Raw genomic sequence first — 105,529 nt, 5'->3', positions numbered from 1 at the left:
AAGTCATCAGGGCCACGACGTATGCGAATCGTCGATAAGTAGGCCGAATGTAGAGCGGCAGTCCAAAACCCATCAACATAAGTTTAGCGGATGTTTGACAACCGGGGGAATCCATGTAGCCTCATTAAGCGGACAAAAATGGTTGGCTAAAATCGCGAAGCGACGGCCAACTGTTTTTGTTCCGTTTAAATGACTTGTTATAAGGCACTTTCGTCAATGATTCTGAACTGCTTCGGTACTAAAAATGCCAGTATGACTGCCAAAATTAACATCATTATCACTCGTATACTCACTGAGGGAATCAACGATTCAAGTAATGTAAAACTCAGCGCTGATGAACCGCCAACAAACATGCCTAAATAGGAGCGTCTTGGTGTCCATTCGATCAAAGCTGAACATTGGGTACAGCGATACTTTGTCCTATTTCCACTAAATAAAAACCAACTAAGTGAAATCTTCTGTTGACAATTAGGGCACTCTCTATTCTTCATACTAAATCAAACTCCATGTGACTTATAACGCCTGCTTAAGCGGACTAAAATAGTGGGTTAAAATGTGTAGCGAAGCGAAACCTAACCCACTGTTTTAGTTCCGTTTAAAGCTCTTGTTAGCCGATCAACTTATAAGAGAAAACAAACTCTTTATCTGGCTTACTGCTTAGCATATTAAACAATATGTCAAAGTCGGTTGCATCTTCCTGATGAGCACGCCAAATTGCTGAAGTATCACCTAAAGTGAGAGCTAATTGGTCTGCCATTGTTAATTGAACTTTACGAGATTTATTTATAGTATCAACAATATGAAATAGGTCGCCAGATATAACTTTAAGCGCCATCTGCTCTTGATTCTTACTAGTAGAAGAACGAATATGCTCTAATGCTTTCGAACTCACTTTGACTGATATAAGACTCATAAATACCCCTTAGAAACAATATTACATATCGGATTAATAGATTCGGCTAACGCCAAATTAAGGTGTGAACAACGCCAACAACCCTACCTAAAGCATTGCGCCATAAACACTAAACTTGCTTGAAGTGAAAGCGCCGAGCGTTGTGAATCACTCTTAAATTTATTGTTATATGCGTGGTGACATTGGCGCGAAAGGTATTTCGCATATTTTCAAGTAAGGCCCCTCACCAAAAGGAGACTCTGCTAATTCAATTTCTCCATGCGACGTATAAACGTCAAACAGAGCATTACTTTCCACCAAATCACCTTCAAGCTCAATGACTCTATCATTTGCGCTACTACACCCTCCACGCTGCCCTCGTTTGAAGGCTAAATACATTTCGTGCATCGACTTAACTGCAAGCGCACAATGAATCTGTTCATGACGATAGAGCTTCTCAAGATATGGACGAAACTCCTCAGCTGACTCATCTGAAGTCTTAGGCATTTCGAACTTCGGAAGTGTATAGGTAACTTCAAGCTCAAATTCATGAATTTCGCAAGAATCATCATCCGTATGGAAGTCGTATTTCCACGCGGTGTAACCGTCAAAGCCTTCATTTACGAGAAACTCAGGTCTAGCGTTAAATGAACGCTCAATTTCTTCAACACTATTCCCGCTAATCTCATACACTTCAAACTTTTTCTTGAAGGGAAAGTCTAGCTTGACGTCAGCATTAGCCTGACTAAACGCCATTAAGCAATATATTGAAAGTACTACTTTTTTCATCATCATCCTTGAAGCATATAACGCTCCGCTTAAGCTGCAACCAACGCTATCCAGTGCTAAAACGAAGTACCGTAATCACTAAATTTGTTAGAAACCAAAATACCACGCGTTGGTTGTCCGCTTGAAGCGTTTGTTAGCTTTACTTTTCTATGCAGTCTAAAAACGCTTGATCTGAAAAGGCTTGTTCAATATTTAGTTTCATTATCTCATTTAAAGTACCGAAAGCATTCGCAAATTTTGCGGTATTCTTTTCAATTCTGTAGGTCTTTTCATAACAAGCACTACTCCCTTTTGAATTGACTCGATAATTGACGTCGAGCGTCCAATCTATGCTGTAACCAAGGTCATCTATTAAAAACTCTTGGATTTCACCGGAGAGCTCGTTGTCTGACTTACCAACACTAATCCCTACAAACCTTGATTCAGTAAAAACCGCTTTCTCAAAATATTCATCGACACTCTTCTCAAAAACTATGTCCCCAATCGCTGTATTTCTGATTTGGTTAGGTTTAACTTCTGGATTAATTTCGCCTGGTAAATATTTAAAATCTCCGACATTTAAACTCCCTTCAACAGACATGGTACTGCTGGGTGCGTAATTGAGAGTTATTGGCGCTGAAGAACATCCAGAAAGTACGACTGTAGCAACAATTGCTCCAATTTTTTTATACAACATTTTTCATCCTTGTAATTACCTCGTAGTGAGGAGTTTGAAATAAAGCTAACGCCCAATTAAGTGGACAAAAATGGTTGGCTAAAATTTGTGAGGAACGAACAATAGCCAACTGTTTTTGTTCCACTTGAATTGCTTGTTAGGAATGCGACCACAACAGCGGGCGTAAACCTTGTTATTTTGTTAATTCTAGTAACCCGCTGACTGATGATTGAAATTAAAAACTGATTCAAAAATCAGAAACAAGTTGTTCAATAAAGGCTTAATTTTAAAGCAAAAACTGAAACAGAAAAACAGTTTAAACATAACTTGTGAGGCAAAACCAAAACTGGCTGAAAACTATGCTGGCTTATTTGCACATTCAAAGCTAAACCACTTAGCAGTTACACTTTCACTTCGGAGTTAAAAACAAAACCACATTTTTATATTTCAGATTTGACTTGCAAACCTAACGCCCAATTAACGTGTGAACAACGCTGACACCGAGCTAAAATATTGTGCCTTAAACACTAAACTTAACCCGAAGTAAAAACACCAAGCGTTGTGAATCACTGTTGAATTGCTTGTTAGGTAGATTGTCCATTTTTTGTGTGATTTCTACCGCACTACTATCCAGTTCTTGAGAGTTTTAGATATTCTCACGACAGACATCACGATTATTTATTAGCAATATATCAACAACTTACGCATCATAAAGCAAGTGCTCATTGTATCATTCTGCTATGTAGTTATAAGGATATAGAGGGATGTGATTAATTTAGGTAAATATATGACTGAATCAACCCGAAATAAAACTAAACGCAAGCTCATTAATCACATCAAAAGTATACAACCAAAATATCAGGTGGCAATATTTTTTAATGACTTTGATGAGGGTTTACATTTCAATGATATCATGCAGAAAATTAAGAAACCTGTCTCAGCTGCATTTAACCACACCACAATGATTTGGGTATTGAGGTTAAAGTACCAACCTAATTATGGTGCAGTCGGTTATATTCAAATTCTCACCACCTCAAAACTCGACTTAGATAAGCTTGATAATATTCTCAATAAATATACTTACGAGAACCAAGTTAATACCAAGCAACGTCCATTTAGCTACGAAGAATATACAGACACGGTAGCTAAACAGAAGCTTGCCAATTTAACCGCCTATTTAGGCTCTGAGACAAGCCCAAGACGATATGCCATAACCAACAAGCCAAAACCTATTAAAGACGCTTAAAATCAACCTCAGACGCCCTGTAACTAATTCTCATTCGCAATATGTTTGTATACTACAGTTTGTACGCTGTATACGAGAATGGTTCTCAACTAAGCAACCATAAATATTGATTATAGAACCATTATTACATTGTCTTCGATATGACCTTGGAGCGTTGTAAAACCAAACTTTTCAGCACGCTGCCTAGGCTCGCTAGAAGCCCCATTAACCGCGGGTGATGCTAAGGGATCTATAGCTGGCTTCAAAACCGCCATAACATCTACTAAAAGCTCTTCGTCAAGGCTATTGGAGATTCGTTCCGCCCCGTGAGCAACGAGAACCGCCTCTTTCGAGTCAAACCCCGTCAATTTAGTAAGCTCAAGTTCGCCCTTTGTACCATCAAGTACGTATTTCACTTTTATCATTAGATTTCTCCTTTTTCCGAAGCAACCTAACGCCGCGTTAAGTAGTGAGCAACGCCACCACAAAACCTATCCATACCACCGTAATCACACAACCCAACCTTGAACTGAGAACGCCAAGCGTTGGGAATCTACCTTAAACGCCTTGTTATGCCTGTAGTTGCAAGAAGTAATGATACGTCCCTGATTCCCTTTCATAACCTAAAGACTCATACAGCTTCTGGGCATTCACATTACTCTCAGCGGTCTCTAGAGCCAAACCTTTAACATTGTCCTTTTGACCCATATCTTTCGCTGCATCCATTAGCTTCTTCGCCACCCCTTGCCTTCTTGCTGTGTCTAGAACGAATAAGTCGTTTAGAACCCAAGTTCTAGCAGCCGAAACAGAAGAGAAGCTTGGGTACAATTGAGTAAAACCTAGACCATTACCTTTATCATCAAGTGCTAAATATATAACAGATTCATTGTTATTTAAGCGCGATTCAATAAACTCGCGAGCAACAGTGAGGTCGCTTTCTTGACCATAAAACACTCTATATGCATCAAAAAGAGGAGAAATCAGGTCTAATTGTTCAATTGTTGCTTTTACTATTTCCATGTACAAAATCCATTTTATTGTAGAAAGGCATAACGCCCAATTAAGGGGTGAGCAACGCTACCACCTAACCTAAAGCATTGTGCCGTAACCACTAAATTTGAAGTAGAAGCAAAAATGCCAAGCGTTGGGAATCCCTCTTAAATTGTTTGTTAAGAGTTTGCAGGCACAGCTCTAGCAGCAACACTTTCCCTTAAAAAAACGGTTTCGTTCGAAGACTCTGACTTTAAGCAAAAAGCCTCGTCAGTTTTATATGGTGTAAAGACAACTAAGTCAGGCTCTAATAAAGCATTCCTTACAACAGCAACACGATAGAAGCTTAAATGCAGTTTAAGATTCTGGTATTCATTCGGTGTTAAACCAAAATGAATAGCATTACCACGGTGTCCCTTGACCTCTATCAAAAGCTTATGCTGATCATTTGAAGCTTCTAAATCCCAGCCAACATTATCCGCTTCAACAGATTTGATTTCATACCCTTTACCTTCATAGTATCGAATCGTTTTATCAACGGCAGCCTTCTCTATCAGCGTGATGATATCCTTTGGTAAAGGCTTTGGGGAAGGTCCTCTTTTACCGCTGTTAGAGTCGTAGCGTTTAATATATGTCCTTAAATCATCAACTAAATTTTTGGATTCGACAGAATCTGCGTACCAAACATTTGATTGCCCAGGAAAGCCTTTTCCTTTAGGTATAATAAAATTACGCTCGCTTTTCTTAAGTAAGGTTGCATTCTTTTCACTGCACTCACTCACATAATCAATATACTCCCAATCATCGACTGATTTACCACCACGTCTCTGACGATATTGTTTATGGAAAATCGTAGCGCTTTTAAACCAGCCAACCACTACCTGACCACCACTTGGGTTCTTTGAGATAAAAACTATATCAACATTATCTATCTCATCATCTTTCTGGTATTTACTCTCGTTCGAACCAATTCGGTCTAAGTTTAAACCAGAAAAATTTCTTGTCATTACATACCCAAAACAGCGACCACCTTCAGGACGAAAATTCCACATTTCACCGCCGACACCGTGAGTTTCTACATGTGAACCACCGCCTTCAATAGTGTCTACACCATCATATTTGTCCATCCATCCAATACGGAATAAAATCATCTTCTTCATCGCGAGTATGTTTCCTTAAAACTCTTAACGCCCGCGTAATAGGCGCGAGCTTGCGAGCGTCCTAATTGACGCGTTTGTTAGCCAAATTACACCTCAATAATCTTAGTGATATTCTGTATGCTCGAGTGAACTGAAGTTATTTCAAGAACGAACACCTTTTCCAATACTTTCCTTGGCGATGACAGTGCTCTATCAACGAAGTCTTTAGAAAACTCTCCACTTTCTACATGCTGATTGAGAGCATCAAGATATAGGTCTCTCAATCTGGGGTTGTGCTCAACAGCGGCGTTTAATTTGTCTCTTATTTGGGGAGCCTCCAACGTCAGAGATGAAGAACTATGCGCAAATATGTTTCGAATTTCTCTAAACGTATTGAACATTAGCATTTGCTGTTTAGATATAAGACCAATTCTGTAGCTGAGTTGAATTTTTGAGGAAAATGTTCCCAAGGGTCCATTGTGTTCAAAAATGACATCTTTACGATTAGGCGAATCCACCAACCTAGCTTTCAATAGCTCTTCTAGAGCAAGTTCAAGCGTTGACGCCGCAATCAAAACAGCACCTCGATCACTTTCTCCTTGCAGTATATTTATCATTTCTTCAAAAGATACCATCTACTAACTCCTAGTTAAAATAAGTTGGCTAACGCCGCGTTAAGTAGTGAGCAACGCCACCACAAAACCTATCCATACCACCGTAATCACACAACCCAACCTTGAACTGAGAACGCCAAGCGTTGGGAATCTACCTTAAACGCCTTGTTATGCCTGTAGTTGCAAGAAGTAATGATACGTCCCTGATTCCCTTTCATAACCTAAAGACTCATACAGCTTCTGGGCATTCACATTACTCTCAGCGGTCTCTAGAGCCAAACCTTTAACATTGTCCTTTTGACCCATATCTTTCGCTGCATCCATTAGCTTCTTCGCCACCCCTTGCCTTCTTGCTGTGTCTAGAACGAATAAGTCGTTTAGAACCCAAGTTCTAGCAGCCGAAACAGAAGAGAAGCTTGGGTACAATTGAGTAAAACCTAGACCATTACCTTTATCATCAAGTGCTAAATATATAACAGATTCATTGTTATTTAAGCGCGATTCAATAAACTCGCGAGCAACAGTGAGGTCGCTTTCTTGACCATAAAACACTCTATATGCATCAAAAAGAGGAGAAATCAGGTCTAATTGTTCAATTGTTGCTTTTACTATTTCCATGTACAAAATCCATTTTATTGTAGAAAGGCATAACATTTTAATATTGTGCAAGCACGAATCCATCCGCTTAACATATCAAAAAGGTCACTCATAACCAACTGAATGCTATGCATTTAATATAAAAGTGGGTCTAAACAATAAGTGTGAAAACGTGCAAGCACATATTGCCGACTATGTAACGCTCGGCCTCATTCTTAACCACCCATAAATTTGCAGTATAATCAATAATTTAAAATAAGCCTCTCGTTAAATTCGTGCTCAATCAGAGTTAAAAACCACTCTTTTTTAAGTCATTAATTATTCAACAAGCAATAAACTGTCTGTATGTACAGATTTTGTGAGGGGAATATATGGCGAGTCAATTCATGCAGGCAATTTGCGAACATATGACGATGCGAGGCTATAGTCGCAAGACAATCAAAGCCTACTGTTACTGGATAAAATACTTCATTCATTTTCATAAGCTTAAACACCCTGAACAGATGCATGCCGCTGAAGTTGTCTCCTTTCTTTCTCATTTAGCTAATCAACAAAAAGTAGCCATCAATACTCAAAAGGTAGCTCTCAATGCTCTAGCCTATTTATACAATCAATTTATTAAGCAACCTCTAGGAGACTTAGGGTTTAGCTATGCGACTCGGTCTCGAAAAATTCCTAGCGTACTCAATCATGCGGAAGCTATCTCGGTGATCAATGAAATAGATCCTAAATATCAACTGTTTTTTCGCTTGTTGTATGGTTCAGGTTTGAGAGTATCGGAATGCCTGAGGCTTCGAGTACAAGATATAGATCTAAAACAAGGGTCTCTCACTGTTCACAATGGGAAAGGAAATAAAGACCGAGTGACAATTTTAAGTTTTTCACTCACTGAAGCTATACAAGACAAAATTTCACAAGTTGCAGTTCTGCTCGCTAAAGATAACTTGAATGGGTTTGGGCCATCTTTGCCTCACCGATTAGGTAAAAAATACCCTAGTGCCTATCGACAACTTGCTTGGATGTACCTATTCCCATCAAAATCCGTCACTCAACACTCTGAGTCGGGGATCGTATGCCGACACCACCTACATGATTCGGTACTCCGAAAAACGCTGAAGAAGGCGACTAACTCTAATAAATTGCGCCACAAGCGAATTAGTTGTCATACTTTCAGGCACAGTTTTGCTACGCAACTTCTAAAGTCAGGCTCCGATATCAGAACGGTTCAAGAGCTACTGGGGCACAGTGATGTTAAGACAACTCAGATTTACACTCACGTTATTGGGCAACACTTTAGTGGCACGACTAGCCCGCTAGACGGCTTATAACGAAACTCCCTCATCGATAGTTGAACCTTGGCTTGATGGCTTCTGTCTGACAAGGTTGTCTGCTATGGTGGCGGCAGAACTTCAGCAATTGTTTAGATAGTATTGAATATGAAAACACTAACCATACTTGATGGCGGCATGGGCCGAGAACTCAAAGAAATTGGCGCGCCATTTTCTCAACCACTTTGGAGTGCTCAAGCGCTGATTGAAGCACCCGAATTTGTTAGCCAAGCGCATCAAAACTTTGTCGATGCAGGTGCTGAAATCCTGATCACCAATAGCTACGCCTGTGTGCCTTTTCATTTGGGTGAAGAACTCTTTGAACAACAAGGTTTTGAACTAGCCGCGCTGTCTGGCGAGCTGGCTAAAGCAGTTGCTGATAATACTTCTCACACAGTGAAAGTAGCAGGCGCGATTCCACCGCCATTTGGCAGCTACCGACCAGACTTGTTTAAGGTAGAAGAAGCAACGCCGATCATTCAAACGCTTTACGATGCCCAAGACCCAAACATCGATCTTTGGATAGCAGAAACCATCTGTAGCCTGCAAGAGTTCGAATCCATTCATGCGGTTCTCAAGCAATCAAGCAAACCGTGTTATTACGCCTTTAGCTTGGAAGACACCAAGGGCGATTCTGCCAATATTCGTTCTGGCGAGAGCGTAACAGACGCGATCAAACTTGCCTGCCAATCAAACGCAACAGGCATTATGTTTAACTGCTCAGTGCCTGAAGTGATGGATCAAGCCATTATCGATGCTAAGAAAGTGATCGATGAGCTAGGCCGTGATTTAGAAATTGGTGTCTACGCCAACAATTTTGCGCCTATCAGCAGCGAACATGAAGCGAATGACATGTTTCAAGAAATGCGCGAGCTGGATGGCCAAGGTTACTTAGCTTACGCTAAACGCTGGCACGCATTGGGTGCGAATATCGTCGGTGGCTGTTGTGGCATCGGACCAAAACACATTCAAGCCCTAGCTGATTGGAAGCGCTCCCTACAGAGCTAATCCTGAGCTTCAACTAGAATAAAATAAATAGAGAACAGGTTGAGAAATCTGTTCTCTATTTGTATGTGGCGCCTCTGAGTACACTTATACAAAACAACGATTTGGAGCAACTGATGAGCGACACGCAACGCAAAATTAAATGGGGCATCGCAGGGCTAGGCAATATCGCCAATCGATTCGCGACTGCAGTAACAGAGCACTGTCTGCATGGTGAACTGTATGCCGTTGCCGCAAGAGATCACTCCCGCGCAGCCTCATTCGCCAACAAGTTTGGTTGCGACAAGGCTTATGGTTCTTACGAAGAGATGGCGAATGACCCAAGTGTCGAAGCGGTTTACATCGCTACGGTTCACCCATACCACCAGCCACTCGCCGAACTGTTTCTAAATAGTAATAAGCATGTATTGGTTGAGAAGCCGGCTTTTACCAACCTTGCTGACTGGCTTGAGATGAAAGCTCTCGCGAAGCAAAATGGCGTGATGCTGTTAGAAGCAATGAAAACCGTGGTGTTTCCCGCATATCGTGAGCTCCAATCATTCTTGGTCGATAACAACATTCAGATAGATTCAATCGAAGCCAGCTTTGGTAACCATCATGACTATGAGCCCGATTTGTTTATCTTCAATCCGGATTTGTCAGGCGGAGCAACACTCGATGTTGGGGTCTATGGGCTTTGGTTCTTTTACGATCTGTGCCGAACGCTGGGTGTAAACCCTTCAAAACCTCAGGTAGAGATGTCGTGTCTTTATGAGGGAGCGAATGTTGATACCAATGCATGCTTTACATTCTCTGGTGATATAAGCGGTAAGATATCGGCATCAACAGTGCAAAACCTTCCCCGAACAGCACACTTGAGTGGACCTGAAACCAAAATCACCATTCACGAAAAATGGTGGAATCCGGCCTTTATTGAGATTGAACATCAAGGCAAAAAGTCGACCATTAACTACCGAGTGATAGGGAATGGATTCGAGTTTGAAATCGACCATTTTTCAGATTTGGTGCTTCAAGGCAAAACTGAATCGAATATCCTGAGCTCAGAGATAACCTCTCGAGTTCTCGATACGATGGAAAACGCACTGATTGATTCTGGCTATTCACATTTAACTCAACCTCGTCGTTAGGAAAAGCAAATTGGGCAACCTTAAGCGTAAGCTTGAACTGTATGAAAAGATATTTCAGGCTTTTGGGCCTGGAGTATCACATTGTCAGGTCAACCAACTGGCCACACTGCTGCACGTGAGTGAACGTCACGTTCAGACCTTACTCAAAGCGATGACAGCACAAGGTTGGATTGAGTGGCCGCAATGCTGGCACTGAGTTGCAAGCCTTTCTAAGCAGCACCAATCCGTCGGCGCAGAATATCGCGTACATCCCGTTTCACCGAGAACTCGAAGCGCTTCACCCTCAACGAGTACTTAGACGCACCGAACGCTTCTTAGTGATGCAAGTTTGCCAACGCCTAACCTCCGTTAAGCACAGCAAACTCAGCGGCGATCTGGCTTATCATTGGCAGCCTAATCAAGATGCGACACAGTGGCACTTTCAGATTCGCAATGGTGTTCACTTTCATAACGGAAGAACACTCGAACCTCAAGACATAGCACGCAACCTTAACTCTCTCTGCCAAAGCAAAATATGGCATCGCTGTTATCAGCATATTGATGAGGTCTCTGTCTCGGCAGGCAATGTGGTTGTCGTAAAGTTGAATCAACCTGATTGGCATTTACCGCGCCTACTTGCTAGGGCTGAAGCCTCCGTATTCGATCCCTCATCACCGACTGATAGGCTGATTGGATCTGGCGCGTTCTCATTAGACATCTTCTCAAGCAAGATGTTGAGATTGAGCCGCAATAGCGCCTATTCACACAGCACGCCGATTCTGAATCGAGTCGAGTTGTGGGTCTATCCTGAATGGGCACAGAGCAAAGCCTGCGCTCAAAATCAGGTGTGCGTGAAACTGCCCGAGAAAACGACCAGCGTGCGTGGCGATGACCATTCTTCCCAACCGGATTTCGGCTCAACCTTCTTTAAGATTCAAAGCCCGATGTTGTCTTCAACCGTTCGTGAGTTCACCGTTGAAGACACCTCTGAATGCCAAGCCCTTTTCGATCAGTTGTCAGTGTCTGGCGACCACAAAACCAGCGTGGAATATGGGCACTACCTAACTCACTACCTAACTACCAAAGACGTCGCGCTGTGCAGTATTATTGATGAGAACAACACCTTCACTTCGTGGTTAAGCTTTTTCACTCACTTCCCGTTTGAGGACTTAACTTTACCTGCTGAGATACTAGAGACAATCGAACAAGGCTTAGCTTCAATAACAAACCAACCAGACTTTGAGTTAGCGATGAATGCACTGTTGTCGCTCCGGCATTGGTTGCATGAATCTGGGGTTGTGACTGAGCTCAAGCAAGAGGCGTTCAACTTAGAGGTTTCTGAAAAGATACACGGCGCACAAGTAAATGGTTTCGGTTGGTGCGAACTCGACAAGCTGTGGATTAGCCATTTGTAAGCGTATTTCGTAGCTGAATGTATTTCACAACCTAGCCCAACCAAGCTGCAACCAATCATTATGTTCAGTCACAGCGTAGGTCGAATAGGCTAAGGGTTAGCTCACTAGCGATAATTCAGACTCTTTATAGATACGGTTAGCCACTTTGTATGCAGCCGGAGACATCAGTGTCTCTTTGCATCTGCGCTTAAACTGCTCGACTTCAATCGTTTGTTCTTCCAGTAAATAGCACAGCTCACTCAAATAGTTAGCTTCAAACACAGCTTGACCAAGTGGTGTGCATTCGTATCGGCTCGACTCTTGGTAGCCAATCGCGGTCAACACTGATTCTGGCAGTTCCCAGAACTTAGCAATGGTGTAAGTCAGGCGAATGGAGTAGCTGTTCATCAGGCGCTTCAATGCTAACGAGTTAGGTGGAAAAGAAGGATCAACATGCTTGAAGGCTTCTACCATCATCTGGAAAATGATCATCTTGCCTAAGTTCCGAATCAATCCAACAAAGTACGCCGCCGCTTGATCTTCTTGAGATGAAGAGTCTTTCATCAACTCCTTAGAGAAAGACGCGGTTTGAACACTGTGATTCCAAATTTTCTCACCGAAATGACGCCAGTAAATGTTATTGCCCGGCGTGAAGTTCTTCATGTAGCTATTCACCACCCCTTCAACGAGCCCTTGAGAACCCATATTTAAGAATGCTGTTTTTAGGTCGGTAACCTGTTTTTCATTGCGTTTGTAAAAGGCGCTATTTGCCAGTTTAATCACATCGGCAGCCATACTCGGCTCGCGCTCAATCACTCTTAACAGAGTATCGACATCAAACTCATCGCTCTGTAATTCGCCCATTAACGTGGTCACAGAGGCTGGCATCACTGGAAGTTCATTAAGCAAGGCTTTTGGAGAGCGAATCAAGCGTTCGATTTGGCAAGCGACAAAATCACTAAATGGGTCTGACTCCGTTCGAAGGCGAGACTCTCCAAACAAATAATCAAGGAACTCACCATCGTGAAGGCTAAGCGTCTTATCGACGATTAATGATGATGGCTGAGTGGATGACGGCGGAACAAAGATTGAAGACTGAACAGAATCAGTAGCAACGGTTTGTTGTTGCTCTTGTTGGGCAGGCTCTGCAGAGGGTTTGTTTTTTGAATCAACAAAAGGTGAGAATAGTGCCTGCAATACCCTTTTAAACATCAATACGGCTCCTAGATAAATACAACATAGATAGGGATATATAATGGCGGTAATTATCGCACAGTTAATTCATAAACCACACAATGATAAATGAATCATTAACTTTTCAGCTGTATAGGATCTGTTACTCAACGGGTTGCAAGACTGAGCCCGCCAGCATTCGCCAGAAACAAAAAAGCGAGCACATGATACTGGCTCGCTCTTACATAGATTAGATGCGTGACACCGTCTAAAGTTAACTCTGAGCGACTTCCAACACGATCTTACCAACATGCTTTTTCTTTAAGAACTCATCTTGCGCTTTATGGATATCGGCTAGCGGATAAGACTCTGCAACGATGGCGCCAATCTGCTGTTTCTCGATACGATTAACCAAGTTTTGGAATACTTGCGGTTCTAAAACCGTGCAACCAAAAAAGCTGAGGTCTTTGAGATACAAAGTTCGCACATCAAGCTCAACCATTGCACCACCAATCGCACCAGACACAGCATAACGGCCATGCGGTTTTAGGACTTCAAGAAACTCTGGCCACTTGTCACCAGCAACTAAATCGATCACCACATTCACGCTGCTTTCGCCTAGCGCGTTAACCAAATCTGAATCACGGGCAATCACTTCATCAGCGCCAAGTTCAAGTAACTGTTGGTTCTTGCTTGGGCTAGTGATGGCAATAACATACGCGCCGCGAGCTTTTGCTAGCTGAATAGCCGCAGAGCCCACACCGCCCGATGCACCTGAGATAAGCACGCGATCACCTTCAGCCACATTGGCACGAGTTAGCATGTTCTCTGCTGTTGAGTAAGAACATGGGAAAGACGCTAGCTCAACATCCGACATAGAACTGTTCACCGCGTAAGCATGCTTAGCTGCTACTTTGGTGTATTCAGCGAAACCACCATCGCACTCAGATCCGAAATACCATGGCTGTGGTAGATCTTGTCCATAAACCTCGGTCAAACAAGGCTCAATCAGAACACGCTCACCAATACGGTCAGCCGAAACTTCGTTACCAACGGCTACGATGAAGCCGCACACGTCAGCACCTTGGATACGAGGGAATTTCAACGCTTCGCCAGACCAACTGGCATCGTCTGAATCATCACTTTTAGAATACCAACCGATTCGTGTGTTGATGTCGGTGTTGTTCACGCCTGCCGCCATCACCTTGATCAGCACTTCATTAGGTTCAATTTGAGGAACAGCGATATCTTCACGGTAACCCAGCATTTCTGCCCCGCCGTGCCCTAACATCTCTACGCCTTTCATTGTTTTTGGCACTTCAAAATTCATACTGTTTCCTTGAGTAATTTTGTCACCATATTCTGTGCCGATGCCACAGCTTCTTCGCCCAATACTGGCCACGCGCTTGATACGCCTTCATGAAGTAAAAACAGTGGTGTCGCGAGATCCTCTCGCAGGCTCTGCTTGCCTATTAGCAAACGGACTTGTTCTTTATGCTGTGTAACCGCTTGGCTGATAAACTCATTATCGGGAAACGCGGCCATCGCATTCATCGACATACACCCATGTGGCGCATACTCTTCTAACCATTGTTGGAGCTTGTTGAAGATATGAGTAACCGATGCGAGCCCCTTTTCAGGCGACGTTTCCAACAAGAAATCTAAGTAGCGTTGGTGTCGATATTCCAAGGCACCAACGATCATCGCTTCTTTTGAAGGGAAATGTTTATACAAGGTTCTTAGGCTTACATCGCACGCCGTTTTCAGCTGTGCAACGCTCGGCTCAGCAAAACCTTGCTGGCTGAACGCTACTTCAAGGCTTGCTGCAATCTGTTCTCTCAACATAGTGCTCTCTCAATACCCGACAAAGGGTAGAATGATTGTTCTACCTACAGAGTAGAACGATCACTCTACCCCTGTCAATATCCAAATTTACAAACCAAGAAATGATAAATTCCGCGCCAAACAGGACACGGAATTTATCAATACAGATGAGAGACTTAGCGTTTGAGCTGGAGTCGGTTGCGTATCGTCACCAACACAGACAAAGCGCCGCAAAGTACCAACACCCCCCCTAAATCTTGAATCATTCCCGCTAAAGCGAGCCCTGAGCCGATCAAGGTGTAATACATCAAACCAAACAGTGCACCTGCACTTCCTGCTTGAGATTGGTAACGTACCAACGCTCGGCTCAATACATTAGGGATCGCAATACCAAATGCCATGACCACCAGCATCATCGGAAGTAAAAACCATATTGAGTGTTGTGAAAAATAGACACCCACCGCACCTAATGTTTGAAGCCCTGCCGCGATACCAATCAGAGACATTGAAGACACTTGTCTCTTCAACAATGTCTTGTTCACCAAGCTTCCCAACAGAGTCCCGAACCCAAGCACAATGCCGCTGTAGCCAAACTGCTCAACGCTAAATCCAAGTTGAATGAAGGCAAATGAACCCAATTGATAATAGGAAAATAGCGCAATATTGAACGACGCGACCAGCAACGCAGACATCCATATATCGCTATCTTTGACCATGTGAATACTGAGTGACTTTAACTGCAATGGCTGCTTAGATTGTTGCGTTTCAGGCAATGACCATAGGCTATGTGCCAACAGCACTAACACCATAATAAACAGGGCAATAAACACATATTGATGCCCGCCCGCTTGGCTTAATTGACCGCCAAGAAGCAGCCCGATGATTGGGCTAATCGACAGCCCCATTCCCATGTAACCAAACACCTTGGCCAGTTCAGCGCCGCTAAAGGCATCGCGCAACATGGTTTGTGTCACCACCGAGCCCACCGCAAGCCCGAAAGCACCCATGGCTCTGGCTATCATCAACCACGTAAAGCTGTCGGTTTGCATAGCAATAAGTGCTGAACAGGCGAATAACCCCATGCCCAGTAACATGGTTGGTCGGCGCCCCCATTTGTCTGCCAATATGCCCCATACCACAACACCGAGCGCAAACGCTGAGAAGTAGATCGAGAGGGTTTGCGCCGCTTGTGCGTAACTCACATCAAAGGATTTCGATATTGAATCCAGAGTCGGGCTATAGATGGTTTCTGCGATTTGAGGGAACATCAGCAATAGCACCATTTGCCATAAAGAAGGTTTTGTTTTCATCATTTTTCCAAGACCAGTGAACTTGACGAGGAGTCTAGGGGAAACTAACCTTGGCTCGTTAACAACATTAAAACCAAAAACAACAAGATTGGGACAAATGGCATTAATCAGCGAAACCATTGAGTTTGATGCAGACAGCTTACCTGCGCCCGTAATAGGGATTGCGGCAGAGCTAGGTCAGCATGACTCAGGAATACATCACCACGTAAAAGGACAGTTGCTGTATGCTCCGCAGGGTTGCATCACCTTGACCTTAGAAAACGCCATTTGCATTTTGCCGCCGACTAAAGCCGTGTGGATCCCGCCTTATACCAAACATCGCGCGCAGATGACCAATGTGGTTGCTTATCGGTCGCTCTATTTTGATAGCAGTATTTACACCTGCCCAGAAGCGATTGAAATTGTGGAAGTGAATGAGCTTTTAAAAGCCCTGATCAATAAGATGGCTTTCTGGGATTGGGACGTTGCCCGCGAGCAAACCACCAATACCGCCAACCTATTCTGGGAAGAGTTTTACAGTGCTAACCAACACTCGTTTATCTTGCCACTACCGACAGATCGCCGCTTTAAAAGCTTTTGCAAACAAGTCCGAACCGCTTCCTTTCTTGCCCCAGCCCTCTCGACATTAGCGAACTCGGTTGGCGCAAGCACCAAAACGATTACTCGATTATTCAAAGCCGAAACAGGCATGACTTACCAAGAGTGGCGACAGCAATGGCGCTTGTTTAAAGCGATTGAACTGCTCTCAGAAAACCGACAAGTCGTTGATGTGGCTCATCTGCTAGAGTTCTCATCCAACAGTGCGTTTATCGCTTTTTTCAAACAGCAAACTGGACAAACCCCGTTGGCCTTTACCAAGTTAGGGGCGTGATTGTTGTTATCCAAACTCTGAAGTTTTACTGAGCTCAGATACAAAAAACCAGAACATGAGTTCTGGTTTTTTAATGCAGATTCAACTAATCAATCAACACCAACGAATCGAGAATCCCTTTTCCACTGTGGATTCCACCTTCATTTTCGCTGGCGGGTTTGCTGCGGATTAAGTAACCCGCGTAGCCGTCTAGCTCTGTTACTGGTTCACCTTTGAAGTAAGCGGTGAACAAACCCACTTCGCTGACTAAGTCTGTCACGAGCGTTTGTTGAGTGTCACGCACTGCAATAGTCGGCACGTCACGTTCATGCGGGTACAAGCGCTGCATCAATGCCCACGCGTCGTACTCTTCTGGTTTAAGCAGGCTCAGTTGTTCGCTGATGTCGTCACCAAAGACACAATGGCCTCCGCCCTCGCCTTGGTTTTTTAGCACCCATTCTTGCTTGTTGGCTTGCGTGTTAAACCATCCAATCGACTCACTAGTTATTGGCTTCATATCGGCCAAGACACTCTTGACCAGTTCGGTTTCTTCTAGCGTTAAGCCCCAGCGGGCGTATTCTGTTGCTGGCATCATGGTCAGCAGCATTTGCATGGTTTTACTGGTCGCTAGTTGCTGGCTGATGGTCGCGTTCATTGCGACATGGTGTTGCTCCATAAACAAGCGAGTCTGACTTAACGTATGGCAACACACCGATTCATTTAGCTCTGGAGCCCAATAATCTGAATACTGGTAGCCAGCTCTTAGATACACCACATCGACAGCTCCGACATCTTTCAATAGCAGGCGTTGATTATCGCCCGATGAAAGCTGACAGCTCAACTGTTCAAAAGTACGACGCACCGTGCATAATTGCCCACTCACAAGCATCTTCAATGACTTGTTGCGGAATCGATGGCATTGAATTCATTTAGATATCTCATTCTTGGCGGGCATTTGGCACCCGTAATAAGACGATGCTCATTCGAAAAAGACGAAATAAATTTAAAAAAACTTATTTCGCCGTTTTGATCATCGTAGCTCGCGGTTTACAGCTGAGGTTCTTGGGTCTTATTGACTATGAGGTCGCGAAGCCATTTGTGGCTTGGTTCAGAGTCAAAGTAACGGTGCCAAAGCAAAAACAAACCACCGGGAACCAACTCAATAGGAATCGGCTTCATCACCAGTTCGCCACTCTCAATATAGTCACGAACCGAGTTGTACGGATAACACATCAGCAAATCGCTTTGTTTGCACAGCTTTACTGCGCTGGTGATGTCCGACACGTTGGCGGCTTTGTTAATTTGAAGCTGTTTGGCTTGCAAGATTTCCAGTAGCAACCAGTCGCCAACGCCACCGGTCACCAACTGAATATGACGGTATTTAAGGAAGGCTTGCAGATTCCACTCTTCTTGAAGTACTGGGTGATCATTTCGCATCAAGCACACAGAGTAATCTTGCAGCAACTCGACGTGGTTTAGCTCGGCAGGGATATTTTGAATGTGGGTGCTAGCCCTTTCATCGAGCTCAAAAATTCCAATCCCGAAATCGACCTCACGCTTTAGTAAGCGCTTAAAGGTTTCGCTGCTCCAAGTAGTGCTGTTTACCGTAATGTTCGGCGCATCTGCTAGCGCGTTAGGCATAAATTTAGGGTAAATCGCGGTATAAGCGGTTTCAACAAGATCGATATTAAAAGTACGTTCGCTGTCTTTCGGCTCAAAAATGTCCGGCACGGTTAGCTGTTCAACTTGCAGAAGGATTTGATGAATTTTAGGCGCTAAAGAGGTGGCTTTCGGTGTTGGAAACAGGCCGTTTGACTCACGTTCAAACAAAGGGTCGTCAAACAAAGAACGCAGCTTAGTGAGTTGTTTACTCACCGCAGACTGACTAAGGAACAATCGCTCTGCCGTTTTGCTCACGCTGCGCTCTTCAAGCAACACGTGTAAACACAGCAGTAAATTCATATCACATTTGAGTAAGCTTTTAACATCTACCATGATATTCCTTAGATTCAGATTAATGATGACTTTATGTCACTTTAAATCATATCACAAACTTGTTAATTTAAGCCCATGTAACCTATGAGTTAATAACTCAAAAAATAATAAACCTAAGGAATACTCATGAACTTTCTAGCACTCCCTAAGATTGATCTGCACTGCCACCTAGACGGAAGTGTTCGTCCAGACACCATTATTGATCTGGCGAAACAGTACGGAATCGAACTTCCAGAAGACCGTGAAGCGGTAGTAAAGTCTCTAACAGTGCCTGAAGATTGCAAAAACCTTGATGAGTACCTAGCTTGCTTTAGCCTGCCACTGCAAGTGATGCAAACGGAAGAAGCGATTGAGCGTATCTCTTTTGAGCTTTACGAAGACGCAGCACTAGAAAACGTTAAGTACCTAGAAGTTCGTTTTGCACCGATTCTTCACGTAAACAAGGGCTTGTCTCTTGATGCAATCATCGCAAGTGCGGTTAAAGGCATGAAGCGTGCAGAAGAGAAATACGACATTAAGGGCAACTACATCATGTCTGTACTTCGTATGTTCCCGAAAGACTCAATCAAAGATGTAATCGACGCTGGTAAACCATACCTTGGTAAAGGCGTGGTTGCGTTTGATATTGCAGGCGGTGAAAAGCCGGGCTTCTGCGCTGAATTCCCTGAGTACACGCAATACGCTATTGAACAAGGCTACCGTGTGACGGTTCACGCAGGTGAGCAATGGCATGGTCAGAACGTTTACGATGCAGTCACACTGCTTGACGCTGAGCGTATCGGCCACGGTGTCCACATCCAAGGTAACGAAGACGCGTACAACATCGTTAAAGAGAAGCAGGTTGCGCTTGAAACTTGCCCAACAAGTAACGTGCAAACTAAATGTATTCACAAATTCAGCGACCACCCAATTGCTGAATTCAAGAAAGACGGCATCGTTGTAACGATCAACACAGACAACCGCACTGTGTCGAACACAACCATGACTAACGAAGTGAAACGTGTATGTGAAACGTTCGGTCTAACACAAGAAGACTACGCAGAGATCTACAAGTACTCTGTAGAGAGTGCTTTTGCTTCAGACGAAGTGAAGAAGCACCTAATGGGTTTCGTTGAGCAAATCTAATTGGTAAAGCGCGCCTTTTGCTGAATAGCTGGGCTCACTTAGCATTAATGCTTAAAGGTACAAAATAGGAAGAGAAAGGCTGAGGCTTTTCTCTTTTTTTATGTCCAATTATCCGTATTCTAATATCGATGTTGACGAATGGGATGCAAACAATGAAAACAGAACTCGAGAAAATGCTGTCCGGCGAGATTTTTGATGGCGCAGACCATGAGGTAGACCACATGCGCACTCACGCCAGCAAGGCGCTATCAGACTTGAATCAATGTTCAGACGATACTCAACTACCAAGTCTTCAGGCTAATCTGTTTGGTAAAGTAGGAAGCAGCGTTGTCCGTCCTCCTTTTCATTGCGAGTTTGGCAAAACCATCGAGATCGGTGACGACACCTTTATCAACATGAACGTGGTGATGCTTGATGGCGCGAATATCAAGATTGGTAACAATGTATTGATAGGGCCAAGTGCCCAGTTTTACACAGCCTCCCACTCACTGGATTATCTCAGCCGCCGTAAGTGGGAAACTTTCTGCCTACCTATCACAGTCGAAGACGATGTGTGGATTGGTGGAAACTCAGTCATCAACCAAGGCGTTACGATTGGCGCTCGCTCTGTTATCGCAGCGAACTCAGTGGTTAACAGTGATGTACCACCAGATTGCCTGTACGGCGGCACTCCAGCCAAGTTGATTCGGCATTTGAATGCCGAACAAACTCGCGATTAAACAAGAAAGCGCGTATCCAAATCTAAAAAAGAGCGATGTTTCAATAGCATGGCTCTTAATCTAATTATCAGCGTTGTTTTATCGCACGCTTGTTCACCGCGAATTTGAAGCACGACAGCCGCAACTAAAACCAGCGCTGATATAGTCAAAAACAAGAATGCAACGATAAACTTAGGTGGGTATCTTTTAGTTTTCTACACCCTCAAATTTAACTCACTCGCCAAGGTGTCAATCTAATAAATTAACGCCAAGCGCCTGCAAGCTGTTTTCACACTGAACGGCATCGGTAAACTGGATAGCAGCCATACCCACAGATCTCGCACCTTCAACGTTATAAGGCATATCGTCAATGAAGACCGTTTCTGAAGCTTTGAGCCCATAATTAGATAAAAGCGCTTGGTAGATTTCAGGTTGTGGCTTAAGCATACCAAGCTCAGCGGAGACTGCCGCACCATCAAACAACGCCCAAAATTGATAAGTATTTTTTAAGTATTCAACAATCTCGACCACATTGTCGGTAAGCGCGTACACACCATAACCTGCAGACTTTACTCGCTCGATGAGTTCAACTGAACCGTGCAATAAGATCTGCGTTTGCTTAACGTAATAGAACAGGCGATCGCACTCTAACGGGGACAAGTCGAGTTCTTGTTGATAACGAAGCTTGGCCTCACTTTCGGTCAAGAACCCTTTGTTCAAATCCATCCAAATCGTACTTTGAAAAATAGAACGAGCTCGAGACTCCAATTCTTCAGTATCACCAAAAGTAAGCCGGGCAATTTCCAGAGGTGCCCAACGCACAATGACATTGCCTACATCAAACACCACATTTTTGATTTCATTAGAACTCATACACACTCCCGTATCACCATGTCATTGATGGAAAAACGACACAAAGTGCCGCACATCAAGATTCATAGCGAACGTTTATAAATTTAAAACCTTGGTTAGAATATACAATCAATAGAGTACAAAAAAGGCCATCATTACGACGGCCTTCTCAATATTCAAAACGATACAACCATCAACATAGATCAGCTTTAGATGACACGATTGTCGATGCGCCGTCAGAAGTATTTTAACGATAGAACACGGCTCATTTCCCATCATCTAATTGGCCTTCTATGTTAGAATTATCGGCCAGTTCGGAATGCGCTGAGTATCTGATTTAGTTAACTATAATTTAATCACCATGAGTGCTTTTTTAAGTTTTTAGAATGAAAAAATATGAATTAGTTGTTCAAGATATTGTGAGCAAAATTTGCCAAAACAGTATCAGCCATAAGCTTCCTGCAGAAAGAGAACTGTCTGAAATATATGGATTATCTCGTTTCACGATTCGTAAAGCACTAGCCAAGCTAGAGGCTATTGGCATGGTGAAATCTAAGGTGGGTTCTGGTTACTTCGTCAACACTTCTCTCATTGGTACACCACTGGTGTACAACTCCATCACTGAAAACAGTTTTGAAGAGATCTCTTATAAAAAGCTCCAACTGAATAAAGCGCTACCCGATAACCACGAACAGCAGATTTTTTCTTTAGACGACAATGACTACATCTGGAAAATTAGACGGCTTCGATTGATTAACAACAAAGTAGTTCAGATTGAAGAAGCCAAGATCCCTGTCAGTGTCTTCCCAGAGATGAATGCCGAGATCATTGAAAGCTCAATCCAGAAACATGCATTGGCGAAAGGTCTTCAGATCGATAGCTACTTAACGACGTATCAAGCGATCAACGTATCTAAAGAAGACGCGGAGTTGCTCGGCTGCAAAAAAAATGCCGCGGCGATGAATATCACCAACCGAGGTTTCTTAGCATCGGGGGATCTATTCATCGTCAGCGATATCATCGACATCAAATATCAATGCACCTATCACACTCCTTTTAACAATGAGAGCATGAGCTTCCGAGATAAGAAGTAACCTTTTAATTCGATTTAGTATGGTTAATTTTTATAGATATAAGTTAATTACTCTATAGATTAGCCACTAATATTATTTCACATCTAATATTATTAATTTAATGATACTAGAAATATACTTACCAGATAATACGTAATATCTGGTAAGTATATTAAATAAGAAAATGGCCGCTTATAGCGACCATTTGATATTAAAAATACGAGTTAAGGGGTATGAATCGCGCCATCAGGAAGGCGACTTTGAGTCCACTCGTGGGGGCGATACATAACAGGGAACTCGGCTGCAACCTCTCGGTCGATTTCAACACCAATACCTGCGATTTCAGAAGCGTATAAGTAGCCATTAATTGGCTCTGCAGCGTTCGGGAATACCTTGTGTGTATTCTCGTTGTACTCGACATGTTCTTGAATGGCAGCATTGTGTAAATGCACATTCAAATGCGTGTTTACCGCTGCGCCAATTGGCGTCATATCTGGCGGGCAATGCCATGCAATACGAACACCGAAGTTCTGACATAGATGGCCGAGTTTCAGAGCTGGGGTAATACCACCAATCTGTGAAACATGGCAACGAATGAAATCAATGCGGCGGTTAGCAATCAATGATTTCCACTCTTCAGGGTTATTAAATAACTCCCCTAAACCTAATGAAACTGAGCTCTGGCTGCGAATATTATCCAACCATTCCGTTTGATTTGGCGGCAGAATATCTTCAATGAAATACGGCTTATATTGCTCGACTTCCTTCGCAAATTGTATCGCTTGGTTCGGGAATAGGCGCTCATGAACATCATGAAGAATATGGAATTGGTTACCATATTTCTCTCTCAGCGACTTAAACATCGTTAGAGTATTGTCCATGTACTGATCTTGGTCGTAGTACGAACCTTCAGTCGGGTTTTGAGTGGTATGCAAATCCGTTGGAACGCCGCCATAGAAACCAAGCTGACAACGAATGTGCTTGTAGCCTTTGTCTAGGAAAGATTCCACCAGCTCATAAATCCCTTCCATCGTGTCGCTCGTCGCGTGTGTGTATACAGGAATAGCATCACGAGACTTACCACCAAATAACTGGTGTAACGGCATACCCGCCAATTTGGCTTTAATATCCCACAGTGCCATATCAACACCGGAAATTGCATTATTGATAACAGGGCCATTTCGCCAATAAGCGTTGACCATCATCATTTGCCATAAGTCTTCAATATTATTGGCGTTTTTACCAATAAGAATAGGTTTTAAATATTCATCGACCATTGTTTTTACAGCAAGCGGTCTTTGTTGGAATGTCGCACAACCAAACCCTGTCACGCCTTCATTCGTTTCAACTACCACGGTAATGAGGTTGTGTCTGTCTGGTTTAGTAATAATACAATGGATATCAGATATAATAGTTTCTTTCACAATTAAATAACCTAAACTTAAGTCAACTCCTATTATCTAACCGCTTTAAAAACCACATTTCAAGCGCTAATTTTGCGTAAAAATAATTGGTACGTTAAGTGATTTTTTTTGATAACCAAAACATACCAATTGGCCAAAAACGGTGAAAAAATAATTTCTCGGATTTCAAGTGTGATTGAGATCTCTTTTTACTCCGTTGGATTTAAATTGGTTGTCGTTATGATTGCTCGAGTTAAATATATTCCAATAACAGGTGTAGTATGCAAATGGTAGAAAAAAGTGATGCCGTTATTAATAACTCGAAGTCATCATCGAAGAAGAAAAATTTCAAAGAAAATATACAGTTATTAATCACTGCACTTGGTGGTGAAGACAATATCGTGAGTATCACGCACTGTATGACAAGGCTGAGATTCAAATTAGCAGACGAGTCGCTGGTAGACGAAGAAGCAATCAAGCAGATCGCAGATGTGAAAGGTGTGGTACTTCAACAAGGCCAAACTCAAGTCATCATCGGTGTTGAGGTCGAGAAGTGGTTCAACGCGCTATCAAACACTCAACAAGCTGACGCTAATCCGGCTGATGAACTAGAGAAAGGCAAGCTGTTCCAAGGCGTGATGCGTATTGTCGCAGGCATCTTTGGTCCGGTTGTACCCGCAATCGCTGGCGCGGGTATGTTGATGGGCCTGTTGTCTGGTCTTATTGCAACCAATGTTATCTCTGAAACCTCAGACACAGTTTATTTCTTCCGCTCGATCTCTGTTGCTGTGTTCTTCTTCTTACCTATGCTGGTTTCTTTCTCTGCTGCTAAGGTATTCAAAGTAAACGAATACATTGCGCTTGCTGTCTCTTCAGCAATGCTAGCGCCTCTGCTTGTTGATAAAGCAACAATGCTAAAAGACGCAGGCGCTGCTCCGGAGCTGACCGTTCTTGGCGTGGTTCCTATTGAGCTGCTCAACTACGGCGGCGCGATTGTTCCCGCGATTCTAGCAATCTGGTTATTGTCTAAAGTGACTCCGTTAGTTGACCGCCTAGTTCCTTCTTCTGCGAAGCCTGTATTTACACCACTGCTTGCCTTTACGGTAACTTCGACCATCACGCTATCATTTGTTGGCCCTGCTGGTATCTGGCTAAGTAATGGCGCAGGTTGGGTGATGAGCTCACTACTGGAAATCTCTCCGACGTTAACAGGCTTTGTGTTTGGTCTAACTCGCCCGATCACCATCGTATTTGGTATCCACCACAGCATGACGCCAATCAGCCTGAACAACTTTGCACTGTATGGTAAGGATCTACTTATGCCAATCATGTGTTTGGGTAACATGGCAATTGCTGGCGCGACAATGGCTATCTGGCACAAGCAACGTAAAACGGTTTCTAAAGAGCAATCTTCAATTACGATGGGCTCAAGTGTTACTGCGATTCTAGGTATCACAGAACCAGCTCTGTTCGGTGTACTCACGAAGTACACCAAAGCGATGATGACCGCGAGCTTGGCTGCAGGCGTGTTCGGTGCTATCTCGGTAACAATCGATACGCACTTAACAAGCTACATTCTTTCTTCTGTATTCAGCTTGCCAGCTTACCTTGCAGGCGGTACGCAAAACTTCATTCAAGCACTGATGGGCGTGGTGGGTGTGTTTGCACTGTCTTTCGTCCTAACGATGTTGTTCGTAAAACTAGACAACAAGTAATCGGCTAGTCTCACTCCCGTAAGATTAGAATCGAAAAAGCATGACCATATCTCATTATGGTCATGTTTTCCTCAATACGAACAAACCCAACCTTTCCTTTCTAAGGCTATATTATGACCCACATCGCAATCATCGGTGAGTGCATGATTGAACTGAATGGGGCTCCATTTGGCGACATGCATCAAAGCTATGGTGGAGACACATTAAACGCGGCAATCTACTTGAACCGCAGCGCTGCGGTTAGCAACCCCATGAACTGCAATAACACTGCGAATCCAGCGATGCGAACTAGCTATGTCTCGGCGCTTGGCTCTGACGCTATCAGCCAAGAGATGCTTAACCGATGGCAAGATGAAGGACTATCAACCGAATTCGTGCTTATTGACGAGCAGCGTTCACCCGGGCTCTATCTCATTCAACTCGACGATGTTGGTGAGCGCACCTTCCTATACTGGCGCAACGATTCGGCGGCTCGCTACATGGTACAGCACCCCGATTTCGATAAGATAGCCAACCAACTTCACGATGTTGATATGGTGTTTCTGAGTGGCATTTCCCTCGCGATACTGCCACACAGCGATCAGCTAAAGTTGCTCACTATCATTGAAGGCCTGCGTGAACGTGGCGTTACCATCGCCTTTGATAGTAACTACCGACCAAAGTTGTGGAGCTCAGAGGCCGCAACTAAAGAATGCTATCTATTAGGCTATAAAACGACCGATATAGCCCTAGTCACATTCGATGATGAACAACTGTTGTGGAGCGATCAAACGCCACAAGACACCATAACAAGGCTGCATACGCTCGGTGTCAAAACCGTTGTTGTCAAGCTTGGTGCTGAAGGCTGCTTGATCAGCGAAAACCCCGCAAATGAGCCAGTAAAAATCACAACGACACCTGTCGAGACTGTGGTTGATAGCACCTCTGCTGGCGACTCTTTTAACGGCGGTTTCTTATCTTGCTATCTCGCTGGAGGTTCTATTGAAGAAGCCTGCCATCAAGGTAATGCATTAGCCAGATTGGTGATTCAACATAATGGCGCAATCATCCCAAAATCCATCACCGACACTCTTTCAAACTGATATTAAGAAGTACCCATGTCTACAATTAACGAACAGCTAAAAGCACTTAAAGTTATCCCTGTTATCGCCATTGATAACGCAGAGGATATTATCCCTCTAGGCAAAGTATTGGCTGAGAATGGGCTTCCCGCCGCTGAAATTACGTTCCGTTCAGACGCCGCTGTTGAAGCTATCCGACTGCTTCGCCAAGCACAGCCTGACATGCTGATCGGCGCGGGCACCATCTTGAACCATAAGCAAGCACTCGCAGCAAAAGAAGCGGGCGCAACGTTTGTGGTATCACCGGGCTTTAACCCGAACACAGTTAAAGCATGCCAAGAGATCGGCATCGATATCATTCCAGGTGTGAACAATCCAAGCACCGTTGAAGCGGCATTAGAGATGGGCTTAACAACCTTGAAGTTCTTCCCAGCAGAAGCCTCTGGTGGGATCAGCATGGTTAAATCGCTCGTTGGCCCATACGGTGATATTCGACTAATGCCTACAGGCGGCATTACGCCATCAAACATCGATAACTACTTAGCAGTGCCTCAAGTATTAGCCTGCGGTGGTACATGGATGGTCGACAAGAAACTCGTTGAAAACGGTAAGTGGGACGAGATCGCGCGCCTAACACGCGAGGTTGTTGAGCAAGTGAATCGCTAGTCTATGTCATTCAGGTAAACAGAGCCTGTTTAATTTCTAACAATAAAGCCACAGCACTTTGGTGAGGCTTAATTATATGATCCGCCTCACTCTCAAGCCCTTAAGCTTAGAGTCGGCTCTCAGAGTGAGGTGAACCAAATATCTTCTATCCATACTTTAGGTATCGACCTAGGTAAACATTGCTTCTATGCTATCGCACATAACCGTTGTGAGGTGGAGGCGCTTCGTCGCAACCGACTCTTAACCTTTCTAAGTGAAATAGAACCAGCAACTATTGCTTTTGAAGCCTATAGCGATACTAGTTTGATCTCACACAGAGTTTAACCTCAGCCAGCTGTCCAAAAAGGAGTCATAAAGCAACAGAACTAACACTCACAGAAAGAAGTGACGCTGAGTGGTTATCAAGGCTTACTTCTGCTCTACTGACCTTTATGAGCATTCAACCTTGGATGTCTTAACTGTTCAAAAAATACATTCACACAGACAAGTAATGGGACCCCTACTAGCATTCCCATAGAGCCCCATAGCCAACCCCAAAATACAAGCCATACAAATAAAATCAGCGGATTGAGACTAAACCTTTTCCCCAGTAATGTAGGAGTAACCAATTGGCTTTCTATCAAATTAATCGCCAGGAAGACCGCAGCGACCGTCAATGCATAGCTAAACGACTCAAACTGTATAAAAGAGACTAAAGCAAAGCACGTAACTGAAACCATCGGGCCAAGATAGGGGATAAAATTCATTAAGCCTGCAAAAGCGCCCCAAAGGAAAGGGTCTTGCAATCCCATCATATAAATAGCAAGGCCAACAGTGAGTCCTAAGCAAACATTAATGATGGTGATGGCACCGATGTAACGAGACAAATCCTTTTGAACAACTTTAACCAATTCAACAGCCCTACGCTTATCTGAAAAGCATTCAAAAAGAGATAAGCTTTGAGAATAAATTCTTCGACCGTAATTCATCATGAAATACGCCATAAGAAACGCAACCAACAACTGAGTAACAATGGTTGGTGTTGTCGTAAGCAATGATTCTATAATGGAAAAAGCCGTGTTATTGGTAAGCCCATCATTGGTAACAGTACTACTCATGGAGAACCCGGTGGCGTCAGTTAAGCGACTGTTTTGAGTAACCTCACTCACTTCATTAGATACATTCTCGACCAACATTGGTAATTTTGACCACCATTGCTGAGCGGGCTCACTCAACATATTCAAACTAATCACAACAAAGCCAATAAAACCAATAAGTACAGCCATTACGTTAATGACTCGAGGGATACCGAAGCGAGTAAGGTAGTTAACTAGAGGGCTACATAGCAAAGAAATAAAAGCACCAAAGATGATTGGCAACAAAAATGGCTTGGCGATATGTAATGTAAAAATAGACATCATGAGAACAGCAAGGAGCATAAAACTAGTTTGCAACACACTTCGTTGTCTAAGAATACTGTATTTTTTTGATGTCATTTTATTCCTATGAGTAGAAGGTTTTGTTTTTGAGGCTTCGTCAATTTGAATCAGGCACTCGATACCGTCAGCCAACACTAACTTGAATCAAAATGATGGTTACTTAAGTAAATTAAGTATTAGCGATAGCTGTTTATAACCAAAAACAGACGATTTAAAACGATGAGTTCGATTCAAAATTACAACACCAAGGCCTGTGATGCCAAGAGCATACAAGGGGTACTTGTGAACAAACTCTTTTCCTTTGTGACGAATAAGTCCCATACAAAGTTCAACTTGACGAGCTCTACTTCTCCCCTCAAGTCTTTTCATTTGAATCTGTCTTTGTCGATTTTTGAGTGCTGACATGTAACCCCTCCTTCAATTGCTCTTTCGTACATTCAAAACCTATAAATTGCTTTAAGTAACTAGAACGAAGTACCAAGCATATTAGAATCAAACCGAGTGTGAATATAAACGCGCCGTAACCCGCTAACAGATTCAAAGTGAAGTAGTAGATCACTACTCCAGCACCGACGGCGATACTAAAAAGAAACAGCGGTAACAACGCAACAAAGAGGAGCTGAAACACAAGACGCTTTTTAAATGCATCAACACTATTGCGAAACTCCAATAAGAAAAGCTCTAAGGTCGATTGAGACCATTGCTGGGTATGTGTCTGTAATATAGCTAAGTCTTTCCACAATCCATTTAACTCAGAAGCAGAACGTTTAAGATCATCCACCTTACGATCGCTCGATTTATCATTGGCAGAGTTTACTGGGTCATTTTGACTATTTACCTGCATAACGGTGCTCTCTCAATTGCGATGTTGATATATGGCTATTTGATTAACTTCGAGACAGCCCAACCAGCGAGAAACGCACAGCCAACACTCAATAATGGACGCTCTTTAATGATGTTTTCCGCTTTCTCAGACGTGTTCTTCACACTTTCAGAGCTGGCCTCGAGAGTTTCATGGACCGCCTCTTTCACATTTTCGATAACTTCTACTGCGGCCTCTTCAGCTTTTTCATAAGTTTCTTCAATTTGTTGTTTGGCTTCTGAATTTTTAGCGTTTGACTTTGGCATAAGTTTTCTCCTTATTTGATTATCATAAGCCAGAGAATAATATTAATACTATTAATCTCTAGCTACTTTAATAATCAATGCTAGCATCGTGCCAACTTTCACAAGTACCAGAATAATTGAAGATAAGCTCCCATATCATTAATAAATGGCATTAATCAATGTAATAATTTCACTAGAAAACATCTATTAATGTATTTTTTACAAAAACAAAGTAAAACCTTAGACGAAACAAGCTGAATATAGGGTTATTAATTGGCATAAAAAATGCAATAAACCAAATACAGCTTAGAACCAAATGAGGATTCATGAGAAACCAAAGTATATTATCTATTGTTAACCTGATAAAAAGTGGAAATATTATTTACGAAAAAGCGATATCCAACATAAGAAGTGAAAAGATGGCAAAAAATCTTTTTGATATCTACACGGTAAAGAAATGTGCAGAGTTAAAGTTACAATCTTTAACTTACTACTCAAAAATACATCAAGAACAGATACCCGCTAGTTATACGATAAATGCCAGAGAGCGCTGTATTGAAGCGGAAGATACAAAAGGTAAAAACAATCAAGAGCTCTATTTAAAGCACCTAGAAGGTGTCGAGACAAAGATCATTTCCGACATTGAATCACTGCTAGAAACTAACCCTGATTTAGAAGGGAGAAGAAGATTAAAAGTGGTAAAAAATGAAATGGAATCATGTCGAGACCAAATACACAACATGCGTCAGAATTAGTTATTAGCGAATGATGGTTGGAAATCAGAATCAAAGAAAAGGCTTATTTTAATTATTATAAATCAACTGAAATTATAAATACTACTGAGATAAAAAGGAGTAATGATATGTTGTTTAAAAAGGACAATGATCCCCTTGAGGTAATTCACTATAAAGGCATAGAAAAAATACTATGTACATTGAAAGATCACTACTTCTCATGTGTTGACCTAATTGAACAGAAAGCACATGGGAACATTGCAAGAGCTGCAAATCGATTTATAAAAGTTGAACGTTCATTAATAAACGAAGTAAACACCAAGTTCTGCATTAACAATGAAGTTAATGACAATGACATATTGAGTCAGCCCCCTGCGTTAATTGTTAGTTATAACGATATGTACCAGAGTAATTTAAGCCTAATTTCTTACCTCAAAAACACTATTAGAAAGTTTAACAATCAACATATGTCTGCTTTTTTCTCCTATTGGGTTGCGGCGTTGCAAGTTGAAAATGATGAGATAGCAAAGCATTTGTAACAGATATAACCCATCTAAAATAGATACGATTAATTAACTTGAGAAGAGAATCAAAGCCTACAACACAATCATTAAACAGTGGGAATAATCTAGGTTTAATTCTGATCTAATTCTGACATCACTCAAAATAAAAAGCGTCGAGGCATATTGCCTTGACGCTTTTTTACGAGAGGGACCGCTATGTTATTCTAGGAAGCGTCATCGACAGCCCCAGTCATCATTCTAGACAGACTTTTACCACCTTTGGGATCAAAATCAAGTGTTCTAATCGGAAACGGTATTGTCATTCCAGCCTCTGATAATGACTCTTTAACCGCTATAATACCGTCGTGCTTTGCGTCCATATAACCAAAACCTCCTGGGTACTCAATCCAAAACCAAACCAATAAGTTAACGCTACTATCAGAAAAGCTTGAAGCGTAAACCGTCGTATCTTCTTTCCGACTAACATAAGACTTTTGGTTTATCGCTTTGGTTATCACCTCAGCGGCTCTTTTGGGACAGTCTGCGTAGGAAATCCCCACAGGGATCTCGACCCTTCTTCGTCCTTTTCGACTGTAGTTCGTCAAAATATTTCGGAAAACCATCTTATTGGGAATCATGACGTGTTGACCAGAGAACGTTTCAACCAGTGTATTTCGTAAGTTTATTTTGACTATGGTACCCATGACATCGTTGGAACCAACAACATCGCCAATTTTAAAAGGTTTACGAATACTCATTGTAATACCTGAAATGAGGTTCTCAGTCATATCTTGAAAAGCAAAACCGATAGCTAAACCTAGAATACCGGCACCGGCAAGCAACGATGTAACCGTACCTTGGAGCCCAACAAAATCTAACGCGACAAAAAATCCAATAGTAACAATGGTAACCTTAACAATAGAAGCCAGTAAGTTAATGACTTCTTGAGAGTCGACAACTCTATTGCTCAATCTTTTAAACAACTTACCGCTTATGTTGGCAACAAAGATAAAAATAAGAAACGTAACAAAAGCAACAATCAGGTTAGGGATAAGTTTAATTGCTTCAACTAACCAATGCTCTAACTTACCCTCTATCAGATGCTGAAACTTCTCTAAGTTAAAAGAGAGATTCATGTCCATGGTGTCTCCTTCTTATTCAATATGCAGATTATTCAATACATTCATGGAATACAAACCGTTAAGGCTTGCTTATCAATACTTATCTCCAGCGAATCAGCCGAATACGTCTCTCCATCAATCACGTATGAAATAGGTCGGTCAGAATCAATTTTAACGAGCTGTGCCGAAGCATAAGTAAAGTAACTAGCTTGTTCTTTCGCTCCGAGACTCGATAACAACAGATCAGATAGAGCGATAGCTCGTTTACTAAGTGAATTTGTGTTTTCCAAATAGGTAATATGCAGCTTCCCATCATCCGGCCTAGGAGGCTGTCCCCCTTGAGCAAGCACAGTACTAAAAGGGGAAGAGTTCGCCACGACCAAACTTTGTAATTTCATACTTTGTGATGGTTGGTCATCGATTGAAATTTGAAAGTGTTGATTATCGTCGGTGATTACTGCATTGAAGAACCCAGTCAAATACGCGAATTGCCCTTTTTCATTTTTTTGTTCTCGATGTGCGTAATCGATCATCTGTTCTTCAAACCCAATACCAAGAAGCAGTAATATTGGTTGTTGATTACAGAACGCCAGATCGATTCTTTTTGAGTTGCCAGATAAAATAGCCTCACACGCTTTTTCAACAGGCGATATTTTCGAGGTCAATCCATAAAGCATATGACATAGAGCGTTCGCGGTACCCAAAGGTATAATCCCGAGTTGTGTATCAGTCTTCCTAACTTGCCTTGCGACTTCACTAACCGTCCCATCGCCACCTGCAACGATAATATGCGCAGTATTCCGGTCTTTGGCCTGCTTAGCTAATATTTCTGCTGATACTTCTTGGCTAGTAAGAAAAATATCTAAACTATACTTTCTCGTAAGTTCACGAATAACCTGTTGTTCATTCGCCAACCATTTACCACCACCTGCAACAGGGTTGGCAATAAGGCAAGCTTTATGGCCAAGAGTGAGCAAACCTTTATCACTGATTGCTTGAAGTGTTTTTAGTTGTAGATGGTTCAATTGGGCTGTACTTCGCACGTCGTTAATACTTTTCAAGACCTGCTCTACAGTAAGTGACGGATTTTTTGCTAAAAGATAGGCAGCTACGACAAAGACAGAACGTCCTCGACCGAGAGCACAATGCACAACAACCGATCTAGATTGATGGATTTGGGTATCGATCCAATTTATAGCATGTTTAAGCTTATGCATTTTAGGGACTTTATGATCAAGAACCGGGGTGTTTAAATAGCGAAATTGATCACCGGTCATTGCACTTTCTAAACCAGAAAACTCAGCTGTAACATCTACAATACAATGGATGTTTTGAGATTCTAAGAACGATAAATCTGAAGGGAACAAACGACGAGATACATATAAACCTTTTCCAACCTTCTGTATTGGTTCAACTTTATCTCTTTTAATTGCCCATGCATTGTACAGTCGAACACCTAAGAAGAATGGAATGAAGATCCATCTAATCCACCACACTATTTTCCCATCGCTAGTCTTCCTAAATATTGACGGCATATCGAAGATGTAGGCAACACTAACGATGAACATCGACAAACTACACCAGGCAAAAACACCACGGATTATTAGCTGTGGTATAAGAGCAGCAGCAAAAAAACAAGCTATAGCAAGAAGCATATAATATTTAATAATAAACATGTTACGCCTTAATTTATCCGTGAATTTAAATATATTTATCCGTAAATTTATCTATCTCTAAATTAAATAAAAGAAGGGCTCAAGAATGAGCCCTTAGCTTGATAACAAAGCAGTTTTATACTTATTTAAAGAATTTGATTACTTCGTGATTCAAGCAACCTCTTTTTCATATTTACGAGCTAATGTTTCTTTTTGTTCAGTATCTAAGACTCGACCTGCGGTTTGAAAAAAACGCTGCTCTTCTTCTTCTAAATGATGTTCAACCTTATCTTTTAATGTTTTCATTAAAACAAGCCAAGCTGGTGAAGACATCTCTGTATCATCGAGTTGAGCGAGTATTTTGTCGATTCCATGATGTTCAGCGATTCCATGTCTAGTCATGTCAATGGATTGATCACTCTCGATCAAAGGTGCATAAAAATGGCGCTCTTCTGCAATCGCATGCTTGGTTAACTCATCCTTAAGGTTAACATAGAGTTCTTGCCTAGCTTGTGTGTCTCCCGAAGTTTGGAGTAACGCATCCATCAAAAGTCGTTGCTTTTCATGACTGTCTTTGAGCACATCAAATATATTTTTCATGTCTAATTCCTACTTCATTGGTTTATTTTTATGAGGATTTTGGCATCTCATTGCACTCTAGATGACAGTTCTAGCAATCTTCATCTTTCGCATCTAAATGCTCTTTAATATTTTCACAGCTATCTTCTATTGCGTTTTGAGTATCCTCTACAGCCTCATCTACATTTTCCCCGGCTTGTTCCATCGGACCTTCATCACTACATGCCGCAAGTGCAAATGTAATACCCACAATAGTTAAAAAACGGTAAGCGTTCGATTTGATGTTCATATAAACTCCTAATGTTTGTTTTTATTCAGCAACATAATTACCACTGAAACCAGTAGTGATATTGCAAATATATAAAATATGATCTTTGCTACTGTCGCAGCAGCCCCAGCGATACCACTAAATCCCAATAGGGCGGCAATAATTGCGACAATAAAAAATATTAGCGACCAGCGAATCATCGTTATTCCCCAATTTTTAATAAATTACCAATTGTAGAGAGGTTAAATAATATTTAATTTATCCACCACTCTCTCTACATTCGGGGTATTATTTGCTATAGATAAAGCTAAGTCGTGTTCACTGCTTGATGAAACTGAACCTTTCAAGATAACCACACTGTTTTCGGTTTCAACTTGAATATCGCTACCACTAACATTGGTATTCATTAATAAACGAGTGATTACCAGTGTCTTTATGTGAGCATCAGTCAAAGCTTGTACGGCTGCGGGTGTTTTTTCTTTGTCTTCATCAATCACTGTAAGTTCGTTTTTTACAGACTTAACGTCATCTAGGCTTAGCACTAACTCTTCTGCCAAATCTTTCTCTGTTTCATTTTTAACCGAGCCAGTTAAAGTAACCACTCGATTTTTAACGTAGGTGTTGATGTCAAATGAGTTTAAATTAGTATTCAGTAATAAAGTCGTTTCTGCTTTTCCATCAATCCACGCATCGAAAGTTTCTTTTTCCCACATGCTATTAGCAAAAACAGTTGATGAAGAAGTTGCAATCAAAGTAGCTAATAATATTTTACTTGCAGTATTTCTCATTAATTATCTCCTCTAGTTAACTGACACTTGTACAATTGCAACCAGCATGCCAACTTTTTAACTGACTGAAAATAAAGGATTTACACTTTAATTTTGAAAATTTACCATTGGTAAAATAATCGGAGGTGTATTAATTACACGAGTATTTTGTAAAAATTATCATCAATGGAGATCCTAGAATAATTAATATCAATACTGTTAATTAGCTACTTCTACTATCAGTAATATTGTAACTACATTTAAAAGGTGGCGTATAGTAAATGATAGATTCGTATTTGAAGGACATTATGTTATTATCAAGGTCGTTTTCTGTCGTACAAAAAGAGAGTTAAATCATGTCATTACCGACACTTTTTATAGAGTTAAAAGATGAATTATTGCGGTCTAAAATAAACTCTCTAGATGAATTATCAAGCTTTGAAATAATTCAAAGTACTATGGATGTTCATTGGATTGACAAGCTACAACAACTGCAACCAGATACTGCTATTGTTGAAGTCTCTCGATTTACTAACGATGATTTTAAGTCCTTATCGAGTGCAACAGGGTTGGACGAAATGGACTTGATTATTATCAGTACAGGTACGCCAAACAAAAATTTAGACATGATGATGAACCATGGCGCAATCTTCCATTATAGAAAGCCCGTCGACATGCAAATATTGGAAGATACCCTTGCAGACTTCAGTCAATACTTCCTCCAGAAGCAGGAAGAAGGGCGTAAAGTGTCCACCAGCGATTTAGACCAGTTCGGTATGTTAGTCGGTTCTTCTAAGCCCATGCATAAGCTGTATCGAACTTTAAGAAGAGTCGCGAAGACTGACACCAATGTTTTGATTGTCGGCGAAAGTGGGGCAGGTAAAGAATTAGTCGCACAAACGATTCACCTTGCCAGTGATCGTAAAAACCAACCTTTTATTGCGATCAACTGCGGTGCTATCAGCCCTGAGTTAGTTGATAGTGAATTATTTGGTCATGAAAAAGGCGCTTTTACAGGGGCGAATCGCACACACCAAGGGGTGTTTAGGCAAGCAGAAGGTGGCACATTGTTTCTCGACGAAATCACCGAAATGCCACTTGAACACCAGGTCAAATTACTACGAGTTTTAGAAACAGGTGAATATCGCCCTGTAGGCAGTAATGCAACGAGTATCGCTAATACTCGAGTCATTGCAGCGACAAACCGAGATCCACAAGTCGCTATTGAAGAACAGTTTTTGAGAGAGGATCTCTATTTCAGGTTGGCTCACTTCCCCATACATGTCCCTCCATTGCGTGAAAGAGGCGACGACATCGTCGGCTTAGCAAAACATTTTATTGCTCATCGCAACGCAAATGAAACCACTGCGAAGACCATTTTCACATCAGCGCTTCAAAAAATATCAGCCCATGCATGGCCAGGGAATGTCAGGGAATTAAAACACTGTATTGAAAGAGCTTTTATATTGGCAGATGAGACGATTAAAGATGAACACCTAATTTTTGATACTCCTCCTTTAGAAACAGGGACTACCGTTGAGGATATGGTTCCGGCGGGTGTTTCTCTTGAGAAGATTGAGAAAGCGGCGATTATCAATACGCTCGAAGAAAATGAAGGCAACAAAAAGGAAACAGCACAAGACTTGGGAATCAGCATCAAAACGCTTTATAACAAGCTCGATAAGTATCAAGAGTAGTAATACTCATATCTGATGTTGCTGTGTGATCAAAATAGATACAGGCGATCGTTAATTTGCAGTTGATGTTTTGCTTTTCCATGAAAATTTAACAGTGGAGGGTGAGCCCTCCACTGTTAAATTTTATGCTGCATTCACCGATGTCTCGGTTCTTTTATCTTGGTCAAAGAATTCTTCATGCAACGCGCAAATCGCTTGTTGATACTTGTCATCACTCACAACAAATTGCACATTTACGTTTCTCATAGACGAATGTAATGCAATAGGCGTAACACTATGGTTCATCAAAGCCAATACACCATTAGCGAGCGTTTTATTGGTATCAATTTGAGAACCGATCGCTGAGATTATAGCGACCATTCGACCTGAAATAGATGCCTGAGGGTAACGTTTCTCAGCCTTATAAGACACCTTGTTTAAACTCTCGGTGCTACCACCTAGATAATAGGTAATAGAATTGGCGTTCATCTCTTTACCAATAAGGTTCACTCTAGCATCTGCGATAATCTCCATTAACTCATAACTAACATTGTCCGCCTTACCGACCATTCCCTGGTCAAAAACATGTAACGCATATACCTTCTGTTTTCCGGCAATGATCTCAATGTGATTCGTGTCTGGTCGGTAATCAGAAGAAATCAGTGTTCCCTCATGTTCTGGCTCGAAGGTGTTTTTGATTTGCAGTTCTATGCCACTTTCTCGTAACCCAGCAGCCGCATTAGAGTGAATAGCTTCCATACCAAGGTTAGCCAGTTGATCGGCAACATCATAATTGGTTGCCCCAATCGGTTTAACCGAACCTACACCAACGACTTTTGGGTCAGCCGAACTAAAGTGATACTCCTTATGGATGATCGCCAATGATGCCTCAGTAATAGTAGCGATACGACTAAACGTCATCTCACTGTAACCACGATCATAAGTATGCATCAAACCTTCTTTGCAATACGCATAACCAGTTACTATGGGAAGCTCCTCAGTAACATCAATGTCAGAGAAAGCCTCTCTAATCGTATCGTCCAAACTTTGAGGGGTTTTGTTGTCCCAACCAGAAAGGTCAACAAAGGTCGAATTTATACCAATGTTTTTTAATTTAAGAGCCGTGTTGTATGCACTATGTGACTCTCCAATTGAAGAAAGAAACTCTCTAATCTGTGGTAAATAATGTCTCAGTGAAAACTGTCCGTATTGACACGTTTCAAGAATGTTAGTGATACAGTTTTTAGCTTCTGAAATACGAGACCGGATGAACTTATCAGCTCTCATACGATTCATTGGATCCGCAAAAATATGCTCATTGGTCAATAGCATGCGGCGTTCAATATAAGATAGAGCATCCTTCCACGAATCGTCACGCATCGCTATCAATTGATAGATACCAGGCTTACCTGTTTTTTTACATTCCAACAATGCATCCGTCATACCGCTGTATGCGGACACAACAAAGATTCGGTTATACGGATTTTGAGGGCGGAGAATAATATTGTCGAGCACAGCATCAAATGCTGTCATTGATGTACCGCCGATTTTTTCTACGGTAAATGTCATAAAAGACCTTTTGTTCTTGAAGAGATTAAAGACGAAATAATAGGGAGCGGGGTGAGATATCACCCCTGAAGATATGGGTTAATCAACGAGTGGATAAACGCCGTTTTCATCGTGTACTTCAGCGCCAGTAATTGGTGGGTTAAACACACAAGCCATTGTCATTTCTTTGTTTTTATATGCGCGTAAATAATGCTCATCATTCTTATCTAGGATGTACAACGTACCGGGTTTGATTGGGTAAGTTTTACCACCAACGACTTCAATCTCCCCTTCACCACTCATACAAAACACAGACTCCAAGTGGTTTTGGTAATGGATATGTGTTTCTGTCGCTTCGTAAATTGTTGTGATATGAAAAGAAAATCCCATATTGTCATCTTTCAATAACATGCGAGTGCTTTCCCAGTTATCCGATACAATACGTCTTTCACTATTACGACATTCATCAAGTGTTCTAACAATCATTTTACTCTCCCTATTACGATGCTTTCTTGAAATGCTTGGTTGCTACCACTTCAACTGAGTCTTCGAAAATAGTTAAACCTTGCATCAATTCCGATTCTGAAATGGTTAATGGACAAAAGAACTTCAAGATTTCATCGTTTGGACCTGCGGTCTCAATTACCATGCCCTTGTCAAAACACACTTTTGCAATCTCATCAGCTGTGTTCCCATCTTTACATTCAATGCCAATCATCATTCCGCGTCCCTTGCGTTGAACAAATAGCTCAGGGAAACGCTTGAGATTGCGTTGAATGACATCATCGACCATGCTTGAGCTACGTTGAATATGATTTTCAAAATCATCATTTGACCAATACATTTCTAACGCTTTAGCAGCAGTAATGAACGCATGGTTGTTACCACGGAAGGTGCCGTTGTGTTCTCCCGGCTCCCACTTGTCTAGTTCAGGCTTTAATAAAACCACAGCCATCGGTAAGCCATAACCACTTATCGACTTAGATAGCGTAACGATATCTGGTTTTATACCTGAAGGTTCAAAGCTAAAAAACGTTCCTGTTCGACCACAACCGGCTTGAATATCATCCACAATAAGTAGGATATCGTGGGCTTTACAGATTTTGCTTAACTTCTGTAGCCACTCATTTGAAGCGACATTTAACCCACCTTCACCCTGAACCGTTTCCAATAAAACGGCAGCAGGCTTATCCATACCAGCGGAATTATCGGTTAACATCGTTTCAAATAATTTTAAACCATCGATTCCAGCGTAACCTTCAAATGGCAAACGCGTAACGTTGTTGAGATTTGAGCCCGCACCTTGCCTGTGGTGTTGGTTGCCTGTAGCAGCCAATGCACCCGCCGTACAACCATGAAAACCATTGGTAAATGCAACAATACTGCTTCGACTTTTTACTTTTTTCGCCAACTTAATCGCTGCCTCAACCGCATTTGTTCCTGTCGGGCCGGTAAATTGAACTTTGTAATCTAATGCTCGAGGTTCCAAAATAAAGCGACTAAGAGCTTCTAGGAATTCAGCTTTGGCTTCTGAATGCATATCCAAGCCATGTGTAATTCCATCCATTTCAATATACTCAAGTAAAGCTTGCTTAAGTATTGGATTGTTATGACCGTAATTGAGAGATCCTGCTCCAGCAAGAAAATCGAGGTAACGATCACCTTGTTTTGTTTCAAGCCAGCAGCCTTTTGATTTAGCAAAAGTGACTGGAAAACTATTCGAGTATGAACGTACGTTAGATTCCTGCTTTTTAAAAATATCCATGATAAGGCCGTTATTTGATTCCTATAAGTTAATGATTATTTAAGGGGTATTCGATACAAATACTCAGTATCGTGCAGCCCTTTAAAATGAACATTTTCATCTAAGAAAGTGGTCACTTTTCCAGTGCTACTATTTTTTGCGTCTAGCTTTTTAAAGAGTGCCCAAGACGCTTGATTTGACTTAGTAATGGTTGTTTCAATAGCTTCTATACTCTTCAGCCACTCTCGACGAAGTAAGCTGTTCAACATCTTGTAAGCTAAAGAGTGACCTCTAAATCGAGGGGCAACTGCAACTTGCCAAATAAAGAGAACATTAGGCTCACTCGGTTTTTGATAACTCGAGATAAAGCCCGCAAGCTCACCTTTGTTCTCAACCAAAATACAAGTTTTACTAAAGTGAGTGGATTGCAAAAAATTGCAATATGACGAGTTGGTGTCTAGTGGCGGACATTCTGAAATCAGTCGATAAATGTCGTTGCCATCTGAAGCTTTGGGCTCGCGAAAACTCCATTCTTCACTCGTTTTTTCTATCACTTCTGGACACAACACCCAAGGCGCTGATGTAATCATACTGATAAATTCCCTTTGAACTCTAATTAAATTCCTTTTTATTATGAGCATTTACTCCCTACTAAGATCAACATCTTAACCTTAAAAAACAAAAATTAGTGATCTGCGTCACATTTAATAGCGGTCAGCATGAATTAAATAATACTTTGAGTTCTAATGTATTTGATCGGTAGAGATCTTAAGAAAATGTCTTTAACCGAATAAGCGTCAAAAGAAGGTTAGAGTCATTAGTAAATTATGTGCTAAGATTGCCAATCAAGCGGCATAAATCACCAACACTCTCAGTGTTGAACATTCTATCGAGTAGATAACAACGCTTCGAATGGCAGTGACTCGCTATCCACTATTAAAATATCGGCCTCAAAAACAAAAAAACCTAGCGAGAGCTCGCTAGGTTTCTTATCTAACATATCGATGAATAATGAACTCAGAGGAAACGAGTCCAGAAATATCAGCTTGGAAAAGGTTTACTTCAAGGGATCATTGTCAGGCAATGCTTTATGTATCCATAGCGCCAGACGCTTTTTAATGTTTGCCCCATCAAGCTTACTTTCTGGTAACGGTGTGATCTGATTGACTTCAACAAGGAACAAGTACACCGCTTTAACCTTTATCGGTTGGGATGAATTTGGCAAATCAAAACCTTGTAGCTTAGCCATCTTAAAACCGACTTCAACTGCTTTTTTTACCAGCTTATCTTCATTAATGATCTTCGCGGTTTTCGACATATCATCTCCATCATCTTTATCGAATGAATATTGAGTATATCAAACCGAAAAATTCACAAGATTACTTCGCTCTCAATTTGAGGAGTCACTTTGATAAATAACATAAAACGAATAACAGGCTCTAGGATGACTCTAATTCGCTTGATAGTTACGCCACCAATACCTGTACGCAAACGGTCTCTTAACAGAACACTCAATAAATGAGATCTTAAGTCAAAAAACAAAAATTCGAATAATATTTGACTTAGCATTCCAAAGAATACGGAATATTATGATGTTCATTTTTAAAGTTAAAATTCAATAAAAGATCAATAAACTGCTGTTATTTAACTGGTTTAATACTAATTCGACTTAGATCATATTTACAACCAATTGTAACTAATTGTTATTTACAAAATACTCACTAAGAAAATAGAATAAAACCACTAATTTTATACTGGTGTTGAAAATGCGTTACCTCTGGGCTTCATTCTGTCATAAAAATCCAATTCCGGGTCGAATTGTTCATATCCTTGTTATGTTGATAGCGCTAGCTTCTATCACCATTCCATTGATTTCAAAAGACGCCACAACCATCTTAACTTCACTGTGTGCTGCTCTAGTCTGTTTCGTCGTTTTTGTCTTCTTTGCGCTCGCCGACAAAATGCGCTCAGGCATGCATTAATCAACCAATCAGTTCTCTATCACCAAGCATTCTCTTTTTAAAAATTCATTATAAAATGCTGGTTACCAAATACGGAAAAGCCCAAAGTTATTAGCTTTGGGCTTTTCTTCTATAGCGAATTCTTACATATTCCAAATAGCCTGTAGTTAGAAATTACAGCTATCAATCAGGCATCACCACAATACCCATGCTTTCAAGCAGTTGCTCTTGCTGCCACGCGACAATTTTGATTCCTGTTGTATCTACTTTACGAGGGTCCAACCCTTCTAATTCAGCATGGCATAAATTAGCACCTTGCATACTGAATTGCCCCCATACATCTTCCGAGAACACGCCTCGGCTAAGATCAGACTCTTTTAGTGACGCTCCGCCAAGGTAAGTACCTATCCAGCGGTTTTCAAATAACTCACACTTCTCTAAACAAGCTTGTTCAAAATTAGCGTAAGACAGGTTGCAACCCGTGATGTATGCCGAGCAAAAATACATGCGATTGCTCACCTGATTGGCAAAGTTCGCACGAGTAAAGTTCGCCCCTTTCAAGTCGCATTCACGTAGCTCAATACCATAGCAATTCGCGTTACTAAAATTCGCCATCGCCAACTGGCAATTCTGGAAGCTTGCGTCTCGTAAGTCGGCAATATCAAAGTGGCATCCCTCAATATCGCCTTGTTCGATAAACTTACAGTTAATAAACGTTGCATCACGTAAGTTCGAACGTCTGAAATCACAACGGATAAACGTGCAGGCTGTAAATGTAAGCTCTGATAAGTCTTGCTGAGCAAAACTGTGGTGATGATAAGTGCTGTTATTGGTGTCCATTTAGCCCCCTAAAGAAATTAAGCTAAGACTACCATTGCGATCTCAAGAAAACACTAAATTAAAAACCAATAAAAACAGCAACTTAAAACACCCCAATTTAGCCATTTTAAGGCACCAAATAAGCCCTTTAAGGTTGTTATTTTCGATTTATAGGATGTGCTTATCTTGAAAAAAGTTTTGTCGCTTAGAAGTACCAATAAGAGAAAGAGTTACTTTGACGAAACGAGTCAATTATTGACCGCGTCCTAACGCGCTAGACTGGACGGTTGGTATGTTGCTCGTTACACTATTCCTCATTCTCAGCATAAAGAGTAAGAACAATGAAAGACATGCGACAAGCTATGCTCGATGCAGGGTTTAACCTTATTAATGAACACGGGTTTGCTGGTGTTGGCCTGATGAAAATCATCAACCAAGCGGAAGGCACGAAGGGTTCTTTTTACCACTACTTTAAATCCAAAGAACACTTTGGTGAGATCCTGCTTACTAACTACTTTGATGAGCATCTCGCTAAGCTGGACGACTTTTTAAGTGATGAGTCGCTTTCTCGCCGTGATCGCGTTAAAGCCTATTTCGAGTTTTGGTGTGCATCGAAACTGACTGAAGACTTCAATATCCAATGTCTTGTCGTAAAACTGGCGGGAGAAGTATCTGGGTCTGCTAACCCGTTGCAATCGACCATGGCAGAAGGTGCAGAAAAGATCATCCTGCGTATGGCAAAGCTGTTTGAAGAAGGTAATGCCGATGGTGATTTCACTATCGCAGAGCCAGAATCGCTATCTCGAACGCTTTATGGTTTATGGCTTGGCTCAACGCTCATGGCCGCCATGCAGCGTAACCGTTCGATTCTAAACAATGCCATGGAAGAGACTCTTCTCGCCATGAGCCCAGCCCAAGAATCGGCTGACTAGATACCCGTTACCAAATACCAAATACCAAATACCAAGAGGCTCGCACAATTTAGCGAGCCTTCTATCTAACTTAAATCTTGATTGAATCCATTCACGCCTACTCCATTACCCCAGACGAGACGCAATATTATTGGCTTTGAATAAGTCCTTAATAACAGGGTCGATATGCTTGAAGAAGCTCAGCCAACCTTCACACAAGTAATTTAGCCCTGCTTCGCCGTCACGACTGGTAATGATTCGGTTCTTAGGGCATTCGCCATGGCATGCGAATTTAAACTCACAGGCTTGGCATTGTTTCGGCAGAGACTTCTGTTTGGCGAACCCAAAACTCTGCTGCTTTGGCGAAAAGGCTAAAGTTGAAAGTGCTTGTTCCTGAATATTACCTAACTGAAATTCAGGAAAGACATAATGATCACATGAGTACACATCGCCATTGGGCTCAACCGCTAACCCTTTGCCGCAGATCTCACTCAAGGTACACATGGTGCTTTCTCTGCCCATCCATACGCCGACAAAATTTTCAAAGTACGGCACTAATACCCGACCAAAATCGTGTTCAAACCACTCATCAAAAACGGTAGTGAGGAATTGTCCCCATTGTGCAGAATCGACACTCCAAGCCTCAACCTCACCTGATACGGGAATGATCGCTTGTTGGTTGCTCAACCATTTATTGTTGGTGTGAGCTTCGCACTTATCGACCACAGGTATAAACTGCAATTGCTTCGAACCCACTTCATCGCGTAGAAAGCGATAGACCTCTAATGGATACTTACCTGTCACATCATTCACGCAGCTTAAGGTCGCGAACTCGACGTTATGCTGTTTCAAGTAGCGAATGCCACGCATTGTTTGAGAAAAAGTGCCTTTGCCTGCACGGTTAGTTCGGTAGTGATTATGTAGGTGCTCTGGTCCATCAATACTCACGCCAATGATAAAGTCATTGTTCTTGAAGAACTCGCACCACGCATCATTCAATAACGTGCCGTTGGTTTGAAGGTCATTGCTGATCTTGCTGTAGCTAGGACAATATTTTTTCTGCAGCTCGACGACCTTTTTAAAGTACTCAAGCCCCAACAAGGTCGGCTCTCCACCATGCCAAGAAAAGATGATTTCAGGCGTATTCTGCCCTTCTATATATTGCTTGATATAACGCTCTAACAGGACTTCATCCATCGTATATTGAGAGCCTTTTGGATATTCAAGCAGCTGTTGTTTTTCTAAGTAATAACTGTAGGTGCAACTGATATTACACACCGCCCCAATCGGTTTTGCTAACGCTTGAAGCTTGCTGTGTGCTTTACCATTGAACTGCGGAACTGAACTCAAATTTGATAGCGATAATGTCGTCATGAAGAGTGCCTCGATGTAAAAGTTATTGTATTAGCCAAAACAATTCGTAATTCCTTTACACGGTGTTCATCGGCCAACCAAGCTTGATGGCATTAGGTTGGCCGAGTGGTTTTTCCTCTATTTCACGTTTTCAAACGGGTTCCACGCTTCGTCAACCGGGACGATATTTTGCGCTTTTTCGTATTCTTGATATTCAGCGACCATTTCAAGGAACAGATCTGGCATTTCATTTCTCAAGTCATGTTGCTCAGCTGGATCTTTCTTAGTGTTGTATAAGTGCCACTCACTGTCACCGCCCATTCCCGTAGAAATTCGGATGATCTTATGATCACCTTTAAGCAGAATTCCGCTACCAAACAATTCAAATGGAATCGCATTGTTGGCACTGTGCACGTCTGCCGTTTCCCCTTTGAAGTAAGGCAACAAGCTCACACCACTCATCGGCGCCACTTCTCGACCTTGATATTCGGTTCCTGGATGATCGACCTCTGCAATCTCAAGAATCGTGGCTGCAATGTCCTTCACTTGGGATAAGTCGTCTGTCTGAGTTCCCGGTTGCAACGCATCTTCACCGTCTAAAAGCGCTTTGGCTGGCTTAACGATAAATGGCACACGGATACCGCCCTCTGCTGTGTAAGCTTTGTACCAAGATAGGCCACCGGTTGAAGCGCTTGCCCACTCAGGACCCAATGAAACGCTGGAGTTGGCTTTCCCTAGGTTTTCCGTCGAGTTGTCGAAATGATGAGCAGTCCACGTTCGGATCAAATCACTGATATTTTCACCGGTAATATCCGCCGCTTCTGGGCCGTTATCCGCTAGGTACATGATGTAAGTATTATCGTATTCCCCGATTTCTTTCAGGTAATCGACTATCTGACCGACTTGTTGGTCCTGCATTTCCATCATGCCCATCGCGACAGCCATTTTCTTGCCGTACCACTTTTGTTCTTTTTCAGAGAGCGAGTCCCAAGGGCGGCTTAATGCGTTACGACCTGAAATATCGGCGTCTTTTGGAGTCACGCCCATCTCTTTCATGCGTTGGAAACGATCTTCTCGAACCGAGTCCCAACCATGTTCAACGTAGTAATCGACTTTATCTTGATAAGCAGACTCAGGCGCTTGCAGTGGTAGATGAATACCGGTGAATGGGACGTAAGCGAAGAAAGGCTTACCGTCGTCTTTTTTGCTGTCGATCATCTTGATGATCTCGTTGGTGTAAACTTGGTCTGAGTATTCGCCTTTGTATTTATCCTCAACCACTTCACCGTTGCGGTAAGTTGGCTCAACTTCAACACCTGGAATATCGCCTTTTTGCAGCGCATCCGCTGTCGCAGCGTTTTTGGCTGGGAACATCATATCTCGGTTAAAGTGATTCGAACCGCCCGCTAAGATACCGTAACTCTCACCAAAACCTCGATCATCCGGTAAGAATCCATCTTCATGTCCCAAATGCCATTTACCAGAGAGGTAAGTGTTATAGCCGCTCTCTTCAAGCAGCGTGGCGACCGTGACACCTTTCTTTGTGAGGTAACCTTCATAACCCGGCTTACCAATCGCGCCCGGATAGACGGCATAGTCGAAGGTACCAAGCCCAACCTCGTGGCTGTTTGCTCCGGTTAGCATCATAGAGCGCGTTACCGATGAAGTTGGGGACGCGTGAAAGTTAGTAAACTTAACCCCCTCTTCAGCCAGCGCCATTAGGTTTGGGGTATCCGCTTCTGAGCCATAAGGCTGTGTATCGGCAAAACCCACATCATCGCCAACAATGACAACAATATTCGGTTTTTCTGATTCAGCCGCAAGAGCAGCACTGCTTGCCGCCGCCATTGCCGTGAACACTAAAGATTTCTTGAATGTCTGCATAAGACGTTCTCCAATTTCTGTGATTAATTTTTTTATGATTAACTTTTTCTGTGGTTAACCTTTCTGTGATTAACCTGAGTTAGGATTTGAATTAGTGCGCGGCTTGCGACATCCAATGTAATAAGTCGAGCGCAGGGTCATACTCTTGAGCTGCTGCCGTAGAACCATTCATAATCGTTGATACACACGTTGTATAAGAATATGCCCACAAACATCGACTTCTCAAATGCACTGTAAATCATGGTCGAAGTACGCAGCGATTTGTACTTCGCCGAGAACATCAACAACACACCAATACAGCCAACCATGACTCCCCAGTGTTGATAGGTACCCATAAGATACTCTTTGTTCACCATCATCGTATCGTTATACGAGAACAGCGTTTGCATACTCCAATCAGGCGCAAGGAAAGTAGAGAAAGCGGTTGCGGTTAAGAATCCTGTAACCATCAAATACGCTTTCATCGTTCGTTCAAAAAATCGTTCCAACATAAAAATAACCTCTTAAAATAACGTCGTAAAAATAATTTCTTATAAATAACTTCTTGTAGATAAATTGAGTAGTGACAGAAATGATTTACTTGCCAAGCATGCTCATCACTGCGGTCTTTAATTCGTTGTCTTCTTTTGAAAACAGATGCTTAACTCGATGATCTAAGCCTGTTTCCAAGACAGTTTTGGCATGGGAGAAAGTAAGGAAACCTTCTTTGCCGTGATAGTTGCCCTGACCAGATTCACCAATGCCACCAAACGGCGCGTCATCAACCGCTAAATGGAAAACACAGTCATTAATACACATTCCGCCGGAATGAACTTGGTGTTTAACCTGAGCTTGTAAGCTCAAATCAAAGCTCATTAGATAAAGCGCTAACGGCCTTGGTTTGCTATTGATGACTTGGAACGCCTCTTCGATATTGCGATACGTAATCAAGGGTAATAGTGGGCCGAAAATCTCTTCGTTCATCACCTTGGATGACAGGCTTGGTTCAACAATTAGGTGCGTCACCAAACGATGGTTATCTAAGTCCATCGCTTCGTCATGGCAAGCGACGGTTCGCGTTCCTGCTTGTTGCTCTTCATTCAACAAGCCGACAATACGATCGCATTGACGAGGATTGATTAGGGACGTCAAACTCTCGGAATAGACCCCTTCATCGAACAGCAATTGGTACTGTTTTTTATACTCTTGAATGAAAGATTCAACTTTCCCTTCGGGTAGCAATACATAGTCAGGAGCCACACACACCTGCCCGTTATTGATGCTCTTACCATAAATGATTCGCTCAACCGCGATATCAATTGGCATGTCTTCTGCAACGATAACCGGTGACTTACCACCCAGCTCTAGCGTGACTGGGGTTAGCGTATCAGCCGCTGACTTCATCACTTGGCGACCCACTTGGGTTGACCCTGTAAATAGAAGATGATCAAACGGCAACGCCGAAAATGCGGCTGCGATTTCTACCTCACCTTCAACCAAGCACACCTCATCGGCATGGAAAACTTCCGCCAATAGCGATCTTAATACTTGGTTCGTCGCTGGGGTAAATTCGCTCATCTTGATCATGGTGCGATTTCCCGCAGCCAGCGCCGAAATAAGTGGGCCGACGGATAACATGATCGGGAAATTCCACGGAGCAATAATCCCGACGACGCCTTTGGGTTGATAAACCACTTCAACACGAGAGGTTGAAAGCAATGGGCCGGAATGACGAATCGAAGATGTCGACCAATGAGGTAAACACTCAATGCTGTGATCAATATTTCCGATACAAGGCAATATGTCAGCCATCAAAGTGTCTTGTCGGCTGCGGTGACCATAGTCCTCACTCACGGCTACACACAAACGATCTGTGTAATCGATTAGCGCAGATTTAAGTGCGAGCAGCTGCTCAATTCTCTCCGATATCGCTGGCATCGGTTTCTGTGCAAAAGCTCCCTGCATGCTGTTCAACGTCATGGTCATTTGTGTTGGCGTCAATTCGTGTTTCATACATCACCTCGTGGTTAAGATGAGCACACAACAATACGCAACAGACCGGTCGGTCTGGTGTTTTATTGTCAGAGAATCGTCAATGGAGTTTTGATGACAATCCAATGAGGCGGCTACAAACGGGGCAAAAAGTCAGGGGAATTTAAAATAAGAAGGCGTAACTAACACGCAGGGCAAATAGAGATTTTAAATGGCAGGATCAAAAATGGCCGCTTAGTGCGACCATTTGACAATTATTTAAGTTGTTGTTCTAAATAAACAATTTATAAATAAGGTTAGCTCTTGGCTACGTTTGCAATGCCTTCAAGTTGAAGTACTGGAGCGGCGTCGATGTCTTCTGCGTTCATCATTGATGATACTCGCTGCATTGAAGAAAGCAGTAAGCTTTGCTCCCACGGCTCTAGGTTTTGGAATTTTTTAACGAAGTTATCTTGCAGCGGTGGTGGCGCATTGTTTAGCAACTCTTGACCTTTTTCAGTCAGGTTTGCGTGTACTTTGCGGCGATCTGACGAGCTGCGAACACGTTGTACATAGCCGTTCAGTTCCAAGCGATCGATGATCGTGGTTGTGGTGGCTTGGCTTACATTGGTGTGATTAGACAATTCTTTGATCGTCACATTACCCATTTCTTGGATTGCTCTCATTAAGATTAATTGAGGGCCAGTCAAACCATACTCTTTACTCAGCTTCTTCGAGTGTAAATCGATAGCGCGAATAATTTGGCGAATAGCGACCAGGATTTCGTCATGTTTGTCCAAGATGCAGACCTTTGTACTAATATACTGTGAATGGTTTTACAGCGTCGAAGCGATGAAATGTCTCGAGTGATTACGTCACGCGCGCTCGAATTACACTGTAAATTGATAAATTACTTCATTGATTTTTCCGCATTGTACTGATGTTCATACTATTCTCAATCTTTTCTACACCACTAAACTTGCGTGGTACGGCACTTTTGCTTAATGAAGGGGAAATGAAAGCTTCAATGAAGACAAAAATAATGAACCAGAGAATACAAACTCAAAGAATAATATATTTTAATAATCATAGAGGTAAAGAGACTTAACCCTCTCCACCTAATAAAAAACCAGCCCTAATCGCCAAGCTGGAAAACGAAATTTTACGCGGCTGTATTCATCTGAAAATTACCCGTTAGTGCGTTGTAAAACTCGCTGTTATCCAGAATACCGACCAGTTGATTGTCTTCCACCAGCAAAATCGGGTGGTTACTGATCTGCTTGAGCTTAATCGCATCACGCATGCCAATTTCCGGACTTGCCACGACCACACTCGACGCGCTGATCGCGGTTAGGTCGTCAGACTCGCTCCACTCGACAAGCGCCAAAGCAGATTCACCTTTCACCGATAAAGCACCTTCACTCTGTTCAATCCAGAGATCTTTAGAATCGCAGATCTTCCAGCTTTCATTCTCTTGCGTTAGTGAATCAAGAGGCTGCATCAAAGAGCGACCTTTAAGCACATTCAATGGATTGGTATGAGCAACGAAGTCTTTTACGTATTCTGTTTTTGGCGTCAATACGATCTCTTCAGGCTTACCGTGTTGAATCAGCTTTCCTGACTCCATGATCGCGATGTTGTTACCAATCTTCAGTGCTTCATCTAGGTCGTGACTCACGAACAAAATCGTTTTGTTGAGTTTGCTTTGCAGTGTGATCAGTTCATCTTGCAACTGAGCACGAATCAGTGGATCAAGCGCCGAAAACGGTTCATCCATCAACAGAATGTCGGTGTCCATTGCAAACGCGCGCGCCAAACCAACACGTTGCTGCATGCCGCCAGAAAGCTCATGTGGAAATTTGGTTTCCCATTCCGCCAGGCCGACCATTTCTAATTGCTCACGCGCTTTTGCACGACGAACATCTTTCGCTACACCCTGCATTTCAAGACCAAACGCTACGTTGTCTAATACATTAAGCCATGGCATCAAAGCAAACTTTTGGAAAACCATGGATACACGGTGAGTACGAAGATGACGCAGAGTCGCTTCATCACACTGTGCTAAATCGACTTGTTGGTCACCGTCTTTGATTGTCAGTGAACCACGGCTGATCTCGTTCAAGCCGTTAACTGCGCGAAGCAAAGATGATTTACCAGAACCAGACAAACCCATCAATACACAGATCTCGCCTTCTTCCACCGTCAGCGACACATTGTCTACGCCGACAACTTGACCTGTTTCATCGATGATCTCTTGGCGAGTTTTACCTTGGTCGAGTAGCTCAAGCGCTTGTTTCGATTTATTACCAAACACAACATCGAGATTCTTAATGGTAATCGCGTCCATTGTCTTTTTTCCCTGAGAGTTAGACATGATTAAGCTTCCTTCTGGTTTGGTGTTTTGCACAAGCGATCAAGAATGATAGCGACTAATACAATCGCCAACCCGGCTTCAAAACCTTGTGAGATGTTCACTGTGTTCAATGCACGAACAACAGGTTTACCAAGTCCGTCAGCTCCGACAAGGGCGGCGATAACCACCATCGAAAGCGACAACATAATACATTGAGTTACACCCGCCATGATGCTTGGTAGAGCCGCCGGTAATTCGACCTTCATCAGCAATTTCATGCGGCTTGCACCAAACGCTTTACCCGCTTCAATCAACTCTTCAGGCACTTTGGTTACACCTAAGTAGGTCAAACGAATTGGCGCGGCAATGGCAAATATGATGGTCGAGATTAAGCCAGGAACGATGCCCAAGCCGAATAAAACCAAAGTCGGAATCAGATACACAAACGTTGGAACCGTCTGCATTAAATCAAGAATGGGTCTAAGCACCGTATACAACCAAGGGCGATGCGCGGCCATAATGCCAACTGGTACGCCAATTAATACGGAAATCGTTGTCGCTGCAAACACGAGGACAAAGGTTTCCAGCATTTCTTGCCAGTAGCCAAGGTTTAAAATAGTCAGCAAAGCTGCAACCACGAAAATCACAAGCGAGGGTTTACGGTGTAAATACCATGCAATCGCCGCGGTCATCACGATTGGTAAAGCCGGTGGCATCCACTTAAATACATCGACTAAAAACATAATGACGGTTTCTAGAAAAATCGAAATAGCGTCAAAGAGTCCTGCTGCATTGATTGTTAGCCAATCAACACCCGCTTCCATCCATTGACCAACAGGGATTTTGTTTTCCGTAATAAAATTCACAATATTGCCTTTTATTATGGGTGGGCTACTTCAAACCAATAGACAATTGGCAAGCCCACCTTTTTTATTTATAGAGCTTTGATAAATAGAACGATAGGTAGGTAAAACTAAGCTTTAACTTGTTTTAGGTATTCAGTAACCGCTTGAGTCGCTGATTCACCTTTATGCGTTTTTACGTTGTCTAACCAAGCTTCAACTTGTTGAGGGTTATTGTTCAACCATTGTTGAGCCGCTTTTTCTGGCTTCACTTTTTGGTTAAGAATCTCTTCCATCAACTGGTTTTCCATCTCTAGTGTGAACTCTAGGTTTTGCAGAAGTTGACCGACGTTTGCACATTCAGACAGGTAGTTTGAACGAACATTGGTGTAAACATTCGCGCCGCCGTAGTTAGGGCCGAAGAAGTCGTCACCACCTGATAGGTATTCCATCTCAACATTGCTGTTCATTGGGTGCGGCGCCCAACCTAGATAAACGATCCACTGGCTACGACGAGCAGCGCGAGATACTTGCGACACCATGCCCGCTTCGCTTGATTCCACTAGGCTGAAATCTTTCAAGCCAAACGCGTCTGAATCAATCATTGATTGGATTAAGCGGTTACCGTCGTTACCCGGCTCGATGCCGTAGATGCGGTCTTTAAATTTGTCGGCATGTTTTGCTAAGTCTGCGAAGCTTTTTACGCCAGAGTCGTACACATATTTTGGTACAGCTAGTGTGTATTTTGCGCCTTCAAGGTTGGCACGCACGGTCTCAACCGTGCCCGCTTCACGGTACTTAGCAATATCGCCTTCCATGGTTGGCATCCAGTTACCTAGGAATACATCAATATCGCCGTTCGCCATTGAAGAGTAAGTCACCGGTACTGAAAGTAGGTCGGTTTTGGTTTTGTAACCAAGGCCTTTTAATAGTTCAGAAGTAACGGCGGTTGTTGCGGTAATGTCAGTCCAGCCTACATCAGCGAAGCGAACGTTTTCACATTGCTGCGGTTCAATAGAAGCGTTAGCACCAAATGCAAATGAACTAATGGCTAGTGCTGTTAACGTTTTCGTGGTCATGTTCTGAATATTTAGAGTCGTCATAATGGTTCCTTTTTATCTTTCCTTTTTCTGCTCGATATCAACACCGATAGAGAGCAGTTCTTCTGACTTTTGACTAATTTTTGTTGTTACTTTTTGCTTTTTCTATTTTTGAACTAATAACAGAGGCTTACGCTTCTCTTACTGGTTTATTTATTCTTTGCTTCTCTTGCCACTCAGGTGCAATCCACACTGGAACGTCCTGCGCTTTGAGCATCGGCTTACCTAAAATCAAATCGGAAGCACGCTCAGCAACCATAATGGTCGGGGCGTTCAAATTGCCGTTTGGAATGGTTGGGAAAACCGATGAGTCGACAACACGTAAATTATCGACACCGCGAACGCGACACTCTTCATCAAGCACTGCCATTGGATCATCATCTGAACCCATTTTGCAGCCACATGAAGGGTGATATGCACTTTCAACGTTCTGCTTAACCCATTCATCAATCGCTTCATCAGAAGTAATATTTAGACCCGGCTGAATCTCTTTGCCTCGGTACACATCCATCGCAGGTTGAGACAAAATCTCACGCGTCAGACGAATACAATCGCGCCAATCTTGGCGATCTTGTTTAGTCGAGATGTAGTTGAAAATGATCTCTGGCTTGGCATGCGGATCAGCAGAAGTGATCGCAACCGTACCGCGACTCTCTGGCTTGTTCGGGCCAACGTGTACTTGGAAACCGTGACCATCAAAGGCCGCTTGCCCGTCGTAACGCATCGCTGCTGGCAGGAAGTGATATTGAATGTTTGGCCACTTCAATCCTTTGCGAGAACGAATGAACGCGCACGATTCAAAGTGGTTAGTAGCACCAAGGCCTTTGCGAGTCAGAATCCATTCCGCGCCAATCATGCCCTTGCTGACCATACCAAGCTTGCTGTTGAGCGTGATGGGTTCGTTGCAGTGATATTGGAAGTACACTTCTAAGTGATCTTGAAGGTTTTCACCGACACCGCTCAGTTCGTGTTTCAGCTCAACGCCAGCCTTTTCAAGCACCGCTTTCGGGCCGATACCAGAAAGCTGCAGCAGTTGAACAGAACCGATAGAACCCGCAGAAGAGATCACTTCTTTGTTCGCCACAGCCACCTGGGTATTTCCTGACTTTTCAAACTCGACACCGACGGCTTTCAAGCCCGATTGACCATTTGAGTCTTGTGCTTCAAGTAGGAAACGACGCGCCACGATACCTTTCTTCAAGGTCAGGTTTGAACGCTTCAATGCTCGACGTAAATAAGCGTTAGAGGTTGAGGCTCTAACACCCTTGTCTACCGTCATATGCATAGTGCCGAAGCCTTCTTGCTGGTAGCCGTTGTAATCGTTGGTTTCTGGGTAACCAGCGTCTTTACCTGCATCGATGAATGCTTGGTAAAGCGGGTTAAGCTCCATATCGTTACCATTACAAGTGCCGACAGGGCCATTGTCACCACGGTATTCATCACCGCCTTTGTTCCATGATTCAGCGCGGCGGAAGTAAGGCAAGCATGCTTGATAGTTCCAACCCGCTGCACCCTCTTCTTCCCATTGGTCAAAATCACACGCGTGGCCACGAACATAAACCATGCCGTTGATCGATGAGCTGCCGCCTAACACTTTGCCACGTGGGCAGTGCAGTTCACGTCCATCAAGGCCCGGTTCTTTCTCTGTTTCAAATTGCCAAGCGTACTTTTCAGTATTCATTGGGTAAGAAAGCGCGGTTGGCATTTGGATAAAAATACTCTTATCCGTGCCACCAGCTTCCAGTAATAAAACGCTATGTTCACCGCTTTCCGTTAGCCTATCCGCTAACACACAGCCGGCCGAACCCGCGCCGACGATAATATAATCGTAGCGTTGTTCCATGTTTTGATTTCCCTGAGATGAGTCAGTAGGGCTAGCTCTGTTAAGCTAACCCATAAAATTGAGTGTTACGCGTTAGGCATAAGGGCTGGCGTAGTCGCCAAGTTCAATAAGAATGCTCTTAGTCTGCGTATAGTGAAGTAGAGTTTCTGGTCCATTTTCACGGCCAATACCCGAAAGCTTGTAACCCCCAACTGGCATTTCTGCTGGTGAGTCACCCCACGTATTAACCCAACAAATACCCGCCTGCATTTGGTGAATAACACGGTGCGCACGAGAAAGGTTTTGCGTGAACACACCAGCCGCAAGGCCGTATTTGGTGTCGTTTGCACGGCGAATCACATCGTCTTCGTCCGAAAACTTCAACACTGACATCACAGGGCCGAAGATCTCTTGTTGAACGTGAGGCATGTTGTCTTCGCAATCCACAAATACGGTTGGGATAACAAAGTTACCGTTTTCGAGGCCGTTGTCTGTCACTTGATAGCCGCCCGTCAGCAGAGTTGCGCCCGACTGCTTAGCTAGCTCAATGGCTTCAAGGACTTTTGAAAGGTGTTCTTTAGAAATCAACGCGCCGATCTGAGTATCCATGTCCATTGGATCACCAATGATCAGCTTCTCAGTGCGTGTTTTAAGTTGGTCGATGAATGCGTTGTAGATGTTTTCGTGTACATAAACACGGGTACCGTTAGTACACACTTCGCCTTGGGTGTAGAAGTTAGCCACCATCGAAGCTGAAACTGCATCATCCAATTTCGCATCATCAAACACGATCATTGGTGACTTTCCGCCAAGTTCCATGGTGACTGATTTCAGCGTCTTAGCGCTATCCGACATTACCGCTTTACCGGTACCGGTTTCGCCCGTGAACGACACTTTCGCGATGTCTGGGTGCGCCGTTAGCATCTGACCAACACGGTAATCGCCCTGAACCACGTTAAACACGCCATCAGGAAGACCAGCTTCAGTAAAGATTTCTGCAAGCTTGAGCGCCGTTAGCGGCGTTTCTTCTGAAGGTTTGAAAATCATCGCATTACCCGCGGCCAATGCCGGAGCCGATTTCCACATCGCGATTTGAATTGGGTAGTTCCACGCGCCAATGCCCGCACAAATGCCTAGCGGCTCGCGGCGAGTGTAGAAAAATTGAGATTCACTCAGCGGCTGTTGGTCGCCTTGTAGCGTTGGAGCCAAGCCAGCAAAGTATTCAATAACATCAGCGCCAGACGCCACGTCCACTTCAATTGCTTCTTGCAGCGGCTTGCCCGTATCAACAACCTCAAGGTTTGCAAGGTCATCATTTCGAGCTCTAAGTATTTCCACTGCCTTCAACAGAATGCGGCTGCGTTCCACAGCGGTCATTGCAGACCATACCGCAAACCCGCGTTTCGCAGATTCAATAGCACTGTCGACATCTGCTGAAGATGCTTGGCCTAAGGTCGCGATAGGTTCACCGTTGGCAGGGTTAATGCTATCAAAGGTTTCACCAGAGGTTGCTTTAACCGCTGCGCCATCGATGTATAACGAGTTCATTTCCATTTGAGATTCTGACTTAATTATTGTTATTAGACTCTACTGGTCTAGTTTGAATTTTGGGTGTAAGTATTGGTCGTTCTAGTGCTGTTCTAGTTCTAACACTGCGTTCTATTTGGTACTGCACGAGTAGAACGTCAGTTGTTTATCTAGATAATCATTGATGATGGCACGCGCCTTTTGAGCATCGATACCATCTGGGTTTAGTGTGCCTCTCAGCCACAAACCATCAATCAGAGACGCAATCCCGTGAGCAACGAGATCCGCTTGTTCATGATTCAAAATACCTTTCAACTCAAGACGTAAGTGTGAAATCAAACGTTTTTCATTCACACGTTGCAGTCTTTTCAGCTGCTCGTCATGCATTGAATATGACCAAAATGCCAACCACGCCTTCGCGACCTTATTTTCAGCTTGGTAACCTTCGAAGTTACCATCGATGATCGCGTTAATTCTCTGTTGGTGAGCATCAACAGGAAGTGCTTTTAGTGACGTGGTGATGGTATTGGAAAGTTGACGAAGGATTTCACGCATGGTCTCTTCGAGCAGCCCATGCTTTCCACCAAAATAGTGATTAATAATGCCAGTGGAGACTCCCGCTTCTTTGCTGATCAACGCAATACTCGCGGCATGCAAACCCACTCGATCAATCACCGTCATGGTGGCTTGAACAAGCTGTGGTTTACGTATATCAGGCATCCCAACCTTCGGCATTTCTCAGTCCTTTTATTTTATATTGAACGTTCAGTTAAATATAAAATGACAGAAATTTAGTTAGGGTTCAAATGATTATTTAAAACAAACTCGTAACAATACAGCATTCAAAACAACAAAAATCACTATGGAACAACAGCTTAAATATCATTTAGAGCACTAACGAAAACAATTAAAGATTTGAGGTGTGATAGTTATTGGTCAAGTGTTTTTGCTTAGAAAGTTCAAGAATCAATCAGTGAGAGTCCTTGTAGAAACTTTTTGGGGAGGGAGTGGAAAGGAAGTATCAAGGAATTTTCATACTGAAATTTAAGACAAGGAAATCCACAATCAACACAGGTAACGAATCAAAAAATGAACAAAAAAGGTTGGCGACAACAGCGTCATCACAAACCTTCTCAGTCGTTTCTAATGTTATTGCAAGCCTAAGCTACTCAATGCGTGTTATGAAACCGTATTTATCTGACTCAGCCTTAGTCACCCAGTGTTCGCCAGAAGCCGGAGCAGAATCCAACGTGAAGATATAGAAGTCGATTCCTTTGTCTCCCATTACCTTTTTAAAGTAGGTCGCTTGCTTGCGATGGCTTTCGTTCGTGTATGGGAAGTCTTTGGCTGTTTTATCATCCTCAGCCCAACTGTGCACACCAACCTGCTTATTAAGCTCAATGGCTTTAGTGGTATCTGCTCGTTGCAAAACTCGTGGGTTACCCGCAGCGAAAAGATCCGTGCCGCCAGAGAACACCGACCCCGTAGGCGTTACGATCGTCGTCATGTTGTTACTGTGGATCATGCGACCGGTGTACATATTGATATCATCGTCGGCACTTCCACCAATATGGTTGGTAAACTTCAACGTCATCTCACTGCCTTGATACAATTTCACGATATCAAAAAGCTGAGAATAGGTTGATGCGCCTAGAGTGGAAGTAATGCGATCAACAGCGCCAGTCTCGTTGAGCACATCACGGTAAAAAGCGTTGAAAGCAAACGAGGTGGTTATCGTTACCTTGTTCCCACTTTTAGTGTTACTCAGAATGGTAGACCCAAGGCTAGTCACGTATTGAACCAGTTCATTGTGATACTCAAGCTCGACGGGCTTATGAGTATTCGTCGTCGTGTTAATTAACGTGGTGTCATTCCCGATTGAGCGTTGAGCCGCACCACAATCAAACACGTCCAAACCCTTGCTCTCTGTGTAGATACCGCAGCTATCAAATCCTGCATCAGGGAGGTACAGATCCACACTTTGACCTAAACTATCCGCAAGCCTAACCACTTTTTGCTTATCACTAATATCTTCCGCAAACAGAACGATTTCATACTGCACACCGTTGTAATCAAGTTTTATGGATTCTTGGACCTCTTGTCGCTCTTTATACAACTCACCCAGTTTCGCTGATGAAAATACGTAATCAGCTTGAGGTTTTACTTGCGCTTTGTTGGCAGCTTTACCTGAGTTAGAGCTTGAGTTACAACCCGCTAGCAGAATCAAAGGTAACGCCAGTAATGCATTTCTATAGTCGTTCATACAGTTATTCCCAAAATGTTTGATGAGAAAATTCTATTGTTTAGCGCTGAATTTATCTGTCGTGGAAATGTATGAGAATGTCGAGCCTATTTGAACGATGTTTTTTATTTTCCTATAAATGCCAATTCATCATTGAACTAACTTATAAAGTGTTTAATCATTCGCTTTAGGTATTTGGCGAAGCATCTGAACTTATATGCAATAGCGTATAATCGTAATGGTTCATCACGACGAAGACTCGCTCACCTAATCTCAATAAGTGAAACGCACGACAAGGCTGATAATGGAATGACAAAACCTAAAATGATCATCGTGGAAGACGATTTGAAACTTCAGAAAATGTTGCAGGACTACTTCGTCGCGCAAGATTTTGATGTCACGGTGTTGGACGATGGCAGTGATGCCGCACACACCATCCTCACGGAGCAACCTGACATCGTACTGCTGGATTTGATGCTTCCTGTAACTGATGGACTTACAATCTGCCGACAGACGCGTACGCACTATAAAGGTAAAATCTTGATGCTCACTGCTAGCGATGACGACTTTGACCACGTCGCTGGTTTAGAGACAGGGGCTGATGACTATGTCACCAAGCCAATCAAACCAAGAGTTCTGCTGGCCAGAGTTCGTTCGCTATTACGCCGCCAAGACACCAATACCGCTTCAGTCGATGACTCAGACACCCTTCAGTTCGATCAACTCGTTCTGAAAAACACTTATAAGAAGTGTGAACTTTCAGGTGCGGTTTTATCACTCACTGACAGCGAGTTTGACCTACTTTGGTTATTGGCAAGCAACCCAGACACGCCGTTATCTCGTGACTACTTGACGCAAACATTGCGCGGGATTGAGTACGACGGAATAGACCGGACGATTGACAACAAGGTTGTACGTCTAAGAAAGATTTTGGGCGACGACCACACACCAGCAGAGAAAATTCAGACCATTCGCGGGAAGGGTTACTTATTTGTTTCGACCGCCTGGCGTTAACCTCGCTCAATACGAGCGTAATAAAAGAGAGCGATTATGCGACGTATCTTTTTGGAGTCCTTAATAGGGCTGTTAGTTTGCTTTATGGCCGGCCTTGTCGCCTACGAGATTAGCGTCTATCAGCTCAATACCGACTACGAATACGTACTGGAAGATTACGAAGCGGCTGCCCACCAGCAATTGATCGAGAACATCGCTAAAAATCAAGGCCTTGAAGCGGCTCATCAAGCGATAAACCAGTTTGTAGAAACCACACGAAATAAATTGGTTACATTCAGCCCAGACGATGAAATACCCAGCCCCGTTTCAGAGTTCTTCAGCACGAATCCGAATACCTTTGTTTTTCACGATGATGAACGGGACCTATGGTTTCGCTTAGCAAGCAGTGACAATACCTATCACTACCTCCCCAACAGTGAAGCGTTCGTTAGGCAAAAAATAGAGTTGGAGGATGACCTCATTTGGTTGTTCTTTTTAGCGAGCTTTATCTTATATGGGTTATGTCATCTATTTATTATCTTCCGCCGAGTTAAAAAGCTTGAGGCTGCCACTCTGCGTTTTGCGGAGGGCGATCTCTCGACACGAGCCGAGACTTCAAGTGGTATTGCGATTGGTTCACTGAACAAATCCTTCAACCTAATGGCCGACCGAATTCATCGCTTGGTAGAAAGTAATCGCTCACTCACTAATGCTGTCGCTCATGAACTGCGCACGCCAATATTCCGTATTCAGTGGCAAGCTGAAATGTTGAAAGACACCCAGCTAAACGCAGAGCAAGAAAGCACGATTGAGAGTATTGTCGAAGACACGGAAGAGATGGAAAAGATGGTCGATGAACTATTGTATTACGCCAAACTCGATAGCACTGACCTAGAAAACTTAAAAAAGCCATTAGAGATTCGAGACTTTCTCGACCACGCAATGGCGCGTTGGAACAAAGACACTCAGCTCAACATCGACCTATCGCTACCAGAGCAACCTAGCTCAATAATGGCGGATGAAACGCTATTTAACCGAGCACTAGATAACCTAGTGCGTAACGCAATGAAATTCGCACGCTCACAAGTGTCGATTGCAGCGACCGTGCATCAAGATCAGCTACAGATCGCGGTACATGATGATGGTGATGGCGTGGCTCAAGAACATCAAGCTCGCCTGTTCGAACCCTTTTACGTTGGCGACAAAGCGCGTAACAAAGCCAAGAGCGGCCATGGTTTAGGGCTGTCTATCGTCGAGAAGATCTGTGCTCAACACGGCGCTACCGTGGAGGTAGGTCAGAGCCAAGCCTTAAAGGGTGCGGTATTCACCATTACCATTCAGCTGTGTAATGATTCAGCTGACAAACCCATACAGTAACTACAAAACACCTCTGGAATAATGTTCAACATCGGTCGGGAGATGCTGTCTCCCATGAACTTATTGAATCTTGATAATCACGACACTGCTTTTGTGGCTTGCCATCTCGGTTCCAATCATTCTTAAGGTATTTTTATGAAAAAGTTATTAGTTGTTTTAGGCATTGTTTCTCTAGCAGGTTGTTCAGGTATTAACCACAATGAAGAAGTTTACACAGCGCACGCTGAGAGCTTCAACATTGTAGGCTTCCAAGTTCCGGGCAACACTCAAGATCGTGCAATGGAATTGGTTCCTGAAGGCGCAACCGTCGATACCGTTACATCAACAAATTCTGATACGACCTCTGTTTTGGGTGTTATCAACCGTATTATTGGTATTGAATATGTTCAAGTTGGCGGTAAAAAGCAGTAATTCGCTTTAGTCGCAAACCATAGCTAAGTGTACTAGTTACGTACCTTTAATCAGTAGCCTGCACAAACTAAGTTAATCTAAGCCAGTGACCCGTCGCTGGCTTTTTTCATCCAGCAGATTTTGTGCTCTGTGCCAAATAAAGCCCCATTTGGCTAACTCTCTTGTAACTAACAATTCAGAAAATAATCCCAAAAATCGTCAATTTCTTATCAAAATTGCCTTTAAATTCGCTTAATCGTCTTTCGCTCAAACTGACACTTCCAAATCGTTGATCCTTCTATCAACCCAGAATCCGTTAATTGAGGCACAGATCAATTTACTCGAAAATCTTAATTTCCAAGAGAAATAAACACTTAATAAAAGTGTCACGATTTTATAAATAAACATATAGGTGCGTTCAAAAATAAACAGAAATGATAACTATCTGCAAATACGAGAAATATAAGTTTCATGAATAAAAGAGATCATTGCCATGTTACTAATTAATCAGATCGAATGATGTAAATTCGTTGTGATAATTTTGTTACGTTTTCATGGATTTTACATGGAAAGAGAAAATAACAATGAAAATGAAAAAGCGTTTAGTTGCCGTTGCTATAGCCAGTGCTATGTCTTTATCAGTACATGCAAGTGAATCCGTTCAAATCGATCAACCGATCAACTTTACTAGCTTCTCTGGGTTAAACGCTCAGTTAGGAGTCAGTAACGCCTCTAGCTTCAAGATGGTGAAAGAAGTAAACCTGAAAAAGCGTGGTATCTATAAAGTTAAGATCCAGCAGAACATCTGGGGAACACCGGTATGGGGACATTACCTAAATGCCACCCAAAGTGTCCAAGGTGGCGCACTTAAGTTCGTTCAAGGTCGCTACCTTAAAACAACGACCTTAGAGCGATCTTTTGTTAAGCCATCAATCAACAGCGCTCAAGCGGTTGAACTCGCAAGTAAAGATCTAAAGACTCAAGGCTTAACCAGCAAATCTCTAGACAACGTTCAACATCAGCTATTTATCTATCAAGGCTCTGTGAAGCAAGGCATCGGACAGCAAAGCGTAGATAAAACACGACTAGTGTACGTTGTCTCTTACCTAGTAGAAGGCAGTGAACAGCCGACTCGACCGTTCACCATGCTAGACGCGCACACAGGCGAAGTCATCGACCGCTGGGAAGGTATTGCTCACGCACAGATCGGTACAGGCCCCGGTGGCAACGAAAAAACCGGCATGTACGAATACGGCACCGACTACCACTACCTTGATGTTCAAGAAGTGGGCACAGAGTGTGTAATGGAGTCTGAAAATGTCGTTACCGTTGACCTTAATGGCGCGACCGACGGCGACACCACTTACAGCTATGAATGTCCTCGTAACGAATATAAAGCCGTGAACGGCGCATTCTCACCACTCAACGATGCCCATTACTTTGGCAACATCGTGTTCGATATGTATAAAAACTGGTTCGACACAGCGCCACTCTCCTTCAAGCTCATGATGCGTGTTCACTACGGTGAAAACTACGAGAATGCATTTTGGGACGGCAGAGCCATGACCTTTGGTGATGGGGAGAGCTTCTTTTACCCGCTTGTTAGCCTAGATGTATCAGCCCATGAAGTGAGCCACGGTTTCACTGAGCAAAACTCAGGTTTGATCTACGCAAACCAATCGGGCGGTATGAACGAAGCCTTCTCTGACATGGCCGGTGAAGCCGCAGAATACTATATGAAAGGCACCAACGACTGGATGGTCGGCCGTAATATCTTTAAAGGCGACGGAGCTCTACGTTACATGGACGATCCATCACGAGATGGTTCTTCAATCAATAATGCATCCGAGTACTACGATGGCTTGAATGTGCACTACAGTTCGGGCGTGTTCAACAAGGCCTTCTACCACCTTGCAACCACGCAAGGCTGGGATACTAAAAAAGCGTTCGAGCTTTTCGTGCTATCCAACCAAATCTACTGGTCAGAAAACAGTGACTTCTGGCAGGGTGCTTGTGGCGTGAAAAACTCGGCAACAGACCTTGGCTACAATGCCGATGACGTTGTTTCTGCGTTCGGTCTTGTGGGTGTTACCCCATGTGCAGAGCCACCACTGCCACCAGAACCGGAATATCAACGCCTTGAAAATGGTGTTGAAGCCGCAGTTGCTGGTGAAACAGGTTCGAAAACTTACTTTGATATCGAAGTACCATCAGGCCAAGAGAAACTGACGATTGATCTTGCTGTGTCTACGGGTGACCCAGATATTTATGTCGGCCTAGATTATGCGCCAAGCTCTCAGGAGAATATCTGTAAGAGCGAAACCGTGACCGATGAAGTGTGTGTGATTGAAAACCCAACCGCAGGTCGTTACACGGTTAACGTTCTAGGTTACTCAGATTACGCAGGTGCAAATCTGAAAGCATCGTACGAATCAGGCAATGCTAACGTACCGCCCGTCTCTTCTTTCGAACACACGATTGTCGGTAAAGAAGTAGAGCTGCGTAGCACAAGTTCGGACAGCGATGGCCAGATCGTCTCTTACCAATGGAACCTAGGCGATGGCAACACGCAAACCGGTGAAGTGACTCGCTATACCTACGCTGAAGCTGGCGACTACGTGGTGACTCTAACCGTGACTGACGATGCAGGCGTTGCAACATCAACCAGCAAGTCGATCACGATTGAAGGTGACTCAGCAGAAGGCTTCCCGCTAAAACTGAAGTTTGGTAACAAAAACCCGAACGGCAAGGCGCGCGTTAAGCTGGCATGGGATTACGATACCAACGACTACTTCGTGATTAAGCGTAATGGCAAGAATGTTGGTGCTACAGACTTCAACTCATACGTCGACAAGTTCCGTCACAACGGCACAGTGGATGTGGAGTACCAAGTGTGTACCTCAAGCGATATCTGTTCAGAAACCAAGCATTACCGTTTCATTAAAACTCAATAATCGAAAGTAGATTCAGGGCTCCTTATAGGAGCCCTTTTCGCTATTTGGCAATGAGCTATTTAGCGAATGAAACGTCTACATGAAACATCCACGTATTACACAAAAATCACCCCCATCAACATAACAATACTCACCATAAAAAGGACGACAAATGGCTATTCAAAAAAGCATGCTAGCTTTGGCTGTACTCGGAGGTTCTTTAGCCTTAATCAACAGTACTTCGGCTTACGCATCCCTAGGCATCACACCACCAGCGAACGAAGAAGTTTGGATCACCACCGATGCTGACGCACAGCATATAATGACTCAGCATGGCGCAACGGTTTATCCAAGCGTGACCGGAAACAAGCATTCCATCGTCGCGAAAATCAACCAGAAAGAGCTGGCGAAACTATCTAGCCACATGCACGAAGAAACCCACCGTTGTGGTGGCTACATGGTGCACGAAGACAAAGCAAGCGCACTCAAAGCGGCAGCTATGCCACTGACCATGAGCAACTTCGAAAAGCCAGTTATCAGCCATCAAGATACGGTGAACGACCTACTCGCTCAGGTCGAGCCGAACAACATGGTCACGACCATCGAAAATCTAACCAACTTCACCAACCGTTTTTATACTACTTCTACTGGTGTCGCTGCTTCAGATTGGCTTTTAGAACGTTGGGAGACGGAAATTAAAGATGTGCCGTATGCGTCTGCACGCCAGATCACGCATGCCGAATATCCGCAAAAATCCGTTGAAGTGACACTGCTTGGCGCTAAATATCCTGAAGAGATCGTCGTTGTTGGTGGGCACCTTGATTCAACGGTTGGTTCTTGGACAAGCGAAGGCACCATCTCACCCGGAGCCGATGATGATGCGTCAGGCATTGCAACGGTAACAGAGTCGCTTCGCCTGATGATCGCCAGTGGTATTCAACCAGACAAAACCATTAAGTTCTATGGTTATGCTGCTGAAGAAGTAGGGCTACGTGGCTCACAAGATGTCGCCAACGCTTTAAGAGATGAGCAAGCCAACGTTGTATCGGTATTGCAATTAGACATGACCAACTACAACGGTTCAGCGCACGATATCACCTTCATCACAGACTACACCGACAGCAACCTCACCGCCTATTTAAGCGAGCTGATCGACACTTACGCGAGCGACATCAGTTACGGTTTCGATGATTGTGGCTATGCCTGTTCTGACCACGCCTCTTGGCACAATGTTGGCTACCCAGCTGCCATGCCATTCGAAAGCATGTTCAATGATTACAACCCAAGTATTCACACTGAGCACGACACGCTTGAGAACTCCGATCCTACGGCGACACACGCGACCAAGTTCGCCAAACTAGCCATTGCTTACCTTGTCGAAACCAGCCTTGATTCACCCGTTGCAGGCCCTAAAGAGCTGCAAAATGGCGTGCCTGTTAAAGGACTTACTGCAGGATATGGTGAAGAGCAGTTCTTCACATTTACGACTCAAAGTGCAGGTCAGTTAACAGTAACGTTAACCGGCCCTCGAAGTGGCGATGCCGACCTTTACGTGAAACACAACGGCAACGTATCGAAAGCGAGCTACGATTGCCGTCCATACCAGAACAGCAGCAACGAACAGTGTGTATTAGACATGCCTGCGGGGGAATTCAACATCATGGTGCGCGGCTACCGTAACTTTAACGATGTCACCATCGTCGCTAACTTTGTGCCGGATTGGCTGTAAGGTTGGTTATTTACTAACAATTAATCCGAGCAAACACGGCAAAACTAAAAATCCGCGAGTTCGATCCTAAATAGAATTGAGCGCGCGGATTTTTTATTATCTTAGGAGAAATATTCGATCAATGATCTTCCGTTATCATCAAGCCGTATTTTTCATTACCTTGCCACAGATGTACTCACCAATCGGCATTGCAGAGGTCGCAGCCGGTGATGGCGCGTTACATACATGTAAGCTTCTTGGGCTTTCGGCAAACAGGAAATCATGGACCAAGGTGCCATCCTTCAGTACCGCTTGAGCACGAATCCCAGCAGGATAAGGCTTAAAATCATCAACCGTAATACTCGGGCAGTATTTGTTCACTAGCTTTAGATATCCCGGTTTCCACCACGAGTTCTTAAACTCGACCAAACCCGTTTTCAAGTGATTCGCAGTCACTTTCCAAAAACCCGCAAAGCTCAGCATCTGCCAAGTGTCCTTGAAGCTAAAGTTAAGCTTGCCATAACCTTCTCGCTTCCAGCCTTGAACTGCATTTGGCCCTACTGTTACGGAGCCATCAATCATGCGTGTTAAATGCACGCCCAAGAAAGGCAGTTCTGGGTCAGGGATCGGATAGATAAGATGATTCACCACTTGGTTGTGCTTAGCGTCTAACTGATAATACTCACCTCGATAAGGCACGATTTGGAAGTCGGTTTCGATGTCTAACATCTTGGTCATTCTATCGGCCATCAAGCCAGAACACGTGATCAAGAATCGACTGTTCAGTTGAAGAGTCTGACCATCTACTTTGCACGTTAACTGCACTTCATCTTCTTGCTCATCGGCCATGATCACTTCCGTACCAAGGCTAAGCTTACCACCCGCCTCAACAAACTCTTGAGCCATAACTTCGGTGACTTTTTTGTAGTCGACGATACTGGTGGTTTTGACATAAATCGCACCCAAACCCGTGATATTTGGCTCGGCAAGTTTGAGCTGAGCTTGATCCAACAAATCAACATCAATATCGTTATCGTGGCAACGCTGATAGAGCGCATTCATTCGCTCCACTTCTTGCTCATTGGTCGCGACCAACAACTTACCGCAGTTTTCGACGGGGATATCGTGTTGGCTACAAAAGGCGATGGTGCGCTCTACGCCGCGTTTACAAAAATCCGCCTTTAAACTGCCCGGAGCGTAGTAAACACCAGCATGAATCACCCCGCTATTATGGCCAGTTTGGTGCTGCGCGAAACCACGTTCCTTCTCGACTAAAAGGATACTTTTATCAGGGTGAGCTTGCTGTAATTGCCAAGCCGTCGACACGCCAACAATGCCGCCACCAACGATAATATAGTCGTATATTGAGTTCATAATATTCCTACATTCAATCCTTTTAATTATAGGGAAGACGCGACAGTGTTAGACCCGGTTTGAGGTAACTTTTTTTCCTCACTTTCTGATTCCATTTTCACTTGATTAGCATCGTATTTACGACCGCTGTAGATAAAGATGCCAACAAAAATGGCAACACATACCAAACGGATCACGACTGAAACATCAGGCCATACTAGAGCTATACCTACCGCAACCAACGCTACTCGAGTAATAATATTAACTTCGCTCTCTAGATAACCTTCAATCGCCGCGATAAACGCGTAAGTACCAATAACAGCAAAGCCACCCGTGACTAACACGGAGATCACATCCCAACTTACCAAGTTAGTGTAGGCAATCAACAATGGTACTAAATACAAGCCTTTGGCTATCTTCCATGCCATTAATCCCGTTCTCATCGGGGGTGTTTTAGCAATGGTTGCAGCCGCAAATGCAGTTAAACAAACAGGCGGTGTTACGTTACTGTCTTGCGACAACCAGAAAATAATTAAGTGAGCCGAAAGCAGTGCAAGACTGATCGCTTCTAACCCCAAGCTTTGCTCAAGCAGAGTTTCCACAAAATCAGCAGGGACTAACGCAATCATCTCTTTGGCTGTTTCGAGTGTCATCGGTGCATTCAACAAATCAAGCTTATCTGGTGCAGCCAACATGAAGATGGCTTTAGCTTGCTCAGGAAGCTGACCTGACACCAACAAGTCGAGCAGCTGACTTTCAGCAATCAATTTATACAAGGCAGGAGCTGACAGAGTGCCCAACACAATATAAGCCGCCGTTACCGGTAAACCCATACCGAGAATCAAAGACGCCAACGCGATCAACGCGATCATCACTAGCAACTCGCCATTCGCCCAGCTGTTGATCATTAAAGAAAAGGTGTTACCAATTCCCGTGGTACTGATGACATTGACGACTAAACCAATGCCCACCAACAACACCGCCGTGGTCGCCATGTTTTTAGCGCCTTGAGAAAGCGCTTCAATGATCGCCTTTGGACCCATTTTGTGATTTTTAGAAAACCATGATGCCACCACCACAGAAAGAATCGAGATACCCGCAGCGTAAGTCGGCGTAAAGCCCTTCACCAACAAAGTCACTAACACGGCCAGTGGGATCAGGTTGTGCCAACCCGACAGCAATACCTTTAACAAAGGTTCACAGCCAGAAGTCACCTTTTGTACTCCACTGCGCTTCGCTTCAATACGCACGAAAAAGGCCACCGACAAAAAGTAGATAAGCGCAGGAACGAAGGAAACCGCAATAATATCGACATAAGGAATTTGCGTGTAAGACGCCATGATAAACGCGCCCGCACCCATCACAGGTGGCATCAGCTGCCCGCCAGTAGACGCAGCCGCTTCAACACCCGCTGCGAAACGCGAAGGGAAGCCCGCCTTTTGCATCAAAGGAATACTGATTACGCCCGTCGATACGGTATTTGCTACACTCGAGCCGGAGACCGAGCCCATCAAGCCAGAGCCAATCACGGCAATGAAACCGGGGCCGCCAATCACTTTGCCTGCCGCTGCGCGAGACACATCAATGATGTAATCACCGACACCCGAACGCACTAAGAATGCGCCAAACAGGATGAACATGAACACGAAGGTCCAACTGATTCTTGAGATCGAACCAAACATCCCTTCTGATGAATAAAAGCTTCGATAAAGTAACGTCTCAAGGCTTAAACCCGGAAAATGAAAAATACCGCTGGTCCATTGTCCCCAAAGCACTACATAACTTAAACACACTAAGATAAGCACTGGAATGAACCAGCCCATAGTGCGTCTAATCAGCTCAATGACGATGGCAATCGCCAAGATAGAGAAAAACCAATCACTGGCGATAAATTTTACGCCTCGGTCATACAACGCATCTTCTGCAAAGGGGATGTAGATAAGACAAGCCAGAGCCGCCAAGGCAATTCCGATATCGACCGCCAGAGCTATCTTGCTCTTTTTCAGTGAGATATGAGCGGGATACCAAAGCGCGCAAATGATTGCGAAACCAGCGAAATGCGTCGCCGAAATCCAAAGCTCTGGCAAGGTAGATAAGGTATTAAACCAAATATGTAGGAGGGAGAGTATCACTCCCATTGTCGTTATTGCTTTGCCTACCCAAGGGAAATCTGTTCGGGTAGGCAATTCGAATTTTTTCAGTTCCTGCTGCAGCGAATCGCTCATAGAAAACTCCTGCTCTCCGCAGCAAACACGAAGAGAAAATCCATAAAGTAAGGTGGTGCGTTTTCACTTCAAATAATCGAACGAGCCGGAGACGGTCAAATCAAACAAAGTAGCCGAAACAGATGAAAACGCACCAAGCAATTAATTAACGCGAATATTCAGTTCACGCCAAATAGCGAGTTAAAGATAAATGGCTAATCGAAGACAAAGGGTTAGTCGACGATCAACTCAGAAGGGATTTCTATACCCACTTCTTTATAGTAACGAGCAGCACCTGGGTGAAGCGGAACAGGAAGGCCTGCGATCCCTTTCTCAAGTGCCATTGCTTTGGTTGCTTTGTGGATACCTTGTAGGAAAGGTAGGTTTTCATAGATAGCTTTGGTCAGTTGATACACATCTTCTTCAGAAATGTCTTCACGAACCGCTAGGAAGTTAGGTTGGGCAATCGTAGTAATTGGTTTATCGACACCTGGATAAGTGTTTGCTGGGATCTCATACTTGGTCCAAATATTGTAATCACCATTCGCTTGTTTGATTTGTGCATCGGTAAACGACAAGATTTGAATATCTTCACCCAAGGCAGCAAAGGCTTGTGTTACCGCACCAACAGGCACACCAGCAGGCGTATTCATGCCATCAATTGTGCCATTTTGTAATGCGCTCGCACTGCCACCATAACCCATAAAGGCGAGTTTAAATTGTTCTGGGTCCACGGATAAGCCTTGCATGATTTGACGACCTGAGTTTTCAGTCCCAGAGTTCTTCTTACCGATAGAGAATTTCTTACCGTTTAGGTTCTCTAGATCGCTTACCGTACCTGTTTTTGCTAGATCTGAACGCACAATAAAGTGTTCTACGTTTTGCCATAACATGGAAACTGAACGCAGTTGAGTTTGTCTGCCAGATTTCTCATATGGCCCTAAACCCTGCCAAGCCCAAGCACCATACAAACCTTGTAGAATAGCGAACTGAGCTTCGTTCTCGTTCAACAACTTTACGTTCTCACCCGAGCCCGCAGAGCTGATAGCCGCTAAAGAAAAGTGCTGCTTAGGCGCAAGCTTAACTTTACTCAATGTCGCTAAGGCCACACCTACCGGATAGTAAGTACCACCCGTTGAGGCCGTCGCTAAAATATAGCTGCGATCTTCTTCAGCTGACGCATGACTGATAAGGCCAAGAGAAGCCATTGCTATCGCTAAAGTTTTAACTAGCTTGTTGTATTTCATTGTTACTCTCCATGTAGGGTTATTCACGTTATATTTTTGTTAACAACAATCACTAGATAGCAAGCACAATGCCAGTTTTTAACCATTTGTTTTAATTTACTTTTATTTTAAAACCTATTTAAAATAAGCCGTTTTTTGCTTATTCCCCTGTTATTAAGTAAGCCATTTTTTGCTTATCGGCTACCGGAATTAACACCTGTAGATCGGGAAGCAAGTCACACTATGTTGCAGTTGTGTGATCAATGTATGTAAATTGATAAATATGCAATGAGCCATTTATTGCTCATTAAAAATCAACAAGCACTGCGATGAAGCCGCTCTCTAAGGGTAAACATAGTCACTTCGATTTAACCCATAACGCACCATCTTTTGGTTCAATGTTCGACGAGGTAAATCCAAGTCTTGCATAACATCATTGATGCGTCCCTGATAACGAACTAGCGCATCATGAATCACTTTCCGTTCAAAGCTCTGCACTTGAACCGCCAACGGGATGCCTGCCGTTGTGGACTCTGTGACAGAATTGGGACGACACGCCAAAATATCACCAACGGTCAGGCTTTCATCCAGCGCAAAACGAATCGCAACATTACGCAGTTCACGCACATTGCCCGGCCACCCATACGAGAGCAGTGCATAGCGATCAGCCTCACTGGCTATACGTGTTTCGGAATTGGCTTCTTGGGTGAAGTGTTCAAACAAAAGTAAGGCATCTTCTTCACGCTCACTGAGTGGAGGCAAATGCAGCTGGGCAACATTCAAACGATAGAATAGATCTTGGCGAAAGTCGGGGTGATTCAGTAGATCGCTTTTCGAGGCAGAGACCACTCGTAGATCAACATGTTGTTGCTGATTCCCCCCCACGCGTTCGACGACATTATCTTGCAAGGTGCGCAGCACTTTTACCTGCATCGACAGCGGCATACTCTCTATTTCATCAAGGAACACTGTGCCTTTGTCGGCAAATTCCAGCTTACCAATGCGTCGTTTGGCCGCACCAGTAAACGCTCCGGCTTCGTGTCCAAACAGCTCGCTTTCAAAGAGATTTTCTGGGATTGCGCCACAGTTGAGCGGAACAAACGGATGGGTTTTACGTTGGCTGAATTCATGTAAGCAAGAGGCGACCAGCTCTTTACCACAACCCGTTTCACCATAGATGATCACGTTGGTGTCTATGGAAGCGACTTTCTGGATTTGCTCGCGCAGTTCACACATCACTTTACTGCGACCGATCAGCACCTGTTCAATGCCCTTAAGGTTATCCAGATAGTTCTGACGACTGTTTCTGTCTTGGCCACTTTGATGTTTATCTACCGCTTCCGATACCGTTTGAGACAGACGCTCTGGGTCGAATGGCTTCTCAATGAAGTCATAGGCACCTTGCTGTAAGGCTTTCACCGCCATATCGACATCACCATGCCCAGTAATCAAAATAACAGGCACATCTGGCACAAGACCTTTGAAACGCCCTAGCAGATCAACACCATCAATATCAGGTAAACGAACATCGGTGATAATGGTTTGAAAATCACCCTGCTCTACGGCGTTTAACGCATCTTGTCCTACTTCAAATGCGGTGACATCGAAGCCCGCCAGCTGCAACCATTGGCTGGTTGCTTGACGCACAATCGCGTCATCTTCAATTAAAGCAATACGCTGCATAGTTTGGTTCCGCCACTCTACATCTGATTAATATCGTCCACGGTATGTAAAAAAACCTCAGACGAAAAGGAGCTAGCTCCCACTTTGAATAACACTCCTTTAACAGTTTAATAATGTTTGTTAGCTTCGATTTGTCTCACTCTCCATTCGCTTAAAAAGCAAACATAAAACCTTGTCAAACCACTAGCTCAAAGAGGCAAGCCACTAATTTTAAAGGGATTTGATCAGAAATGATGAATAACAATCGATATTGGTTATTCCTGTGTACCTGTTTATTGATTGGTTTGGTGCAGGTCACCACCAAGAATGGCATCAGCCAGTGGAAGCTTGAACAAGCCCAACGCTATGCCGAACAGCGCTTCCTTGGCTACATTGCCGAAGCAAGGCGAACCCTTAAGCGTTTCTATTATCTGCCCTACCTAGTAACCAATGATGAAACCAGTGTGCGCTTCATTGATGGTGAAGCCCGCCTAGAAAAACGCATTAAGAAGCAGCTGATTCAATTGGATAAAGCCGCCAACACCAAGGGCTGGTATCTGCTTTCTGGCGAAGGGGACTTGTTGGTATCGAGTGTTGAAAGAAGCAAACTGAGCAATAAGAACGCCAGTACAATTGTTTCGAAGATCCACCAACAAGGTGGTGCGATTTCAGTGGTGACAAAAAACAAAGGCGTGACACCCGATTACTTCATAGCGGCACCCGTATATCGAGCCTCTGATGTGGTTGGCATTGTCGCGGTGCAAATCGATTTGTCATTGTTAACCGATCAATGGTTTGCCGATGGTGAGGCGATACTGTTTCAGAACCCTCGCGATCAGTTCTTTCTCTCCAGTGACAACAGGTTGAGTGCCGATTGGTTCAATGACACCTTCAATTCTCAGCCCACAGCGACAAAACGTGAGCTGTATGACCAAACCCATATTCGCGTGTGGCGATTGCAAGATAAAGATTACCTAATTCAGTCCATCAAGTTAGACGATCTGAATTGGCGTTTAACCTACCTAACGCCATTAACCAGCCTCAACCAGACCACGAACTGGATCAGCTGGAGTGTGGCGGTTGGCTGTCTTTTCATTCTGTTACTGTTGGTTATTCTTTACCAAAGACGCCAGAAAAAGCTCAGCAATCTGAGAATCCAAAAGCTTATCGAAGAGTCTGAGAAACGACTGTCTGGGATGATCAATAAAACCCATGTTGGGTTAATACTGATCGATAAACACGGACGCATTCACGATATCAACCTGATGGCGAAGAACTACTTTTCACTATCTGATTCAATGATCAATAACATCAAGGCGTGGCAGTTATTTGAGGCAGGTAACCCGAATTCAACCACCTTGCAACTGCTCAAAAACTTAGAGCAGCATCAAGAGCTGGCCGAGATAACTAGCGTCGAAACCATGGCAAGACGCAGCGATGGCAGCTACTTCCCTGTTTTATTCTCTATTAGCGCCTTTCCTTGGCATGCGACGACTTACTACCTGTGTACCGTAATCGATATCAGCAAACGTAAGAAAGCCGAAATTGCGGTGCAAAACGCCAATAAAACGCTACAACTGCGGGTCGAAGAGCGAACTCAAGATCTAAAAGATGCGCAGCAAGAACTTGTCGAATCTAGCAAACTGGCTGCACTAGGGCGGATGTCGAGTGCGATTACTCATGAACTCAATCAGCCGCTTACTGGCCTAAAAACCCTACTTTCGAGTAACCAGTTGCTGATGGAAAGAGGCGAGACTAAGATGCTGAAAGCGAACATGGATCTGGTGATGAGCCTAATCGACCGAATGGCTAACATGACTAGCCAGCTGAAGTCATTCGCCTTTCAAAGGCTTGAGAAACCTTATCCTGTTTCCCTAACAGACGCACTGCAAGAAACCTTGCGAATTCATCAAGCCGAACTGGAAAACGTCGATATTCGCGTGCGTGTCGCTTCCAATATTTCGATGGTAATGGGAGAAGAGGCGCGACTTCGTCAAGTGCTTGGTAACCTGCTTAGAAACGCTGTCGATGCCACGCAGAATCAGAAACCAGCAACCATTGTGATCAGCGCTCATACCGAGCAACAACGCGTGATCATCAAGGTTCAAGATAACGGTTGTGGTGTGTCTGAAGATCAACTCGAAACCATTTTCGAACCATTTCATACCAACAAAAAGATGGGCGAAGGCTTGGGGCTCGGGTTGGCTATCACAGCGAACAACGTGCGCGATATGCAAGGCACATTAATAGCGAAGAACAATTCAGACCAAGGCATGACATTTACGTTAACACTAAACAATAGCGATAGTGAGTAGTTACTTACACAGACCTTGAACTCCACATTCTATTGAAGCGCTAGAACTAAAAAACCGCCCACAGAGGGCGATTTTGATTCACTTATTGGCGTGTGACTTATTCACTAATCCGTTAACGACTTACTCAGCTAACTGCTTCAACAACAGTTCTGTTGGGCGCACAATCGCGATGATCGATTCATCGTAGATTTTCGCTGAATCAGACAGTATCGCTTGGTAGGCATTCACGTCAGCTTCTCTTACCTTCTCGCCAGCTTGCGCTTTAGCAATCAAAGTTAATGCTAAATCTGCAACTTCAACGGTTTTCTCTGCAACCACCACAGTCTCTACCGAAGACACGTTACCAGCGAAGACAGTTTCCGCCGCTAGTGCAGCTGATTTTGCTTGCTGATAATGCTCTGCAAGTTGCTCTAGCGCCTGCTGATTGCCTGTCGCCACTTCATTGACCAAGTCTTGCATCTCATACACCGCGTAGCTTTCTACTGGCAAAGCATCCACGAAGCGATTTAGGCGCTCGTATTGGCTGTACAAGGTGCCCTTAGGTTCAGTGGAGTTCCACTTTTCCCAGTTGCGAGCATAGTATTGAGCCGGCTCGGTGTATTTCGCTAGCACGCGCAGGTCGTGAATATCTTGGCCTTTGGCAATGCGCTTCAACAACATATCAGCATCTGCGTGATGACGTAGCCCTACCGATACTTCCGACCATGTATCCATTGCTTTCATGCGCTTATACATACTGCGTTCGTCTGTCAGTTCTGCATCCGACCAGAAACGTTCTGCAATTGCATAACTGCGAGGCCATAGGTAGTTTTCGACCGTGAGGCTGTCTTTGTTTTCTAGCCACATGGTGATCTCGCCGCCTAAAATCAGCTCTTTTTCTTTGTCGGTTAGCTCCGCGGGGTAGCCTCCGTTTGGCTCAGGGATCACGCTGCCTTCTACATCGCTGCTCGCAATCACTTCGCCTGTGGTTGGCCAGCGCACGTTACCAATTAACTGATAGCTGCCTTCCGCAAACCCATTTGGATTCAAGTTCAGGTTGAATTCGGTATACGACATGAAGTTATCGAAGTGGCCGACAAAGGTTTTACCCGGCACATAATCAAGGATGTAGATCTCTTCACGAGACTTACCGTTGTAATCACTGAACGCGCGGAAAGTACCGTCTTGCGCTTCAATGATAGTCAGGGTTCCCTTACGTGGGCTGCCTTTAGAGCGAGGCTTTTGCCATTGGTAAGTCACAAACTTCTCACCACTGTGCAGCTTATCGTCAACCGTGATGCCACTTGGCATTGGATCATTGCGATAGTGGTAACTGGTTGGCTGAGGTTGGTCTAGGTAGTAACCCGTAGACAGAATACCTGGGTAGCCCTCTTTCGCCGCACGACCGATACTGTCGTGTCCTTGCCAGCTTTGAATCACGATAGAAGTTGGCAGATCTTTATGCCAAATCTCATCCCAACCCGTCATCTTCTTGCCACGCTCTTCGAGCATCTTTTCAACTTTTACGTTGAGGTAAGACTGTAAGCCGCGCTCACCATCGATATTATTCTCTTCAATGAACTCTTGGTGCTTTTCGCTGTTTTTCCATTGCGCATAGTTCGGCTCATCGCCACCAATGTGGAAGTACTCGTCTGGGAACAGTTCTGTCACTTCATCAAACACGTCGCCCAGCATTTCATAGAGCTCTGGGTTAAGTGGGTCCATCAATGGCTCAAATACACCCCAGCCACGTTCTTGTTCGTAGCTTTGACCTTCACCACCCGACATCAAGCGTGGGTAAGCGTGCGCCACAGCAGAAGAGTGACCCGGAAGAGACACCTCTGCAATAACACGAATACCAAGATTACGAGCGTATTCCACTAAGTAACGGACTTGGTCTTTGGTGTAGTAGTTACCATCAGCGGTTTCAGACCACAAACGTGGCCAAGATTCCGTTTGAATGCGGATACCTTGATCGTCCCAGAAGTGCCAATGGAACACGTTCATTTTCGCAGAAGCCATCGCATCTAGCTGACGAATCAACACATCAAATTCAATGAAGTGACGCGAGGTATCGTAAGAGACTCCACGCCAACGAAAGCGGGGCTCATCAACAATGGTTACGGCAGGAATATGGTAGCCAGTTGCTGTGGTTTCAACGAGCTGTAAAAGGGTTTCGATGCCGTGAATAGCGCCATATGGGCTTGGTGCGCTCAGCGTGATTTGCTCACCCTGAGTCGTAATTTTGTAAGACTCTACAGAGTCGATGTTCTGTACTTCAGACTTTGGCGCCGCGTCGATATCAATGATCAGGTTCGCTTCGTCTGCGCTATCAACCTGCCAGTTTAGAATCGGCACGCCAGTTTGGCGCTCTAGGCGATCGATAAAGCGTTTCGCGGTGTATTCAACGCGATCAGAGTTAAAGCCTTTGATGTAAACCTTGAAGTTACCGTCGACCTTAACTTGCCCAGCTTGCAGCTCGACTGTTTGTGGATACGGCATTAAATTTAGATCGGTATTCGGAGCCATTGCTAACGCCATTGGGGACACTACTGAACTTGAAATCAATAGAGACAATATAGTTTTTTTCATTATTAGTTTTCCTATATAACGGGCGTTCTGTTTTGTTTATCGGAGGCAATTCACAAAACAGAACCATCAACCACTGCTGTTGTTTATCTTTATTTAAAACACTTATCTTTATTCCAAACGCTTCTCGTTAGTTCACAAGAGCGACCGCTTCTCGGACTAACTCCGCGATCTCGTCCCACTGTTCGTTCTCGATCATCTTCGGAGATACCATCCAAGTACCGCCACAGCACACCACGCGATCCACAGCTAGATAGTCATTAACGTTGTGTTTGCCGATACCACCAGTAGGCATTAGCGACACATCAACGTAAGGTGCGAGTAAAGATTTCACCATGTTGATGCCGCCAGACGCTTCTGCAGGGAAGAACTTCAAGAAGTTAAGACCAAGCTCTAGCGCTTGCTCTACTTGGCTTGGGTTGTTTACGCCCGGAACGATTGGCATGCCGATCTCTTGGCAGCGTTTTACGGTGTTTGGATTCAGGCCCGGTGCTACGATGAATTCGCTGCCCGCCTCTTTCGCAAGGTCGATCTGCGCTGGCGTTAATACTGTACCAGCACCGATACACATCTCTGGGTAGGCATCACGCATCGCACGAATCGAATCCGCTGCCGCTTCGGTACGGAACGTCACTTCTGCGACTGGCAGGCCGTTTTCTACTAACACTTTTGCTAGTGGAATCGCATGTTCCACCTTGTTGATTTGAATAACAGGGATAACTTTGAACTGCTTAAGTGTGTTGATCATTTCTTGAGACATAATAAATTCGCTTTGTTTTTCTATTTTTTAATTAAGTGATTCATAGCGCTTACCGGGATGATCGCGCCTGAGTATTGAATAACGGTAGAAGCCAGTTGGTGACCCAGTTCAGCTGCATCATTGGTGCTCTCACCTGTAAGACGCGCCGCCAGATAACCCGCAGCGAAGGAGTCACCTGCTGCGCAGGTGTCGACCACGTTAGAAACACGAGTCGCGGATACATAACTCTCAACAACATCGCCTTGTTCAACTTGAACAATCTTGCATGGCTCACAGCCACGTTTGATGACGATCTCTTGGCAGCCTAAGCGAAGGCAGCGTTGTTGAACGCTCTCGCCATTGCCCCAAACCAGCAGGTCGTCGTCTTCGGTAATCAGTGCAATGTCGACCAATGGTAGTAACTTGGCGTACCAATGCTGAGCTTGTTCAGTCGTCCAAAGTTGCGGGCGATAGTTGTTATCAAAAATCAGCTTTCCGCCTTGATTTGAGAACACACCAATGGCTTTCAACAGACGTTCACGTGAGGCGTCATCTAAAATCGCGATACTGATACCGCTGATGTAAACCGCATCGACTTGTTTCTCGGTCAGGGCGATTTCAAGCTTATTCAGATCACTAGCTTGAAAGTAAGATTTGACTGCCGCGTCGTTGCGCCAGTAATGAAAGTGTCGCTCGCCTGTCTCGTCGGTTTCAACCATGTAGAGTCCAGGAAGCTTGTTCGCAATGCGTTCGACGAAATTGGTTTGAATGCCTTCTAGTTGCCAGCTATCAATCATATTTTGAGACAGCTCATCACTGCCAAGCCCTGTCGCATAGTGCACAGAGAGGTTTTGATGTTGAGTTAAGCGAGAAAGGTAAAGTGCGGTATTAAGTGTGTCACCGCCAAACTTTTTGGTTAATGGAGAGCCGCTGATTTCGACCATACATTCGCCGAAGAAAGCAATATTGAACAGAGAAGATGCCGACATAGCCGCTCCTAAAAATAGAGATAATTGACTTTAGAAAAGGCCCTACCGTTAAGCAGGGCCTGAATTAAGCAAACCAGTTGTGGAGACTAGGTTTAGCTTGTTTGATTTGCAGGACGTTGAGGTGCCGCTTCTTCTTCAAGTACGCCAGTCTCAGACATTTCCATCTCCATCAGAGCACGCTCGTCATCAAGAATCGCTTTTGCCATTTCAGGTGTTACTTGGTTAGCCGGAGTCACTAGGCTCACAACCACACCTGCCGTTAGAGCAAACAGACATGATGGGATAACTGGGTTGCCCCAGAAGGCTGTGTAGTCAGCGTTTAACATTACTACGAATGAAGCTACAGAAGCACCCGCTAGTGTTGCAAGCGCACCTTGCCAGTTGTAGCGTTTCCAGAATTTACCCAACATACCGCACACAAACATGCCCGACATAACCGTTGAAATCATCTTAGTGATGTAGCCAATGATGTCGTTTGACGTCAGTGCGAACAGTAGTGCGAAGCCAATCACCACAACCAAAGCTAGACGAGAGTAGTTCAACATTGATTCTTTGTTTGGTACGCGGCCTGTGAACATCACGTACACGTCACGCAGTAGGATAGATACACCGGCAATCGCATCTGAGCTTGCACTCGACATGGTTGCAGATAGACCTGCGATAAGAACAATCATGCCTACGCCAACTGGAAGAACCGTTGCAGCTACGTATGGGAACGAGTAGTTCGGGTTATCCAATGATGGGTCGATTGCGTGCGCAGCCATACCAATGATTGCTGGAATAATAGAGAAGAAAAGGTACAACACACCAGAAGCGACAAATGAGCGACGGATAGTTGAAACATCTTTACCAGAGTAGATACGCTGACGGAATGAAGGTGTTGCAAGTACGCCCACACCGATAACCACAGCCAGAGAAACAGCAGGCAGAATGCCCAGTTTATCGATTGCTAAAAAGCTTGTAGCAGCAGGGTCCATCGCAGCGTAAAGGTTATCCATGCCACCAATGTGATCAACAGACATTACCGCCATTAGGATGAAGCCAGCAAAAAGGATGATTGCTTGAATCGTATCGGTCCATACAACTGCTGTGTAACCACCGATAACAACGTAGATAGTGAAAGCTGCAGCAATAATAATTTTCGCAAGGTTAAGGTCGATGTCTGCAATCCACGCTAGGTACATGCCGCCACCTAGAATGTGCGCACCTAACCAACCGATTGACGCGATAAAGATAAGTAGGCCAACCACGTTTTTTACGATTCGGTTAGCGCCAACGTAATAAGCCAGCTCTTCACTCATGGTCATGAAGTTCAGTTTACGAACCGGAGCAAACCAAAGTGCAAGCAATAGGATGCCCACAGCACCGCCAATTCCGTACAGAGCACCTGCCCAGCCATTTGCGTAGCCGAAGCCAACCGCGCCCATACTTGAACCCGTGCCGACCATAGTCGCAACCGTTGTACCAAGTACTAAGAATAATGGCAGGCCACGGCCGCCTAATAAGAAATCTTCGCCAGATTTTTGATTACGCGAGACAAACCAGCCTAACCAAATTAGAAAACATACGTACACGCCGAAGCCTGTAAGAAAAAGTGTGCTGTTCATTTGACACCTCTCAGTGAAATATTGAGTTCATTCTTGAACTTTATTTATGATTCATTCATTTTTATATTTCATATAATTACTTTATTGATTTTATCTATTTTAATTAAAGTAATTTTTATAAATGTAGGGTGAGAGTATTAAAGGATAATAACAGGGATGACTAACCCCTAATACTCTCTAAGTAGGTAATTGTGATTAGGTTATTACTAAACGCGATCCGCGCGGTAGCAAGTCACATCTACTTCAACCTTCACGTCTACCACTAGGTCACAGACCATGCAGATACGAGCCGGTGGGTTAGCACCGAAGAACTCTTTGAATACCTTATTAAAAGATTGGAAGTAACGAGAATCCGTTAGCACAACCTTTACGTGCATTACGTCTTCTAGGCCGTAGCCCGCTTCAGTCATGATATCGACACAGTTTTGGATCGCTAGGCGAGACTGGTCAACAATGCCACCCTCTACCACTTCACCATCTGTCATCGGTGTCTGGCCAGAAACGTATAGGAAACCACCCGCTTCAGTTGCGCGTGCAAATGGTAAATGTTGTCCGCCTGTACCTGTACCGCCTTCAACACCGTAACGTTTAATAGTCATTTTTTAACTCCACTTCTTTATAGATAATATTGGTTCTGTTCCAATATATTTAAATTAATTCGTCGTTTTCTTATTACTGTATATTTAATAAAATAATTAAATTCTAATTACGGTAAATAAAAACGCCTGAACGATTATTTTTTACTTTTCCTTTTTGGTAAGTTAACTCACCATTTACAAATACACTTTCGATTCCCTCAGCAACTGAAATAGGGTTTTCAAATGTTGCTGTGTCTTTAATATTCTTTGGATCAAATAAAACTAAATCGGCAAATGCGTCTTGGCGAATCTCACCTCTTCCCGCGAGGTTGTAGCGCTTCGCAGACATTCCGGTCATTTTGTGAATCGCTTCTGGCAGCGCAAACAGTTTTTCATCTCGGCAGTAGTGGCCTAAGACTTTCGGGAAAGTGCCCCACAATCTTGGATGTGGATGCGGGTCATTTGGTAAACCATCAGAACCAACCATGGTCAGCTTGTATTTCAATACGCGCTTTACGTCGTTCTCATCCATGCAGTGGTAAACCGCACCGGCTGGTTGAAGCGCTTTTGCTGCGTCCATCAGTGGTAGGTTCATCTCATCAGCAATCTGCTTAAGCGTTTTGCCTGCATGTTCAGGCTTTGCTTTAGACCAAGTGATGAAGATGTCGAAATCGTCTGTCACCTGTTTCAGATCTAATGTCGAAGAGCTCGCTGAGTATGGATAGCAGTCGCAAGACACATCTTGGTGCTCTGAAACCTTGTCCATCAAATCAAGCACTTCAACAGTTCTGCCCCAGTTGCCTGCACCTGCACATTTAAGGTGAGAGATAACAACGGGTACTTTCGCGTATTGCCCGGTCTCAAACGCTTCTTCCATCGCGCTTAAGATCTCTTCGAATTCAGTACGCATATGCGTGGTATAGATACCGCCATGACTAGACAGCACTTTCGCTAACTGCATCACCTCATTCGCATTGGCTTGCTTCGCACTTGCGTAAGCCAAACCAGAACTCAAGCCTAATGCGCCCTGCTCCATTGCTAAATCAAGGTTGCTTTGCATTGCTGCAATTTCTTCTTCGCTTGCGGTGCGTTGTAGGTCGTCCATCACTTGGTTACGCAGTGTGGTGTGGCCAACTAACGCTGCTACGTTCACCGCTGGTTGCGCTTGCTCTACCGCTTGTGCATACGCCGCAAAAGTTGGGTATTTAAAATCAGCCTTCGCACCTAAAAGATTCATTGGGTCAGGTGGATCGCCAGCCAAAACCGTTGGCGATGCGCTGATGCCACAGTTGCCAACAATCACGGTTGTCACACCTTGGCTGACCTTAGGTAGGCAGTCTGGGTAACGAATTACGTTGGTATCGTCATGTGTATGTACATCGATAAATCCAGGAGCCAATGCTAAGCCTGCTCCCTCAACCAACTGGCCACAATCTTCGTGATCGATTTGACCAATTTCGGCGATTTTTCCATCAAGGATTGCTACATCGGCACAAAACGATTGTTCGCCGGTGCCGTCAAACACCTCTACATTTTTGATTATCGTATCGAACAACATTTTTCACTCTCTCAATCCACTGTGTTGATGGAGCTATATTAGAAATCCAGCCGATTATTTTCAGTGACAAAACACACATAATATTTTAATTTGTGTGATAGTTTCTATCACAAAACACATTATAGATATATTTAAACATTAAATAACAACCACTTAAATCATGTTAGGAATCAGCAATGAAACATAACCCTGCACAAAAAGATGTTATAAAGTATCAAAAAGATAGTTTCATCTTGACTGAAAAAGGCCAAAAAGGGAGAGCAGTATCACAATCTGAGAACGGTGTTTATCGACTGGTTGATGAAGACATTTCGCTTCCGGTAGCAATTATCAAACAATCAGCGTTGACCAATAACCTGAATTGGATGCAATCATTCGCCGATCATCATCAGGTTAAATTGTCGCCACATGGCAAAACATCGATGACGCCTGATTTCTTCCGTCAACAGCTAGAAAATGGCGCTTGGGGAATTACCGTTGCGACACCTGCACAAGCAGAAATTGCAGCAATGGCAGGCGCAAAAAGAATCATCATGGCTAACCAATTGGTAGGTAAAACCAACATGGCGATCATCGAACAGCTTATTAGTGAGTTCGACGTTGATTTCTATTGCTGTGTGGATTCATCGGTAAACGTGCAGCAACTCAACCAATACTTCGCCAACAAAAAGCAGACGCTAAAAGCTCTAATCGAGTTTGGTGTTCCGGGTGGCCGTTGTGGTTGTCGTTCACCTCAAGAAGTTTTAGAACTGGCTCAAACCATTCAAGATACGCCTGCACTTTCGCTAGCGGGTATTGAGGTGTATGAGGGCGTGATTCATGGCGACAATGCCGAGCAAGACATTCGTACCTTCTTAAACCAAGCGCTGACCTCGGTCGAAAGCCTCGCATCAGATGGCCTAATTGCAGGGCAACCTATCATCACTGGTGCAGGTTCGGCTTGGTATGACGTGGTTGCAGAATGTTTAGCGAACCTAACCGATTACTTGGCGATCATCCGCCCGGGCTGTTACGCGATTCACGACACAGGTATCTACCTAGACGCTCAAAGCAAGGTGTTGCAGCGTGCTCAAGTAAACCAAGGTTACGCGTGCGAATTGGGTGGAGATCTCGAATCGGCACTTGAGGTATGGGCGTATGTAATCTCTCGCCCAGAGCCGACCAAACTAGTTGTTGGGCTAGGCAAGCGTGATGTGGCCTTTGATGCGGGGTTACCTATTGCCGAACGCGGCTATCGCAATGGCGAAGCTATCTCTGTGAAAGGGCTGACTGCGACCGCCGTGATGGATCAGCATACCTTTGTTGAAACGGACGGCTCTTCTGAAATTGAAGTGGGCGACATGATTGCATTCTCAACCTCACACCCGTGTTTAACCTTCGATAAGTGGCGCTACATTGCCATCAGCGATGACGACCATCAGGTAACAAACTGGGTGGAAACCTGCTTCTAGTTCGATTTTTCAATAAGCTAGAATCAGCGAAGCAATAAGATATACTAACGGGGCTAAGGCTTAGTTTTTAATGGATTAGTGCTCATAAAAAGCTAAAGAGCTTGCTTCTTACGAGCTAGATTCTTAATAACTAGGTAATAACGATTAGCCCCATCAACAAAGGATCAGGATTCTTGAGTTTAGAAGTAGATATCATTTCACAGATAACGGAGCGTTTTCCCGCTCTTCGTGATGCAGAGAAAAAAGTCGCTAAGCTGATCATGGACGACATTGATTTTGCTGCCAATGCCAGCATCACAGAGCTTGCTGAAAGCGCTCAAGTGAGTGAAGCCACCATTACACGTTTTGCTAAAGCGATCGGTTGCAGCAACGTACGTGATATGAAGATTAAGTTGGCTCAGACGCTAACCGTTGGCCAGCGCTTTATCCTCGAACCGGTTGACCAAACGGGTTATCAAGGTATCTACGAATCGATCAAGCAAAGCCTAGACATCAACCGCACCTTGTTCAAAGAGCAAGACGTTGAAACCGCAGTCAGCTGGCTGCATAACGCCAGACAGATCATTGCTATTGGTATGGGTGGTGGTTCAACCATTGCTTCTCAAGAGCTGCAACATCGACTGTTTCGTTTAGGCTACCCAGTGGTGTCGTACAACGATGGCTTGATGTCACGTATGGTTGCTGCCACGGCAGATGCTAATGACGTAATGGTGATGATCTCTGCGACTGGCTTTACACCAGTGATCACAGAAACGGCAGAGCTGGCTAAGCAGTACGGACTTAAGATCATTGCGATTACCCCACAAGATACACCGCTAGCAAAAATTGCCGATATCTTGTTACCCATCAAGCATATGGAAACCGACTTCATCTACAAGCCGTCGGCTTCTCGCTACGCTATGTTGGCGTTAGTGGATGTGCTTTCTATGGGAATCGCAGTCAATCACAAGAACCGCTCGCGCGACAAACTGCGTCGCTTGAAAGTTGCGCTCGATTCTTACCGAGGCGGTGGCGATAGACAGCCTCTCGGTGATTAACGAATCAAGGATAGAATGAGCTTAAATTCACGCGCGCGGCAGTCTTTCACAAGCTCGTATAAGCTCATTTCTAATCCTGTGATTTGGATACCAGCATCCATTAGTCGACGGATTGCCAGATCTTTGTTGAGTGCCGTTCGTGAGCTAACACAGTCGCCAACTACCTGAACCTTGTACCCAAGTTCCAACAACCCCATTGCGGTTTGATAAACACAAATATGAGCCTCAATACCACACACTAACCAAGTCTCTACATCCTTGGCTTGAACCGCCTCAACAAACTTGGGCTCATCACACGCGTTAAACGTGAATTTAGGTATTGGTTTAACATCACTCAAAAGCTCATTGAGTTCATCAACCGTCGCACCTAGCTTCTCTGGATTCTGCTCCAAACGAATAATTGGCAGACCCAAAACCTGTGCGCCCTTAATCAACTTTCCACAGTTAGAAATAAGTGTCTCATTCTCATCAACAAGGCGTGCAAGCTTGCCTTGTACGTCCACAACCACCAAACCTGTGTTTTGTTTCGTTAGCATGTTTATTCCTTGTTTTAAACAGCCTGACTCACTAAGCAACCTGATGTGTATTTTTTCTACTATGTAACGATTCAGCTTACAAAGCCATACAGTAATACATACAAGACTACGGAATAATACTCACCAACGGTCGAAAGGTCGCAAAATAAAAATTATTGATACTGGCATGACATTTAAGAGTGAGTAACAAAGATGAACAAGATAACGAAATCAGCATTAGCACTGGGTTTAATCAGCGCAGTTTCTCTTCCAGCTTTAGCAGCAGGTACTGACGGCGGTGCGTACATTGGTGGCGGACTTAGTGTCTACCAAGATTCTGACACAGACGGTCACGGTAGCTTAGATTCAGATGGCATGGGCTACAACCTATACGGCGGCTACCAATTCAACCGTATCGTAGGTGTTGAACTTGGCTACACAGATTACGCAAACTACAAAAATAGCGCTGAAAAGCTGTCTCCGACGTCTGTTTCTTTGTCAGCAAATCTTGGTTACACATTCGACAACACAATCCGCCCATTCGTATTGGCTGGTTTAAGCTCTGTTGACCTAAACGCAAATAAGAGTGCTGGTTACGCTGATGACAGCGGTACGGGTTTCCACTTTGGTGTAGGTGTTGAATACACGCCAATCGAACACCTAACGCTACGCTTAATCTCGCAAGCGGATGCAGTGAGCGTAGACGACACAGTCCAATTTGGTAACTCTCAAATATCAGCTGGTGACCACACGCTTGCCTTCAAAAGCATTAGCTTCGGTGGTTCATACAACTTCTAATGTGATTGAACCACATAGAATAAGCTGAACATACTAATTCACTTTGCTGTTCCACCTTGTCATGAAGGTCACTCAGTAAAGTAAATTTTTTGTATCTACACACCTTAGCGTCATTTCACTTTAGCCAGTTTATCGCTCACCATCACTGATTGAGCTTTATGCGTTGATATTAGAGCTTTCTTGGTAGCGAGACTAAAATAAAGGGATAAGTGACACAGGAAGACAAGACCTATGAATCTACCACGCTTAAACATGTCGATAAACAAACTCCCTTTCGTTTTGGCAGTGTATTACCTGCTTGTCATTAACTTGCCTATCTCACGCGAACTGTTCAATATTCTTAGTGCCTCACAAGCCGAAAGCATTGGGTTTATCATCTCGATCCCATTTTTCTTTCTCGCCGCATTCAACTTTATCTTTCAAGTATTCAACTGGCCGATATTCGCCAAAGCTTTTTTTATCTTGTTACTACTTACTTCCTCTTTAGTCAGCTACAGCATGTTCAACTACGGCATTTTCGTAGACTATGGAATGATAGAAAACGTCTTCGAAACCAACAGCGGAGAAGCCGCTAGCTACCTAAGCAGCTATTCTATTTTATGGTTTGTTCTGATGGGAGGAGTCCCGTCACTGCTGCTTTTATTTACGGATCTTGAAAGAGAATCTTGGAGAGATTTTGCGATTTGGAAGTCGATAGGGCTGCTGTCTTCGTTGATCGTCATTGCCATCATTGCCGGGTTGTTTTACAAAGATTATGTGTCGATTGGTCGTAATAACTCTCATCTTAAAAAGATGATCATTCCGACCGAATACGTAGCTTCAACAGTCAAATACATCAATAACACCTACATCAAACAGCCCATCCCCTATCAAGAATTGGGATTAGATGCTCAACTCAAGCCACAAGCAAAAGCGGCAACCAAACCGACCTTATTGGTGTTTGTTCTTGGTGAAACAGCACGTGTATATAACTACCAATATTATGGCTATGAGAAAGAAACCAATGCTCATACCAAACCCTATAATCCGATCTTTTTCTCTGATGTTCAGTCATGCGGAACAGCCACTGCGGTTTCTGTGCCGTGTATGTTTTCTAACATGAACCGAAGCAACTACGATCGCGACAAAGCCTACAACCAAGATAACGTAGTCGACATTATGAACCGCGCGGGCATTCACTCTATCTGGCGAGAGCACGATGGTGGAGACAAGGCGGTCGCACATCGAATCAAAGAGATGACTCTCGTCGCCAAAGACAGCGACCCGCTGTGTAATAAAGATGTGTGCTATGACACAGCCATGCTAGAGAACTTCGAACAAGATACTCAAGTTCTTAAACAAGATAGCATCATTTTCTATCATATCTCCGGATCTCACGGCCCAACTTACTTTGAGCGATACCCAGAAGATCATAAGAAGTTTGTGCCAGACTGCCCACGTTCTGATATCGAAAACTGCACCAAAGAGCAAGTGGTCAACACCTACGACAACACCATCTTGTACACAGATTTCTTTCTATCACAGGCTATTCAGAAGCTAGAGAAACTCACCGATAAGTACAATGTTGCGCTGATGTACATTTCCGATCACGGAGAATCATTGGGAGAAAATGGCGTCTACTTACACGGCATGCCTTATTCATTGGCACCGAAAGAGCAAACCCATGTGCCTATGATAATGTGGATGTCTGATGGTTTCGCCGAGCAGAAAGGGATAAACCAAACCTGCTTAAGAAAGGCGGGGAAAGAGCAGAGCTTTTCTCACGATAACCTGTTCGACTCCTTGCTTGGCCTAATGGACGTGCAAACCAAAGAATACCGAGAGAACCAAGACATTTTTGCTTCTTGTCGCTAGTGCTTTTGCTTATGTAAACCATCGGAAAACTCGAGTTGCCTGAGCAAGCTCTCCGCAACCTCCCCTAAAAAGAAAAGACCTCGGTCTTTTCTTTTTTTCGTCGCTAACATGGAGCCAGAGTGCTAATTTATAACGACGAAACAATGAGCTACATTTAATAGAGACAATAATGGAAGAGTCCGTCGTACTCCAAAGACCAACATGTCTTATTAGACTTCATCTCACTCACATCGCTCATTGAACTTACCACGATTAAGCTCAGTTCAATACCGCGCCTGAATGGCGCATAATATCAATGTTTACGTCATATCATTAAGGACAAATGAATGGACGCTTTCATAATTTCAAGCTGGCAATTTTCTGAGGGGGTGGCACATGAACACACCACCAGCCCAGCCTCATTCGAGCAATCAACTTGGTATCACTGCCAAAGAGATGCTGACGGTTTGAGAGAATGGCTCCACAGTAATACGGTTCCAAATGCCATCATCGATTCATTACTCACCGATGACACCCGCCCTCGGTTCGAACAATTTGGCCACGACTGTTTTTTGATGATTCTGCGAGGCATTAATCTAAACGAAGGTGCTAACCCTGACGACATGCTTAGCCTACGCATCTTATGGTACAAAGGCACTTTAATATCGACACGTAAAGTTCCTTCAAAAGCGGTCAGTAATCTGATATCTGATCTCAAACAAAACCAAGGCCCTACATCATTACCTGATGTGTTGTTGGGCATGATCCGTGGAATCAACCACAGCATTTCAACCTTCCTAGCACCCGTCGAACTATTAATTGACGAGTTAGAATCTACATCCAATATCGACATAAGATCCATTAACGCTCTACATTCAAGGCTACTCAGACTAAGGCGTTATTTGAAGCCACAGAAATACGTTTTTGAAGATTTAATGAGTGACCTACCTGCGCCATTGAGTAAGCACAACAGTCATATAAAGAACAGCCTTGATACCATCCTGAGAATTAACGAGTCTGTTGAGTTTTACATCGAACAAATTAATGTATTTTTAGCGAGCCTAAGTCAGCAACAAGCTGAAAAAATGAATAGAAATACGTACCTATTTTCTATCATTGCAGGTATTTTCCTCCCTGCTGGGTTTTTCACCGGTTTACTGGGTGTCAATATCGCTGGGATACCCGGAACAGATAACCCGATAGCATTTCCACTATTTTGCGTTGGGCTGCTCGTGGTCATAGCGGCAGAGGTCGTTATTTTGAAAAAATTGAGGTTTATTTAATGGTTGAGTTTTTGCAATCCAATATGTGGCTTAGACAAGTAGTTTTAGGTTTACTTCTTATCACTGTGTATTGGGTGATCAAACGCTTAGGTAAGAACTGGATAGAAACATTAGCGGAAAATAAGCGTGTCGAATTGAAGCGAAAGCAGTTCGTGATTAAGTGTTTCAATATTGTTCTGTTTCTACTCTTCATCGCTGTGTTTACGATTGTTCTTAACTTGGGTTTTGGTGATATTTCTCTGTTCTTGTCTTCGATATTTGCGGTGCTGGGTGTCGCTTTATTCGCGCAATGGTCGATTCTAAGTAACCTCACAGCCAGCGTACTAATATTTTTCGTCTTCCCTTATCGCATTGGCGACAGAGTAAGAGTCGCGGAGAAAGACGAAGACATCAGCGGTGTGATCATCGATATCACCATGTTCCATGTTATTCTTCGACACAGTTCGGGCAACATTATCACCTACCCTAATAACCTGATCCTACAAAAAGGCGTAATCAAAGTTTTGGTTGAACCGGAAGCAAAAAGTGAAGCAGGTGATACTGAGCTAACCAAAACTGAAAATTCAGAATCATAAGATCTACTGGTGCCTTAGATATCGGCAAGTCAAACAGATAGACACAGCGAACTGATTCGTAAGATATTAAAAGAGCTTAGTTCGACATGGATTGCAAAACTTGGCGATAAAGGACATTAGAGAGAAGCTTCAATAAGGTAAAAAGTCTAACACCCAATACTTACGCCAAACAAGGCGGATTAACCATAGATGTGTATGGTGGAGTGAGATCTGACTAACCCACCTTTTCTCTATGACGAACGCACTGTTTATAACGTACACCTCTGTCTTTTGTGCCCCATTCACAGCAAGTTTTGTTGAGTTTAGAATTGCGACTCCATATACTGAAAACACCATCAGACGGAGGACAAAAATGAATAATAAAAACAAACATATAGTTTTAATTCATGGTCTATATATGCCTGCGTTGATCATGCAGTATCTGGATAGAAACTTCAAAAAACGCGGCTTTACAACGCACAAGTTTGCCTACAACTCGCTGCGTTTCCCTTCTGCAGCCAAACGCCTCAATCGCTTCGTAAATGCTCGCTTTAATGAGTACGATGAGGTCTATTTTTTTGGTCACTCACTCGGTGGCTTACTCATTCGTCACTACTTTAAGTTTTATCAGCCCAATTTTGCCGACACCTGCATTATTACCGCAGGGACGCCGCACAATGGGGCAACTATCGCCAAAACACTGTCGAATCATGGGCTTGGTTTTATATTTGGTTCGAGCAAAATGATCTTAAGCGATGGCCTGGGTGACTACGATATTGATGTGCCGATTGGCGTGATTACAGGTACCTACGACGCCGGAGTCGGACGTATTGTTCTGGGAAGAAACCCGGGCGATGGCACAGTCACACTCGAAGACGCCAACCTGAGAGGAGCAACGGATACTTACGCCCTCAAACTCAACCACACGGCGCTCGTCTACTCCAAAGAAGTCGTAACACTGTCGGCTCAGTTCATCGAACACAGAGCTTTTAAGGACGCTTCATAGCTTATTTCCATTAGCTTTTGCGCGTTGACTCCTGTATCGAGCTCTGTTCTCTTATATGTGAAAGACAAAAACAAAAATACCACTCTGCGATAAGAGTGGTATTCAAAGATTCATTACTGAAAGTGAGTGCTTGTTACAGACGATTTACTCGCGTTGGTAAAAACACCTCACCCAACATGCATCGCACCGAACCACCGCCAATGTCTTCAATCGTTTTCACGTTAAATGGCAGCAGTTTTCCATGCGTCGAAAGCTGAGCTAACTGGGCTGGAGAAAACGCATCGTAAGCCGATTGAGACATCGCGATCACCTTGTCGCCATTCACGGTTTCAAGCTGCAGGATGTTGCCACAGAAACGGTTCATCTGATCAATTGAGATAGAGATAACCTGCTTATCTTTAGCAAGCGACTTCACCACAAAGCGGCGTTCAAACTCAGGAATCACTTCATCACAGATCACGCAGAAGTTATCGCCAATCGCCATCATCACATTGGTATGGTAAATCGGTTGGCCAGACGGTAATGCCGTTTGGAACGAGACCACGCGAGAATAACCAATGCGCTTCGCATAATCTTCTAACACTTCGCGGTCACAACGCTGAGAAAGCGCAGCGTAGATGGTCTTGTTGATATGGTCGATAACCATCACGCCCGTGCTCTCTAGATAAGAACCTTGCGCGATGTAAGACTCTAGAGACTCGCTATGGTTAACAATGCGACCCGACGCTTCTAACGCTTCAATAAGAGCATTTGGCTTAACTTCATTCTGACGGTTTTCACACGCCATAGGGAACGTGAATAAGCTTCCATCACTACAGGTACTGAACCAGTTGTTTGGGAAAACAGCATCCGGAGTTTCAACGCCCAATTCTGGGTAATCAAACTCTACAACTTGCACACCTTCTTTACGCAACGAAGCGACCATAGCTTTAAATTCGGCCATCGTTTCTACTTTCACCTCAGCTTCGGTCAGATTAACTCTGTGCTGAAATTCGTTATCACGTGCTGTTTCTTCGTTAAATTTAAACTCTTTTGGTGGCACCATAACAACGCAATTGGCGTTTTGAACATTAGTGATATGAAGTGATTTTTTGTGTAGGTTTAACATTTCAACCGTCCCTATCTTTTATTTACTTCAGAATTGTAAACAACTTGTTACGACAAGATTCACTGAAAAGAATATTTATTTGAATATTTATCCCAAACAATTCCTGCAAAAGTCAGTTTATTCGGTAATTTTTACTGCAAGATAACAGCACATCAGAAAGAACCAACTGTATGCATATTCGTTAAGTCACTTTATGGATAAATATTCTGATTCCATTTTCTCGCCCATCACGAGTTTTGATTACAATTCAATCCATTTAACGTTAGGATTATCACCGTTGCATAACAATCAATTACGTTTGAAATAAGCTTAACTTTTCCTGTCTAATTCAATCTAAAATAAGCGTCATGAAAGACACTCTTTGGACCTTTCCTGTATCGCTTAGACAAAGTTTTAGTGTTTTAAAGCCAAGTGCCTAAATAGGCGCTAGAACAAAATCCATCGAATGACTTAATACTGATAAGAACCCATGGGCGCTTATATAATTTCAAACTAAGACAGTTAAATTTCGAATCAAGACCATAAAAACAAAGCTGCACCAACGATGCAGTCGCTTATAGATGCACTAGTTTATAAAGGGAAATCTATGTACAAGAAATTTGAAGGCTTTACTGAAGCCTTTCCAAAGGGAGAGCCGATACAACCTCCTACTGGCATACTGGCATTCTGCCGCCATTACACTCGAGGTTTCGAAAAACCATTGATTTTGCTCGGGTTGATGAGCATGACCATCGCGATCATCGAAGTCGCGCTGTTCGGTTACATGGGGCAATTGGTCGACTGGCTATCAACAAGCAACCCAGACACTTTCTTAGCAGACAACGAATCGACATTGATGGGGCTCGGTATTCTGCTGTTGGTTGTGATGCCAATCTTGATCAGTGTTTACTCGCTATTGCTTCACCAAACTTTGCTGGGCAACTACCCAATGTCGATTCGTTGGTTAGCACACCGCTACCTTTTGAAGCAAAGCCTGTCCTTCTATCAAGATGACTTCGCCGGACGTGTCGCGACCAAAGTGATGCAAACCTCGCTTGCAGTGCGCGAAACTGTGACCAAGATGGTCGATGTGTTTGTCTACGTGACGGTTTACTTCACGGCGATGCTGTTCATGCTTGCTGAATCAGATTGGCGCTTGATGGCTCCGATGCTGATTTGGCTATTCGTTTACATCGGTATTCAACTGCACTTCGTGCCAAAGCTAAAAGACGTGTCTTCAGAGCAAGCGGATGCTCGTTCACTGATGACAGGTCGTATTGTTGATAGCTACACCAACATCGCGACGGTGAAATTGTTCTCACACAGTAAAAGAGAAACCAAATACGCCGAAGAAGGCATGGAAGGCTTCCTAGATACTGTGCACCGCCAAATGCGCTTGGTAACCGGCTTCAACATCTGCGTGGAATTCGCTAACTATCTATTGGTGTTCAGCATTGCGGGTATCTCTATCTACCTATGGCTAGATAGCGCAATCACCGTGGGTGCAATCGCGATTGCGGTCAGCTTGGCTCTGCGTATTAACGGCATGTCGAAATGGATCATGTGGGAAATTGGTGGTCTGTTTGAGAACCTTGGTACCGTGATTGACGGCATTAAAACTCTGTCTAAGCCTATTGCTATTGAAGACAAGAAAGACGCGAAGCCTCTGGAGGTTCCACAAGGCGGTATCAACTTCGACAATGTAAGCTTTAACTACGGTGAGAATAAGGGGGTGATCAACAACCTAAACCTCAACATCAAACCGGGTGAAAAAGTGGGTTTGGTTGGCCGTTCAGGTGCAGGTAAATCGACCCTAGTTAACTTACTACTGCGTTTCCACGATGTAGAAAGTGGTCGCATCCTGATTGATGACCAAGAGATCTCGAGCGTTACTCAAGATTCTCTGCGTAGCAACATAGGTATGGTGACCCAAGATACCTCACTGCTGCACCGTTCGATCAAAGACAACATTCTTTACGGTCGACCAGAGGCATCAGACGAAGAAGTATACGCGGCAACTAAACAAGCACACGCGCATGAGTTTATCGAAACGCTAACCGACCCGTTTGGCAACATTGGTTACGATGCTCAAGTAGGTGAACGTGGCGTTAAGCTTTCTGGTGGTCAGCGTCAACGTGTGGCTATCTCACGTGTTCTTCTAAAGAATGCTCCATTACTTGTTCTCGATGAAGCAACTTCTGCACTCGATTCTGAGGTAGAGGCAGCGATTCAAGAGAGCTTGATTGAGCTAATGGAAGGCAAAACGGTTATTGCGATTGCACACCGCCTGTCGACCATCGCAGCGATGGATCGCCTGATCGTGCTTGATGCCGGCAATATCGTAGAAGAAGGCACGCACCAAGAGCTGATTAACCAGAATGGTATTTATGCGCAGCTATGGAATCACCAAACCGGTGGCTTCATTGCCGATGACCTTGAGCAAGCTACAAACGCTTAATTTTTGTGCTATTTTAAAAGTGCGATGTGATTCACAGCAATTTGTTTATTAGCGGTAAATTACACATGGCAGAATGTTATGTCGTAATTATATAATGACATTAACACCAAAGACGCCTCGCTTGCGCGTTCTGGAATAAGGCTAGACTTCGGGGGGAGGCTAGCCTTTTTTATGCCTGCTATTTGGCGCTCTTTGCTACCTGTCCAATAAACTTCATCGATCCTTTTGTTTTTTTTTTGGCGTTTTTTTCTTAAAATGCGCGCAATATTCTTTCTAGAGATCAACCATGAACAAAAGTGTCTTAACTAACGTTATCGCGTTAGCGCTGCTTGCTGGCGGCTATGCGACAGCAAACCAATACTTGCTTTATGCAGGCCTATTCGCCTTTTCTGGTGCCATCACCAACTGGCTTGCGATTCACATGTTGTTCGAGAAAGTACCCGGCCTATACGGTTCTGGAGTGATTCCAGCGCGCTTTGAAGAGTTCAAGGCAGCCATCAAGCAACTGATGATGGAGCAATTCTTTACAGAAAGTAACATCGACCGCTTCCTAAGCAGCGAGATGACAGGAAAGTCGCTCAATCTAGAGCCTGTGATTCAGAAGATCGACTTTAACCCTGCATTCGACTCACTGGTGCATGTTATCGAGAACTCTCAGTTTGGCGGTATGTTGGCAATGTTTGGTGGCACAGAAGCACTAGAGCCAATGAAAGCGCCGTTTGTTGAGAAGATGCAAGAATCTGTGATTGAAATCAGCAAGAGTGATTCTGTAAAAAATGCCATCAAAGACGAGCTAGAATCGCCTGCGATGATGGATGAAATCAAAGAAAACATTGAGGCGATCATCGATCAGCGCTTGAATGAACTAACACCTAAGCTGGTTAAAGAGATGGTTCAGACCATGATCAAGAAACACCTTGGCTGGCTTGTGGTTTGGGGCGGTGTATTCGGTGGTGTGATTGGCTTAATCTCTGCGGCCATTACGCTTTAAGGCGAACAAGTTTATCGGATTGCTCTTTATCTGACGCTCAACAAAAAATGGAAGCTTATTGCTTCCATTTTTTATATCTAAATCACGTTGGTAAGCGAAATTAGGCCACTATTTTAGAGTTGCCAACAACTCAGGGTTCACGCCGAAGCCCTTTTTATGCTCTTCAATCACCACTTCACTACGTGTCTGAATCACACCAGGCAAGGTGCCCAGCTTGGTGGCCATAAACGCTTGGTACGCCTTCATGTCTTTCACTCGAACCTTGATCATGGTGTCAAAGTCACCCGACAGTGAGTAGCACTCTTCCACCTCAGGCATCATTTCCACGGCTTGGGCAAATTTGTCGAAGATCGAAAAGCTAGTCTGATCGAGACGGATATGGATAAAGACTTGAACATCGAGTCCCAGCTTTTCTGAACAAAGCTCAGCATGATAGCCCGTGATGTAGCCCTCTTTCTCCAATCGCTTGAGTCTATCAGAGCAAGGTGACGTCGTAAGGTTGACCTGTTTTGCCAGTTCAACAACAGGTAAACGCCCTTTCATATGCAGAATTCTTAGTATCTCTTTATCGATACGATCGAGCTGATGCTGAGACATAACATTCCTTAAACATTCTAAATTCCGCTCAGTATATTCCATACCAAGTGCAATCGAAGAAAACCTCGCTCACACATTTAAAAACTAAATGCACGGATGATATTCACGCCAGATATAAACACATACAAATAGATAAGAACCCTTATAAATCAAACTCTGGTTATTAACAAATTATTATAGAAATGACCCGATTAACAAATAAGTTGAGCCGGAAACGAAAGAAAGGATATAGGCCAAAGTGAATAATATAATTATCAAAGAGAAAGGATGACTCTATTATGAAAACGCAAGAACTCGCATATAAACCTTACGGTATTGGTTCATGGACACACGTAACGGTATCAAAAGATGTTGCTCAGGCACTAGCAAATGAATACTCAAACTATGGTTGGGATGTGAAGATTGATGGCGACGCCATTGTTGCCGAGCTAGCACTCAAAGCCGCATAGAAACGCAAAAACCTCCTAAAACGGAGGTTTTTTGATCTAAGTTAGTGAGCGCTTACTGTAAGTTAAGCTAAACCAATTTGGGGTACAGTACTTCCTGTTTCGCAACGACAATTGCACGTGCGGCAGAAGTGCTGAGTTTCCATATCGTAGTACAGGTTTCCACTAAATAGTTTTGACGTCCATTGCATCATACGGCCAGAAGCTGTCTCGGGCTCTGATTCACAACGTTTCATTATAGACTTATGTAGTGTTGTTTTTTTACATCCTTTGCAATAGAGATCAGGCATACCTTTGTCCTATAGGTCTTTAGTGGTTACTGACAATTGACACATCATGTCCAATTCGGTTCCACAATTCACCGAGCTAATGACAAAAGTGAGCGCCAAGTTCAAAAAATAGCCATTTTTCTGTTTTATTTTTTGACATCACACGCCATTGAGTAAGTTGATCTTTCCCTTCTCACGCAAGATCCTACCGCTTCGATTTACATTGTAAACCCCCATTTCAATATCAGAAAACCTCGAATAAACTTAATTTGAAATAAGACAAAGGTCGTACTCACATAAAAAAATAGAGCCACCGAAGTGACTCTATTGTTCATGTCTTTTGCTAATTCATTGGTATTTTTACAATGTAAATTAGTCTAGCTCAACAAGGTTCTTCTCGAACTCAGCGTGTTGCTTCTTTACTTCGTCTTCAGGCTCGCCAGTAATTAGGCTCACGATAACGATAGAAAGCGTCGATAGGATGATTCCCGGTACGATTTCGTACACATCGAACCAACCGCCCGTGAACTGTTTCCAAAGTACAATCGTCACACCACCAACCACGATACCCGCTAGAGCGCCGTTACGGTTCATACGAGACCAGTACAGGCTCAATACAATAGCTGGGCCGAATGCAGCACCAAAACCAGCCCATGCATAAGATACAAGGCCAAGAACTGAACTGTCTGGCGTCATCGCTAGCACAAGTGCAATTAGAGAGATTAGGATTACCGCGAAGCGGCCTACACGAACGATCTCTTCAGACGTCGCATCTTTCTTAAGTACTTGCTTGTATAGATCTTCTGCCATCGCAGATGAAGAAACAAGAAGTTGTGAATCCGCAGTACTCATGATTGCCGCTAGGATTGCAGCAAGTAAGATACCTGCGATTACTGGGTGGAACATCGCGTTCACAAGAAGCATGAAGATCTTCTCGCCATCGTCTAGCTTAGGCGCGCCAGAGTTAGTCACGTAGATTAGACCAACAAGACCTACTAGCATTGCACCAACCATAGACAGAGCAGACCATACCACCGCGATACGACGCGCTGTTGTTAGGTCTTTGTTGCTACGTGTTGCTTTGAAACGAGCAAGGATGTGTGGCTGACCGAAGTAACCTAGACCCCATGCCGCTAGCGAGATGATCGCGATAGCAGAAAGTGGCTCACCTTTCACATCATTCCATAGCGTGAGAAGCTCTGGGTTGATGTTGTGAAGATCAGTCGATAGCTGACCAAGACCACCGTTCATCGCTGCGATTGGTACAATCAATAGCGCAGCAGACATCAGCAGACCTTGAACCAAATCCGTCCAAGATACCGCAAGGAAACCACCAAATAGCGTGTAAGAAACCACACATACTGTACCGATGATTACCGCTGTTGTGTAATCTAGGCCGAATACTGTTTCAAACAATTTACCACCTGCTACCAAGCCAGAACTTGTGTAGAAAAGGAAGAATAAAAGGATAAAGAAAGCAGAAATTGTTTGGATCAGCTTAGAATTATCATTGAAACGACGAGATAGGAACTCAGGTAGCGTCAGTGACTCTGTTGTAATGCTGTAAGTACGCAGACGCTTAGCACTGATTAACCAGTTCGCCCAAGTACCAACTAGCAGGCCACCAGCAAGCCAGAATGCTTCAAAACCAGCAGCATAAGCGTAACCCGGTAGACCAAGTAGTAGCCAACCACTCATGTCTGATGCACCAGCAGAAAGTGCAGCAGGCCATGGGCCTAGCGAACGACCACCTAGGAAGTAGTCTGTCGAGCTAGAAGTACGTTTGTAAGCAATAACACCGATTGCCAGCATCATAATTAGATACGCAATGAACGTCGTCGTTATTGCAAAACTGTTTTCTATCATTTGATAGTCCTCATTTGTAAAAAGCCTTCCATACCTAATTCAATGCAAGACACTCACCGTAAAGGCAAGCGAGTGCATTGAGTTAGGTATTGAGGCTCCAAGGCACTATGAGTTAAATCCAAAGATGGTGAAACCAACAATGGAGAAAACAAAAGTGCTTAGAGCCAATGTTACTGAAGGTTAGTGAGCTTCGCTTCCAAGTTCGAGCAAGGTCGCGTTACCGCCCACGGCTGTTATATTTATAGTTCGCGTACGCTCGGTAATGAAGCGCAGCGATAGGTGTGGATCATTAGCAACATTCATTGCCGTTAGATCCGTTTCAGCTACTAAACCGACGATTGCACCGTCACGCTTAGCAAGTTGTAAATTGATAGCTTGAGCCGTTTGTGAATTACCCACGTAACCCGCACTTCGTACATCGCAAGACAGCAGCTGTTGAGCAGCGTCGTACGAGGCAACCTGCACCAAGTTCGTCGGTAAATTCGCTTGTTTCGCTGCATCAGCGATCAAGGTGTTGAATTGCACGTCATCACTGCACAATTGCACGCTGTTACCCGCTAATAGTGCTGCGGTAATCATCGCGGTTGCTGTTTGCAGTGCTGGCTCTTTGTCTTGGCAATCATCAACAATCACCAAAGCCACACCACGTCCTGCAGCATACAGCTCGTTTGTTTCACCAGTCGGGCCAGCCATTAGGTGCTGCTCAGAAAGCAGCGCAGAGGCTTGCTCTAGGTGATAAGTTGCCACTGCCGCCAAAGACGTAGATTGGCTTTCGATCTCTGATTTGAATGCAAGTACCTGAGCACTCTTATGATCAAAGTCGGTAAGATTCCATTGTTCCCACGCTAACAAAGCATCAGAAAAACCTGTCACTTGATGAACCATGATACTGCTCCTTATGCCTTGTCTTGTGATTGAGAAAAATGAACATCAGTAAAGCGGTATAGGTAGTGAGGACCACCCGCTTTAGGGCCAGTACCCGACAAACCTTGACCGCCGAATGGTTGAACACCAACAACAGCGCCCACTTGGTCACGGTTGATGTAGCAGTTACCCACACGAATGTGTTTCTCGATCCAACGGTAAGTTGTTTCGTTACGGCTGTGGATACCCATAGTTAGACCAAAACCGGTTTGGTTAATTTGGTCTACTACTTGTGTCAACTCACTCGCTTTGAAGCGAACGATGTGAAGCACAGGGCCAAACTGTTCTTCTGTCAAGCAGCTGATGTCATCGATTTCAAACGCACTTGGTGGAACAAAGTCACCATGTTCACAATCCGTACCTAAAGAAAGTTGAGCCACCTTCTTCTGGGTATTGGTCATGTTTTCTAAGTGCGCCATTAGCTTCTGTTTTGCGTTTTGGTCGATAACAGGGCCAACATCGGTTTTATGAAGGTGTGGAATACCAACACTCAACTCGTCCATTGCACCGTGAATCAATCCAACCACGCGGTCTGCAATGTCTTCTTGGATGTAAAGCACACGCAGTGCAGAACAACGTTGACCTGCTGAAGCGAATGCAGAACGAATAACATCACGAACTACCTGTTCAGGCAGTGCGGTACTGTCGACGATCATCGCATTCTGACCACCGGTTTCCGCGATAAACGGAACAGGCTTAGCGTTACGACTTGCCAATGACACGTTGATACGTTGTGCTGTTGGTGTTGAACCCGTAAAGGCAACGCCCGCAATGGCATCATGGCTGGTAAGTGCACTGCCGATCTCAGCGCCACGCCCCGGTAGTAACTGAATAGTGCCAGCAGGGAAACCCGCTTCATTCATCAGTTCAACGGCGCGAGCTGCAATTAAGCTTGTTTGCTCGGCAGGCTTAGCCACAACCGTGTTACCCGCAACCAAAGCTGCTGTAATTTGGCCAAGGAAGATAGCGAGAGGGAAGTTCCAAGGGCTAATACAAACGAACACGCCACGACCTTGTCGAGAAGCAATTCGTGTTTGGCCATCAAAACCTTTTAGTTCGAAACCTTGTAGGTTATCCGCTTGTTTTGCGTAGTAACGACAGAAGTCGACCGCTTCACGCACTTCATCAATGCTGTCGTGAATTGTCTTACCCGCTTCTTGATGACAAATTGCCACCAGCTCAGCCAGGTTTTCTTCCATCAGATCCGCCAACTTCTCAAGCGCAGCGGCTTTGGTTTCAACCGATGTCGCATTCCAATCAGCAAATGCGGCGTCTGCACCAGTGATCGCTGCGGAAACATGATCAAGGTTTGCAAAAGCCACCTGACCCACGCTAATACGACGATCGTAAGGTGCTGTTACTTGTTCAACATTCTGATCAGCCTTGATCATGCTTTCGGCAAGAGATTCGCCGTTGATCACAGGTCCAGCAGTCCATTGATTGTTCAAAAAGCCTTTTACTTGCTCTTCAAACTGATGCGCTTCGCTCTCGATATCAATGTTCACACCGTATGAGTTCTTACGCTCAGGGAATACCGCTGGCGGCAGAGGAATCTTAGTGTTGTTCAACGTATCGAATGCCAAAAGCATGTCGACTGGATGCTGTGTTAGCTCTGCTACAGGGCAACGAGCATCAACCAAACGGTGTACAAACGAGCTGTTTGCACCATTCTCTAACAGACGACGTACTAGGTATGGCAGTAGATCTTTATGGCTACCAACTGGCGCGTAAATACGTACCGACTGTTGGTAAGCTTCCATTGCATGGTTGTAAAGTGAATCACCCATGCCGTGTAAGCGTTGGAATTCAAAGTCTTTATGGTCTGTCATCACTGCAATAGCGGAAACCGTATGAGCATTGTGGCTAGCAAACTGCGGGAAGATATTGCCACGAACACTTGGGCTCAATAGATAACGCGCACACGCTAGGTAGGCTACATCAGTCGCTTCTTTGCGAGTGTAAACAGGGTAGTTATCGAAACCAGCTTGTTGTGACCATTTGATCTCACTATCCCAGTAAGCACCTTTAACTAGGCGAAGTGGGATTAAGTCACCCTGCTCTTTTGCTAGGCGGTTTAGCCAAACTAGAACCGGTAACGCACGCTTTGAATACGCTTGAATAACCAGACCAAACTTGCCCCAGCCTTTCACTAGCTCGCTGCGATACAGTTTTTCGAATAACTTAAGCGAAAGCTCTAGGCGATCCGCTTCTTCTGCATCAATCGTGATCGCAACATCAAGCTCAATCGCACGGCGCAGTAACTGCTCTAGCGTGTCGCATAGCTCAGTCAGTACGCGGTCTTCGTTCGCCACTTCGTAACGAGGATGAAGTGCAGAAAGCTTGATAGACACAGATGGCGCTGGGCTAGATTTTGAAGAGACATAAGTGTCTCGACCTACGGCTTCAATCGCCATTAGGTAATCTTTAAAGTACTTATTTGCGTCAGCTGTGGTCAGTGCTGCTTCACCTAGCATGTCGTATGAGTAGGTAAAGCCTTTGTCGCGCATCGACTTACCGTTCTTTTGCGCTTCAGCAATGCTGCGGCCAAGAACAAATTGGTGACCCATCACTTTCATCGCTTGGTGCATCGCTTTACGAATTACCGGCTCAGAAAGCTTGTTCACTAAACGGTTAACCGCTTGTCCAGCACTCTGCTCGTTCGATGAAAGTCCAACCACCTTGCCTGTTAGCATTAAGCCCCAAGTTGAAGCGTTAACAAAAACCGAATCAGAATTCTTTAGGTGAGACTTCCAATCCGCAACGCTTAGCTTGTCGCGAATCAGTGCATCAGCCGTTGCTGAATCAGGAATACGCATCAAGGCTTCCGCCAGACACATCAGCAAGATGCCCTCTTGAGTATCTAAGCTGTATTCAAGCAACAGTGCATCGATCATCTGGATAGAAGTCTTATCCGCACGGATAGCTTCGATCAAAGAAGTCGTTTTGTCTGTGATTTGCTGCTTTTCAGACTCAGAAGGGGTAGCTAGTGGCAGAAGTTGCTCTAGCCATTGGGTTTCATCCACCATATATAATGGTGAGATAAGCGTCCAAAGATCAGCAAGCGACTGCTCATTGAATTCTGGCTTTAACACATCAGTAGCTGTAAACATGCGTTTTCCTTAATCTCACACCCGAAAAGAGTTCGGGATCTCTACAATGGCTGCAGTGTATTTAGAGTATATAAGGATTACTTGTCAAAAACTCCGAGTTTTTTGCTAAAAACTCGCTTTATTAACAAAACAAACACAAGGTCACATATGAAACTTTAAAATAATATGCCGTTTTGTTTCACTATTTAACAGAAATTTTCTTTTTGTATTGGGATGGTGACATGCCTTGAAGGCGTGAAAAGGTGTGAGTAAAGGAAGATTGACCGGAGAAACCAGCCAGTTCAGCGACCTGACCAAGGCTTAGATTACCTTGTTCAATTAAACGACGAGAACGGTCGATGCGCTTGCCAAGAACGTACTGGTGAGGGGTAATGCCCATTTGCTCTTTGAATAACATATGGAACTGGCTTTCACCCAAGAACACACTACCCGCAAGCTGCGCGACGGAGATCTTGTTTGCTAAATGCTGTTCTATGTAGCGATCCAACGCTTCAAGATCAAAGCGTGAATCTTTGATTGAGGTTTCAAATGCCGAGATGTGCCTTTGCATCAATGCAATCACCGTATCATTGCACGCACGGCTTAATAACAGATCATCAGGACTGGCCTGCATCTCTTGCACCAACATATGGATAAGCTTTTGAATTTGCGCATCTAATTGGAAGTAGACGTTCGATGATTCTAACTGGTTAATCTTCTCTAGCATCAGAGGGTCATCATCGGTTGGCATAGGCATGTTGAGCACGAGAATATCCGACTGACCAACCACTCCGCCGAAAGCATGATCAGAGCTCGCTGTCACCACACAACCTTGTCCTGGGCCAACAAGATTCCCCTTACCACTCACTTCAAATTCCGCCTGACCTTTTAAACCAATCACCACCTGAGAATAATGGTGATCGTGGCAATCCATATGCGATGGCAAAGTGATGATCTCAGCAGGACGAGGGCCAGTAAGGCCTAGCGGAGAAAGGTCTAGGTTAGGAAAGGGTAAAGGTTTAGACATGACAGAAAAATACTCGGGTCAACATAGTAAGAATAATACTCTTAAATGCGCATAAGATGAATTTGTAAATGCTCATGAGAGTTATTTGCTCGCGAGAATGAAAAGATCATTATCGCGATCATCTTGATCATGCCTCCGGAAAGATGATCAAGAGTGTACAAACTACGGGCATTGTAAAACCAATCGTTCCGGCGAGTTTAGGGACTTCACAAGCAATCACACGAACACGAAAAACATTTTACAGGCTTCTACGACATGGTGGGTAATGTATGGGAATGGACAACCGTTCAGAAAGGCCTCGCGAAGGGTGGCGCGTGGAGCTTCTCTCCTGAAGAGGCAAAGGTGTTTAACGAACTGTACGTACCGCCTTCAACGGCAGCAAACTATCTAGGATTCCGAGTAGTACGAGAGCTCTAGGCTCCCTGTCACAGGCTCAAAATCCCAAATATTTACTCTAGGTTCTCAATTATCACATTGAGCAGCATTTATAGGGGAATTCCCCCCTTATGCATAAGCACTCCTAGGAGTAGATTCGTCGATAGAGTAGTAAGTCACTCTGGGTATCAAATTGATGCCTCAGTTTAATTTACCTGACCCTCGTAAATTAGACTGAAAATCTTCTACATGTCGACAAGGCATATCTTGTCTTTAGCCAGCCCCTCTTCAGGCTGGCTTTTTTTTGGTTCATCGCGGATTAGCGGGAACTAAAAACAAAAACGGTAGTAAGTGATATGG

Annotated in this window: 91 protein-coding genes and 6 pseudogenes; 35 read left to right on the top strand and 62 right to left on the bottom strand. The window is 43.9% G+C overall.

The window, feature by feature from the left end; translation table 11 throughout:
• Window positions 1-607: 607 nt before the first annotated feature.
• The 3 genes from AB6D93_RS15990 to AB6D93_RS15980 form a co-directional block, all read right to left on the bottom strand.
• The gene (locus AB6D93_RS15990; protein ID WP_017067214.1) at window positions 608-913 is read right to left on the bottom strand and encodes a hypothetical protein; all 306 of its coding nucleotides are present in this window, start codon (window positions 911-913) and stop codon (window positions 608-610) included.
• Between the two features lie 165 nt (window positions 914-1,078).
• On the bottom strand, window positions 1,079-1,681 hold the full coding sequence (locus AB6D93_RS15985; protein WP_065583845.1) for a DUF922 domain-containing protein: 603 nt from the start codon (window positions 1,679-1,681) through the stop codon (window positions 1,079-1,081).
• Between the two features lie 139 nt (window positions 1,682-1,820).
• Window positions 1,821-2,357 (bottom strand): hypothetical protein, encoded by a 537-nt coding sequence (locus AB6D93_RS15980; RefSeq protein WP_102333875.1) that lies wholly within the window; start codon window positions 2,355-2,357, stop codon window positions 1,821-1,823.
• A gap of 766 nt (window positions 2,358-3,123) precedes the next feature.
• On the opposite strand from AB6D93_RS15980, the gene AB6D93_RS15975 reads away from it, so the two are divergent.
• Window positions 3,124-3,582 carry a hypothetical protein gene (locus AB6D93_RS15975; RefSeq protein WP_170967457.1) on the top strand — a complete coding sequence of 153 codons (459 nt, stop codon included), beginning with the start codon at window positions 3,124-3,126 and terminating at the stop codon, window positions 3,580-3,582.
• Between the two features lie 110 nt (window positions 3,583-3,692).
• Here the strand turns inward: AB6D93_RS15975 and AB6D93_RS15970 are convergent, their stop codons facing one another.
• The 5 genes from AB6D93_RS15970 to AB6D93_RS15950 all read right to left on the bottom strand — a co-directional run bounded on the left by AB6D93_RS15970 (window position 3,693) and on the right by AB6D93_RS15950 (window position 6,922).
• The gene (locus AB6D93_RS15970) at window positions 3,693-3,986 is read right to left on the bottom strand and encodes a hypothetical protein (RefSeq protein WP_102333872.1); all 294 of its coding nucleotides are present in this window, start codon (window positions 3,984-3,986) and stop codon (window positions 3,693-3,695) included.
• A gap of 145 nt (window positions 3,987-4,131) precedes the next feature.
• Entirely contained in the window at window positions 4,132-4,581 is a 450-nt protein-coding gene (locus AB6D93_RS15965; RefSeq protein WP_017033399.1) for an N-acetyltransferase, read from the bottom strand.
• Window positions 4,582-4,730: 149 nt separating this feature from the next.
• Window positions 4,731-5,711, bottom strand: a complete 981-nt coding sequence (locus AB6D93_RS15960; protein ID WP_102333828.1) for a protein NO VEIN domain-containing protein — start codon at window positions 5,709-5,711, stop codon at window positions 4,731-4,733.
• Between the two features lie 86 nt (window positions 5,712-5,797).
• On the bottom strand, window positions 5,798-6,325 hold the full coding sequence (locus AB6D93_RS15955) for a hypothetical protein (protein WP_102333827.1): 528 nt from the start codon (window positions 6,323-6,325) through the stop codon (window positions 5,798-5,800).
• A 147-nt stretch (window positions 6,326-6,472) separates the two neighbouring features.
• Window positions 6,473-6,922, bottom strand: a complete 450-nt coding sequence (locus tag AB6D93_RS15950; RefSeq protein ID WP_017033399.1) for an N-acetyltransferase — start codon at window positions 6,920-6,922, stop codon at window positions 6,473-6,475.
• Window positions 6,923-7,272: 350 nt separating this feature from the next.
• Here AB6D93_RS15950 and AB6D93_RS15945 point away from each other — a divergent pair, with 350 nt between their 5' ends.
• The 4 genes and pseudogenes from AB6D93_RS15945 to AB6D93_RS15930 all read left to right on the top strand — a co-directional run bounded on the left by AB6D93_RS15945 (window position 7,273) and on the right by AB6D93_RS15930 (window position 11,755).
• Window positions 7,273-8,229 carry an integron integrase gene (locus AB6D93_RS15945; protein ID WP_017067063.1) on the top strand — a complete coding sequence of 319 codons (957 nt, stop codon included), beginning with the start codon at window positions 7,273-7,275 and terminating at the stop codon, window positions 8,227-8,229.
• 108 nt (window positions 8,230-8,337) lie between these two features.
• Entirely contained in the window at window positions 8,338-9,237 is a 900-nt protein-coding gene (locus tag AB6D93_RS15940) for a homocysteine S-methyltransferase family protein (protein ID WP_102333532.1), read from the top strand.
• 113 nt (window positions 9,238-9,350) lie between these two features.
• A complete protein-coding gene (locus AB6D93_RS15935) occupies window positions 9,351-10,361 on the top strand; it encodes a Gfo/Idh/MocA family protein (RefSeq protein ID WP_102333533.1) in 1,011 nt (336 codons plus the stop codon).
• 10 nt (window positions 10,362-10,371) lie between these two features.
• A pseudogene (locus AB6D93_RS15930) lies at window positions 10,372-11,755 on the top strand (ABC transporter substrate-binding protein).
• Window positions 11,756-11,851: 96 nt separating this feature from the next.
• Here AB6D93_RS15930 and AB6D93_RS15925 read toward each other — a convergent pair.
• The 4 genes from AB6D93_RS15925 to AB6D93_RS15910 all read right to left on the bottom strand — a co-directional run bounded on the left by AB6D93_RS15925 (window position 11,852) and on the right by AB6D93_RS15910 (window position 16,041).
• Entirely contained in the window at window positions 11,852-12,946 is a 1,095-nt protein-coding gene (locus AB6D93_RS15925; protein ID WP_102333534.1) for an HDOD domain-containing protein, read from the bottom strand.
• Between the two features lie 235 nt (window positions 12,947-13,181).
• Window positions 13,182-14,237: an alcohol dehydrogenase family protein gene (locus AB6D93_RS15920; RefSeq protein WP_102333535.1), complete on the bottom strand. Its 1,056-nt coding sequence runs from the start codon at window positions 14,235-14,237 to the stop codon at window positions 13,182-13,184.
• A complete protein-coding gene (locus AB6D93_RS15915; protein WP_102333536.1) occupies window positions 14,234-14,752 on the bottom strand; it encodes a TetR/AcrR family transcriptional regulator in 519 nt (172 codons plus the stop codon). The genes AB6D93_RS15920 and AB6D93_RS15915 overlap by 4 nt, the downstream gene beginning before the upstream one ends.
• 155 nt (window positions 14,753-14,907) lie before the next feature.
• Complete coding sequence (locus tag AB6D93_RS15910) at window positions 14,908-16,041, bottom strand: multidrug effflux MFS transporter (RefSeq protein WP_102333537.1); 1,134 nt, start codon at window positions 16,039-16,041, stop codon at window positions 14,908-14,910.
• A gap of 97 nt (window positions 16,042-16,138) precedes the next feature.
• Between AB6D93_RS15910 and AB6D93_RS15905 the strand changes: the two genes are divergently transcribed.
• The gene (locus AB6D93_RS15905; RefSeq protein WP_017065211.1) at window positions 16,139-16,912 is read left to right on the top strand and encodes a helix-turn-helix domain-containing protein; all 774 of its coding nucleotides are present in this window, start codon (window positions 16,139-16,141) and stop codon (window positions 16,910-16,912) included.
• A gap of 85 nt (window positions 16,913-16,997) precedes the next feature.
• Here AB6D93_RS15905 and AB6D93_RS15900 read toward each other — a convergent pair.
• Together AB6D93_RS15900 and AB6D93_RS15895 are read right to left on the bottom strand one after the other, a co-directional pair.
• Window positions 16,998-17,756, bottom strand: a pseudogene (locus AB6D93_RS15900) (glutathione synthase); the annotation flags it as partial.
• Window positions 17,757-17,938: 182 nt separating this feature from the next.
• A complete protein-coding gene (locus AB6D93_RS15895; RefSeq protein ID WP_102333538.1) occupies window positions 17,939-18,886 on the bottom strand; it encodes a LysR family transcriptional regulator in 948 nt (315 codons plus the stop codon).
• A gap of 126 nt (window positions 18,887-19,012) precedes the next feature.
• On the opposite strand from AB6D93_RS15895, the gene add reads away from it, so the two are divergent.
• Both add and AB6D93_RS15885 read left to right on the top strand, forming a co-directional pair.
• Complete coding sequence (gene add, locus AB6D93_RS15890; RefSeq protein WP_017071685.1) at window positions 19,013-20,011, top strand: adenosine deaminase; 999 nt, start codon at window positions 19,013-19,015, stop codon at window positions 20,009-20,011.
• 152 nt (window positions 20,012-20,163) lie between these two features.
• Window positions 20,164-20,730 carry a sugar O-acetyltransferase gene (locus tag AB6D93_RS15885; RefSeq protein WP_102321248.1) on the top strand — a complete coding sequence of 189 codons (567 nt, stop codon included), beginning with the start codon at window positions 20,164-20,166 and terminating at the stop codon, window positions 20,728-20,730.
• Between the two features lie 228 nt (window positions 20,731-20,958).
• Here AB6D93_RS15885 and AB6D93_RS15880 read toward each other — a convergent pair whose 3' ends face one another.
• The gene (locus tag AB6D93_RS15880) at window positions 20,959-21,582 is read right to left on the bottom strand and encodes an HAD family phosphatase (protein WP_017072484.1); all 624 of its coding nucleotides are present in this window, start codon (window positions 21,580-21,582) and stop codon (window positions 20,959-20,961) included.
• 365 nt (window positions 21,583-21,947) lie between these two features.
• On the opposite strand from AB6D93_RS15880, the gene AB6D93_RS15875 reads away from it, so the two are divergent.
• Window positions 21,948-22,655, top strand: a complete 708-nt coding sequence (locus AB6D93_RS15875) for a GntR family transcriptional regulator (RefSeq protein WP_017061088.1) — start codon at window positions 21,948-21,950, stop codon at window positions 22,653-22,655.
• 203 nt (window positions 22,656-22,858) lie between these two features.
• Here the strand turns inward: AB6D93_RS15875 and AB6D93_RS15870 are convergent, their stop codons facing one another.
• Complete coding sequence (locus AB6D93_RS15870; protein ID WP_004732372.1) at window positions 22,859-24,058, bottom strand: enolase C-terminal domain-like protein; 1,200 nt, start codon at window positions 24,056-24,058, stop codon at window positions 22,859-22,861.
• A gap of 260 nt (window positions 24,059-24,318) precedes the next feature.
• Here AB6D93_RS15870 and AB6D93_RS15865 point away from each other — a divergent pair, with 260 nt between their 5' ends.
• The 3 genes from AB6D93_RS15865 to AB6D93_RS15855 all read left to right on the top strand — a co-directional run bounded on the left by AB6D93_RS15865 (window position 24,319) and on the right by AB6D93_RS15855 (window position 27,479).
• Window positions 24,319-25,752 (top strand): PTS transporter subunit EIIC, encoded by a 1,434-nt coding sequence (locus AB6D93_RS15865; protein WP_017068132.1) that lies wholly within the window; start codon window positions 24,319-24,321, stop codon window positions 25,750-25,752.
• A gap of 113 nt (window positions 25,753-25,865) precedes the next feature.
• Window positions 25,866-26,834 (top strand): sugar kinase, encoded by a 969-nt coding sequence (locus AB6D93_RS15860; protein ID WP_102333539.1) that lies wholly within the window; start codon window positions 25,866-25,868, stop codon window positions 26,832-26,834.
• A 15-nt stretch (window positions 26,835-26,849) separates the two neighbouring features.
• Entirely contained in the window at window positions 26,850-27,479 is a 630-nt protein-coding gene (locus AB6D93_RS15855; RefSeq protein WP_102333540.1) for a bifunctional 4-hydroxy-2-oxoglutarate aldolase/2-dehydro-3-deoxy-phosphogluconate aldolase, read from the top strand.
• 419 nt (window positions 27,480-27,898) lie between these two features.
• On the opposite strand, the gene AB6D93_RS15850 is transcribed toward AB6D93_RS15855, so the two are convergent.
• From AB6D93_RS15850 to AB6D93_RS15835, 4 genes are all read right to left on the bottom strand, one after another.
• Window positions 27,899-28,954 (bottom strand): AI-2E family transporter, encoded by a 1,056-nt coding sequence (locus tag AB6D93_RS15850; protein ID WP_102333541.1) that lies wholly within the window; start codon window positions 28,952-28,954, stop codon window positions 27,899-27,901.
• Window positions 28,955-29,053: 99 nt separating this feature from the next.
• Window positions 29,054-29,266, bottom strand: coding sequence for a hypothetical protein (locus tag AB6D93_RS15845; RefSeq protein ID WP_102333542.1), 213 nt, complete (start codon window positions 29,264-29,266; stop codon window positions 29,054-29,056).
• Complete coding sequence (locus AB6D93_RS15840; protein WP_065583857.1) at window positions 29,253-29,741, bottom strand: hypothetical protein; 489 nt, start codon at window positions 29,739-29,741, stop codon at window positions 29,253-29,255. Before AB6D93_RS15840 ends, AB6D93_RS15845 begins: the two co-directional genes overlap by 14 nt.
• Before the next feature lie 35 nt (window positions 29,742-29,776).
• Entirely contained in the window at window positions 29,777-30,025 is a 249-nt protein-coding gene (locus AB6D93_RS15835) for a hypothetical protein (RefSeq protein WP_010431939.1), read from the bottom strand.
• Between the two features lie 305 nt (window positions 30,026-30,330).
• Here AB6D93_RS15835 and AB6D93_RS15830 point away from each other — a divergent pair, with 305 nt between their 5' ends.
• Entirely contained in the window at window positions 30,331-30,759 is a 429-nt protein-coding gene (locus tag AB6D93_RS15830) for a DUF2383 domain-containing protein (protein ID WP_010431941.1), read from the top strand.
• A gap of 107 nt (window positions 30,760-30,866) precedes the next feature.
• Entirely contained in the window at window positions 30,867-31,277 is a 411-nt protein-coding gene (locus AB6D93_RS15825; RefSeq protein WP_010431943.1) for a hypothetical protein, read from the top strand.
• A gap of 188 nt (window positions 31,278-31,465) precedes the next feature.
• On the opposite strand, the gene AB6D93_RS15820 is transcribed toward AB6D93_RS15825, so the two are convergent.
• From AB6D93_RS15820 to AB6D93_RS15795, 6 genes are all read right to left on the bottom strand, one after another.
• Window positions 31,466-32,383, bottom strand: a complete 918-nt coding sequence (locus AB6D93_RS15820) for a mechanosensitive ion channel family protein (protein ID WP_017065202.1) — start codon at window positions 32,381-32,383, stop codon at window positions 31,466-31,468.
• A 41-nt stretch (window positions 32,384-32,424) separates the two neighbouring features.
• The gene (locus tag AB6D93_RS15815) at window positions 32,425-34,038 is read right to left on the bottom strand and encodes a diacylglycerol kinase family protein (RefSeq protein WP_102333543.1); all 1,614 of its coding nucleotides are present in this window, start codon (window positions 34,036-34,038) and stop codon (window positions 32,425-32,427) included.
• 150 nt (window positions 34,039-34,188) lie between these two features.
• Complete coding sequence (locus AB6D93_RS15810; RefSeq protein ID WP_010431952.1) at window positions 34,189-34,617, bottom strand: hemerythrin domain-containing protein; 429 nt, start codon at window positions 34,615-34,617, stop codon at window positions 34,189-34,191.
• Window positions 34,618-34,687: 70 nt separating this feature from the next.
• Entirely contained in the window at window positions 34,688-34,885 is a 198-nt protein-coding gene (locus tag AB6D93_RS15805; protein WP_010431955.1) for a hypothetical protein, read from the bottom strand.
• An 8-nt stretch (window positions 34,886-34,893) separates the two neighbouring features.
• Window positions 34,894-35,064, bottom strand: coding sequence for a DUF1328 domain-containing protein (locus AB6D93_RS15800; RefSeq protein ID WP_010431958.1), 171 nt, complete (start codon window positions 35,062-35,064; stop codon window positions 34,894-34,896).
• 42 nt (window positions 35,065-35,106) lie between these two features.
• Window positions 35,107-35,652 (bottom strand): BON domain-containing protein, encoded by a 546-nt coding sequence (locus AB6D93_RS15795; RefSeq protein WP_017065851.1) that lies wholly within the window; start codon window positions 35,650-35,652, stop codon window positions 35,107-35,109.
• Window positions 35,653-35,987: 335 nt separating this feature from the next.
• Between AB6D93_RS15795 and AB6D93_RS15790 the strand changes: the two genes are divergently transcribed.
• Window positions 35,988-37,328 carry a sigma-54-dependent Fis family transcriptional regulator gene (locus AB6D93_RS15790; RefSeq protein WP_010431963.1) on the top strand — a complete coding sequence of 447 codons (1,341 nt, stop codon included), beginning with the start codon at window positions 35,988-35,990 and terminating at the stop codon, window positions 37,326-37,328.
• Between the two features lie 123 nt (window positions 37,329-37,451).
• Here AB6D93_RS15790 and AB6D93_RS15785 read toward each other — a convergent pair whose 3' ends face one another.
• The 5 genes from AB6D93_RS15785 to AB6D93_RS15765 form a co-directional block, all read right to left on the bottom strand.
• Window positions 37,452-38,876 (bottom strand): aspartate kinase, encoded by a 1,425-nt coding sequence (locus tag AB6D93_RS15785; RefSeq protein ID WP_017065849.1) that lies wholly within the window; start codon window positions 38,874-38,876, stop codon window positions 37,452-37,454.
• Between the two features lie 78 nt (window positions 38,877-38,954).
• Complete coding sequence (locus tag AB6D93_RS15780; protein ID WP_010431969.1) at window positions 38,955-39,341, bottom strand: ectoine synthase; 387 nt, start codon at window positions 39,339-39,341, stop codon at window positions 38,955-38,957.
• A gap of 13 nt (window positions 39,342-39,354) precedes the next feature.
• On the bottom strand, window positions 39,355-40,620 hold the full coding sequence (gene ectB / locus AB6D93_RS15775) for a diaminobutyrate--2-oxoglutarate transaminase (protein ID WP_010431972.1): 1,266 nt from the start codon (window positions 40,618-40,620) through the stop codon (window positions 39,355-39,357).
• Between the two features lie 35 nt (window positions 40,621-40,655).
• Window positions 40,656-41,189 (bottom strand): diaminobutyrate acetyltransferase, encoded by a 534-nt coding sequence (gene ectA, locus AB6D93_RS15770; protein ID WP_010431975.1) that lies wholly within the window; start codon window positions 41,187-41,189, stop codon window positions 40,656-40,658.
• Window positions 41,190-41,656: 467 nt separating this feature from the next.
• Complete coding sequence (locus tag AB6D93_RS15765; protein ID WP_102333544.1) at window positions 41,657-41,917, bottom strand: DUF5062 family protein; 261 nt, start codon at window positions 41,915-41,917, stop codon at window positions 41,657-41,659.
• 448 nt (window positions 41,918-42,365) lie between these two features.
• Between AB6D93_RS15765 and AB6D93_RS15760 the strand changes: the two genes are divergently transcribed.
• Window positions 42,366-42,581, top strand: coding sequence for a hypothetical protein (locus AB6D93_RS15760; RefSeq protein ID WP_029235681.1), 216 nt, complete (start codon window positions 42,366-42,368; stop codon window positions 42,579-42,581).
• 162 nt (window positions 42,582-42,743) lie between these two features.
• Here AB6D93_RS15760 and AB6D93_RS15755 read toward each other — a convergent pair whose 3' ends face one another.
• The gene (locus tag AB6D93_RS15755; protein WP_102333545.1) at window positions 42,744-43,400 is read right to left on the bottom strand and encodes a Qnr family pentapeptide repeat protein; all 657 of its coding nucleotides are present in this window, start codon (window positions 43,398-43,400) and stop codon (window positions 42,744-42,746) included.
• 320 nt (window positions 43,401-43,720) lie between these two features.
• Between AB6D93_RS15755 and AB6D93_RS15750 the strand changes: the two genes are divergently transcribed.
• Window positions 43,721-44,311 (top strand): TetR/AcrR family transcriptional regulator, encoded by a 591-nt coding sequence (locus tag AB6D93_RS15750; RefSeq protein WP_102333546.1) that lies wholly within the window; start codon window positions 43,721-43,723, stop codon window positions 44,309-44,311.
• A 105-nt stretch (window positions 44,312-44,416) separates the two neighbouring features.
• On the opposite strand, the gene AB6D93_RS15745 is transcribed toward AB6D93_RS15750, so the two are convergent.
• The 13 genes and pseudogenes from AB6D93_RS15745 to AB6D93_RS15685 all read right to left on the bottom strand — a co-directional run bounded on the left by AB6D93_RS15745 (window position 44,417) and on the right by AB6D93_RS15685 (window position 59,384).
• On the bottom strand, window positions 44,417-45,664 hold the full coding sequence (locus tag AB6D93_RS15745) for an anaerobic sulfatase maturase (protein WP_102333547.1): 1,248 nt from the start codon (window positions 45,662-45,664) through the stop codon (window positions 44,417-44,419).
• Window positions 45,665-45,781: 117 nt separating this feature from the next.
• On the bottom strand, window positions 45,782-47,527 hold the full coding sequence (locus AB6D93_RS15740; protein ID WP_102333548.1) for an arylsulfatase: 1,746 nt from the start codon (window positions 47,525-47,527) through the stop codon (window positions 45,782-45,784).
• Between the two features lie 91 nt (window positions 47,528-47,618).
• A pseudogene (locus AB6D93_RS15735) lies at window positions 47,619-47,684 on the bottom strand (sel1 repeat family protein); the annotation flags it as partial.
• Window positions 47,677-48,018: pseudogene (locus AB6D93_RS15730) on the bottom strand (hypothetical protein); the annotation flags it as partial. The pseudogenes AB6D93_RS15735 and AB6D93_RS15730, both read right to left, overlap by 8 nt.
• An 85-nt stretch (window positions 48,019-48,103) precedes the next feature.
• Complete coding sequence (locus tag AB6D93_RS15725) at window positions 48,104-49,519, bottom strand: coniferyl aldehyde dehydrogenase (RefSeq protein WP_102333550.1); 1,416 nt, start codon at window positions 49,517-49,519, stop codon at window positions 48,104-48,106.
• Window positions 49,520-49,794: 275 nt separating this feature from the next.
• Complete coding sequence (locus AB6D93_RS15720) at window positions 49,795-50,277, bottom strand: MarR family winged helix-turn-helix transcriptional regulator (protein ID WP_017061075.1); 483 nt, start codon at window positions 50,275-50,277, stop codon at window positions 49,795-49,797.
• A 362-nt stretch (window positions 50,278-50,639) separates the two neighbouring features.
• The gene (gene choV / locus AB6D93_RS15715; RefSeq protein WP_102333551.1) at window positions 50,640-51,851 is read right to left on the bottom strand and encodes a choline ABC transporter ATP-binding protein; all 1,212 of its coding nucleotides are present in this window, start codon (window positions 51,849-51,851) and stop codon (window positions 50,640-50,642) included.
• A 2-nt stretch (window positions 51,852-51,853) separates the two neighbouring features.
• Window positions 51,854-52,696, bottom strand: coding sequence for a choline ABC transporter permease subunit (gene choW / locus AB6D93_RS15710; protein WP_102333552.1), 843 nt, complete (start codon window positions 52,694-52,696; stop codon window positions 51,854-51,856).
• A 107-nt stretch (window positions 52,697-52,803) separates the two neighbouring features.
• Window positions 52,804-53,775, bottom strand: a complete 972-nt coding sequence (locus tag AB6D93_RS15705; RefSeq protein WP_017071877.1) for a choline ABC transporter substrate-binding protein — start codon at window positions 53,773-53,775, stop codon at window positions 52,804-52,806.
• Between the two features lie 127 nt (window positions 53,776-53,902).
• Window positions 53,903-55,615 (bottom strand): choline dehydrogenase, encoded by a 1,713-nt coding sequence (gene betA / locus AB6D93_RS15700; RefSeq protein WP_102333553.1) that lies wholly within the window; start codon window positions 55,613-55,615, stop codon window positions 53,903-53,905.
• 72 nt (window positions 55,616-55,687) lie between these two features.
• The gene (betB, locus tag AB6D93_RS15695; protein ID WP_102333554.1) at window positions 55,688-57,148 is read right to left on the bottom strand and encodes a betaine-aldehyde dehydrogenase; all 1,461 of its coding nucleotides are present in this window, start codon (window positions 57,146-57,148) and stop codon (window positions 55,688-55,690) included.
• Window positions 57,149-57,253: 105 nt separating this feature from the next.
• A complete protein-coding gene (gene betI / locus AB6D93_RS15690; RefSeq protein WP_048610022.1) occupies window positions 57,254-57,856 on the bottom strand; it encodes a transcriptional regulator BetI in 603 nt (200 codons plus the stop codon).
• A gap of 430 nt (window positions 57,857-58,286) precedes the next feature.
• Window positions 58,287-59,384 carry an alpha/beta hydrolase gene (locus tag AB6D93_RS15685; RefSeq protein ID WP_102333555.1) on the bottom strand — a complete coding sequence of 366 codons (1,098 nt, stop codon included), beginning with the start codon at window positions 59,382-59,384 and terminating at the stop codon, window positions 58,287-58,289.
• Between the two features lie 288 nt (window positions 59,385-59,672).
• Here AB6D93_RS15685 and AB6D93_RS15680 point away from each other — a divergent pair, with 288 nt between their 5' ends.
• The 5 genes from AB6D93_RS15680 to AB6D93_RS15660 all read left to right on the top strand — a co-directional run bounded on the left by AB6D93_RS15680 (window position 59,673) and on the right by AB6D93_RS15660 (window position 66,785).
• On the top strand, window positions 59,673-60,377 hold the full coding sequence (locus AB6D93_RS15680; protein ID WP_029235682.1) for a response regulator: 705 nt from the start codon (window positions 59,673-59,675) through the stop codon (window positions 60,375-60,377).
• A gap of 36 nt (window positions 60,378-60,413) precedes the next feature.
• Complete coding sequence (locus tag AB6D93_RS15675) at window positions 60,414-61,733, top strand: cell wall metabolism sensor histidine kinase WalK (protein WP_102333556.1); 1,320 nt, start codon at window positions 60,414-60,416, stop codon at window positions 61,731-61,733.
• 135 nt (window positions 61,734-61,868) lie between these two features.
• The gene (locus tag AB6D93_RS15670; RefSeq protein ID WP_004732471.1) at window positions 61,869-62,144 is read left to right on the top strand and encodes a hypothetical protein; all 276 of its coding nucleotides are present in this window, start codon (window positions 61,869-61,871) and stop codon (window positions 62,142-62,144) included.
• Between the two features lie 563 nt (window positions 62,145-62,707).
• Entirely contained in the window at window positions 62,708-65,077 is a 2,370-nt protein-coding gene (locus AB6D93_RS15665; RefSeq protein WP_102333557.1) for a M4 family metallopeptidase, read from the top strand.
• Between the two features lie 151 nt (window positions 65,078-65,228).
• Window positions 65,229-66,785, top strand: coding sequence for a M28 family metallopeptidase (locus AB6D93_RS15660; protein WP_102333558.1), 1,557 nt, complete (start codon window positions 65,229-65,231; stop codon window positions 66,783-66,785).
• 138 nt (window positions 66,786-66,923) lie between these two features.
• On the opposite strand, the gene lhgO is transcribed toward AB6D93_RS15660, so the two are convergent.
• From lhgO to AB6D93_RS15640, 4 genes are all read right to left on the bottom strand, one after another.
• Window positions 66,924-68,138 carry an L-2-hydroxyglutarate oxidase gene (lhgO, locus tag AB6D93_RS15655; protein WP_102333559.1) on the bottom strand — a complete coding sequence of 405 codons (1,215 nt, stop codon included), beginning with the start codon at window positions 68,136-68,138 and terminating at the stop codon, window positions 66,924-66,926.
• A 26-nt stretch (window positions 68,139-68,164) separates the two neighbouring features.
• Window positions 68,165-70,342, bottom strand: coding sequence for a TRAP transporter permease (locus AB6D93_RS15650; RefSeq protein WP_102333560.1), 2,178 nt, complete (start codon window positions 70,340-70,342; stop codon window positions 68,165-68,167).
• A gap of 212 nt (window positions 70,343-70,554) precedes the next feature.
• A complete protein-coding gene (locus tag AB6D93_RS15645) occupies window positions 70,555-71,568 on the bottom strand; it encodes a TAXI family TRAP transporter solute-binding subunit (protein ID WP_016789976.1) in 1,014 nt (337 codons plus the stop codon).
• A gap of 321 nt (window positions 71,569-71,889) precedes the next feature.
• Entirely contained in the window at window positions 71,890-73,230 is a 1,341-nt protein-coding gene (locus tag AB6D93_RS15640; RefSeq protein ID WP_102333561.1) for a sigma-54 dependent transcriptional regulator, read from the bottom strand.
• A gap of 230 nt (window positions 73,231-73,460) precedes the next feature.
• Between AB6D93_RS15640 and AB6D93_RS15635 the strand changes: the two genes are divergently transcribed.
• Window positions 73,461-75,524 carry an ATP-binding protein gene (locus tag AB6D93_RS15635; RefSeq protein WP_017065171.1) on the top strand — a complete coding sequence of 688 codons (2,064 nt, stop codon included), beginning with the start codon at window positions 73,461-73,463 and terminating at the stop codon, window positions 75,522-75,524.
• A 120-nt stretch (window positions 75,525-75,644) separates the two neighbouring features.
• Here the strand turns inward: AB6D93_RS15635 and AB6D93_RS15630 are convergent, their stop codons facing one another.
• The 6 genes from AB6D93_RS15630 to AB6D93_RS15605 all read right to left on the bottom strand — a co-directional run bounded on the left by AB6D93_RS15630 (window position 75,645) and on the right by AB6D93_RS15605 (window position 83,563).
• Window positions 75,645-78,095: a family 20 glycosylhydrolase gene (locus tag AB6D93_RS15630; RefSeq protein ID WP_102333562.1), complete on the bottom strand. Its 2,451-nt coding sequence runs from the start codon at window positions 78,093-78,095 to the stop codon at window positions 75,645-75,647.
• Between the two features lie 127 nt (window positions 78,096-78,222).
• Complete coding sequence (locus tag AB6D93_RS15625) at window positions 78,223-78,852, bottom strand: bifunctional 4-hydroxy-2-oxoglutarate aldolase/2-dehydro-3-deoxy-phosphogluconate aldolase (protein ID WP_017070148.1); 630 nt, start codon at window positions 78,850-78,852, stop codon at window positions 78,223-78,225.
• Between the two features lie 20 nt (window positions 78,853-78,872).
• On the bottom strand, window positions 78,873-79,820 hold the full coding sequence (locus AB6D93_RS15620) for a sugar kinase (protein ID WP_102333563.1): 948 nt from the start codon (window positions 79,818-79,820) through the stop codon (window positions 78,873-78,875).
• A gap of 92 nt (window positions 79,821-79,912) precedes the next feature.
• Window positions 79,913-81,427, bottom strand: coding sequence for a sodium:solute symporter family protein (locus AB6D93_RS15615; protein ID WP_048660497.1), 1,515 nt, complete (start codon window positions 81,425-81,427; stop codon window positions 79,913-79,915).
• 206 nt (window positions 81,428-81,633) lie between these two features.
• Entirely contained in the window at window positions 81,634-82,026 is a 393-nt protein-coding gene (locus AB6D93_RS15610; RefSeq protein ID WP_017065166.1) for a RidA family protein, read from the bottom strand.
• A 103-nt stretch (window positions 82,027-82,129) separates the two neighbouring features.
• Complete coding sequence (locus tag AB6D93_RS15605) at window positions 82,130-83,563, bottom strand: amidohydrolase family protein (RefSeq protein WP_102333564.1); 1,434 nt, start codon at window positions 83,561-83,563, stop codon at window positions 82,130-82,132.
• 176 nt (window positions 83,564-83,739) lie between these two features.
• On the opposite strand from AB6D93_RS15605, the gene AB6D93_RS15600 reads away from it, so the two are divergent.
• Window positions 83,740-85,014: an amino acid deaminase gene (locus tag AB6D93_RS15600; protein ID WP_017065164.1), complete on the top strand. Its 1,275-nt coding sequence runs from the start codon at window positions 83,740-83,742 to the stop codon at window positions 85,012-85,014.
• Window positions 85,015-85,187: 173 nt separating this feature from the next.
• Window positions 85,188-86,051, top strand: a complete 864-nt coding sequence (locus AB6D93_RS15595; protein ID WP_017062019.1) for a MurR/RpiR family transcriptional regulator — start codon at window positions 85,188-85,190, stop codon at window positions 86,049-86,051.
• Here AB6D93_RS15595 and AB6D93_RS15590 read toward each other — a convergent pair.
• On the bottom strand, window positions 86,048-86,587 hold the full coding sequence (locus AB6D93_RS15590; RefSeq protein WP_102333565.1) for a hydrolase: 540 nt from the start codon (window positions 86,585-86,587) through the stop codon (window positions 86,048-86,050). The genes AB6D93_RS15595 and AB6D93_RS15590 overlap by 4 nt on opposite strands.
• Before the next feature lie 192 nt (window positions 86,588-86,779).
• Here AB6D93_RS15590 and AB6D93_RS15585 point away from each other — a divergent pair, with 192 nt between their 5' ends.
• The 6 genes and pseudogenes from AB6D93_RS15585 (at window position 86,780) to AB6D93_RS15560 (ending at window position 92,040) form a co-directional block, all read left to right on the top strand.
• Window positions 86,780-87,364, top strand: coding sequence for a porin family protein (locus tag AB6D93_RS15585; RefSeq protein ID WP_102333566.1), 585 nt, complete (start codon window positions 86,780-86,782; stop codon window positions 87,362-87,364).
• 231 nt (window positions 87,365-87,595) lie between these two features.
• Window positions 87,596-89,218 carry a phosphoethanolamine transferase gene (locus tag AB6D93_RS15580; protein WP_102333567.1) on the top strand — a complete coding sequence of 541 codons (1,623 nt, stop codon included), beginning with the start codon at window positions 87,596-87,598 and terminating at the stop codon, window positions 89,216-89,218.
• Window positions 89,219-89,544: 326 nt separating this feature from the next.
• The gene (locus tag AB6D93_RS15575; protein WP_017062015.1) at window positions 89,545-90,480 is read left to right on the top strand and encodes a CorA family divalent cation transporter; all 936 of its coding nucleotides are present in this window, start codon (window positions 89,545-89,547) and stop codon (window positions 90,478-90,480) included.
• The gene (locus tag AB6D93_RS15570; protein WP_017070158.1) at window positions 90,480-91,055 is read left to right on the top strand and encodes a mechanosensitive ion channel family protein; all 576 of its coding nucleotides are present in this window, start codon (window positions 90,480-90,482) and stop codon (window positions 91,053-91,055) included. Before AB6D93_RS15575 ends, AB6D93_RS15570 begins: the two co-directional genes overlap by 1 nt.
• A gap of 18 nt (window positions 91,056-91,073) precedes the next feature.
• Window positions 91,074-91,273 (top strand): annotated as a pseudogene (locus AB6D93_RS15565) (AraC family transcriptional regulator); the annotation flags it as partial.
• A 134-nt stretch (window positions 91,274-91,407) separates the two neighbouring features.
• Complete coding sequence (locus AB6D93_RS15560; RefSeq protein ID WP_050647609.1) at window positions 91,408-92,040, top strand: triacylglycerol lipase; 633 nt, start codon at window positions 91,408-91,410, stop codon at window positions 92,038-92,040.
• Between the two features lie 133 nt (window positions 92,041-92,173).
• On the opposite strand, the gene AB6D93_RS15555 is transcribed toward AB6D93_RS15560, so the two are convergent.
• Window positions 92,174-93,148: an arginine deiminase-related protein gene (locus AB6D93_RS15555; protein WP_017061193.1), complete on the bottom strand. Its 975-nt coding sequence runs from the start codon at window positions 93,146-93,148 to the stop codon at window positions 92,174-92,176.
• 586 nt (window positions 93,149-93,734) lie between these two features.
• Here AB6D93_RS15555 and AB6D93_RS15550 point away from each other — a divergent pair.
• Both AB6D93_RS15550 and AB6D93_RS15545 read left to right on the top strand, forming a co-directional pair.
• Entirely contained in the window at window positions 93,735-95,585 is a 1,851-nt protein-coding gene (locus AB6D93_RS15550; RefSeq protein ID WP_102333568.1) for an ABC transporter ATP-binding protein, read from the top strand.
• Between the two features lie 286 nt (window positions 95,586-95,871).
• Entirely contained in the window at window positions 95,872-96,576 is a 705-nt protein-coding gene (locus AB6D93_RS15545) for a hypothetical protein (protein WP_017065155.1), read from the top strand.
• 108 nt (window positions 96,577-96,684) lie between these two features.
• On the opposite strand, the gene AB6D93_RS15540 is transcribed toward AB6D93_RS15545, so the two are convergent.
• Entirely contained in the window at window positions 96,685-97,173 is a 489-nt protein-coding gene (locus tag AB6D93_RS15540) for an Lrp/AsnC family transcriptional regulator (RefSeq protein WP_004732526.1), read from the bottom strand.
• A 278-nt stretch (window positions 97,174-97,451) separates the two neighbouring features.
• Here AB6D93_RS15540 and AB6D93_RS15535 point away from each other — a divergent pair, with 278 nt between their 5' ends.
• Window positions 97,452-97,622: a hypothetical protein gene (locus AB6D93_RS15535; RefSeq protein WP_017061196.1), complete on the top strand. Its 171-nt coding sequence runs from the start codon at window positions 97,452-97,454 to the stop codon at window positions 97,620-97,622.
• A gap of 638 nt (window positions 97,623-98,260) precedes the next feature.
• Here AB6D93_RS15535 and putP read toward each other — a convergent pair.
• From putP to AB6D93_RS15515, 4 genes are all read right to left on the bottom strand, one after another.
• A complete protein-coding gene (gene putP, locus AB6D93_RS15530) occupies window positions 98,261-99,751 on the bottom strand; it encodes a sodium/proline symporter PutP (protein WP_029236483.1) in 1,491 nt (496 codons plus the stop codon).
• A 183-nt stretch (window positions 99,752-99,934) separates the two neighbouring features.
• Window positions 99,935-100,639, bottom strand: coding sequence for a 1-pyrroline-5-carboxylate dehydrogenase (locus AB6D93_RS15525; protein WP_102333569.1), 705 nt, complete (start codon window positions 100,637-100,639; stop codon window positions 99,935-99,937).
• Between the two features lie 11 nt (window positions 100,640-100,650).
• The gene (putA, locus tag AB6D93_RS15520) at window positions 100,651-103,788 is read right to left on the bottom strand and encodes a bifunctional proline dehydrogenase/L-glutamate gamma-semialdehyde dehydrogenase PutA (protein ID WP_102333570.1); all 3,138 of its coding nucleotides are present in this window, start codon (window positions 103,786-103,788) and stop codon (window positions 100,651-100,653) included.
• A gap of 181 nt (window positions 103,789-103,969) precedes the next feature.
• On the bottom strand, window positions 103,970-104,794 hold the full coding sequence (locus tag AB6D93_RS15515; RefSeq protein ID WP_017065150.1) for an AraC family transcriptional regulator: 825 nt from the start codon (window positions 104,792-104,794) through the stop codon (window positions 103,970-103,972).
• Between the two features lie 240 nt (window positions 104,795-105,034).
• Here AB6D93_RS15515 and AB6D93_RS15510 point away from each other — a divergent pair.
• Window positions 105,035-105,211 (top strand): annotated as a pseudogene (locus tag AB6D93_RS15510) (SUMF1/EgtB/PvdO family nonheme iron enzyme); the annotation flags it as partial.
• Window positions 105,212-105,529 lie beyond the last annotated feature (318 nt).

The organism is Vibrio sp. 10N.247.310.23 (assembly GCF_041467155.1).
Taxonomy (GTDB): Bacteria; Pseudomonadota; Gammaproteobacteria; order Enterobacterales; family Vibrionaceae; genus Vibrio; species Vibrio crassostreae_C.
Note: the sequence above shows the minus strand (reverse complement) of the source record. Positions and strands in the feature narration are given on the sequence as shown.

What these genes read in the sequence shown, in the direction of transcription:
- AB6D93_RS15990 (WP_017067214.1), bottom strand. Translation starts at nt 913, where the DNA reads ATGAGTCTTATATCAGTCAAAGTGAGTTCGAAAGCATTAGAGCATATT.
- AB6D93_RS15985 (WP_065583845.1), bottom strand. Translation starts at nt 1,681, where the DNA reads ATGAAAAAAGTAGTACTTTCAATATATTGCTTAATGGCGTTTAGTCAG.
- AB6D93_RS15980 (WP_102333875.1), bottom strand. Translation starts at nt 2,357, where the DNA reads ATGTTGTATAAAAAAATTGGAGCAATTGTTGCTACAGTCGTACTTTCT.
- AB6D93_RS15975 (WP_170967457.1), top strand. Translation starts at nt 3,124, where the DNA reads ATGACTGAATCAACCCGAAATAAAACTAAACGCAAGCTCATTAATCAC.
- AB6D93_RS15970 (WP_102333872.1), bottom strand. Translation starts at nt 3,986, where the DNA reads ATGATAAAAGTGAAATACGTACTTGATGGTACAAAGGGCGAACTTGAG.
- AB6D93_RS15965 (WP_017033399.1), bottom strand. Translation starts at nt 4,581, where the DNA reads ATGGAAATAGTAAAAGCAACAATTGAACAATTAGACCTGATTTCTCCT.
- AB6D93_RS15960 (WP_102333828.1), bottom strand. Translation starts at nt 5,711, where the DNA reads ATGAAGAAGATGATTTTATTCCGTATTGGATGGATGGACAAATATGAT.
- AB6D93_RS15955 (WP_102333827.1), bottom strand. Translation starts at nt 6,325, where the DNA reads ATGGTATCTTTTGAAGAAATGATAAATATACTGCAAGGAGAAAGTGAT.
- AB6D93_RS15950 (WP_017033399.1), bottom strand. Translation starts at nt 6,922, where the DNA reads ATGGAAATAGTAAAAGCAACAATTGAACAATTAGACCTGATTTCTCCT.
- AB6D93_RS15945 (WP_017067063.1), top strand. Translation starts at nt 7,273, where the DNA reads ATGGCGAGTCAATTCATGCAGGCAATTTGCGAACATATGACGATGCGA.
- AB6D93_RS15940 (WP_102333532.1), top strand. Translation starts at nt 8,338, where the DNA reads ATGAAAACACTAACCATACTTGATGGCGGCATGGGCCGAGAACTCAAA.
- AB6D93_RS15935 (WP_102333533.1), top strand. Translation starts at nt 9,351, where the DNA reads ATGAGCGACACGCAACGCAAAATTAAATGGGGCATCGCAGGGCTAGGC.
- AB6D93_RS15925 (WP_102333534.1), bottom strand. Translation starts at nt 12,946, where the DNA reads ATGTTTAAAAGGGTATTGCAGGCACTATTCTCACCTTTTGTTGATTCA.
- AB6D93_RS15920 (WP_102333535.1), bottom strand. Translation starts at nt 14,237, where the DNA reads ATGAATTTTGAAGTGCCAAAAACAATGAAAGGCGTAGAGATGTTAGGG.
- AB6D93_RS15915 (WP_102333536.1), bottom strand. Translation starts at nt 14,752, where the DNA reads ATGTTGAGAGAACAGATTGCAGCAAGCCTTGAAGTAGCGTTCAGCCAG.
- AB6D93_RS15910 (WP_102333537.1), bottom strand. Translation starts at nt 16,041, where the DNA reads ATGAAAACAAAACCTTCTTTATGGCAAATGGTGCTATTGCTGATGTTC.
- AB6D93_RS15905 (WP_017065211.1), top strand. Translation starts at nt 16,139, where the DNA reads ATGGCATTAATCAGCGAAACCATTGAGTTTGATGCAGACAGCTTACCT.
- AB6D93_RS15895 (WP_102333538.1), bottom strand. Translation starts at nt 18,886, where the DNA reads ATGGTAGATGTTAAAAGCTTACTCAAATGTGATATGAATTTACTGCTG.
- add (WP_017071685.1), top strand. Translation starts at nt 19,013, where the DNA reads ATGAACTTTCTAGCACTCCCTAAGATTGATCTGCACTGCCACCTAGAC.
- AB6D93_RS15885 (WP_102321248.1), top strand. Translation starts at nt 20,164, where the DNA reads ATGAAAACAGAACTCGAGAAAATGCTGTCCGGCGAGATTTTTGATGGC.
- AB6D93_RS15880 (WP_017072484.1), bottom strand. Translation starts at nt 21,582, where the DNA reads ATGAGTTCTAATGAAATCAAAAATGTGGTGTTTGATGTAGGCAATGTC.
- AB6D93_RS15875 (WP_017061088.1), top strand. Translation starts at nt 21,948, where the DNA reads ATGAAAAAATATGAATTAGTTGTTCAAGATATTGTGAGCAAAATTTGC.
- AB6D93_RS15865 (WP_017068132.1), top strand. Translation starts at nt 24,319, where the DNA reads ATGCAAATGGTAGAAAAAAGTGATGCCGTTATTAATAACTCGAAGTCA.
- AB6D93_RS15860 (WP_102333539.1), top strand. Translation starts at nt 25,866, where the DNA reads ATGACCCACATCGCAATCATCGGTGAGTGCATGATTGAACTGAATGGG.
- AB6D93_RS15855 (WP_102333540.1), top strand. Translation starts at nt 26,850, where the DNA reads ATGTCTACAATTAACGAACAGCTAAAAGCACTTAAAGTTATCCCTGTT.
- AB6D93_RS15850 (WP_102333541.1), bottom strand. Translation starts at nt 28,954, where the DNA reads ATGACATCAAAAAAATACAGTATTCTTAGACAACGAAGTGTGTTGCAA.
- AB6D93_RS15845 (WP_102333542.1), bottom strand. Translation starts at nt 29,266, where the DNA reads ATGAAAAGACTTGAGGGGAGAAGTAGAGCTCGTCAAGTTGAACTTTGT.
- AB6D93_RS15840 (WP_065583857.1), bottom strand. Translation starts at nt 29,741, where the DNA reads ATGCAGGTAAATAGTCAAAATGACCCAGTAAACTCTGCCAATGATAAA.
- AB6D93_RS15835 (WP_010431939.1), bottom strand. Translation starts at nt 30,025, where the DNA reads ATGCCAAAGTCAAACGCTAAAAATTCAGAAGCCAAACAACAAATTGAA.
- AB6D93_RS15830 (WP_010431941.1), top strand. Translation starts at nt 30,331, where the DNA reads ATGAGAAACCAAAGTATATTATCTATTGTTAACCTGATAAAAAGTGGA.
- AB6D93_RS15825 (WP_010431943.1), top strand. Translation starts at nt 30,867, where the DNA reads ATGTTGTTTAAAAAGGACAATGATCCCCTTGAGGTAATTCACTATAAA.
- AB6D93_RS15820 (WP_017065202.1), bottom strand. Translation starts at nt 32,383, where the DNA reads ATGGACATGAATCTCTCTTTTAACTTAGAGAAGTTTCAGCATCTGATA.
- AB6D93_RS15815 (WP_102333543.1), bottom strand. Translation starts at nt 34,038, where the DNA reads ATGTTTATTATTAAATATTATATGCTTCTTGCTATAGCTTGTTTTTTT.
- AB6D93_RS15810 (WP_010431952.1), bottom strand. Translation starts at nt 34,617, where the DNA reads ATGAAAAATATATTTGATGTGCTCAAAGACAGTCATGAAAAGCAACGA.
- AB6D93_RS15805 (WP_010431955.1), bottom strand. Translation starts at nt 34,885, where the DNA reads ATGAACATCAAATCGAACGCTTACCGTTTTTTAACTATTGTGGGTATT.
- AB6D93_RS15800 (WP_010431958.1), bottom strand. Translation starts at nt 35,064, where the DNA reads ATGATTCGCTGGTCGCTAATATTTTTTATTGTCGCAATTATTGCCGCC.
- AB6D93_RS15795 (WP_017065851.1), bottom strand. Translation starts at nt 35,652, where the DNA reads ATGAGAAATACTGCAAGTAAAATATTATTAGCTACTTTGATTGCAACT.
- AB6D93_RS15790 (WP_010431963.1), top strand. Translation starts at nt 35,988, where the DNA reads ATGTCATTACCGACACTTTTTATAGAGTTAAAAGATGAATTATTGCGG.
- AB6D93_RS15785 (WP_017065849.1), bottom strand. Translation starts at nt 38,876, where the DNA reads ATGACATTTACCGTAGAAAAAATCGGCGGTACATCAATGACAGCATTT.
- AB6D93_RS15780 (WP_010431969.1), bottom strand. Translation starts at nt 39,341, where the DNA reads ATGATTGTTAGAACACTTGATGAATGTCGTAATAGTGAAAGACGTATT.
- ectB (WP_010431972.1), bottom strand. Translation starts at nt 40,620, where the DNA reads ATGGATATTTTTAAAAAGCAGGAATCTAACGTACGTTCATACTCGAAT.
- ectA (WP_010431975.1), bottom strand. Translation starts at nt 41,189, where the DNA reads ATGATTACATCAGCGCCTTGGGTGTTGTGTCCAGAAGTGATAGAAAAA.
- AB6D93_RS15765 (WP_102333544.1), bottom strand. Translation starts at nt 41,917, where the DNA reads ATGTCGAAAACCGCGAAGATCATTAATGAAGATAAGCTGGTAAAAAAA.
- AB6D93_RS15760 (WP_029235681.1), top strand. Translation starts at nt 42,366, where the DNA reads ATGCGTTACCTCTGGGCTTCATTCTGTCATAAAAATCCAATTCCGGGT.
- AB6D93_RS15755 (WP_102333545.1), bottom strand. Translation starts at nt 43,400, where the DNA reads ATGGACACCAATAACAGCACTTATCATCACCACAGTTTTGCTCAGCAA.
- AB6D93_RS15750 (WP_102333546.1), top strand. Translation starts at nt 43,721, where the DNA reads ATGAAAGACATGCGACAAGCTATGCTCGATGCAGGGTTTAACCTTATT.
- AB6D93_RS15745 (WP_102333547.1), bottom strand. Translation starts at nt 45,664, where the DNA reads ATGACGACATTATCGCTATCAAATTTGAGTTCAGTTCCGCAGTTCAAT.
- AB6D93_RS15740 (WP_102333548.1), bottom strand. Translation starts at nt 47,527, where the DNA reads ATGCAGACATTCAAGAAATCTTTAGTGTTCACGGCAATGGCGGCGGCA.
- AB6D93_RS15725 (WP_102333550.1), bottom strand. Translation starts at nt 49,519, where the DNA reads ATGAAACACGAATTGACGCCAACACAAATGACCATGACGTTGAACAGC.
- choV (WP_102333551.1), bottom strand. Translation starts at nt 51,851, where the DNA reads ATGTCTAACTCTCAGGGAAAAAAGACAATGGACGCGATTACCATTAAG.
- AB6D93_RS15705 (WP_017071877.1), bottom strand. Translation starts at nt 53,775, where the DNA reads ATGACGACTCTAAATATTCAGAACATGACCACGAAAACGTTAACAGCA.
- betA (WP_102333553.1), bottom strand. Translation starts at nt 55,615, where the DNA reads ATGGAACAACGCTACGATTATATTATCGTCGGCGCGGGTTCGGCCGGC.
- betB (WP_102333554.1), bottom strand. Translation starts at nt 57,148, where the DNA reads ATGGAAATGAACTCGTTATACATCGATGGCGCAGCGGTTAAAGCAACC.
- betI (WP_048610022.1), bottom strand. Translation starts at nt 57,856, where the DNA reads ATGCCGAAGGTTGGGATGCCTGATATACGTAAACCACAGCTTGTTCAA.
- AB6D93_RS15685 (WP_102333555.1), bottom strand. Translation starts at nt 59,384, where the DNA reads ATGAACGACTATAGAAATGCATTACTGGCGTTACCTTTGATTCTGCTA.
- AB6D93_RS15680 (WP_029235682.1), top strand. Translation starts at nt 59,673, where the DNA reads ATGACAAAACCTAAAATGATCATCGTGGAAGACGATTTGAAACTTCAG.
- AB6D93_RS15675 (WP_102333556.1), top strand. Translation starts at nt 60,414, where the DNA reads ATGCGACGTATCTTTTTGGAGTCCTTAATAGGGCTGTTAGTTTGCTTT.
- AB6D93_RS15670 (WP_004732471.1), top strand. Translation starts at nt 61,869, where the DNA reads ATGAAAAAGTTATTAGTTGTTTTAGGCATTGTTTCTCTAGCAGGTTGT.
- AB6D93_RS15665 (WP_102333557.1), top strand. Translation starts at nt 62,708, where the DNA reads ATGAAAATGAAAAAGCGTTTAGTTGCCGTTGCTATAGCCAGTGCTATG.
- AB6D93_RS15660 (WP_102333558.1), top strand. Translation starts at nt 65,229, where the DNA reads ATGGCTATTCAAAAAAGCATGCTAGCTTTGGCTGTACTCGGAGGTTCT.
- lhgO (WP_102333559.1), bottom strand. Translation starts at nt 68,138, where the DNA reads ATGAACTCAATATACGACTATATTATCGTTGGTGGCGGCATTGTTGGC.
- AB6D93_RS15650 (WP_102333560.1), bottom strand. Translation starts at nt 70,342, where the DNA reads ATGAGCGATTCGCTGCAGCAGGAACTGAAAAAATTCGAATTGCCTACC.
- AB6D93_RS15645 (WP_016789976.1), bottom strand. Translation starts at nt 71,568, where the DNA reads ATGAAATACAACAAGCTAGTTAAAACTTTAGCGATAGCAATGGCTTCT.
- AB6D93_RS15640 (WP_102333561.1), bottom strand. Translation starts at nt 73,230, where the DNA reads ATGCAGCGTATTGCTTTAATTGAAGATGACGCGATTGTGCGTCAAGCA.
- AB6D93_RS15635 (WP_017065171.1), top strand. Translation starts at nt 73,461, where the DNA reads ATGATGAATAACAATCGATATTGGTTATTCCTGTGTACCTGTTTATTG.
- AB6D93_RS15630 (WP_102333562.1), bottom strand. Translation starts at nt 78,095, where the DNA reads ATGAAAAAAACTATATTGTCTCTATTGATTTCAAGTTCAGTAGTGTCC.
- AB6D93_RS15625 (WP_017070148.1), bottom strand. Translation starts at nt 78,852, where the DNA reads ATGTCTCAAGAAATGATCAACACACTTAAGCAGTTCAAAGTTATCCCT.
- AB6D93_RS15620 (WP_102333563.1), bottom strand. Translation starts at nt 79,820, where the DNA reads ATGTCGGCATCTTCTCTGTTCAATATTGCTTTCTTCGGCGAATGTATG.
- AB6D93_RS15615 (WP_048660497.1), bottom strand. Translation starts at nt 81,427, where the DNA reads ATGAACAGCACACTTTTTCTTACAGGCTTCGGCGTGTACGTATGTTTT.
- AB6D93_RS15610 (WP_017065166.1), bottom strand. Translation starts at nt 82,026, where the DNA reads ATGACTATTAAACGTTACGGTGTTGAAGGCGGTACAGGTACAGGCGGA.
- AB6D93_RS15605 (WP_102333564.1), bottom strand. Translation starts at nt 83,563, where the DNA reads ATGTTGTTCGATACGATAATCAAAAATGTAGAGGTGTTTGACGGCACC.
- AB6D93_RS15600 (WP_017065164.1), top strand. Translation starts at nt 83,740, where the DNA reads ATGAAACATAACCCTGCACAAAAAGATGTTATAAAGTATCAAAAAGAT.
- AB6D93_RS15590 (WP_102333565.1), bottom strand. Translation starts at nt 86,587, where the DNA reads ATGCTAACGAAACAAAACACAGGTTTGGTGGTTGTGGACGTACAAGGC.
- AB6D93_RS15585 (WP_102333566.1), top strand. Translation starts at nt 86,780, where the DNA reads ATGAACAAGATAACGAAATCAGCATTAGCACTGGGTTTAATCAGCGCA.
- AB6D93_RS15580 (WP_102333567.1), top strand. Translation starts at nt 87,596, where the DNA reads ATGAATCTACCACGCTTAAACATGTCGATAAACAAACTCCCTTTCGTT.
- AB6D93_RS15575 (WP_017062015.1), top strand. Translation starts at nt 89,545, where the DNA reads ATGGACGCTTTCATAATTTCAAGCTGGCAATTTTCTGAGGGGGTGGCA.
- AB6D93_RS15570 (WP_017070158.1), top strand. Translation starts at nt 90,480, where the DNA reads ATGGTTGAGTTTTTGCAATCCAATATGTGGCTTAGACAAGTAGTTTTA.
- AB6D93_RS15560 (WP_050647609.1), top strand. Translation starts at nt 91,408, where the DNA reads ATGAATAATAAAAACAAACATATAGTTTTAATTCATGGTCTATATATG.
- AB6D93_RS15555 (WP_017061193.1), bottom strand. Translation starts at nt 93,148, where the DNA reads ATGTTAAACCTACACAAAAAATCACTTCATATCACTAATGTTCAAAAC.
- AB6D93_RS15550 (WP_102333568.1), top strand. Translation starts at nt 93,735, where the DNA reads ATGTACAAGAAATTTGAAGGCTTTACTGAAGCCTTTCCAAAGGGAGAG.
- AB6D93_RS15545 (WP_017065155.1), top strand. Translation starts at nt 95,872, where the DNA reads ATGAACAAAAGTGTCTTAACTAACGTTATCGCGTTAGCGCTGCTTGCT.
- AB6D93_RS15540 (WP_004732526.1), bottom strand. Translation starts at nt 97,173, where the DNA reads ATGTCTCAGCATCAGCTCGATCGTATCGATAAAGAGATACTAAGAATT.
- AB6D93_RS15535 (WP_017061196.1), top strand. Translation starts at nt 97,452, where the DNA reads ATGAAAACGCAAGAACTCGCATATAAACCTTACGGTATTGGTTCATGG.
- AB6D93_RS15525 (WP_102333569.1), bottom strand. Translation starts at nt 100,639, where the DNA reads ATGGTTCATCAAGTGACAGGTTTTTCTGATGCTTTGTTAGCGTGGGAA.
- putA (WP_102333570.1), bottom strand. Translation starts at nt 103,788, where the DNA reads ATGTTTACAGCTACTGATGTGTTAAAGCCAGAATTCAATGAGCAGTCG.
- AB6D93_RS15515 (WP_017065150.1), bottom strand. Translation starts at nt 104,794, where the DNA reads ATGTCTAAACCTTTACCCTTTCCTAACCTAGACCTTTCTCCGCTAGGC.